At 63.7% G+C, this 115,343-nt stretch carries 90 protein-coding genes, 4 tRNA genes, 1 rRNA gene and 1 pseudogene (1 of these 96 running past the window's edge); 49 read left to right on the forward strand and 47 right to left on the reverse strand.

All coding sequences use genetic code 11. The annotated features are described in order from the left end of the window. From rrf to gpmA, 6 genes are all read left to right on the forward strand, one after another. Positions 1 to 98, forward strand: a 5S ribosomal RNA gene (gene rrf / locus HPY64_03085); the annotation flags it as partial. A 175-nt stretch (positions 99 to 273) separates the two neighbouring features. Beyond that, positions 274 to 1,227, forward strand: a complete 954-nt coding sequence (locus tag HPY64_03090) for a hypothetical protein (GenBank protein ID NPV66114.1) — start codon at positions 274 to 276, stop codon at positions 1,225 to 1,227. A 27-nt stretch (positions 1,228 to 1,254) separates the two neighbouring features. Beyond that, positions 1,255 to 2,322, forward strand: coding sequence for a hypothetical protein (locus HPY64_03095; protein ID NPV66115.1), 1,068 nt, complete (start codon positions 1,255 to 1,257; stop codon positions 2,320 to 2,322). Positions 2,323 to 2,465: 143 nt separating this feature from the next. Then, entirely contained in the window at positions 2,466 to 3,554 is a 1,089-nt protein-coding gene (locus tag HPY64_03100; GenBank protein NPV66116.1) for a glyoxalase, read from the forward strand. Next, positions 3,551 to 4,213 carry a phospholipase gene (locus tag HPY64_03105; protein NPV66117.1) on the forward strand — a complete coding sequence of 221 codons (663 nt, stop codon included), beginning with the start codon at positions 3,551 to 3,553 and terminating at the stop codon, positions 4,211 to 4,213. The genes HPY64_03100 and HPY64_03105 overlap by 4 nt, the downstream gene beginning before the upstream one ends. An 88-nt stretch (positions 4,214 to 4,301) precedes the next feature. After that, positions 4,302 to 5,009 (forward strand): 2,3-diphosphoglycerate-dependent phosphoglycerate mutase, encoded by a 708-nt coding sequence (gpmA, locus tag HPY64_03110; GenBank protein ID NPV66118.1) that lies wholly within the window; start codon positions 4,302 to 4,304, stop codon positions 5,007 to 5,009. Here gpmA and HPY64_03115 read toward each other — a convergent pair. The 11 genes from HPY64_03115 to HPY64_03165 form a co-directional block, all read right to left on the reverse strand. After that, entirely contained in the window at positions 5,006 to 6,088 is a 1,083-nt protein-coding gene (locus HPY64_03115) for a hypothetical protein (protein ID NPV66119.1), read from the reverse strand. The two genes, gpmA and HPY64_03115, sit on opposite strands and share 4 nt — an antisense overlap. A 39-nt stretch (positions 6,089 to 6,127) precedes the next feature. Continuing rightward, a complete protein-coding gene (locus HPY64_03120; GenBank protein NPV66120.1) occupies positions 6,128 to 6,772 on the reverse strand; it encodes a 4-vinyl reductase in 645 nt (214 codons plus the stop codon). 82 nt (positions 6,773 to 6,854) lie between these two features. Continuing rightward, on the reverse strand, positions 6,855 to 7,784 hold the full coding sequence (locus HPY64_03125; protein ID NPV66121.1) for a DMT family transporter: 930 nt from the start codon (positions 7,782 to 7,784) through the stop codon (positions 6,855 to 6,857). A gap of 147 nt (positions 7,785 to 7,931) precedes the next feature. After that, positions 7,932 to 8,198 (reverse strand): NifU family protein, encoded by a 267-nt coding sequence (locus HPY64_03130; protein ID NPV66122.1) that lies wholly within the window; start codon positions 8,196 to 8,198, stop codon positions 7,932 to 7,934. 206 nt (positions 8,199 to 8,404) lie between these two features. Further along, positions 8,405 to 9,628 carry an ornithine--oxo-acid transaminase gene (locus HPY64_03135; protein NPV66123.1) on the reverse strand — a complete coding sequence of 408 codons (1,224 nt, stop codon included), beginning with the start codon at positions 9,626 to 9,628 and terminating at the stop codon, positions 8,405 to 8,407. Between the two features lie 182 nt (positions 9,629 to 9,810). Next, a complete protein-coding gene (locus tag HPY64_03140; GenBank protein ID NPV66124.1) occupies positions 9,811 to 10,638 on the reverse strand; it encodes an alpha/beta hydrolase in 828 nt (275 codons plus the stop codon). Between the two features lie 14 nt (positions 10,639 to 10,652). Continuing rightward, a complete protein-coding gene (locus tag HPY64_03145; protein ID NPV66125.1) occupies positions 10,653 to 11,003 on the reverse strand; it encodes an inorganic pyrophosphatase in 351 nt (116 codons plus the stop codon). A gap of 8 nt (positions 11,004 to 11,011) precedes the next feature. After that, complete coding sequence (locus HPY64_03150) at positions 11,012 to 11,368, reverse strand: hypothetical protein (protein NPV66126.1); 357 nt, start codon at positions 11,366 to 11,368, stop codon at positions 11,012 to 11,014. Between the two features lie 14 nt (positions 11,369 to 11,382). After that, positions 11,383 to 11,724: an FHA domain-containing protein gene (locus HPY64_03155; GenBank protein NPV66127.1), complete on the reverse strand. Its 342-nt coding sequence runs from the start codon at positions 11,722 to 11,724 to the stop codon at positions 11,383 to 11,385. A gap of 51 nt (positions 11,725 to 11,775) precedes the next feature. After that, entirely contained in the window at positions 11,776 to 15,816 is a 4,041-nt protein-coding gene (locus tag HPY64_03160) for a tetratricopeptide repeat protein (GenBank protein ID NPV66128.1), read from the reverse strand. An 18-nt stretch (positions 15,817 to 15,834) separates the two neighbouring features. Next, complete coding sequence (locus HPY64_03165) at positions 15,835 to 18,144, reverse strand: ATP-dependent Clp protease ATP-binding subunit (GenBank protein ID NPV66129.1); 2,310 nt, start codon at positions 18,142 to 18,144, stop codon at positions 15,835 to 15,837. Between the two features lie 199 nt (positions 18,145 to 18,343). On the opposite strand from HPY64_03165, the gene HPY64_03170 reads away from it, so the two are divergent. After that, positions 18,344 to 19,930: a GAF domain-containing protein gene (locus tag HPY64_03170; protein ID NPV66130.1), complete on the forward strand. Its 1,587-nt coding sequence runs from the start codon at positions 18,344 to 18,346 to the stop codon at positions 19,928 to 19,930. A gap of 6 nt (positions 19,931 to 19,936) precedes the next feature. Here the strand turns inward: HPY64_03170 and HPY64_03175 are convergent, their stop codons facing one another. Next, the gene (locus tag HPY64_03175; GenBank protein ID NPV66131.1) at positions 19,937 to 21,274 is read right to left on the reverse strand and encodes an ATP-binding protein; all 1,338 of its coding nucleotides are present in this window, start codon (positions 21,272 to 21,274) and stop codon (positions 19,937 to 19,939) included. A gap of 311 nt (positions 21,275 to 21,585) precedes the next feature. Between HPY64_03175 and HPY64_03180 the strand changes: the two genes are divergently transcribed. Then, entirely contained in the window at positions 21,586 to 22,197 is a 612-nt protein-coding gene (locus HPY64_03180) for an AAA family ATPase (GenBank protein NPV66132.1), read from the forward strand. A gap of 5 nt (positions 22,198 to 22,202) precedes the next feature. Here HPY64_03180 and HPY64_03185 read toward each other — a convergent pair whose 3' ends face one another. From HPY64_03185 to HPY64_03195, 3 genes are read right to left on the reverse strand one after another with little or no spacing between them, the layout of a single operon-like run. Further along, entirely contained in the window at positions 22,203 to 24,269 is a 2,067-nt protein-coding gene (locus HPY64_03185) for a hypothetical protein (protein ID NPV66133.1), read from the reverse strand. 17 nt (positions 24,270 to 24,286) lie between these two features. Further along, positions 24,287 to 25,222 carry a hypothetical protein gene (locus HPY64_03190; GenBank protein ID NPV66134.1) on the reverse strand — a complete coding sequence of 312 codons (936 nt, stop codon included), beginning with the start codon at positions 25,220 to 25,222 and terminating at the stop codon, positions 24,287 to 24,289. 4 nt (positions 25,223 to 25,226) lie between these two features. Further along, positions 25,227 to 26,078 carry a hypothetical protein gene (locus HPY64_03195; protein ID NPV66135.1) on the reverse strand — a complete coding sequence of 284 codons (852 nt, stop codon included), beginning with the start codon at positions 26,076 to 26,078 and terminating at the stop codon, positions 25,227 to 25,229. A 340-nt stretch (positions 26,079 to 26,418) separates the two neighbouring features. Between HPY64_03195 and HPY64_03200 the strand changes: the two genes are divergently transcribed. Together HPY64_03200 and HPY64_03205 are read left to right on the forward strand one after the other, a co-directional pair. Further along, positions 26,419 to 26,679 carry a hypothetical protein gene (locus tag HPY64_03200; protein NPV66136.1) on the forward strand — a complete coding sequence of 87 codons (261 nt, stop codon included), beginning with the start codon at positions 26,419 to 26,421 and terminating at the stop codon, positions 26,677 to 26,679. A gap of 67 nt (positions 26,680 to 26,746) precedes the next feature. Then, positions 26,747 to 27,613 (forward strand): hypothetical protein, encoded by an 867-nt coding sequence (locus HPY64_03205; GenBank protein ID NPV66137.1) that lies wholly within the window; start codon positions 26,747 to 26,749, stop codon positions 27,611 to 27,613. Between the two features lie 74 nt (positions 27,614 to 27,687). Here HPY64_03205 and HPY64_03210 read toward each other — a convergent pair whose 3' ends face one another. The 8 genes from HPY64_03210 to HPY64_03245 all read right to left on the reverse strand — a co-directional run bounded on the left by HPY64_03210 (position 27,688) and on the right by HPY64_03245 (position 41,038). Next, positions 27,688 to 29,658 (reverse strand): ABC transporter ATP-binding protein, encoded by a 1,971-nt coding sequence (locus HPY64_03210; GenBank protein ID NPV66138.1) that lies wholly within the window; start codon positions 29,656 to 29,658, stop codon positions 27,688 to 27,690. Positions 29,659 to 29,687: 29 nt separating this feature from the next. Next, complete coding sequence (locus tag HPY64_03215; GenBank protein NPV66139.1) at positions 29,688 to 31,613, reverse strand: ABC transporter ATP-binding protein; 1,926 nt, start codon at positions 31,611 to 31,613, stop codon at positions 29,688 to 29,690. Between the two features lie 31 nt (positions 31,614 to 31,644). Continuing rightward, a complete protein-coding gene (locus HPY64_03220) occupies positions 31,645 to 32,148 on the reverse strand; it encodes a winged helix-turn-helix transcriptional regulator (protein NPV66140.1) in 504 nt (167 codons plus the stop codon). A gap of 335 nt (positions 32,149 to 32,483) precedes the next feature. Then, on the reverse strand, positions 32,484 to 33,752 hold the full coding sequence (locus tag HPY64_03225) for a tetratricopeptide repeat protein (protein NPV66141.1): 1,269 nt from the start codon (positions 33,750 to 33,752) through the stop codon (positions 32,484 to 32,486). A gap of 171 nt (positions 33,753 to 33,923) precedes the next feature. Further along, positions 33,924 to 35,720: a hypothetical protein gene (locus HPY64_03230; protein NPV66142.1), complete on the reverse strand. Its 1,797-nt coding sequence runs from the start codon at positions 35,718 to 35,720 to the stop codon at positions 33,924 to 33,926. Beyond that, positions 35,717 to 39,571, reverse strand: a complete 3,855-nt coding sequence (locus HPY64_03235) for a hypothetical protein (protein NPV66143.1) — start codon at positions 39,569 to 39,571, stop codon at positions 35,717 to 35,719. Before HPY64_03235 ends, HPY64_03230 begins: the two co-directional genes overlap by 4 nt. 106 nt (positions 39,572 to 39,677) lie before the next feature. After that, positions 39,678 to 39,890, reverse strand: a complete 213-nt coding sequence (locus HPY64_03240; protein NPV66144.1) for a hypothetical protein — start codon at positions 39,888 to 39,890, stop codon at positions 39,678 to 39,680. Between the two features lie 227 nt (positions 39,891 to 40,117). Further along, a complete protein-coding gene (locus HPY64_03245) occupies positions 40,118 to 41,038 on the reverse strand; it encodes a LysM peptidoglycan-binding domain-containing protein (GenBank protein ID NPV66145.1) in 921 nt (306 codons plus the stop codon). Positions 41,039 to 41,229: 191 nt separating this feature from the next. Between HPY64_03245 and HPY64_03250 the strand changes: the two genes are divergently transcribed. Continuing rightward, the gene (locus HPY64_03250) at positions 41,230 to 42,102 is read left to right on the forward strand and encodes a metallophosphoesterase (protein ID NPV66146.1); all 873 of its coding nucleotides are present in this window, start codon (positions 41,230 to 41,232) and stop codon (positions 42,100 to 42,102) included. Positions 42,103 to 42,236: 134 nt separating this feature from the next. After that, a complete protein-coding gene (locus HPY64_03255) occupies positions 42,237 to 43,340 on the forward strand; it encodes a hypothetical protein (protein ID NPV66147.1) in 1,104 nt (367 codons plus the stop codon). 75 nt (positions 43,341 to 43,415) lie between these two features. Here HPY64_03255 and HPY64_03260 read toward each other — a convergent pair whose 3' ends face one another. Further along, entirely contained in the window at positions 43,416 to 43,685 is a 270-nt protein-coding gene (locus HPY64_03260) for a hypothetical protein (protein NPV66148.1), read from the reverse strand. Positions 43,686 to 43,877: 192 nt separating this feature from the next. Here HPY64_03260 and HPY64_03265 point away from each other — a divergent pair. From HPY64_03265 to HPY64_03280, 4 genes are all read left to right on the forward strand, one after another. Next, a tRNA-Pro gene (locus HPY64_03265) sits at positions 43,878 to 43,952 on the forward strand. A 43-nt stretch (positions 43,953 to 43,995) separates the two neighbouring features. Next, positions 43,996 to 44,066: transfer RNA gene (locus HPY64_03270), tRNA-Gly, on the forward strand. Positions 44,067 to 44,087: 21 nt separating this feature from the next. Continuing rightward, positions 44,088 to 44,160 (forward strand) — tRNA-Ile (locus HPY64_03275). Between the two features lie 141 nt (positions 44,161 to 44,301). After that, entirely contained in the window at positions 44,302 to 44,673 is a 372-nt protein-coding gene (locus tag HPY64_03280) for a response regulator (GenBank protein NPV66149.1), read from the forward strand. A gap of 312 nt (positions 44,674 to 44,985) precedes the next feature. On the opposite strand, the gene HPY64_03285 is transcribed toward HPY64_03280, so the two are convergent. The 4 genes from HPY64_03285 to HPY64_03300 all read right to left on the reverse strand — a co-directional run bounded on the left by HPY64_03285 (position 44,986) and on the right by HPY64_03300 (position 50,192). After that, the gene (locus HPY64_03285; protein NPV66150.1) at positions 44,986 to 45,474 is read right to left on the reverse strand and encodes a hypothetical protein; all 489 of its coding nucleotides are present in this window, start codon (positions 45,472 to 45,474) and stop codon (positions 44,986 to 44,988) included. A 26-nt stretch (positions 45,475 to 45,500) separates the two neighbouring features. Next, positions 45,501 to 47,408: a peptidoglycan DD-metalloendopeptidase family protein gene (locus HPY64_03290; protein NPV66151.1), complete on the reverse strand. Its 1,908-nt coding sequence runs from the start codon at positions 47,406 to 47,408 to the stop codon at positions 45,501 to 45,503. 101 nt (positions 47,409 to 47,509) lie between these two features. Next, positions 47,510 to 49,363 carry a TIGR00341 family protein gene (locus tag HPY64_03295; protein NPV66152.1) on the reverse strand — a complete coding sequence of 618 codons (1,854 nt, stop codon included), beginning with the start codon at positions 49,361 to 49,363 and terminating at the stop codon, positions 47,510 to 47,512. A 130-nt stretch (positions 49,364 to 49,493) separates the two neighbouring features. Then, positions 49,494 to 50,192, reverse strand: coding sequence for an SOS response-associated peptidase (locus HPY64_03300; GenBank protein ID NPV66153.1), 699 nt, complete (start codon positions 50,190 to 50,192; stop codon positions 49,494 to 49,496). A gap of 303 nt (positions 50,193 to 50,495) precedes the next feature. Between HPY64_03300 and HPY64_03305 the strand changes: the two genes are divergently transcribed. The 7 genes from HPY64_03305 to HPY64_03335 all read left to right on the forward strand — a co-directional run bounded on the left by HPY64_03305 (position 50,496) and on the right by HPY64_03335 (position 56,679). Further along, positions 50,496 to 51,371, forward strand: a complete 876-nt coding sequence (locus tag HPY64_03305) for a DUF4388 domain-containing protein (protein NPV66154.1) — start codon at positions 50,496 to 50,498, stop codon at positions 51,369 to 51,371. 62 nt (positions 51,372 to 51,433) lie between these two features. Further along, positions 51,434 to 51,967, forward strand: a complete 534-nt coding sequence (locus tag HPY64_03310) for an ATP/GTP-binding protein (protein NPV66155.1) — start codon at positions 51,434 to 51,436, stop codon at positions 51,965 to 51,967. A 95-nt stretch (positions 51,968 to 52,062) separates the two neighbouring features. Beyond that, entirely contained in the window at positions 52,063 to 52,857 is a 795-nt protein-coding gene (locus tag HPY64_03315) for an alpha/beta hydrolase (protein NPV66156.1), read from the forward strand. A 12-nt stretch (positions 52,858 to 52,869) separates the two neighbouring features. Further along, the gene (locus tag HPY64_03320) at positions 52,870 to 53,532 is read left to right on the forward strand and encodes a 4-vinyl reductase (protein ID NPV66157.1); all 663 of its coding nucleotides are present in this window, start codon (positions 52,870 to 52,872) and stop codon (positions 53,530 to 53,532) included. 5 nt (positions 53,533 to 53,537) lie between these two features. Further along, complete coding sequence (locus tag HPY64_03325; protein NPV66158.1) at positions 53,538 to 54,887, forward strand: multidrug transporter; 1,350 nt, start codon at positions 53,538 to 53,540, stop codon at positions 54,885 to 54,887. A gap of 34 nt (positions 54,888 to 54,921) precedes the next feature. After that, complete coding sequence (locus HPY64_03330) at positions 54,922 to 56,049, forward strand: shikimate dehydrogenase (protein NPV66159.1); 1,128 nt, start codon at positions 54,922 to 54,924, stop codon at positions 56,047 to 56,049. A gap of 147 nt (positions 56,050 to 56,196) precedes the next feature. After that, a complete protein-coding gene (locus HPY64_03335; protein NPV66160.1) occupies positions 56,197 to 56,679 on the forward strand; it encodes a response regulator in 483 nt (160 codons plus the stop codon). On the opposite strand, the gene HPY64_03340 is transcribed toward HPY64_03335, so the two are convergent. Further along, positions 56,665 to 57,798: an ISAs1 family transposase gene (locus HPY64_03340; GenBank protein ID NPV66161.1), complete on the reverse strand. Its 1,134-nt coding sequence runs from the start codon at positions 57,796 to 57,798 to the stop codon at positions 56,665 to 56,667. The two genes, HPY64_03335 and HPY64_03340, sit on opposite strands and share 15 nt — an antisense overlap. Positions 57,799 to 57,861: 63 nt before the next feature. Here HPY64_03340 and HPY64_03345 point away from each other — a divergent pair, with 63 nt between their 5' ends. The 6 genes from HPY64_03345 (at position 57,862) to HPY64_03370 (ending at position 71,029) form a co-directional block, all read left to right on the forward strand. Next, positions 57,862 to 58,353 (forward strand): diguanylate cyclase, encoded by a 492-nt coding sequence (locus HPY64_03345; protein ID NPV66162.1) that lies wholly within the window; start codon positions 57,862 to 57,864, stop codon positions 58,351 to 58,353. Between the two features lie 41 nt (positions 58,354 to 58,394). Next, positions 58,395 to 67,646 (forward strand): GAF domain-containing protein, encoded by a 9,252-nt coding sequence (locus HPY64_03350; GenBank protein ID NPV66163.1) that lies wholly within the window; start codon positions 58,395 to 58,397, stop codon positions 67,644 to 67,646. Between the two features lie 51 nt (positions 67,647 to 67,697). Continuing rightward, the gene (locus HPY64_03355) at positions 67,698 to 68,267 is read left to right on the forward strand and encodes a response regulator (GenBank protein NPV66164.1); all 570 of its coding nucleotides are present in this window, start codon (positions 67,698 to 67,700) and stop codon (positions 68,265 to 68,267) included. A gap of 9 nt (positions 68,268 to 68,276) precedes the next feature. After that, positions 68,277 to 69,314, forward strand: coding sequence for an alpha/beta hydrolase (locus HPY64_03360; GenBank protein NPV66165.1), 1,038 nt, complete (start codon positions 68,277 to 68,279; stop codon positions 69,312 to 69,314). 85 nt (positions 69,315 to 69,399) lie between these two features. After that, the gene (locus tag HPY64_03365; protein ID NPV66166.1) at positions 69,400 to 70,050 is read left to right on the forward strand and encodes a thiamine diphosphokinase; all 651 of its coding nucleotides are present in this window, start codon (positions 69,400 to 69,402) and stop codon (positions 70,048 to 70,050) included. Between the two features lie 82 nt (positions 70,051 to 70,132). Continuing rightward, positions 70,133 to 71,029 carry a DegV family protein gene (locus HPY64_03370; GenBank protein ID NPV66167.1) on the forward strand — a complete coding sequence of 299 codons (897 nt, stop codon included), beginning with the start codon at positions 70,133 to 70,135 and terminating at the stop codon, positions 71,027 to 71,029. Positions 71,030 to 71,054: 25 nt separating this feature from the next. On the opposite strand, the gene HPY64_03375 is transcribed toward HPY64_03370, so the two are convergent. Beyond that, positions 71,055 to 71,900, reverse strand: a complete 846-nt coding sequence (locus tag HPY64_03375; GenBank protein ID NPV66168.1) for a DUF2085 domain-containing protein — start codon at positions 71,898 to 71,900, stop codon at positions 71,055 to 71,057. 160 nt (positions 71,901 to 72,060) lie between these two features. On the opposite strand from HPY64_03375, the gene HPY64_03380 reads away from it, so the two are divergent. The 3 genes from HPY64_03380 to HPY64_03390 all read left to right on the forward strand — a co-directional run bounded on the left by HPY64_03380 (position 72,061) and on the right by HPY64_03390 (position 76,074). Further along, on the forward strand, positions 72,061 to 72,984 hold the full coding sequence (locus HPY64_03380) for an NAD-dependent epimerase/dehydratase family protein (GenBank protein ID NPV66169.1): 924 nt from the start codon (positions 72,061 to 72,063) through the stop codon (positions 72,982 to 72,984). A gap of 27 nt (positions 72,985 to 73,011) precedes the next feature. Continuing rightward, positions 73,012 to 74,631 (forward strand): murein biosynthesis integral membrane protein MurJ, encoded by a 1,620-nt coding sequence (gene murJ / locus HPY64_03385; protein NPV66170.1) that lies wholly within the window; start codon positions 73,012 to 73,014, stop codon positions 74,629 to 74,631. 234 nt (positions 74,632 to 74,865) lie between these two features. Continuing rightward, a complete protein-coding gene (locus tag HPY64_03390) occupies positions 74,866 to 76,074 on the forward strand; it encodes a DUF3828 domain-containing protein (GenBank protein ID NPV66171.1) in 1,209 nt (402 codons plus the stop codon). A 238-nt stretch (positions 76,075 to 76,312) separates the two neighbouring features. Here the strand turns inward: HPY64_03390 and xseB are convergent, their stop codons facing one another. Both xseB and xseA read right to left on the reverse strand, forming a co-directional pair. Next, positions 76,313 to 76,519: an exodeoxyribonuclease VII small subunit gene (gene xseB / locus HPY64_03395; protein ID NPV66172.1), complete on the reverse strand. Its 207-nt coding sequence runs from the start codon at positions 76,517 to 76,519 to the stop codon at positions 76,313 to 76,315. 6 nt (positions 76,520 to 76,525) lie between these two features. Further along, positions 76,526 to 77,737 carry an exodeoxyribonuclease VII large subunit gene (gene xseA, locus HPY64_03400; protein ID NPV66173.1) on the reverse strand — a complete coding sequence of 404 codons (1,212 nt, stop codon included), beginning with the start codon at positions 77,735 to 77,737 and terminating at the stop codon, positions 76,526 to 76,528. A gap of 143 nt (positions 77,738 to 77,880) precedes the next feature. Here xseA and HPY64_03405 point away from each other — a divergent pair, with 143 nt between their 5' ends. After that, complete coding sequence (locus tag HPY64_03405) at positions 77,881 to 78,195, forward strand: hypothetical protein (protein NPV66174.1); 315 nt, start codon at positions 77,881 to 77,883, stop codon at positions 78,193 to 78,195. A 111-nt stretch (positions 78,196 to 78,306) separates the two neighbouring features. Here HPY64_03405 and HPY64_03410 read toward each other — a convergent pair whose 3' ends face one another. The 4 genes from HPY64_03410 to HPY64_03425 form a co-directional block, all read right to left on the reverse strand. Continuing rightward, positions 78,307 to 79,596, reverse strand: a complete 1,290-nt coding sequence (locus HPY64_03410; protein NPV66175.1) for a hypothetical protein — start codon at positions 79,594 to 79,596, stop codon at positions 78,307 to 78,309. 193 nt (positions 79,597 to 79,789) lie between these two features. Further along, positions 79,790 to 80,596: an enoyl-ACP reductase gene (locus tag HPY64_03415; GenBank protein NPV66176.1), complete on the reverse strand. Its 807-nt coding sequence runs from the start codon at positions 80,594 to 80,596 to the stop codon at positions 79,790 to 79,792. 90 nt (positions 80,597 to 80,686) lie between these two features. After that, positions 80,687 to 81,283: a DNA-3-methyladenine glycosylase gene (locus tag HPY64_03420; protein NPV66177.1), complete on the reverse strand. Its 597-nt coding sequence runs from the start codon at positions 81,281 to 81,283 to the stop codon at positions 80,687 to 80,689. Positions 81,284 to 81,560: 277 nt separating this feature from the next. Beyond that, positions 81,561 to 82,373, reverse strand: coding sequence for a sulfite exporter TauE/SafE family protein (locus tag HPY64_03425; GenBank protein NPV66178.1), 813 nt, complete (start codon positions 82,371 to 82,373; stop codon positions 81,561 to 81,563). A 268-nt stretch (positions 82,374 to 82,641) separates the two neighbouring features. Here HPY64_03425 and HPY64_03430 point away from each other — a divergent pair, with 268 nt between their 5' ends. Continuing rightward, the gene (locus tag HPY64_03430) at positions 82,642 to 83,664 is read left to right on the forward strand and encodes a D-2-hydroxyacid dehydrogenase (GenBank protein ID NPV66179.1); all 1,023 of its coding nucleotides are present in this window, start codon (positions 82,642 to 82,644) and stop codon (positions 83,662 to 83,664) included. 84 nt (positions 83,665 to 83,748) lie between these two features. Then, on the forward strand, positions 83,749 to 84,078 hold the full coding sequence (locus HPY64_03435) for a hypothetical protein (GenBank protein NPV66180.1): 330 nt from the start codon (positions 83,749 to 83,751) through the stop codon (positions 84,076 to 84,078). Positions 84,079 to 84,181: 103 nt separating this feature from the next. On the opposite strand, the gene HPY64_03440 is transcribed toward HPY64_03435, so the two are convergent. The 3 genes from HPY64_03440 to HPY64_03450 all read right to left on the reverse strand — a co-directional run bounded on the left by HPY64_03440 (position 84,182) and on the right by HPY64_03450 (position 88,235). Then, the gene (locus tag HPY64_03440) at positions 84,182 to 85,963 is read right to left on the reverse strand and encodes an AarF/ABC1/UbiB kinase family protein (GenBank protein NPV66181.1); all 1,782 of its coding nucleotides are present in this window, start codon (positions 85,961 to 85,963) and stop codon (positions 84,182 to 84,184) included. Positions 85,964 to 85,987: 24 nt separating this feature from the next. Then, positions 85,988 to 86,746 (reverse strand): hypothetical protein, encoded by a 759-nt coding sequence (locus HPY64_03445; GenBank protein NPV66182.1) that lies wholly within the window; start codon positions 86,744 to 86,746, stop codon positions 85,988 to 85,990. A gap of 313 nt (positions 86,747 to 87,059) precedes the next feature. Continuing rightward, positions 87,060 to 88,235 (reverse strand): ArsA family ATPase, encoded by a 1,176-nt coding sequence (locus tag HPY64_03450; GenBank protein ID NPV66183.1) that lies wholly within the window; start codon positions 88,233 to 88,235, stop codon positions 87,060 to 87,062. Positions 88,236 to 88,409: 174 nt separating this feature from the next. Between HPY64_03450 and larA the strand changes: the two genes are divergently transcribed. Continuing rightward, on the forward strand, positions 88,410 to 89,723 hold the full coding sequence (larA, locus tag HPY64_03455; protein NPV66184.1) for a nickel-dependent lactate racemase: 1,314 nt from the start codon (positions 88,410 to 88,412) through the stop codon (positions 89,721 to 89,723). A gap of 26 nt (positions 89,724 to 89,749) precedes the next feature. Here the strand turns inward: larA and HPY64_03460 are convergent, their stop codons facing one another. Further along, positions 89,750 to 91,126 (reverse strand): Hsp70 family protein, encoded by a 1,377-nt coding sequence (locus tag HPY64_03460; GenBank protein ID NPV66185.1) that lies wholly within the window; start codon positions 91,124 to 91,126, stop codon positions 89,750 to 89,752. 225 nt (positions 91,127 to 91,351) lie between these two features. Here HPY64_03460 and HPY64_03465 point away from each other — a divergent pair, with 225 nt between their 5' ends. The 6 genes from HPY64_03465 (at position 91,352) to HPY64_03490 (ending at position 96,371) form a co-directional block, all read left to right on the forward strand. After that, on the forward strand, positions 91,352 to 91,948 hold the full coding sequence (locus HPY64_03465; protein NPV66186.1) for a 50S ribosomal protein L9: 597 nt from the start codon (positions 91,352 to 91,354) through the stop codon (positions 91,946 to 91,948). A 7-nt stretch (positions 91,949 to 91,955) separates the two neighbouring features. Next, on the forward strand, positions 91,956 to 92,306 hold the full coding sequence (locus HPY64_03470) for a hypothetical protein (GenBank protein ID NPV66187.1): 351 nt from the start codon (positions 91,956 to 91,958) through the stop codon (positions 92,304 to 92,306). 61 nt (positions 92,307 to 92,367) lie between these two features. Continuing rightward, positions 92,368 to 93,612 carry a DUF4115 domain-containing protein gene (locus tag HPY64_03475; protein NPV66188.1) on the forward strand — a complete coding sequence of 415 codons (1,245 nt, stop codon included), beginning with the start codon at positions 92,368 to 92,370 and terminating at the stop codon, positions 93,610 to 93,612. A gap of 14 nt (positions 93,613 to 93,626) precedes the next feature. After that, the gene (gene rimO / locus HPY64_03480; GenBank protein ID NPV66189.1) at positions 93,627 to 95,054 is read left to right on the forward strand and encodes a 30S ribosomal protein S12 methylthiotransferase RimO; all 1,428 of its coding nucleotides are present in this window, start codon (positions 93,627 to 93,629) and stop codon (positions 95,052 to 95,054) included. Between the two features lie 151 nt (positions 95,055 to 95,205). Further along, positions 95,206 to 95,679, forward strand: coding sequence for a heme-binding domain-containing protein (locus tag HPY64_03485; protein ID NPV66190.1), 474 nt, complete (start codon positions 95,206 to 95,208; stop codon positions 95,677 to 95,679). A 257-nt stretch (positions 95,680 to 95,936) separates the two neighbouring features. Further along, positions 95,937 to 96,371, forward strand: a complete 435-nt coding sequence (locus tag HPY64_03490) for an Rrf2 family transcriptional regulator (GenBank protein ID NPV66191.1) — start codon at positions 95,937 to 95,939, stop codon at positions 96,369 to 96,371. Between the two features lie 90 nt (positions 96,372 to 96,461). Here HPY64_03490 and HPY64_03495 read toward each other — a convergent pair whose 3' ends face one another. From HPY64_03495 to HPY64_03525, 7 genes and pseudogenes are all read right to left on the reverse strand, one after another. Further along, positions 96,462 to 97,412 (reverse strand): MBL fold metallo-hydrolase, encoded by a 951-nt coding sequence (locus tag HPY64_03495; protein ID NPV66192.1) that lies wholly within the window; start codon positions 97,410 to 97,412, stop codon positions 96,462 to 96,464. 12 nt (positions 97,413 to 97,424) lie between these two features. Further along, positions 97,425 to 99,464: a phospholipid carrier-dependent glycosyltransferase gene (locus HPY64_03500; GenBank protein ID NPV66193.1), complete on the reverse strand. Its 2,040-nt coding sequence runs from the start codon at positions 99,462 to 99,464 to the stop codon at positions 97,425 to 97,427. Positions 99,465 to 99,523: 59 nt separating this feature from the next. Continuing rightward, complete coding sequence (locus HPY64_03505; protein NPV66194.1) at positions 99,524 to 100,030, reverse strand: hypothetical protein; 507 nt, start codon at positions 100,028 to 100,030, stop codon at positions 99,524 to 99,526. Then, positions 100,005 to 101,273 carry a hypothetical protein gene (locus HPY64_03510; GenBank protein ID NPV66195.1) on the reverse strand — a complete coding sequence of 423 codons (1,269 nt, stop codon included), beginning with the start codon at positions 101,271 to 101,273 and terminating at the stop codon, positions 100,005 to 100,007. The genes HPY64_03505 and HPY64_03510 overlap by 26 nt, the downstream gene beginning before the upstream one ends. Then, positions 101,274 to 102,725, reverse strand: a complete 1,452-nt coding sequence (locus HPY64_03515) for a hypothetical protein (GenBank protein NPV66196.1) — start codon at positions 102,723 to 102,725, stop codon at positions 101,274 to 101,276. 1,042 nt (positions 102,726 to 103,767) lie between these two features. Continuing rightward, a pseudogene (locus tag HPY64_03520) lies at positions 103,768 to 103,848 on the reverse strand (heat-shock protein). A gap of 2,315 nt (positions 103,849 to 106,163) precedes the next feature. Beyond that, positions 106,164 to 107,849 carry an SH3 domain-containing protein gene (locus HPY64_03525; GenBank protein ID NPV66197.1) on the reverse strand — a complete coding sequence of 562 codons (1,686 nt, stop codon included), beginning with the start codon at positions 107,847 to 107,849 and terminating at the stop codon, positions 106,164 to 106,166. 278 nt (positions 107,850 to 108,127) lie between these two features. Here HPY64_03525 and HPY64_03530 point away from each other — a divergent pair, with 278 nt between their 5' ends. From HPY64_03530 to HPY64_03560, 7 genes are all read left to right on the forward strand, one after another. Then, the gene (locus HPY64_03530) at positions 108,128 to 108,913 is read left to right on the forward strand and encodes a class I SAM-dependent methyltransferase (protein NPV66198.1); all 786 of its coding nucleotides are present in this window, start codon (positions 108,128 to 108,130) and stop codon (positions 108,911 to 108,913) included. 3 nt (positions 108,914 to 108,916) lie between these two features. Then, positions 108,917 to 109,789, forward strand: coding sequence for an alpha/beta fold hydrolase (locus tag HPY64_03535; protein NPV66199.1), 873 nt, complete (start codon positions 108,917 to 108,919; stop codon positions 109,787 to 109,789). Between the two features lie 60 nt (positions 109,790 to 109,849). After that, positions 109,850 to 109,922 (forward strand) — tRNA-Lys (locus HPY64_03540). Beyond that, entirely contained in the window at positions 109,887 to 110,123 is a 237-nt protein-coding gene (locus HPY64_03545; protein ID NPV66200.1) for an aminopeptidase, read from the forward strand. Before HPY64_03540 ends, HPY64_03545 begins: the two co-directional genes overlap by 36 nt. Positions 110,124 to 110,381: 258 nt before the next feature. Beyond that, positions 110,382 to 112,988, forward strand: a complete 2,607-nt coding sequence (clpB, locus tag HPY64_03550; GenBank protein ID NPV66201.1) for an ATP-dependent chaperone ClpB — start codon at positions 110,382 to 110,384, stop codon at positions 112,986 to 112,988. A 356-nt stretch (positions 112,989 to 113,344) separates the two neighbouring features. Next, complete coding sequence (locus HPY64_03555) at positions 113,345 to 115,000, forward strand: ABC-F family ATP-binding cassette domain-containing protein (protein NPV66202.1); 1,656 nt, start codon at positions 113,345 to 113,347, stop codon at positions 114,998 to 115,000. Positions 115,001 to 115,062: 62 nt separating this feature from the next. Continuing rightward, positions 115,063 to 115,343 carry the start of a GNAT family N-acetyltransferase gene (locus HPY64_03560; GenBank protein ID NPV66203.1) on the forward strand. The gene runs 658 nt beyond the window's last position, so 281 of the gene's 939 nt are visible here — the first part of the coding sequence; its start codon is at positions 115,063 to 115,065; its stop codon lies beyond the right edge, outside the window.

Genomic DNA, 115,343 nt, shown 5'->3' on the forward strand with positions numbered 1-115,343 from the left:
GGGGTACACCCGGTCCCATCTCGAACCCGGTCGTTAAGCCCGTCAGCACCGATGGTACTGCTCTGGTAGCGGAGTGGGAGAGTAGGCCAACGCCAACCCGCAGGAATGTTGTTTTTTCCCCTCAGGCGTTTCACCTGATCATTTGCGCTTTTTCCTGATCATCTGCCTTTATCTTGGCCTATTCCGCCAGGTTGATCTGGTAATCCAACACTTCTATACTGAGGCTGCCTGGCGTTGCCGTCCTGATCTAAACACGGCGGAAGGAATTCCACCTTGGCGCGGCCTCCGATCATCTGCAGCCTTGTTCTGGTTATGGCGGTCATCTTCCTGCTGACCGGATGCGAGGGCCACAGCGCCACCGCAACCGTCACCCCCTTGCCTACGAATACCCCTGATCTGCCTGCCACCGAGACTCAGCAGGCATTCGCCGTTGCCCAGATGTCTGTGGCTATGACTCAGACCGCCCTGGCGGGGGCGCAGCAGACGGTCAGCGCTGCGCAGGCCGCCGCGGCTGCAACGCTGGCCGCGCTGGATGCCGCCCGCGCTGACCTTCACCAGACCGCTACCGCTGGAGTTGCCAGCCTGATCGCTACAGAGACGGCCATCGCCCTGGCTGTTGCCACACTGGAAGCCGGGGAAGAGCGTCTGGCTGCCCGGCAGACGGCTCTGGCGGCGGCTGCCAGTAGCACAGGTGTCGCGCAGACAGCCACCGCTGCGTATCTGGCTACCCCTGCTGCTACCCCATCCCCTGCAGTACCGATCACCGTTGAAGCCTGGCAGGAAGTCACGCTGCCCGGCATCGGCGTCCGCGCCATCCTGCCGCCCGGTTTTGTCCTCGTGGAAAGCGGCCCGGATCGTGCGATTTTCGAGCGTGCCACCGCCAGCGGTGTGCCGGCGATCATCGCTTTCAACACCGATCCGGGTGATCTACCGGGCGTTGTCAACTTTGCTGATCCGGTCGCTGTCCTGCAGGCTGCACTGGACGACCCGGCCAACGCTGATCTCTTCGATGTGCTGCAACCGGCGACGGCTTACCCCGGTCTGCGCTACCCTGCTGCCCAGGCTCGCATTCGGCTGCCCGACAGCGGGCAGATCGTTGCTTATCTCGCCCTCAAGGTGAGCGCAGATGACTGGCTGTTTTTCAGCCTGGCCGGGGCGGTGGAGGACGTCGAGCGCTGGTTACCGCCCATCGCTCCGGGCATCCTCAGCACCGGCCGGGAGTCCTGACCCTGGCTCTGGAGAAAGGGCCACCTGATGAACCCCCGTGAGCGCGTGCTGACCGTCCTGCGCGGTGAGCAACCCGACCGCGTGCCCCGGATGGTTAACTTCTACCCCTGCACCCTGCCGGGGCATCGCAACCGCGAAGCCGGCGAGATGTTCGACACTGACATTCGCTTCGTCACCATCCCCACGCCACAGGAACAGGCCGACTTCCTGGCCTATTTACGCTCCTTGCCGCCCGATGTTTACGTTGGCTCCACCACTATTCTGCGCACCTATCACGACTGGGGTTACCACCCGGAGATCGCCCGCGACGCTCCTCTGAGCGACGCCCATACGGTTGCCCAGATCGCCGCTGCTCCGCTGCCCGACTTTCTGCAGCAGATCGACCCTGACGGCCTGCGGGCGCAGGTTGAACGGCTGCACGCGCTGGGCTATCCGGTGATGGCTTCTCCGCCCCATCTGGGCGGCGAATTGTTTGAGACAGCCTTCCGCCTGCGTGGCTTCGAGCAGTTCATGATCGACCTGGTCGAGAATCCGCCGCTGGTGGACTACCTGCTCGATCAACTCACCGCCATGCACCTGGCTGTCTCCCTGGCTCTGACGCGGGCCGGGATCGATATCCTGGCACTGGACGACGACGTGGCCGAACCGACGCGGATGCTGATCAGCCCGGCCATGTGGCGGCGCTACTTCAAGCCGCGGGTAGCAGCCATCATCGCGGCCTGCCGGGCGGTCAATCCCGCTCTCGGTGTGTTCTGGCACAGCGATGGCTTCATCGAGCCGATCATCCCCGACTTGATCGAGATCGGCGTCACTATCCTCAACCCTGTCCAGCCTGATGTGATGGATCCCGCCCGTCTCAAGCAACTTTACGGCGACCGGTTGGTCTTCTTTGGCACTGTTGGCACACCGCAGCGCTGGCACTGGGGCACGCCGGAGGACATCCGCGCTGAAGTCTACGAGCGCATTCAGACGGTCGGCGTGGGCGGCGGCCTGATCATCAGCCCGGCCTACGACCTGGAACCGGAAGTCCGCTGGGAGAATGTGCTGGCGTTCTTCGACGCTGTCGACCAGTACGGCAGCTACGAGGGCAGTTGATCCGGCTCAATTCCGCCGCAGCACCTGTATGCTTTCTCAATTTTCTCATCATATTTTCATACCAAATCGATATAATTACGCTGAAAATGTGCTAAGCTTGCAAGGTGTCTGTATAGAGCGTTACTGGAAAGTGGCGAACGATCATGACTATTCTTGGTTTACACCATATCACGCTTGTTTGCGGCAATGCTCAGCGTACTGTTGACTTCTACAGTGAAGTCCTGGGTCTGCGCCTGATCAAGCAAACCGTCAATTTCGATGCGCCGGATACTTACCACCTGTACTTTGGCGATGAGATCGGTTCTCCCGGCACAGCAGTCACCTTCTTCGAATGGCCTGACGCCCCTCAGGGCCGGACAGGTCTGGGCGGCACCCATCACTTCGCCCTGACGGTGGAGACGTACGATGGCCTGCTCAAGTGGAAGCGCCGCCTGACTGACCTTGGCCTGCGCGTCAGCGGTCCCCTGGATCGCCACTATTTCACGTCGCTGTACTTTCGCGATCCGGATGGCGCCATCGTGGAGATCGCTACGCGCGGTCCCGGCATGGCGATTGACGAGGACCCGGATAAGCTCGGCATGGCGCATCGCCCGCCGCCCCCGGAACTGACCCTGCACAACCGTGATCAGGCGCGTATTGCCGCACTTACCTGGCCGGAGCCGGTGCCCGTTATCACGGCGGACATGCACCTCCAGCATGGCATTCACCACATCAGCGTCATTGGCGCGGACATCCAGCGCACCGACGCTTTCTACAGCGAACTGCTCGGCATGCAGCGGGTCAAAATGACCTCCAACTTCGACGATCCCGCCTCAGCGCACTGGTACTGGGGCGTTGATGGTGGGCGGCCCGGTACGCTGGTCACGTACTTTGAGCGTCCCGGCGACCGACCGGCGGTTATCGGGCGCGGGCTGACCCATCACTTCGCCCTGGCTGTAGCCGACGACGAGGCACAGCTTGAATGGCGGGAGCGCCTGATCCGCGCCGGTCTGGCGGTGACGCCCGTCCGCGACCGGGTATATTTCAGGAGCATCTACACCCGCGATCCTGACGGCCATATTGTGGAGATCGCCACGGTTGGGCCGGGCTTCACAGTTGACGAGGAGCCATCCGCGCTGGGCACGGCTCTCAAGCTGCCGCCCTGGCTGGAAGAACACCGCCGTTTTATCGAACGCGGACTGACGCCGCTGAAGGCCCCCGCGTGGAGCACACCGGTTGAGGCTGAACCATGACCGCGCCCGATCCGCTGCTGCCCGGCGTGACGCTCCTGACGGCAGGCGCACCCGTGGAAACAGCACAGGCGGCGGTGATCCTGCTGCATGGGCGCGGCGCTACCGCCGCGGACATTCTGTCACTGGGGCCACGGCTGGATTCCAGCCGTGCGACGCAGAAGCTCGCCTTTCTTGCACCGCAAGCCCCCGGACGCGCCTGGTATCCACACCACTTTCTGGCGCCACTGGCTGAGAACGAACCGGCGCTTTCCAACGCCCTGGCGACAGTCGGCGCGTTGATCGCCCGGATTGAGATGACAGGCATCCCGGTGGCGCGGATCGCGCTGCTGGGGTTCTCACAGGGCGCCTGCCTGGCCCTGGAATACGCAGCGCGGCATGCCCGGCGCTACGGCGGCGTGATCGCCCTGGCTGGCGGGTTAATCGGCCCACCGGGAACCCTCTTTCGCTATTCCGGTATGCTGGCCGGGACGCCGGTCTTCATCGGCTGTGGCGACTCCGATCCACACATCCCTCTGGCCCGCGTCAATGAGTCGGCTGAGGCGCTGGCTGAACTGGGAGCACGGGTAGATCGGCGCATCTATCCCGGTCTGGGTCATTCCATCGTCCAGGATGAGATCGACGCAGCACGCGCCATCCTGCACGCTTTGATCGACGACTGACGCCCATATACGCTACAATCATCCCCCGCGCGATTCATGCGATCGGCGGGGGCTTTGGTTTCTGTCCCCCATCCCTGGTGGAGCTATCATGCCCCAACTGGTGCTACTGCGACACGGCGAAAGCGAATGGAACAAAGCCAACCGCTTCACCGGCTGGACTGATGTTGACCTTACCCCGACCGGGATCGACGAGGCGGTGCGGGCGGGGCAGCGGCTGAGAACGGCGGGCTTCACTTTCGACGTCGCTTATACCTCCGTGCTCAAGCGAGCCATCCGCACCCTGTGGTTGGTGCTGGATGTGATGGACTTGATGTGGATTCCGGTGGAAAAAGCATGGCAACTCAACGAGCGTCACTATGGAGCGCTGCAGGGCCTCAACAAAGCGGAAACCGCGCGCCTGCGCGGGGAGGCAGTCGTTCACGCCTGGCGGCGCAGTTATACCGCCCGGCCACCCGCGCTGGAACGCAACGACCCGCGCTTCCCCGGCCATGACCCGCGTTACCGGGATGTGCCGCCGGACTTGCTGCCAACAACAGAATCGCTGGAAGATACATTGAAGCGGGTGCTGTCCTACTGGCAGGGGACGATCGTCCCCGCCCTGCAGGCCGGGAAGCGCGTCCTGGTGGTGGCGCACGGCAATAGCCTGCGGGCGCTGGTCACCTACCTGGATGGTATCGCCGAGGAAGATGTCCCTGCCCTGCACATCCCGACCGGCGTGCCGCGCGTTTACGAACTGGATGAGGCCAGTCTGCAGCCCCGGCGGCGCTACTACCTGGACGGCCCGGCTGGGGATTAGGCCCCGGAGCCGAGCATGGCGTCGACTTCGGCGGTTGTCAACGGCGGAAGCCGCGCCGGACGGAAGGGATAGCCTCCGTAGCCTGGTGGCGCGTTGAGGGCCAGCTCCACGCCGCTGAGGGTGAAATCCAGCCCGGCGGCGAACTTCGTGCCGATCTCGCGCATCAGCTCCACTTCCGCCGGCGAGGCTGAATCCAGGCCCAGATTGTTGGAGCGCAGCCCTGGCGGGATGGTGATGCCCAGTTCCCGGGTCACCACTTCATCCTGCAGCGAGACCTGGTAGCGCCGGAAGTCGATCCTTTCCCCGTAATGACGGACAGTCAGGCGCACGTTGTTGTCTGACGCCTCATCCAGCATCTCCCCCAGCAGCCACAGCGGCCACTGCCAGGGCATCCAGCCCTGCACCTCTCCGCGCCGGAGCTGGTTGACCGGCAGGCCGGTGCCCAGCGAAACGTGGATGACGTTGCCATCCTCCCAGCCTGGCTCACCCAGATACTCCATCGCCTCAACGGTGGCCACATAGCAGGCGTTGGTGAACGTGCCCACGCCGCCATCGACGGCGTCGCCAACCGGCTGGAAGTAGAGCGGGGCGCTGGCGCTGGCCTCAGCTACCCGGGCCAGCGAAGCGTGACCGGTCAGCGCTGCGCCCGGCCCCCGGTTGACGAAGAAGATCGTCTCCGCACGGGCCATATCCTTGACGGTGAGCAGGATAATCTTGTCCAGGTCGCCCAGCCGGACATCCCCGACAAAGTCGGCCAGCAGGCGACGCATAGCGGTTTTGTCGTAGATATAGCGCAGGCCGTGCCGGAAGACGATCGCCTGCCAGTCCTTGCGGAAGATCATCTGCACAAAGCGGTCATACAGCTCGATCATCTCGGAGGCGTTGCGCCCGGCGGCGATGCCGGCGGCGATCAACGCGCCGACGCTTGTCCCACCGACGAAATCGAACAGGCGATTGATGGGCTTGCCGGTGACTTCCTCCATCCGGCGGAGGATCATCAGAGGGATGATGCCGCGCGCCCCGCCGCCGTCAATCGTCAACAGGGTCTTTTTGTGTTCCGGGTTGAAGTCAACCGTCATCAGGCGTCTCCTCGGGCGGTCCCGATCACCGCAGGGCGTTCATTCGGCAGGCGCAGGCGCTGTCACCGGGCGCTTGCTGATGCTGATTGTGCAGGTGGGATCCCCCTGGGCGATGCAGCTGGTTTCCGCTACCAGGAAGTCTTTGCCGTTCGTCGCCCAGCGCAGACTTTCCTCCAGGATGCCAACCGCCAGATGGCAGCATGGCGCGTCGGTGTGCCGCCCCCAGCAAACCGGGCAGCGCTCGATGATCCAGTAGTAGAACTTCTGATCCTCGCTGAGGGAGACGACCTGATCGGAGAACCGGTTGAAGACCATGGCGAAGATATCAAAGCCGACATGCAGCTTGAGTGAGAGCGGCATCATGCGCACCGGCAGGTCGGCAATGCCCAGTAGCGGGTTGAACTCCCGCAAACCGTTATTGAGGCACATCTGGCCGACCTTGCGGTTCAGTTCTCGCCCGGCAGCAGCGCCATGAACGGCCTCAACCGCCGCCTGCAGCGCGCCCAGGTGTTCAAAGGGAAAGCCCAGTTCCAGGTCATTGGGCGGGTAACGCTCGCTGTAGGCTTCCAGCCCGCCAGCCTGCAGGATTTCATCCAGCGCGGCCTTACCGACCAGTTCTTCCATCGAACGCAGAATGATCAACCCCATGCGATTCGGGTAAAAGTACTGCCCTTCCTCAGCCATGATCCCCCCTCCCTGAGCCTGCTTTTACCGCTTACCGGGGCAGTATAAACTGCTTTATCTGGTGGCGAAAGCTGGATGCCGCCTAGCGTGCATGCGACTCGCCCGTCCCGTCCCGGCCCGGCGTGCCAGCCAGCGCCTGACGAATCTGGCGCCCGTTGACCAGGCCTACCCCGGCTCCGATCAGCAACGCTCCGCCGATCAGCAGGGCGTCCAGCGGCTCCCGCAGGAAGATCACGCCCAGTGTCAGGCCCACCGGTGGCATCAGGTAGGTGACCAGCGTCGCCCGCGTTGCCCCCCAGCGATCGATGATCCAGTAGTAGAGCAGGTAGGCGATGTAGGTGTTGACCACGCCCAGCGTCAGCACAGCAGCAACAGCCCCGCCGGAAATGTGCGTCAGGTCAGGCGCGCCATCAACCAGCAGGGTGATGGCGATCATGGTTGTGGCGGCGGAGAGCAACGCCCCGCTGGAGACGACCATCGGACGTAGATGGCGCAGGGTACGCCGCATATACACCGCCGCCGCGGCATAGCACAGGGACGCCGCCAGCACCGCCAGTTGTCCGGCGATGCTGTTGGCCCTCCCGCCATCCGCCGCTGTCCGGCTGGCCAGCAGCATCACCCCGCCGAAGCCACAGAGCAGGCCCAGTACCCTGAACGGTGTGATCCGTTCATCCTGCAGGGCGAAATGGGCGATCACCAGCGAGAACAACGGCACGGTGGCGTTCAAGACAGTTGCCAGGCCGCTATCGATGCTCTGTTCGCCCCAGGTGATCAGCACGAAAGGCAGCGCCGTGTTGAGCAGGCCAACACCCGCCAGCCGCAGACGGGTAGGGCGGTCAGCTGGAAAATGCTGGCGCGTGAGCCGCAGCGTGATCAGCATGGCCGCCGCGGCTATCGCCACGCGCACCGCCACCAGTTGCAGTGGCGTCAGCTCCGCCACACCGAGCTTGATCAGCAGGAAGGAAGACCCCCAGATCGTCCCCAGCAACAAGAAGCCTGCCCATACAGCCATGATCAACGCCCCCTCTCTTCGACAATGATGATCGCAATGAACGTCCCCCCTGCCTCAAAGCACAGCCCGGCGAGGGTCACTTCGCCGGGCCAGCATGGGCCACCACAAGAGCCGGAAAAGCCGGACTCACCGGTTTAGCCGGGCCGCCTACTCGACCTGCACAACGCGGATATTGGGGAAGAACTGGCGCACCGTCCCCGCCACCCAGCCATGGAGGGTCATCATCGAGAGCGGACAGCCATCACACGCGCCGCCCAGCCGTACGCGGGCGGTTGTGCCGTCAAAGTCCACAAGCTGCACCGACCCGCCATGATACATTTCCACATAGGCCGAGATATTCTCAATCAGCGCAGCCAGCCGCTCTTCCACTGGCGCGTCCGCCGGGACCGGTTCGGTAGTGGGTTGGTCAGTCATGGGTTTTCCTTTGCTCACCGGGCGTGCAGGCCCACCTTTCCGATCAACAGCTTCGCTCTCAGTATACCCTGAACGCTGCACTGCCGGTAAGATCGCAGCCGGTGGCATTCATGCCACCGGGCACAGTGGCCACTTCCTGTGGATTGCCCCGCGAATCAAAAGCGGGCGGTTCCACCCCCGGAACCGCCCGCCTGTTCTTGCCACGTCTAGGCCATCAGCAACACGTCGCGGATACGCTCCACTGCCCAGTCGATGTCCTGGCGGGTGATGACCAGCGGTGGGGCGAAGCGGATGGTGTGCTTGCGCGTTTCCTTGCACAGGATGCCGCGCTGTTGCAGCGCCTCGCAGAAGCGGCGAGCGCCCCCGGCCTGCGGCTTGAGTTCCACGCCGATGAGCAGCCCTTTGCCACGCACTTCTTTGATGTGCGGGCTGTTGATCTCGGCCAGCCGCTCCATGAAGTACTCGCCCATTTCCGCGGCGTTCTCGATCATGTCCTCATCTTCCAGCACGTTGAGTGCCTCCAGGGCCACTGCTGCGCCCAGGGGGTTGCCGCCAAACGTGCTGCCGTGATCGCCGGGCTTGAAGAGGCCCAGCACGTCGTCATCGCTGAGCACCGCGCTGACCGGGTAAAAGCCGCCGGAGAGCGCCTTGCCGATGATCATCACGTCCGGGCGAACGTCCTCATGATCGCAGGCGAACAACGCCCCAGTCCGCCCCAGGCCGGTCTGGATTTCGTCAGCCATCATGAGCACGTTGTGGCGATCACAGATCTCTCTGACCCGCCGTAGATACCCCGGCGGCGGGACAACCACGCCTGCTTCTCCCTGGATCGGCTCTACCAGGAACGCCACCGTGTTTGGCGTGATCGCCGCTTCCAGGGCTTCGGCATTGCCGTAAGGGACGATCACGAAACCCGGTGTGAAAGGGCCAAAATCTTCGCGGTAAGCTTCTTCGGAGCTAAAGCTGATGATGGTGGTCGTGCGACCGTGGAAGTTACCCTGGCAGACAATAATCTCGGCTTTATTCGGCGCTACCCCTTTGACGCGATACCCCCACTTGCGGGCTGCCTTGACTGCCGTTTCGACAGCCTCGGCCCCGCTGTTCATGGGTAAGAATCGCGCGTAGCCGGTCATCTCATGCAGCTTTTCATAGAGCAGGGCCAGCTTGTCGCTGCGGAAAGCCCGGCTGGTCAGGGTCACCCGATACGCCTGATCGATCAGCGCCTGCCGGATTCGCGGGTGGCAGTGGCCCTGGTTGACGGCGCTGTAGGCGGATAGACAATCCATATAACGGTTGCCATCCACGTCATACACCCAGATGCCTTCCGCCCGCTCGATCACCACATCCAGCGGATGATAGTTGTGCGCCCCGTAGCGATCTTCAAGCGCGATGTAGTCGGCACTGGTTCGGATGCGGAGTGTCTCTACCATACGCAGTTCTCCTCAACAACAAGCGCTTTATGCATTATACATAACTATTGGCGCTCAGACTAGTACAATTTGCATAACCTTTGTCTGTGAGCCAGTGGCTTAGCCTGCTGCCTCGAAACTGCCACCCACCGACTACTCGCCGCACCAGCAGGCTGCACGGAGTATACCCGCCTCGTCAGGAACTAATGGGCGATCAACCACGCGCTGACATCTGCCAGAACTTCTTCCTTGCCCGGCTCGTTGAAGATTTCGTGGTACATCCCCTCATAGCGCCGGATGGTTTTGTCTGCAGCACCAAGCTCACGGGCGATAATCGTCAGGCTAGCGGGTGGGGCGATAGTGTCTGCACCTCCATGGAGGCATAGCGCCGGGATCGCGATCTTCGGCAGGCCGGCCCGCGCGTCATCCGCCAGCGCAATCAGTTCTACGCCCTGCCGGGCACCCAGCCAACCGCGATAGTTGAGCGGATCGCTGTCATAAGCCGCGCGCACCGCCGGATCGCGGGAGATATCAGAGGTGCTCAGCCTGACAACCGGCAGACGCGGCGCAATCCGCGCCAGCATGCCAGCCGCGGTCTGCAACCAGCGTGGCGTCACCTCCCCCAGAACCACCGGTGCGCCGGAGGTGATCATCCCGGCCAGCAGGGACTGATGGCGAGCGGTGAACGCCAGCGCCAGCAACCCGCCCATGCTATGCCCCAGGATGAAGACCGGAAGGCCCGGATTAGCCGCCCTCACCTGATGGAAGTACCCCAGCAGATCATCCAGATACAGGCTGTAATGCTCGACACAGGCACGCGGGCCGGGGCTGCGACCATGCCCGCGCAAATCAAAAGCGCAGACGGCATAGCCCTGCGCGTTCAGGTGCGCCGCCACGTGAGCGTAACGCCCGCTATGTTCGGCTACACCATGCACCAGCAGAATCACAGCGCGGGCGCCGTCAACGGGCCACTGCCGTGTGAACAACATTGTGCCATCCGGCGCCTGGAATGTGCCGGTGATCTCGCTCATCTCATCATCGCCTCTTAGCGCGGTCTGGGGCGTGGAATCAGGATGGCGGCCTGGCCGCCGCGGTTGTGGCTCTGCAGGGCCAGCTGGGCTTCCTGGGGCGTGCAGCCCAACAGGATCTTCAGTTCGGTTTCCCGCTTGAGCCGATCCACTGTCCCGATCACGGCTACGACCTCGCGGTCGGGAAGGGAACCGATCCACACATCGATGCCCTCGCCGTCCATGGTGCGGGTGTCATCCAGGTGGCCGTAATCAAGCGGGTAGACAAAATCAGGATAGCGCGGATGGCGCGTACCCGCCGGACGGTCAATTGTAATCGAGCTGATGGCAACCAGCGCATCCAGAAACAGCCAGAAATCATCGCCCATCCTCGTTGTTATTCCCCTTTCACCAGCACCTCCAGCGCGGCCAGTAACCCATCCCAGGGCACCCATTGCGCCTCCGGCGCAGCGGCCAGCGCTTTTTCCACTGCTTCCGCCGGGCCGCCGACGAAAACCAGCGGCAGCCAGCGTGTTGCCGCCGTGGCCCACAGGGCGCGGGCGAGTTCGCGGCCATGCGCCGCCCGGCGACTCAGGTCAATCACGACGGCGTCCGGCGACTCATTCCGGATGATGTGAAAGATACGCCCGCCATCTTCCTCCTCAACCTCGACAAACCAGCCTGCGTCGCGCAATGCACAGGCGCGGCAGTCGGTGTCCTCACCCCACAGTACCAGCACGACCCGGCCTTTCATACCGCTCTGGCTCCTCACGGATCGATCCGCAGCCATGTTCGCCCGACACGGAAGAGTTCGCCGGGTTTCAGTTCGGCGCTCTCATTCCGCAGCCGCCGGTCGTTCAGAAGCGTGCCATTCTTGCTGCCGTCGTCGGTCAGCAGGAAGCGCAGCGGCCCGCTCTGATGGGTGGCCGCGCCATCGGCAATGGTATCGTCGCTGCTCAGGCAGATCAGGCTGGCATGGCGGCGCGACACCTGTGAGTCATAAGGCAGCGAGATATCGCACTCCTCGCTGCGGCCAATCGTCCACTGTGTCCTGCCGCCTAGGGCGGGCAACTGCAACAGAATCTGTAGCCCATCCTGCGGGCCGCTCATGATACGCAATGAGATCGTCCTGCCTGCCACCATTCTCCCCCTGTTGGTACGCTAGGGCGTCTCTGGCCCGGCCTCGCCCTGCCGCAACCGGCGCGCCTCCGTCCGCCGCGTACGGGAAGGCTCGTGCTGGGGGTCGAGGTTCAGCGCCTGGTTAAAGGCTTCGATCGCTTCCAGGTAGCGTCCCAGGCTCATCAGCGCCTCGCCCTGATTGTGCCAGAACCAGACATCTCCGCCATTGTAGCGGGTGGCCTGCTGGTGATTGCGCAGGGCATCTTCCCAGCGGCCCAGTGCGGCGTAAGCCAGCCCCAAGCCGTTGTAGGCCCAGGCGTACTGCGGATCGAGGACGACGGCCCGCTCGTAACTGGTGATGGCTTCCTCGTGGCGACCCAGCCGGCGCAGGATCTGGCCTCGCCGCGCCCAGAGGTTGGCATTGTCGGCGGCAACCGCCAGGGCCTGGTCTACCACTGCCAGCGCCCGTTCGTTCTGGTGCAGTTCCAGCAGCGGGTCAAGCTGGTTGGTGTAGTACCACAGCCCTGATGGATCCTCCTGTACGGCCCGCTCGAAGCTGGCCAGCGCCTCCTCGCGGCGCCCCAGTCCTTCCAGGGCCAGCCCGCGCCCGTTCCAGGCCCAGGCATAATGCGGGTCGATGGCCAGCGCCTGATCATAGGCGACCACGGCTTCTTTGTAGCGTCCCAGCCGGCGCAGCACCTGCCCCTTCTTGGCCCAGGCTTCGATGTGCTGCGCGTCCAGCGCCAGCGCCCGCTCCAGCGGCGCCAGCGCCTCCTCATAGCGATGCAGGACGACCAGCGCATCACCCTGATTGTACCAGAACCAGGCGTCGCCCGGCTCCTCCTGGGTTGCCCGCTGGAAGCACTCCAGGGCCAGGTCGGGCTGGCCGAGTGCGCTATGGATCAGCCCTTTGCCGTTCCAGGCCCAGCCGTAATGGGGGTCAAGGTACAGGGCCTGCTCGTAGGCTTCCAGCGCCTCGGTCAGGCGATCCTGGCGGCGCAGCAGCTGACCACGTTTGGCCCAGGCGCGGTGATGGGTGGGGCTATGCGTCAGCAGGCGATCAAGCAGGGCCAGGGCCTCGTCGTTGCGCTGCAGCGTGATCAGCAGGTCAGCCTGGTTGTACAGGTAGAGGGGGTTTTCCGGTTCGGCGGCTACCGCCTGCTCGTAAGCCTTCAGGGCGTCATCCAGGCGCTGGATCGCCTCATAGACCGCGCCAAGTTCGTTCCAGGCCCAGGCGTAGGTCGGGTCGAGTTCAACCGCATGCTCCAGGTAGGGTAATGCCTCGTGGGGACGGCCCAGGTGGCGCAGGCAGTTGCCGATGCGCGCCCAGCTCCGGCTATGTTCCGGTTGGAGGGCGATGGCCTGCTTGAGCGGTTCCAGCGCCTCGTCGTAACGCTTGAGCAGCACCAGCACATTGCCCTGGTTATACCAGTGCCAGACATCGCCCGGCATGGCTTCCGCCGCCCGCCGGTAGCATTCCAGGGCTTCGACGTAGCGTTCCAGCCGCTCAAGGACGATCCCCTGGCCGTTCCAGGCCCAGCCATAAGCCGGGTCGATCGTCAGTGCCCGCTCGTAAGCTTCCAGCGCCTCATCATACTGCCGCAGATAGCGGTACACCTGCCCCAGTTTGGCCCAGCTATACGCATGTTGCGGATCGATGGTGACCGCCTGACGGGCCGGCGCTAGCGCTTCGTCATAGCGGCCCAGTTCCACCAGCATTTCCACCTGGTTGTACCAGTGCCAGACCTCATCCGGCGCGTCGCGGGCGGCGTCGCGGAAAGCGTTCAGCGCCTCTGCCCAGCGACCCAGCGCCTTGAAGGCCAGGCCCAGCCCGTTACTGGCCCAGCCGTAGTCCGGCTGAAGCTTGAGGGCCATGCGGTAGGCCTTGACGGCGTCTTCATAACGCTCCAGCAGGCGGTAGACCTGGCCGCGTTTGGCCCAGCTATGGGCGTGCAGCGGATCGACTGATAGCGCCCGGTCGAGCATGGCCAGCGATTCCTCGTGGCGGCCCAGCGCCTGCAGGATATCCGCCTGGTTGTACCATGTCCAGACATCGCCCGGCTTGAGTTGGGAGGCGCGGCGGTAAGCTTCCAGTGCTTCCTCCGCCCTGCCCAGCCGCTCCAGCACGATTCCTTTGCCGTTCCAGGCCCAGCCGTAATCCGGCGAGAAGTGGATGGCATTGTCAAAAGCGGCCAGCGCCTCGTCGTAGCGGCCCAGCAGGCGCAGGGTGCGGCCTTTGCGCGCCCAGGCCCAGGCGTAATCCGGTTGCAGGGCCAGCGCCCGGTCGTAAGCTTCCAGCGCTTCCTCCGCCCGGCCCAGTTCGGTCAGGCTATAGCCCTTGTCCATCAGTTCATGGGCCTCAAGCTGTGTCGCGCTGACTTCCAGGATCGGCGGCGTGCCATGGATATCCGCGTAGATCGCGCTCAAGGCCTGTACCACGGCATCCCAATCCGGCGGGCGTTCATCGCGGTTTTTGGCCAAACAGGAGAGCACCAGCCTGCCGAGTGCCTCCGGGATGTCCAGCGCGACATCCTGGGGGATAACCGGCGTCTCGGTCAGGTGGGCGATGATCCAGGTGTGGAATTTGCGCGCCCCGAAGACCGGCCGCCCGGCCAGCATCTCGTACAGGATGCAGCCAAAGGCGTAGATGTCGGAGCGCGGGTCGACCTCCTCAGCCCGGCATTGCTCCGGAGACATATACGGCGCAGTGCCGACGATTGCCCCGCCGCGTGTCAGCCGCTGCAGATCTTCGTCCACGTCGTCTGCAAAGGGCACGTCACCGATTTCCACGGAACGCACCAGCCCGAAGTCGGTCACCTTGGCGACTTCATCATGCGTGACCAGGATGTTAGCCGGCTTAAGGTCGCGGTGAACCAGGCCCGGCATCTTCTGCTGGGCGTGGCTCATACCCAGGGCGATGTGGAGGCCAAAGGTGACAGCCTGTGGCAGGCCGATCCGGTTGTGCTCGATCCATCCCCGCAGGTCTGGCCCCAGCCCTTCCGGGCCGCTGACATGCTCCAGGAAGATGTGCGGGCGGTCGCGGATGGTGCGCACCACCCGCGCCTGGACGATGTTCGGGTGCTTTTCCAGCCGGACCCAGGTCAGCGCTTCCTGTACGAAGCGGGCGACAGCGCGGTCGTTGCCAAAAAAGCGCGACTGAAAGCTCTTGATCGCTACCGGCTCGCGCTGCTCGTGGTCGTAGCACAGGTAAACCACGCCCATCCCGCCCCGCAGCACCTGGGCCACCTCGTAGCGATCCTCAATGCGCTCGCCGGGAGCAAATTCGTCCTCGACCGGCTGGGCGCTCTCCCGCCCCAGTGACAGGTATGGCATATCGACTGCCGAGAAAGCGCCCTCCGCCCGGGCAGGTTGATCCTCCGGCGGCGAATCGGGCGCGGCTTCCGCTGCCGGGCCAGTTGCCCGCACGGCTGGCTCCACTTCGGATAGCACCTGAGGTGCAACGGCCAGTTCATCCTGGGTGTCTGTCAGGGCACGGGGGAGGGGGGAGGGCATGGCCGCCACCGTCCGCGCCTCGCCGCGCCGGATGATGGGCGGCGCGTTGAAGGTCAGGCCGCTCTCCAGGCCAACGGGGTATGCCTGAAGCAGGCGGAACAGCATCTCCTGTAGCGCCTCGCTCTGCCGGTCGGGTTCGATCTCAGCGGCGGCCCACAGGGCCACGGCCACGTTGCGGGCCGAGGGCAGCGCCAGGGCTGCCGCGCACACCCATTCCGCCAGGCGAGCGATAGCATCCTCGGCCAGGGCACGATCGGCATCGCTTGCGGCGCGGGCAGCAGCCCGCCGGTACGCCGTGAACGCCTTGCCGACGTAGAACACCCGCAGCTGGTCTTCCGCCAGGATGCGCTGGGCACACAGATCGCCCAGCGCAAAGGCGTCGTCAGGCTCCGGCGGAATCCGCCGCAGGGCCAGCAGGCCGAGCTGACGGATGTCCTTATCCGGATCATTGGCGAATAGATCGACGGCGTCCTCTTTGTGGTGGGCCGAAAGCAAGCGAGCCACCTCGGCGGCGGGTAGCGGCGGCGCGGCGCGGTCGGTCTGAGGTACTGGGGGGATGGATTGGCTCATATTCCTCTTGCCTCGCGCTCAAAACGATGACGAACCTGACCGGTCTTCTTCTTCCCGGTACACCTCGGCTGATCCTCCGGTGAAGGTCAGGCCGTCTTCCCCCTGGCGCACGTAGATCGTCTGGCCGGGGGCAAAGGTGTCTTCCAGCAGCAATGCGCTCAGGGGGCGGGTCAGCAGGCGTTCGATCGCTCGCCGCAGCGGGCGCGCGCCCCGAGCCGGATCATACCCTTCCTGCAGGAGCGCCTGCCGCGCCGATTCATCCAGGATCAGCGTCAGTTTCTGCTGCGCCAGGCGTTCGCGCAACTCGCGCAGTTGCAGGTCCAGGATGCGGTTGAGGTCCTCCGTGCTCAGCGCCCGGAAGGTCACCACCTCGTCCAGGCGGTTCAGGAATTCCGGGCGGAAGAATTCGTGGAGATGTTCAGCGTAATCCGGCAGGCGATCTTCCGGCTGTTGCCCGAAGCCCAGGCCGCGGGCGCTTTCCCCTGCGCCGATGTTGCTGGTCATGATGAACACGGCATGGCGGGCGTCAACCGTCCCGCCGCGCGAATCGGTCAACCGCCCTTCGTCAAACACCTGCAGGAAGAGGTCAAAGACCTCCGGGGCCGCTTTTTCGACCTCGTCCAGCAACACGACGCTGTACGGGCGGCGGCGCAGGGCCTCGGTGAACTGGCCGCCGCGGTCGGCGTCGCGGTAACCGGGTGGCGCGCCAATCAGGCGGGCTACCGTATGCGCATCATGATATTCGGACATGTCCAGCCGGATCAATGCTTCTTCCGTGCCGAACAGGAATTCAGCCAGGGCCTTGGCCAGTTCGGTCTTGCCCACGCCCGATGGCCCCAGGAACAGGAACACCCCGATCGGTCGGTCGGGGTCAGACAGCCCCGCCCGTGCCTGTTTGATGGCAGCGGCGACCGCCCGGACCGCCTGATCCTGGCCGACCACGCGGGCTTTGAGCGCCGCTTCCATGGTTGCAAGGCGGCGGCGCTCATCGGCGGTCAGTTCGGCTACCGGGATACCCGTCCACTCCGCCAGCACCGCGGCGACCATCTGCGCGGTAACCTCATTAGAGGAGGCACTGTCAGATACGCTGGTGCGCACCACCAGCCGCGCACAGGCTTCATCGATCAGATCAAGCGCCTTATCCGGCAAACGGCGCTCAGGCTGGTAGCGCACCGACAGGCGCACCGCCGCCTCCAGCGCCTCAGGGCGGATGGTCACACCGTGATGGCGCTCGTAGTTTTCCCGCAGGGCGGAAAGGATGGCCAGGGTATCCTGCTCGCTTGGCTCGTGGATTTCGATGACTCGAAACCGGCGGTCAAGCGCCGGGTCCTGGGCGATCACGCGCCGGTATTCCTCGACCGTCGTGGCGCCGATGCAGCGCAGGTCCCCGCGGGAGAGCGCGGGTTTGAGGATGTTGGCGGCGTCCAGATTGCTTTCCACCGTGTCGCCTGCGCCGACAATCGTGTGAATCTCGTCGATGAACAGGATGACATCCGGGGCATCTTTGAGTTCATCCAGAATGCCCACCAGCCGCTCCTCAAACTGGCCGCGCAGGCTGGTTCCGGCGACCAGCGTGCCCAGCTCGATCGCCACGATGCGCCGGTTGGCGATGGAGGGCGGGGCGGTGCCATTGGCGATGGCCCAGGCCAGCCCTTCGACAACCGCTGTCTTGCCCACGCCGGAATCGCCCACCAGCAGAGGATTGTTCTTCTTGCTACGGACGAGCGTCCGCACCAGGCTGCGGATTTCCTGCTCGCGTCCGATGGCCGGGCCGATCTTGCCCGCCCAGGCCTGGGCGACCAGATCGCGCCCGAATTTGTCCAGCAATGGCGTCGGCGCGTGGCGCAGGAGTTCGGTCGGGCGGCGCATCTCCTCCCCGGCGATTTCCAGCGCCCCTGCTTCGCGGCGGGCCTCCGCTTCCCGGATGAGCAGGTTAGTCCAGTAAGTCAGGTCAAAGCCCAGTGTCGCCAGGCAACGCACGGCGACACCCTCGCCTTCCTTGAGCAGGGCCAGCAGAAGATGCTCCTCCGTTACCGCGTCTTCGTCCTCGTCGTCGGCGGCGTAGATGGCCAGGGAGAGCACCAGGCGGCTGCGAGGGGTGAGCGGGATGGGTTCGGCGGGGTGATCGCTGCCCCGTCCGGCGGCTTCGCGCACGGCCAGGCGTACCGCAGCCGGGTCCAGAGCCGCGTCGGTCAGGAGCCGCCGGGTACGCCCGCCCTCGATCTTGGTCAGGGCGATGAAGAGATGTTCGGTGCCGATGTAGTTGTGCTCCAGGCGGATGGCTTCGTCCGTTGCCAGGCTGAGCAGGTGCTGGCAACGCTCGCGGATTTCCTGTTCGCTGATTTCAGGTGGGAGTGTCACCGTCTGGCCCCCGGCAGGTGGATGACTTGGCCTTCCATCGCAGAGTATACCGCAGCCAGGGCCGGGCCGAACAGGACGGCATTCCCCGCCAAGCCAGAAAAACCGCTATAATCTTCGATAAACACCATCACAAACATCTGGTCGCGGGCAGAGACACAGGAGAATCATGAGCCACCCCAACGATGATCAGAATCGCCTGACGCAGGAGGTCATCCTGCTGGCCAGCATTGCGGAATTGCTGAACTCGCTCGATCTGGACACCGTGCTGGCCAGGACACTCTCGCTGTTGACCGAAAGCGTCGGCGCAGATCGGGGGAGCTTTTTCGTCTTCAGCCCCACCAGTACTACCGCCGAACGCTACATCATCCACCGCGATCTGCCGCCGGAACGTTCCCAGATGGTTGTGGAGCAGGTGTTGCAGTCCGGGCTGGCCGGCTGGGTTTATCGCCAGCGGCAGGCGGCGCTGGTCAACGACACGCTGAATGATCCGCGCTGGGTAACCTTCCCGGATGATCCGCTGCCCATCCGCTCGGCGCTGTGTGTGCCGTTCATGGTTGCCGAGCGCATCAATGGCATCATGACTCTGGAGTGCTTCCAGCCGGGTCAGTTCACAGAGGCTGACCTGCGCCTGGCCACGACAGTCGCCAACCAGGCGGCGGTTACCCTGCACAATGCCCAGCTTTTTCACCGCGTGGAGACCCAGCAACGCCAGCTGCAGGCCGTCCTGCAGAGCACCCACGCGCCCATCCTGACCATCACCGCCTCCGGCCACATCCGGCTGGCTAACCCGGCGGCGCTGGCAATGATCGGCCTGCCCGCTTTCAGTATCACCGACCAGCCGCTGGCGGCGCTGGAAGCCTGCGCGGTCTGCCCGGCGGTGGCCCGGCGGATCGCCGCTGGCGAAACCCGCTTTGAGTTGCACGACGAGACCGCCCAGCGCGATTACGACGTGCAGGTCTCCAGCTGGCGCGAGGGCGATTCAGCCGAATCCGGATACGTGATCGTCTTCAACGACATCACTACCCTCAAGGACCTGGATCGCCTCAAGACTCAGATGATCCGCATGACCTCCCATGACCTGCGCAACCCGCTGATGGTCATCCTGGGTTACACCGAGATGATGCTGGCTGAACTGGATCCGGGCAGCCCGCAGTTTGAGCAGGTCGCCGAGATCACCAAGGTCACCCAGCGCATGCTGGACACCGTCACCCAGCTCCTCAGCCTGGAGCGCATCGAATCAACCATTCGGGGGACGGGCGAGTTATTCTGCCCGCTGGATTTGATTCAGGATGTCATGGCTGGCCTGGCTCCTCTTGTTGCCCGCAAAGGGCACACGGTGACCATCCACCTGCCGGAGACCCGCCCCCGTGTCCGGGGTGCGCCCGCCCTGCTACGCGAGGCCTTCCTCAACCTGGTCGATAACGCTATTCAGTACACCCCGGACGGCGGTCAGATCGACGTTCACGCCAGCGTAGACTGGGAACGGCGTCGCTTTGACTTTGCGGTGGAGGATAACGGCTACGGCATTCCCCGCCACCTGCAGGCCGATCTGTTCAAGCAGTTCTACAGGGCCAGGCAGCCGGGCACCGAGCGTATCCCCGGCACCGGGCTGGGGCTGAGCCTGGTCAAGGCTACGGTAGAGCATCATGGCGGGGAAGTCTGGTTTGAAAGCGCGCCGGGTGTGGGCAGCACATTCGGCTTCTGGTTGCCCCTGCCGGAAGGCGAAGATGCCCTGGAAACCGGCGTCGCCTGAAGGCCACTACGGTGCTGTCGCCGTCTGTGTGGCGTTGTAGGCGTCAGCCGTCGCCTGCAGGTCGAACATCAGCGTAATGGTGGCGTCGCTCGCCCCGGTTGTCGCTTCCGGCCCGCCGCCAGGATTGGCGCTGAGGATGGCCAGGAGGAGCGCCAGCAGGGCAACCGTAGCCGCCACCAGCAGGATCACCCGCCGCCAGGAGGCGCTTATCCTGCCTGCTGGCAGGGTCACATGGCTGCGTAGCCAGCGCCGCTGTAACCCGCCAGCGATCGTCAGCTGCCCATCGCCCGTCAACCTGAGCACACCCTCGTATTCCAGCCGACGCCAGGCCGCGTTGACCGTGCGTGGATCAAGCGGCAGATCAGCGGCGATCAGCCAGGCCCCGATGTCTTCATGCGGAACCGGCGTCGGTGGTTCCTGTGGGTTGAGGGCGGTCAGAGCCGTCAACACAAGCTGCTCCTGCCGCGTGCCCTGTGACCAGACCGCGCTCAGCGTGTCACTGCCCATCGCTACCGCCGAGTCGGCTACGGCCAGCGCATCCCCGGCGGTGATTGGCCCGTTGTGGCCGCGCCCGGCGGAGCGTTCAAAAAGCAGCCATCCCACCAGTTGCGTCAGGTATGGATGCCCGGCGGTCAAGTCATAGATTGTGTCCAGTGCCGCCGGTTCGATGGCAAGCCCTTCCGGCAGCCGGCCGGTGATCAAGGCGCTGGTTTCCTCAGGGGAAAGCGGCCCCAGCCGGTGAAAAAGCCCAGGGTCGAATGGCGGGCCGGCGGCCAGCAGTTCTGGCTCGTAGTGTGAGTCAAAGGCCATCAGCACATCGAAGTGGCGATGCTTTTCCAGTAATTCGGCCAGGAAATGGAAGGTATCGCGCGGCAGAGTATGATTCTGCACGGCGGTCAGCAGGCGTTCGGCATTATCGACCAGCATCAGCAGGTGCCGGTCACGGCGCATGGCGTTTAACCCCTGGCTGAAGACTTCCCCGATCAGCATCTCGCGTAATTCAGCAGGATGCGCGGGCAGCTCCGGGATGCGCGCCGATTGCATGTTCAGCATGCTTAACGCCTGGGGGAGAGTTTCCGCCAGGGCGGTCAGCCAGGCCTTTTCGCTGGCGACCGTTCCCGCTCGCAGGGCCAGCCGCACCGGGATGTAGCGCGGGTCGAGAACCGCTGGCAGGCGGCGCAAGACCGAACTCTTGCCCATCTGGGGCGCGCCAAGAATCACCAGGGCGTGGCGCTGATGCCCGCCGACCAGATTCGCTTGCACGAAGGAGAAGACTTCCTGCCGCCCGGCAAAGACGCCCTCTTCGCCAACCGGCGCATTGTGGTCAAAAGGGTTCTCGGCCATGATGCCTCCGCGGCGCTTCCCGGCTCACTGCCGGAAAACGTATTGGGCTTTCCCGCACCGCTGATAGCTGTTAGCACTTCCGAGTAGTGTAGACAGGCGGCGAGACGGCGTCAAGTTCGCCTGGCAGCAGCAGGATCAGCTATACCTACCGCTTGTCGCTTGCCGCTCTTTCCTGGCTTCCTGCTTTCCGTCTTCGCTGACCGCCAAACTGACCATAGCCGCACCGCCCTCCCGCCGCTATAATCGCGCTGCTGGCCGCCGCTAGCGGCCCCTGCGCTACCCCGCTGAAGAAAAAGTGACGGTTTGCCGTAATGATGTTCCCCAGAATCAACCGCCCTTACCCGCCCTCTCTGCGCGGCGATACTCAGGCCCGGCTATTGGCCCTGGTGGGGATGCCCGGTGCGGGCAAATCGCTGCTGGCCAGCTATCTGGAACAGCAGGGCTTTCCTCAGTTTCGCTTCGGCGGGATCACCATGGACGAGCTTGAGCGGCGTGGCTGGGAGGTAACCCCCCATAATGAGAAGATCGTCCGGGAGGAAATCCGCGCCAGAGAGGGAATGGATGCTTATGCCCGCCGGGCGCTGCCGATCATCCAGGCCATGCTGGCCGAACACCGGGCGGCGGTCATCGATGGGCTGTACAGCTTCAGCGAGTACCGGACTCTGAAGGCGGAGTTTGGCCCGCAGCTGGTTGTTGTTGCTGTCGCCTGTGACCGCGCCCTGCGCTATGCCCGGCTCGCCGCCCGCCCGGAGCGCCCGCTCACCCCGCAGGAAGCCGAAGAACGCGACATTGCCGAGATCGAGTCACTGGAGAAGGGCGGCCCGATCGCCATCGCCGATTTCACCATCCTCAATAACACGACCCCGGCTGACGTCATCGCCGCATTGCAGCGCCTGCTGGATGACCTGAACCTGCGCCCCTGAGGCGCTCAGTCCGAGGCGCAGACGGTGAACTCAGCTACCTCATGCCAGCGACCGCCGAAAGTGTCCCGCGTCTCCAGCATCACATAGCGTGCCCGGACCCCTGACGGTAACTCAAACGAGAGCGTGTAGCGGTATCGTTCGGTCAGCAGCGTGGAAAACACCTCGCGGAAGGCTTCCGGGCGCTGGGTTGTCTCCGATACCAGCACGGCAAAGCGACTGACGTTGTGGGCGCTACCATCGCCCCCTGTCGCCGAAGGGTTGATCCGGAATCGCGCCAGCGGTTGCACGTCGCCCGCCAGATCGAGGATCACGAATTCCCGCCGGGCGCTGACCGTACCCGGCGCGGAAGCCCAGCCGGTTTCCTCGCTGCCGTCATGCAGGAAGGCGGCCTGCCAGCGCCCGCCAAATTCGCTGGAAAAGTTGACAATGCTCCCACCAGCTGCCTGCGACGACACATCCCGGCACGGCGGCAATTCCGGCGCTGGCGGCGGCGTAGCCTGAATGCGCTGGCCATCAATGGTCAGCACAAACGGCCCGCCACCCGTAAGGCTGCGCGCCCGCACGACCAGCGGCCCTTCCTCCGCTAAAGTCGCCTGTAACCCGGCGTCCCACAGATTGGGCAATGATAGTTCCGGGGGGTGCTCGTCGTTATCGGCCAGTAGTCGCCCGGTGCTATCGTAGACTTCCAGCACCGGGTCGAAGGCTTCGCTGCTGAGTGTGACGGTCAGTGTCGCGTTCTGGAGCGCGTACAGGCGGTATTCGATGTACGAATCCCGGGGGCGTAGCTGGCCGTGGATCAGGTAGGGCGGTTCGCCGCTGAGCCTCTCGACGGCGCGACCGGCCAGGGTTGTGCAGGCGTTGAACTCGGCGGCCTGGGTGTAGCGCCCGCCATAATTGGACTGCAGGCGCAACAGGACATAACGGGCCGCTACCGGTGTGAACGGGTATTCCTGGAGCGTGTTTGCCTGTGGGAATTCGGCTTCCAGCACTGTCGTGAATGCCTCCGGCGCGACCAGTGCCGTTGACACGCCTACGCTGAAGGCCCGCACGCTGTCAGCCTCAAATCCTGGCGAGGCGGAAAAGCCATTGAAGATCACCCCGTCCAGGGTCAACGCCGCCCCACCGGCTACCTCGAAGATCAGATAAGGCGTAGTGTCTCCCTCACGGGACGACCAACCGGTTGCCGGATCGCCATCGAGCAGATTGCCCGCGGCGAAATCCCCGCCAAAGGTGGAAGATACGGCCACCACGCGTCCCAGTACACGGTCGCATTCGCCGGGGCGGGGGCCTTCCTCGACGCTGGTGATCACCGTTGCCCGGCCAAAAGCCGCGCCGTCGATCGCCAGGGTGAAGCGCCCCTGCCCTTTGTCCTCAAACGACCGCACCAGCGCCACATACAACCCGTCTGCTGGGGCAGTGAAGCGCAACGCAGCATCAGTACGCGCTGGCAGGGAAAAGGCCGTGGCCTCGTGATCGTCGTTGGCAGCGATAGCAGTGCCCGCTTCGTCGAACACATCAAGCATGGCGTCAAAGGCAGCGCTGGTCAGGGTGAGCGTGACTGTTGCTCCGGCGCGGGCCAGGAAGGGGTAGGCCAGGCGCGGTGCACGGCCCTCCTGTGGGGTCAACGTGCCCTCGATCACGCGGCCCTCCGCATTTTCCACGATACTAACCGGGTTCTGGTCAAGTACAGTCGCACCAACGATCGTCAGGGTATAGTTGCCTGCATAGGCCCAGTTGTAGCCCGCCACGCGGATCACGACCGGCGCATCGGCTATTGGCGTGAAAACCAGCGCTGCATCGCGCGGTGATGGCAGGCCAAACCCGCCTTCGTGATCGTCGTTGAAGGCCAGCACCTGCCCGACCGCATCGTATACGGTCAGCGTCGGGTCGATCGTCGGCGCGGAAAGCGTCAGGGTGACCGGCAGCCCGGCGGTTACCCTCACCAGCACGTCGCTCGCCGGCTCAAACGGCCTGAGCGTCCCGCTGATCGTGACCGGCCCGTCTTCCTGAGCGCGGACTCTCCCGGCCAGCAGTAGCACACACAGCCCAATCAACAACAACTCGCGTCGCATACCCACCCACCCACACGCTACAGAAACGGCAACAGAACCTGGCTGTAAGGCACCCATGCCGCCAGGCTGATGGCCAGCGCCACCCAGGGCCAGCGTGTGGCAACCAGCGCAAAAACGGGCATCAGCCCGTAAAACGTCACATAAGGCACAAAGAACTGCCAGGCCACCACAGCCAGGACGACATCCCTGCGGCGAACGGCCAGGAAGGCCAGCGCCAGCCCGATCCCCCAACTCATCGGGCGCGGGATGATCTGCGAGAACGCCATGTTGACCCGCGATCCCCACTCCCCTAATGTATTGTTGAACCAGGCGTGCAACATGCCATCCACCCAGTTTGGCCAGATCACCAGCGAAACGGCCATGATCACGAAGACCAGCACGCCGCTCCATAGAATATCCCGCCAGCGGTAGGCAAGCCAGGCACCCAATGCCTGGTGCGGCTTGACCAACAGGAATGGCCCGCTGAGCACCGGCGGCACCAGCAGGCCGATCACCGTCACCCATTCCAGGTTAATCTCCAGCGCCGTGTCGTAGGCCAGCGATGACGTGAGCACCAGCAGCACCGTCCACCACCGACCACCATAGCGGAAGATTAATAGAGCCAGCAGCACGAAGTACAGGATCATCTGCACCAGCACGGCGACCCGGACAGGCAGCAGGGCCAGAGGGTAGAAGATCACCGCCGTCCAGGGCACGTAGGGGAATAACGTGAAGCTGTAGGGGTTAGCCAGGTTTTCTCCCAGCGGCTTGAAGAAGTTGTACTGGTCAGCCCACAGGAAGATGCCCGTCCGCGCCTCCACACGGAGGACGATGGCAATCCAGGCCAATGCCAGGCCAACGGCCAGCGCCAGCGTGGGCCAGAAGTATGGCTGCTTCAGCGTCTCCGTCCAGGAAAGCGGCCCATACGCCAGGCGAGGGGCCGGAGATGTGGCCGCTGTTGCCTGCGTTGCCATCACTTCACCTCCCCTGCGCCGTCAGCAGGAATGGGATCAGCACGCTGCCGTACAGCGCCCACAGAGTCAGACTGGCGACCAGCGCCAGCTTCGGCCAGCGGGACGCGAACAGGGCGAAGGCTGGCATGATCCCGTAGAGCGTGGCATACGGCACCACAAACTGCCAGGCGAACACGCCGATCACCGGATCACGCCGGCGCAGTGCCAGGATCGCCAGCACCGCCCCGATCGCCCAGGAGAGCGGGCGCGGCATCAGATTGGAAAACGCGATATTGATCCGTGCACCCCAGTCCCCCAGCGTGTTTTCCTGGATGTCGGCCACTATACCTCCCACCCAGCCCGGCCAGATCAGCAGCGCCGCCGCCACCACCGCCAGCACCACCAGCCCTCCCCACAGCCATTCACGCGGCGAAAAGCCCAGCCATGCTCCCAACGCTGCCTGCGGCTTGACCAGTAGCAGCGGCCCGCTCCACACCGGCGGGATGAGCAGCCCGATTACGACGATCCACTCCAGGTTGATCTCCAGGGCCGTGTCGAAGGCAATGGCCGAAGTCAGGACGATCAGCATCGCCGTCAACCCACCATCAAAGCGATAAATCAACGCTGTCAGCAGGCCGAAGTACAGAATCATCTGCAGCAGCACCGCCAGCGCCGTCGGCAGCAGGCCAAAAGGAATCAGCGGCAGGACCGTCCAGGGCACATATGGCCAGACCAGGGCACTGTATGGATCGGCCAGGTGGTGGACGGCCTGAGTGAACGTGTGCCGCTGGTCGGACCACGGCTCGACGCCTGTCCACGCCCCGAAAGCCAGCGCTACCAACCACCAGACAATCGCCAGCGCCACCGCAATCAGCATCGCCCGTCGGAAGCCTGGCCGGGTCGCATATGCCGGGAGTCTGAAGCCCGTTTTGAGAGGGAAAATCGCCTGCATCATTGACACGTTCTATGCGTGAAAACCCCTCCTCAGTCTACAGAAGACGCCTGAAAATACAACAGCGGGCCACAATGGGGTGCATTCCAGATTGGGGGCAAGAAAGGGGTAGACTAGGGGGAACGCTAAGGAGGATAAGCCAAATGGGACAATCAGACGGGGCGTTGCGGGCGGCGCTGCAAGCGCAAATGAGCGAGATACTCGATGCTTTACTGGCCGAGAAGACGGCAGCTGAGCAGATCACCTTGAGTGAGTAGAGCAATTGGTGACGGTGGCAGGGAAGAAGATGCAGGCGGTGTTGACGGCGGGGTTGGTGGAGCAGGCGAGCGAGGAAGACCGGTCAGCGGCGGGGCCAGTGTGTGCGCATTGTGGGCAGGCCATGCACTACAAGGGACAAAAGGGGAAGTACGTAGTCACGGCAACAGGGGGAGTGCAGGTCAAGCGGGCCTATTACTACTGCAAGACCTGCCGGGCGGGTGTTTTTCCCCCTGGATCAGCGATGGGGACTGGGAGCGAGCCAGTATAGTGAGCGACTGAGCAAGCAAATCGTGTGGCTGAGCAGCCTGTTGCCCTATGCCCAGGTGAGCCAGGTCATGGCGTGCATTGGGGGGCAGACCATCGGTCAGACCAATGCCTGGCGTGAGACCCAGCACCGGGGGGCACAACTGCAGGCGGAAATGGCCCGCCGACAGGCTGCCCTGCGGCCTGAGCGCATCGTGCCCAGCAATGCTCGCCAGGACCATCAGCGGCTGAAAGGGGTGAGCCTAGATGGCGGGATGGTGCATGTGCGTGGCGAGGGCTGGAAGGAGTTTAAAGTCGGGGTAGTCTATGATCTGGGCGTCCGTGATGGGTATGATGTGCGGAGTGGGGAAGCCGCTGCGCAGCCCTGCGCGGAACAGAGCCACTACACGGCAGTGCTGGGTGACGTAGCCCGCTTTTCCCCGGCTTTGTGGGAACTGGCCGCAGCTCATGACCTGTTGAATGCCGCCCGCAGCAGCGTCACCGCTGACGGGGCCGAGTGGATTTGGAACCTCTGTGCCGACATATTTCCCGACAGTGTCCAGATTGTCGATTGGTACCATGCCACCCAACACCTGGCTGAGGCGGCGCAAGCCCTCTTCCCTACCGCGGAGGCCCAGGCGATAAGCTGGTATCACCAGGCCCAGGACCTCTTGTTCTACGGCCAGGCCTGGCGCATCGTTCAGACCTTGCACCAGGCGGGATTACCAGACCTGGCGCTGTATTTCGAGCGGCACCAACGTCGTATGCGCTACCACGAGTTTCGCGAAGACGGCTGGTTGATTGGGTCTGGCCCTGTTGAAAGCGGCATCAAACAATACCGAACCCGCCTGGCCGCTTCCGGAATGCACTGGTCTCGCCCAGGTGTGGAGCGGATGCTTGTCCTGCGTTCCGCGGTCTTGAGCCATGACTTCGATGACCTCTGGGCTGCCGCAGCTTGACCCTGCCCCCAATCTGGAATGCACCCCCACAATGACCTGTGGCCCGCTGTCCCTGTAGCTGCCTGTGGAAAGCCTCAGCTCCCCGCCGCCGGGGCGGGGGTGACCGCCGCCGGAGTCCTGCCATTGCCGGAACTATTTACCACCTGCTGAAGCTCTGCCTGCCGTCGGAACTGGCTCATGTACAACTCGTAGTAGGCGCCCCTGGCAGCCAGCAGGCTCTCATGTGTGCCACGCTCGACGATCCGCCCATCCGCTATGACCAGCACCTGATCGGCGTTGCGAATCGTGCTCAGGCGGTGGGCAATCACAAAGCTGGTGCGGCCCTTCATCAACTCGGCCAGTGCCTGCTGGATCAGACGCTCGGTGCGCGTGTCCACGCTGCTGGTCGCTTCGTCCAGAATCAGGATGCGCGGGTTGCTCAGGGCAGCGCGGGCGATCGCCAGCAACTGGCGCTGCCCCTGGGAAAGACCTGCGCCACGCTCGCCCAGCACGGTCTGGTAGCCATCCGGCAGGCGCTCAATGAAGTCGTGAGCACGGGCCAGTTTGGCCGCGGCGATCACCTCGTCATCCGTGGCGTCAGGCCGTCCATAGCGGATGTTTTCCATGACTGTCGTGCTGAACAGGAAGGTATCCTGCAGGACGATGCCGATCTGCTCGCGCAGGCTGCGACTGGTCACATCGCGCACGTCAATGCCATCGATCCGTACCGCCCCGCCGCATACATCATAGAAACGCGGGATCAGGTTGATGATCGTAGTTTTGCCCGCACCAGTCGGCCCGACGATAGCCACCATCTGGCCGGGTTCCGCCCGCAGGCTCACCCGCTCCAGCACCGGTTCGCCGGGGTTGTATTCCGCACAAACCTCGTCGAATTCGACCAGGCCCTTGATCGGCGGCATCTCGATGGCATCGGGCTTGTCGGTCAGGTCCGGCACAGTATCCAGGATGCTGAAGATGCGCTCCCCGCCGGCGATCGCGTTCTGGATGTTGGTCCACATGACGGAGATCTGCGCGACCGGCTGGTTGATCCGCTGCACATACTGCAGGAAGGTGATGATCAGACCAAGCGAGATCGTCGCCCCAGCCAGTGTGCCATCCCCGACCAGCAACACTGCCCCGCCGACGCCCACCACCAGCGCCATAGAGACATACCCCAGTGCCTCCAGCAACGGGTTTAGGGCGCTGGTGAAGGCTACCGCGCGGATGTTGGCGTCGCGGTTGGCGGCGTTGGAGGCGCGGAATTGTTCGATGTTCTCGTCTTCGCGGCTAAAAGCCTGCACCTCGCGCACAGCGGCGATGCTTTCCTGCAGGTCGGCGTTAACGGACCCCATCTCCTGGCGGGCGCGGCGGAACGCTTTGCGCGCCTGCCCGGAGAAATAGGAGGTCAACACGACCATGATCGGCACGATCGCCAGGCTGATCAGCGTGTAGACCACGCTCTTGGTCAGCATGGTGTACACCACCCAGACGATGAGCACGGTGCTGGTGAAGACATTGACCAGGGCGAAGCTAAACGCCTGCTCAATGGCCGAAGCGTCGTTGGTGATCCGGCTCATCAGATCTCCGGCTTCGTGCTTGGCAAAGTAGTTCATCGACAGGCGGTGAATGTGCCGGAAGACGTCAACGCGCATCTGGCGCAGGGCGTAGGCGCCCATCCAGCGCATCGCATAAAACACCAGACCGTTGAGGAGCGCCGAGACGATATACAGCACGGCGATGAGCAGCACCAGCTGCCCCATCCCGGCGATCGCCTCTTCCGGCGCGGCTTGCCCGCTGACCGGGGTGGTATACCAGCAGTTGGAGGCTACAGCCGAGTCTCCGCTGCCCATCAGGGCCGCGGCTGCCGCTCCGCCGCCCAGTCGCGGCGTGATGTAGCAGTCAAAGACCTGGCCGGTCAGGTCCGGCGTCACCACCTGCATCCAGGTATTGACCAGCACCAGGGCGATGAGCGCCAGCAGCACCCACCAGTATGGCTTGAAGTAGTCGCCAAAACGCCGAAGCGTCTGGCCGACATGCTGCGGTTTCACCGTTTCCTGGGCCAGCATGCGATTCGGCCCGCCATGCATAAAGCCCATTACGCCACCTCCTGACCGGCAGTCAGAACCGCCGATTCGTCGTCATCTGCCAGCGTGGTATCTTCCACCAGTTGCGAGGTGTAGATCTCCGCGTAAAGTTCGCTGCTTTCCAGCAGGTCCTCATGCTTGCCTGCCGCCACGATCCGGCCCTTGTCCAGTACCAGAATCTGATCGGCGTTGACCACGGTGCTGATGCGTTGGGCAATCACGAAGCTTGTGCGTCCCTGCATCAGGCCTTTGAGCGCCTGCTGGATGTAATACTCGGTGGTCACATCGACGCTACTCGTTGAGTCATCCAGAATCAGGATGCGCGGGTCCATCAGCAGGGCGCGGGCGATGGCAATGCGTTGCTTCTGGCCGCCGCTGAGCGTGGAGCCGCGTTCGCCAACCAGCGTGTCATAGCCCTGCGGGAATTCCATGATAAAGTCATGGGCTGCTGCAGCACGCGCCGCCGCCTCGATCTCTTCCTGGGAGGCATTGGGCCGCCCGAAGGCGATGTTCTCGCGGATGGTGCCGCTGAAGAGCGTGGCCTCCTGCAGAACAATGCCGATCTGGCGGCGCAGGCTGGCGATGGTCACATCGCGGATATCCTGCCCGTCGATGGTGATCCGGCCTTCAGAGACATCGTAAAAGCGCGGGATCAGGTTGATGATTGTGGTCTTGCCGCTGCCGGTTGCGCCCAGCAGGGCCACTGTCTGGCCCGGCTCCGCCACAAAACTCACATCATTCAGCACCGGCTCCCCGCTTTTGAAGTAGCGGAAAGTGACGTGTTCAAAGGCTACCCGCCCCTTGATCGGTGGCATTTCCACGGCGCCAGGCCGGTCAGTTACCTCGTTCTCAGCGTCCAGGATGTCGAACACGCGCTGGGCGGAAGCTGCCGCCTGGGACATCAGCGAGACAATCATGCCCAGCTGGCCGAGCGGGAAGAACACATACATCAGGTACAGGCTGAACTTCTGCCACTCGCCGATTGTCAGCGTGCCGTACACAATCTGCTGCCCGCCAAAGTACAGTACGGCGACCTGGCCCAGGCTGGCGACCAGAAAAACCACCGGGAACAGGAAAGAAAACACGCGGGCCACCTTGAGCGCCTGTTGCAGGTGGGAATCGACCGCCGACTCGAAGCGAGCCTGTTCCTTTGGCTCCTGCACGAAGGCTTTGACCAGCTTCAGCCCGGCCAGATTCTCCTGGAGGACGGTATTCAGCGCGGAAAGGCGCTTTTGCAGTTCGCCGAATAACGGCTGAGCCAGCATGCCAAAGACCAGGAATAGCACCAGCGCAATCGGCAGCGTGGGTAACACGACCAGCGTGATCTGCCAGTTGGTGGTCAGCAGGATGAGCAACGTGGCTACCAGCAAGAGAATGGATTCCAGGAGCATCGTTAGCCCCTGGCCGATGAACAGGCGCAGCCGTTCCACGTCATCGGTGGCGCGCACCATCAACTGGCCGGTCTGGTTGCGGTCGTGGTAGCTGAACGACAGGCGCTGGATCTTCTCATAGAGTTCGTTGCGGAAATCATAGGCCAGGTACTGGGAGAGTTTTTCCGCAAAGTAGCCGCGCAGGAAGGAGAACGTCGCCCGTGCTACCGCAAAAGCGATGATTGCCGCCAGCGCTCCCAGCAATGCCGAAAAGGCGGTGTCGGCGTCTCTCTGCAACTGATCGAGGGTGGTGCCCATTGCAGTCGCGGCCAGCCCCCGTGCCAGCAGCGGCAACTCCAGCACGCGGTGGGCCACATACCCGCTGGTGATGGCATCCATGATGTTCTGGATCAGTTGCGGGATGGCCAGTTGCGCCAGCGTAGCCACCACCAGACTACCGTAGGCCACCAGCGCCATCTGCCGGAACCGCCCGATGTAGCGTATCCCGCGCATTAACTGGGGGAAGCTACTCGGCGGGCGGGCGGCCCCGGTCGAGTCTCCGCGCATGCGTTTTCTTGAAGGTGTTTGTACCGTGATCTCAGCCAAGGTCTTCCGTCTCCGTGTCGTGTGTTGCGTCCACTTCTGTCTGATCCACCGCCTCGCCCAGGTTGGCGCGGAGGCGCTCCAGCAGGGCGCGCAACTGATCGCGCTCCTGGGCGCTAAACCCGGCAAAGGCAATCTGTTCGATCTCCGCCATGATTGCCGGGAAAATCCGCATCATGGCCTGCCCCTCGTCCGTCAGGTGGATGAGCATCGCCCGTGCATCAACAGGGTGTGGTGTGCGCTGCAGCAGGCCGTCGCGCTCCATATCACTTAACAGGCGGCTCATGCTGGCTGCCGTCACACCCAGGCAGCGGCGCAACTCGGCAGCTGTGACGCCCTCAGTATGGTGGGCCAGGTGCCCCAGAACCATCCCCCGCGACCGGTTGAGACCGGCGGCCTGGGTGCGGCTTTCAACGGCCCGACCCAGCATGCGCACCGTGTGAAACAGCTGATAGGTGATGCTATCCACCGCAAACGGCGGCGGAGGCGGTCTACGCATGGGCCTCTCCTTCCAGGCGCCCGGCGAGAGTAGATTGATATAGTTAGTTAGTCAACTAATCAACCGGCGGTATCATAGCATGGTTGGCCGGTCGAGTCTAGCCTCTGGCGGCGACTCTCATCGGGCGCTCATCCTGGCCGGGTGTCGGACAAGAAAGCTCCAGGCGCACGGCCCGGAGCCTGAAATAAGTTCTTCAAACCGAACTATTGTGGCAGTTCCGATGAATACAGCAGGCGCGATGAACCGAGGCCTGCTTATCCCAGGAGATCACCAGCGTCAATGAGGCGATGGCAAGACAGCCGCCGGGATCATGGCCACCGGTATTCCTTGCCCGTTTATTGACTCAGGAGTACCTTAGCGTTGTCACCGTACTGCAAAGCCCGCTTGGCGCGATCCGGGTCGATCTGGCGCAACCGGTCATAGGCCAGCCGGGCCTCGTCGCGTCTGCCGGCCTTGACATACACGTCGACGGCCTGGTTCAGGTGAGCGGGATTCTGTGTGTCGGTTTGCATGAGCTTGTCCACCATGTCAATGGCGTCAGCGATTCGACCATCCATTTCATAATCGATGGACAGGTTAACGATGTAAGACGGATCATCAGGTACCAGCTTGAGGACACGTTCGCCGATCTGGATAGCTGCCGCAAAGTCCCCTTTGCCAAAATACAGCTTTGCGAGCTGGTTAAGGAACCAGGCCTGTATCTCGGCGCTGGCCTTGATCTGGTCAAGCTCCAGAATCTTGCCGATAAGCGGTTCTATCTTGGGGATGGCCTCTTCTTCCCGATCGACCATCCCGTAGTAATCTACCATCGACGCCGTGGCGAAGATGATGTCTTCAACGTCGGTGAAGGCAGTCAGATTGTCGTTGAGCAGCCGATACACAACGTCAACCCCAACTTCGACTCCCGCCTGTGCCACCACTGCCGCCGAACTGAGCAACTTGGGGCTTGGGCCGAAGACCATTTCAAGGCGGGGAAGGAGCGCCACCATCACCCGGAGATCGCCCCGGTCCAGCGCCCGCTGGAATCGTTCGTACGGGTTACCCAGCAGATCGTCATCGGGTTGATCCGCCCCGGCAATTGAGGGCGTCGCCACCTGCGACAGCTTCCGCTCGATGCGGTCGATCGCCGCCGCCAGTGTGGCCAGCGAGACGCCTGTGCCGCGGCGACCATAAGGAGCATCACTGCTTTCCTCGATCTCCCTGACAAAGGAGACAATTTCCTTCTGTACTGCATGGGCAACCCGTGCCTGGGAGATATCGTCATACATGATGGTTCTGATAGGGGCGACATCAAAGGGGATTGGATCGCCTTTGCGAATCAGGTGAATGTAAGGCTTGCCTGTCTCGTGGCGGCGACCCATTTCGTAGTAGACATTCGGGTTGTGTCCCGTCAGGACGATAATGCATAACTCGGAATCCTGAATGAGCTGAATGATCTCATTCGTGATCGCCTTGGCTCCCTTGAGCCGATCCACGCGGATCACCTCAAACCCGACAGGCTCAAGCGCCGGGGTGATGACCAGATCGAGGAGGGTATCGGCTTCTTCTCGTACCGGTGAGCCTTCGTCGCCAATGGGGGAGATCACAAAGCACTTCTTAGCCATGTTCCTAGCCCTCCTGCTCTGGTAATTGCGGGACGAAAAGATAACGATCAGCGCAGTTCTTTAGCCTTCAGTAAGAAGACTACAATACATTTCAAAAAAAGACAAACTGTGCTGCAGAGCATCAGCAGGGAGCCAACAGGCCCTGTTGTCCGGTCAGGACTGCCCAGCCGCTCACTCTTCCAGCGGCAGGCTCTCCAGGTAGCGGATCAGGCGCTCGATATCGGTCAGGGGCAGCGTTTTGACCAGCGCGTGCGGACCATCATCGACTTTGAATACTTCAAACAGCGTCGGCGCGCGGCCATCGTGATAGTAGGGCGCACTGTCCCACAGCCAGCGCAGGGATGGCGTGTTGACCGGCCCCTGGCCCAGATCGTGCGCCAGCCCGTCCGTGTACAGCGGCGGTGGATGGCATTCGGCGCAGCCCTGGGCCAGCCAGACTTCCTCGCCGGCCAGCACTTCCTGCGGCGGGATGCGCAGGGCGTTGCGCCCCGGCCCGCTGAGGGTGTTCAGGTAAGCCACCAGCGCATCCAGGTCGGGGGAGCGCCCGGCGTTCGGCTCGCCCAGCGGCGGGTGCGGGACGCCGTCGATCAACCCGTCACCATGCTGCACCATCCGGAAGAACAGGTCAAAGTCGGCTAACTCATCGTATTCCCCGCGCCAGCCCCAGGGAGCTGTCTGGGCCACATTATAGAGCGACGGTGTGTTGCGCGGCCCGCCGGGGAAGCCAACCCACACCTGGCTGTCATCCGCGCCGTCAAAGTGGCATGTCGCGCAGCTCAAGCGGCGATCTTCAGAAAGCCGTTCGTCCGCGCTGCTATAGAATAGCTGCGCTCCGATCAGCAGGTCGATGGGCATCTGCAATTGCGTAGCCGGGAGGGTATCTACCCGCTGCAGAAAGGCTGTTTCAATCACCGAGATCGTGCCATCCAGCGCGTTGTAAACGTAAGCCCACCGGCCGTCAGAGGTTGTGACAATCCCGCGCGGATTGTTGCCCACCGGGATGTTGGCCACAGCGAAGCCAGTCGCCAGGTCGATCACGGAGACGTCGTTACTGCCAGCGTTGACCACCCATAGCCGCCGCCGCGCCCGGTCAAAGAGCAGGTCAAATGGCAGGCTGACCGGCCGGTCAGCCACTCCCAGCGCCACACGGTCCTGACGTAACAGGCGCATATCGCTCAATTGAAAGGCATTGACCACCGGGAAGACTGTCGTGTCGAAGGTCAGCACCGGATTGGCAGCGTTGGCCCGCGTCGCTGGCACGTAAGCCCGTCCGTCGAATGGGCTGACCCATACCGTTGGCGATAGCCGGGAATCCGGGGTGCCGCGCACAGTGTCGGCGACCTGGCCGGTGGGACGGTACAGCAGGGAAAGCGCCCCGTCCTTGAAATGGGTCACATACAGGAAGTCGCCCCACAGCGCCAGACCGGCGGGGGAATCGGGCACGGGCAGTGTGCGCAACACCCGCCGCGAGGCAACATCGATTTCGGCCACGGCGTCATCGCCCTGCAGGGTCACGTACAGTGTTGCCCCGTCGGTCACCACACCCCACGGCCACAATCCCACCCGGATAGTGTCGGTCAGGGTGAAGGTGTTCAGATCAATCAGGCTGACCGTGCCTGCTGTGCGGGAGGTAACCGCCATCCAGGTCTGATCCGGCGAGACGGCCAACCCGCGCGGGTCGCCGCCGATCGGGATTTCCACCCGGATTTCCTTGCGAGCCAGGTCGACAACCGACACTGTGCCGCTGAAGGCGTTGGCTGTCACCGCGTAGCGCTGGTTGCCGACCAGGGCGATCACCGTGTTGCGGAAGACGCGCGTCGCGTTGGGGTCAGGCAGCGCGTAAAGCGGGCGGGGCGTCGGCGTGAAGCTGGCCTGCGCCTGCGCCGGGACGCCCGGCAGCAGCGCCAGCATGATCAGCAGGAGGCCGCCCGCCAGCAACGCGGGCACCAACCATGGTTTCCCAGTCATGGGGTCGACTCCTCAGGGGCCGGCCAGCCAGCATACAGGGTCAACAGGCGGTCGCCAAACAGCGCCAGTGTGCGCCCGGCCAGCACCTCCTGGCCTGCGGCATCCGTGCCGATTAGCCCCAGGGTGATCCGCACCACGTCCGCTGAATACGGGTTGAGAGTCCCCTGGAAGGTTGTATCCAGGCTGGGGAAGCGCTGGTTGAGCCGCCGCGGATCGTAATTGTAGGCGAAGATGCCACCGTAGGCAGGCTGGATGCCGCTATCCAGGATCATGCCGTTCATGACCACAGTGTAAACCAGCCGGACATTCTGCCAGCCGCTGGGGACGGCCAGAGTCAGGTTGAAGGGCAGGGCAACCGGCATTATGATATCCGCCCCGCGCGGGTTGGTCAGCTCCACAGTCGGGGCCTCTTCCGGCAGCACATAGATAAAGACCTCGCCCTCCCCGGCACCGGGCACACCGCCGGCTGGATACGGCGGATAGACCTGCCCGGCAGAGGTGACCCCGCTATAGCTGACGCGCACCCGTAACCGCCAGAGGCCCGGCTCGGTCAGGGGCAGGTTCTGCGACGGATCGTAATAGTAGCCTACCGCGTTGGCCTGCCCGCCGATATGCAGGATGCGCCCGGAAGGCATGGTCACCTGCGCTGTGACCGTCGCCGGTAGCGTCGGTGCTACCTGTCCGGCCAGCGCCAGCGTCTCGCCAACGGTGAAGACCTGCCCCGGCTGGAAGCCGGTCAGGACGAAAAACATCTCCACCGGACGGCCGTCAATGGTCAGCAGCGGGCCGCCGCTCGGCCCCCCGGCTTCCCCGAAGAACGGCGGGAACACCCGCCCGCCGACCGGATCATTGGCCTGGATAGTCATGGCCAGCGCCCCATAGAGCGCCGTTTCGTGCAGGTTAAGATCGTCGTTGTGCACGACCAGTCCGCCGAAGAGGAAAGTATAGTCGCCCGGCAGGTCGCCATTGACGCCCACCCCGCGCTGATAGTTATACGGGTCGTCTGGGTTCCAGCCATAGCGGGCCAGCGCCGGCCCTTCGCCCCCCAGGATCATGCTGCGGGCGGTCACGCCGGGCCGGACGGCGCTCAGGTAGGCGTAGGCCCGGTTCCCGCTGAAAGTCTGCAGGGGTAGTTCGTCTTCATTGGCCAGAACGTCAAGGCTGTTGCCGTCGCTGTCCGTCCAGTTCGCCAGCCGCGCCCGCAGCCAATCCGCATAAGTGCCATCGGGATCAGTCAGGCGCAGCCCGGCTTGTAGTCGGCCCTGCCCATCTGGCACCCACAGGACATCGCCGCTATGGTAGGGCCAGCGCATCCGCGCCGCCGGGTTGAGCAGGAAGACCTCCGGCGCCCGGTTTTCCACCATGTACCAGGCCAGCCGATCTTCCGCCGGTTGCCCGGCCAGCCAGCGCCCACCGCGCGCTACCAGCCGTCCCTCCGGCGAGGCGATCACGCCCGCCCCGCGCACTGTCCCCATCCACAGGCGTCCCAGCGTGTCGGTATAGCGGGCTGTGATGTCGACCATGTACTCGCCCGGCGTGTCCATTACCCAGGCCACGGCGTCCGGCGTAGGGAAAAAGTGGCCATGCCGGTTGGCCGTCCCGGTAACTTCGTGCGTTTGTGGCGGGCGGCCATCCAGAGGGTAGACCGTCAGGCGTAGGCTGACCTCCGCCGGGAAGGCGGGGACAACCGTCAGCGCCGGGTTGAACACGTCGCCGACCTCAAACGGCGTCCCCGGCAGGACGCCGGGCAGCATTTGCAGCGGCTCGGCAGCCCAGACCTCATACGTCCCGCCGCCGCTGTACGTATGCCCCCAGATGTCGCGCACCATGCCGGTCAGGGTGATCCGGTACAGGCCATCCTGGGGGAAGGTGTAGGCGGTCAGGCGCGGGTTAAGCGTGGTCAGGCGGTAAATATCCAGCGGGGAATCCGCGCCAAAGGCTGTTGATTCGATCCGTTCGGCGGTGCCCAGCCGGTTCTGCACGATCGGGAGGCTGCCCAGATCATCCTGTGTGCCATCGGGCCGGGTGACGCTCACCGTCAGTTCGCCTGAATCGAAAGCGAACGGGATCAGCGGCGGTACGGCCTGGTAGAAGCTGTTGCCCAGCAGGGCCGGCAGGTACGGTTCCAGCGGATAGGCGATCGGCTCGCCGGCGGTGTTCACGCGGGGCAGGATGTATACCTCGCCGCCATAGGCAACCCGGCCAGTTACGGCGATGCGCCCGGCGTTTTCTTGCGGCAGGACGCCCCGCGCCCCGTTACTAGAGGGCTGATCCTGGAACAACGACCAGATCAGATGTTGCTCTGCCCCGGCATCCCCAACCTGCACGATCAGCGGCAACCGCGCCTGCGGCACGTCGGCGCCCGATCCACTTCCCAGCAGCCCGGAAGCGCCCCAGGGCTGATGCAATCCCGGCACAGCGGCGTAGCCGGTCAAGGAGAACGCGTACAGGCCGGGGGGGATATCCGCCGCCAGTGGCAGCGCCCAGCGCAGGGCAAACGTCAGCGTGCCGTCTGCGATGGTTAGTTTCTGTGCTGTGGCATCCCCCAGCCAGATCGCGCCATCGACATTCTCGATCGGCAGGCCTGATGGCGTGAGCGTCCCGCTCCAGCCGTTGCCGGTAGCGGGCGCGGCTACCGTCTGCGCCCCGTTGACAGTTACCGGCTCCAGCCACAGGTCCGCGCCCAGCCGCAGGCCGGTGCCGTCACCGGGCATGGCCGGGGCCTGCAGGGCCACCTGCAGTTCCAGGAAGAGCATCTCGCCGGAGGAGTAAGCCAGCCGGTCAAGGCGTCCCCAGGCTTGCCAGATGCCGCTGCCGCCGCCCACCGGCCCGGAGAGCGTGAACGGTGTCGCCGTGTCCCAGGTGGCGGCGTAAGGCAGAAATTCAGGCAGGTCGGCCTCCTCGCGTTCGACCACAGGCAGGTAGAGATTGCCTGCCCAGGTGTCGCCCGTCAGGATCAGCTCGTCAGTCCGAAAGCGAACAGCACTCACTATGATCGGGGCTGGGCCGCCGGTGAACATCGTACGGGGCAGGCGCAGTTCTACCGCACTTTCGGGAGCGCTCCCCTGGACGCTGAAGCCGCCCAGCGGCCCCAGGTCGGCCAGCCCGTCGCTGCTGGTACGCCCGTACAACCGCCCGCCGCTGCCCCGGCGCGGGTCTACCCGGATGAGGAAGCGCTGCCCTTCGACCTCCAGCATGATCTCAACCGTGGTATAGGTCGCCGGCAGGAGCCGGATCGGGTCAGCGGGTGTGACCGCCAGGTACAGGCTGTCCACGTTGGCCAGGGCATAGACCAGAGCATCCGTACCCTCTGCCACGCTGACCGCTACCGGCTCGGCCAGGGCAGACCATTCATCGGCCAGCCCATCGAGGACGATCGGTGTGACTGGCAGGGCTGGCTCAGGCGGCTCCGGTAGCGGTGGTGGGGTATAGCGCTCCGGCAGCGGGCCATAGAGGATGATCCCCGGTCCGCCAGGTAGCGCGCCCGGCACGTTGCGTTCGAACGACTCAATGCGGCTGGCCGGGCTGATCCAGAAGGGCGTGTTGCCCGGCCCATAGATTTCTCCCAGGAACGCGCCGGTCAGTTCCGCACGCGGGTAAACCGTCTGGCCGGTGTACAGGTTGCGGATGGCTACCACGGCACCGGGGAAGACCGCTCCCGGCTCGCCCCGGATCACCACCCGGCCGTTTTCATCCGGTTCGGAGATGGTGATCAGGTTGGCCAGCGGCGGGTCGCCAAAGGCCGCAGCCTGGATGCGTCCCTCCTGCGCGGCCGCCGGTGCGATCGGGCTGGCCAGCAATGCCAGGAGCAGCAGCCAGAAGGCGGAATGACGGACTCGGCAGGTGATCATGGCAACTCCGCTGGGGAAGGCAGAGCACGGGCATCAGCAGGGCAGTATAGAGCGGGGCAGGGCGGCTGTCAAAAGCGACCCTGCTCTGTGTGTCAGGCTGCGTGTCTCAGGCAACAGCGTGCAGCCCACGCATGGCGCGCAGTGTCACCCACTTGTTGGGCTGCTTCTTCCGCCCGACGTCGATCCATATCTTGCCCGCATAATCGTATTCCAGCGGCCAGCGTCCGTTCGCGTCCGCTTTGCCCCGGATGACCGCCAGCGCCCGCGCCAGGCGCGGATCATGCCCATAGCCCAACCCGGCCAGCGCCTTTTCGTCCATGTTTCCCGCTCCTTAGGCAGGCTCAAACGTCTGGGTTGGAATTGCGGCGTAGCTCTGGCCGCCGTGCGGCTATGCTGCCTCCGGTGTCCTGAGCCGTTCAGATGAGAGGGGATATTCCCGTGAGGGGTCACATCCACACGCTGCATTTTTTCAGGCGACCTGAAAGCCTGCCTGCGGATAACTGTGCAGGATGCTCAGTCTGGCTCTCTGCACCCATCAGATCAGTGCTAGGGCACGCGCAGGGTGGACTGCACCACGCCACTGGCATTGGCCAGGCTGATCACGTCTCCGGGCTGCCAGATCGCCCGCGTTTCTCCCCAGAACAGGGCTGCCGGGGTGTTCTCGCCGATGCGGGTGAAGACGCGTACGCCCGCGCCGGGGAACAGCCGGTATTCCGGAAAGGTGTAGATGTTACCCTCAGTGTCGTAGAGTGTCCAGCCGCGCAGATCAACCAGACCGCCCAGGTTGTTGATGAACACTTCCTCACGGGTTACGTCGTTGGCGCCCACGACCTGAGCGATCACCACCTGGGCATCTTCCGCGGTAGGTGCCAGGGTTACCGTGGGAACCGGGGTAGCCAGCGCCGCCACCCCCACCGGTGTGGCGATCTGGGCCGTCGGGACCTCAGTCGGCGGGACCAGCGCCAGACCGCAGACGAAATCCGCGCCGGGGATGATCAGCACCTGGCCGGGATAGATGTACTCAGGGTCGTCGACCGTCCCCAGATCGTTGGCGCACAGCAGATCGTCCAGATCGACCTCAAAGCGCTGGGCGATCGTGGACGGGCTGTCGCCGCTGACCACCGTGTAGGTGCGCTCCTCAGCGCCGCTGCTGCTGACGGCGGCCTGGGTCAGCGCCGCGCTGGTGGCGATCGCGGGCAGGATTTCCGGGTTGAGCGTAGGGGCAATCGTCGGCTCGCCCGACTGGATTGCGCTGAAATCCGGCGTTTCATTGCCCACGACCGTGACGATCCAGGGCGTCTGGGTTGGCCCAGGCGTGGCCGTGATGATCACCTCAAAGACCTGCACCATTGGCTCACCCGGCGCCACAGCCTGGTTAGACTGCCACCAGGTGATGACCAGCAGGGCCACCCCAACAGAAATGGCGATGTTCAGGATCACAAATACAATCAAAGCGCGTCTGTTCATCGGCCTGGTACCTTTGCGGATCGACTCGTCGTCCCATTGCTGTCATTATAGACCAGCGATCCCGGCGGGGCAATTCGGCCCGCGATAGCCCACCTGGCCTATGGCTGGCGCGCATGGCTACGGGTATGATCCGGATAGTGATCGCGTTTTAGTGTTAGCGGCAGCAACCGCCGCCCGGATTGAGTCGTACGATGAGCACTGTACTTTCCCGCCGCAGGTTCCTGAAGATGCTGGCCGGTGGGGTTGCCGGTCTGGGTGTCACCGGGATCGGCGCATCGGCTTACATCACCTGCATCGAGCCTTACTGGCTGAGCCATAGCGCGGTAACCACCCCCCTGCGGCACCTGCCGCCCGCGTTCGAAGGTTTCACCATTGCGCACATCAGTGATCTACACATGGGCGACTGGATCACGGCGGCGCAGCTGGAGGAAGTCGCGGCGCAGGTGAACGCGCTGGCCCCTGACCTGATCGCCGTCACCGGGGATATCGCCAGCCGTGCTTACCGCGGTCTGCAGGCCGATATCACCCGCTTCCTGCGTTCTCTGCGTGCCCGCGAGGGGGTGGCGGCCACGCTGGGCAACCATGACCACTGGCTGGACGCCCGCACTGTGCGGCGGGCCATCCTGGATGCCGACACCTGGCTGTTGTGGAACACCCATGCCGAGGTTCGGCGCGGCGGGGATACGCTGTACATCGTCGGCGTAGACGATGTCTGGGAGCATGAGGACGATCTGGACGAGGCGCTGGCGGAAGTCCCGCCTGAGGCAGTCGCCACCGTCCTGCTGGCCCACGAGCCAGACTTCGCCGATGAAGCGGCGGCAACCGGACGGATCGGGCTGCAGCTTTCCGGCCACAGTCATGGCGGGCAGGTGCGCCTGCCGGGGATTGGCGCGCCGGTGCTGCCCCGGCTGGGTCGCCGCTACGACATGGGCCTCTACACTCTGGCGGGCATGCGCCTCTACGTGAACCGAGGCATCGGCATGACCGCGCCTTACGTGCGCTTCAATTGCCCACCGGAGATCACGCTGATCACCCTGACCGCCACCACCAACCTTCAGAGCTAGCTATACGCTGTTGCCTTTGCCGTGCAGTCAGTCTGGTCAGCCCAGCGCCGGAACGGTATAATGCCCCCGCTGGACACCCAATCTGAATTATTCCCCGGCGGCGCACCGGCAGCCGGGAGGCCGCAAAGGCAATCATGAGCGATCAACCATCTCCAACGCAGCGCTTGCAGGGCGGCCCGGCTACCCGGCCAGGGCAGCCGCCGCTGCACCCTGAACCGGAGCCAGCCACGCCGGAAGGACGCGGCGGCAGCGCGCTCCTGCTGGCGGTTGTTGCTGTTATCGGGGTATGCCTGTCGTGCAGCATCATCGGGCTGGCCGGGTTGGCCGGCTACAACGATGGCGTGCAGGCTCTGGAACGTTACGCCCGTTCCACCCGGCAGGCTGACATCGCCACCCAGTACAGCCTGGCCCTCACTGATGTTGCCGCTGGCAACAACGAACTGGCCGCCATGCGTCTGCAGCACGTGGTGCTTACCCTGGGCGCTCCGGGGGGCAGTCCTGCTGCCCTGCTGACCGAGGTGCTGGCGGTCACTTCCACACCCACCGCCTCGCCAACGCTGACGCCTTCGCCCACCCTGGAAAGCACGCCGACGCCCTCGCCATCGCCGACGGGTGGCGTCCAGCTCTCTGCTGATGCCCTGTTTGCAGAAGCGCAAGCGGCGCTGACCGTACGTGACTACCCGACGGTCATCAACCGGCTGGACATCCTGCGCGGGCTGGATCCGCAATACCGGCAGGCGGAAGTCAACACCATGCTTCATCAGGCGTTGACCTCCCTCAGCCGCCAGTACCTGACCGGCCCGGACACTAACCGGCTGGCGGAAGGCATCCTGCTGGCGGAGCAGGCGCGGGCCATCGCCCCGATCGGCGATCTGGGCTATGAAGCCTATGTCGCCGGGCGCTATCTGGACGGTCTCAATGCCGAGGGCATGGAATGCCTGCTGGCTGTGCGCGAGTGGGAAAGTGTGTACGCGGAAGCGCCGCAGTACCGCGATGTGCTCCAGCGGCTGGCCAACAGCTACGCTGCCTGCGGCGACGCCTACACCTACCAGACCGAATTCTGCCCGGCGGAACAGTATTACCGGCGGTCGCTCAGTCTGGTCAACAATAGCAGCGTGGCGGCTCGCCTGGCTGACGCCCGCGAGAAGTGCGCTAACGCCACGCCTACCCCCACTCCTACCATCGAGGGGGTGCCGCCGGAAGGTGTGCCAACCGAGGGCGTGCCGCCCTCCGGCTGAGTTCCGTGCAATAAAAGGCCCCGGCGACGAAGCGCGTCGGGGTCTTTTCTGGCGGGATTATGCAGCGGGTTCGGCTCAGTGAGCCTCATCATGCCCGTGATGCCCGGAATCACGGGGCACGTTGATGTCGTCAAACTGTGTCCAGGGCCGGATGAACGCCAGCCAGAACACCATGCCCATCACGAACGCCGCCGCCCCCAGCCCGAACAACGTGCCAAAAACGACGGGGTTGGCATCCTTCAGGGAAACCCCTACTGCGCCAGCCAGCATCATCAGCAGCATGCCAAAACCGATCAGAAAAGCCAGCGCTATCTCTTCTGACGTCAACTTGCCGCGTGCCGCCACGGTCAACTCCTCTCGCCAGGTCGTGATGAACTGACCTATAGCTTACCGCCAAAACGCCGGACGCAAAAGGGCACCGCGCGGCCCGCGGCTATTCCACCTTGCTTGAACTGACGCCTGTCTGTATACTGATCGGCAAGCACCGCCCTGCGGATAGACGAGAGCGCCCGCGGGTGGTACAATAGGCGCACATCGCGGGGCGTAGCGCAGTTTGGTTAGCGCGCACGGTTTGGGACCGTGAGGTCCCCGGTTCAAATCCGGGCGCCCCGACTCCAGATGACCTTAACATTCTGGAAAAGGTATCTTCTAACCGGCGGGCATGGTGTAAGGGTAACACAACAGCCTTCCAAGCTGTTTTTACGGGTTCGAATCCCGTTGCCCGCTCTTTGTTTTAGCTCTCCAGACGGGCCTGTAGCTCAGCGGTTAGAGCAGCCGGCTCATAACCGGTCGGTCGTAGGTTCGAATCCTACCAGGCCCATCCTTTCACGCCTGCAAGCATAGGGGGAGCGGGTGTGGTGGGAAGTAAACACTGTGCCGCCAGGACATGCCCGGTCTTTTTGCTCCAGTTCCCCCACCGGGCAGCGTACCCACCCATCAAGCGACATGAGACTTGCCAGCGATGAGTCCTGCCGTCTTGATCATCGAAGATGAACCGGAAGTGCTGACGCTGCTCACGCGGATGCTTCAGCGTGAGGATTGCCAGATCATCCCCGCTTTGGGCGGAGAAAACGCCCTGCAGGCCCTTCAGCAATACACCCCGGATATCATCCTTCTCGATCTGGCCATGCCGGGAATCAACGGCCTTGACCTGCTGGAAGCTATCCAGGGGATGCCCCACCTGAGCAACACCAAAGTCATCGTTATCACTGCCCGCCCGATGATGGTGGAGGAAGCCCGGCAGTACAATGTCGTCGCCCGCATCTTCCTCAAGCCCGTGCGGGCTATCCAGCTTCTGCACACCGTCCACGAACTACTGGATACCACAGCCTGAACTTGGCAGCACGCGCCACTAGCGCCAGCGTTACCAGGGAAGTTGCACCCACCGGCGGCGGTTGACGGGCTTTGTTCCGGCTCGCCACAAACGCCACAAAAAAAGAGGACGGCCGCTTGCTGTGAGGGGGGGCACAGCAAACGGCCGTAGGCTTGAGGCATCCTTATCGGATTGGCCAGTGAAATCGACTTGCTGCGTTTGGCGCAGCCTGGGGGGTCATTTCACTGTCCAAAGATTACTTCCCTTGCCTGAGTCAGTCCTTAATTGTGCATTAAAGCCTTATGAGAAATCCGGCACAATCGATGCAGCGGCTTATTCCGCATCCGGTGGGGTGAAGAGCCGCAGCCAGTCCTCAAGCTCATCCGGGTCGTCTACATAGATATCCCTGGTGTCTTCATCGATTGGGGCGGCGGCGGGAGGGTGCAGAGTAATCTGGAGTTTCTCGGCAAACTCCTGGCTTGTCATCGTCTGCAAACCGCGGGCCATGGCTGCCATACGAATGGTGCGGTCGGAGGAAACGACCAAATACTGGCCGCGGTTGCTGACCTGTTCGATCCGGCTGATGATCAGGCGATCGGCGGTGGTGTGTAACGGCGCAAAGATCACCTTGACCTGCCCGGATGACAGTTCACGCGAAGGGCCGCCCGGCAAACCGCGATCGAAAATCACGGTTGCATGGCGCCGCGTACGCCCGCAATAGGCCCTCAGCCTTTCGACTAACCGCGCCTCATCATCAGGATCGGCCAGGTCGATGCCGGGCAGGGCATGGATCAGATTGTGGCCATCGATCAGGAGTTCCATCCTCGCCTTCCTCATGCAGCCGCCGGTCAGCGAGGCCGGTTGCGGCGGATGAATGCCCGCGGGTCGACGTAATCGCGCAGCAGCCGCGCCCGATCCAGGCCGGGCCAGTCGTTAGGCCTGATAGCCAGCGCCTCGGTGGGGCTGATGTCAAAGTGCAGGTGTTCGGTTCCCCCGCGGGGTCGGCCAATTGTCCCCAGCGGCTCGCCCCGTCTGACCCGCTGCCCGATGCGGACGTTCACCGCTGCCAGGTGCGCTGAGCGCGAATACACCACCGGCCCACCGGGAGCCAGGGGATCGTGGCGGATGATCACGATGTTGCCCCACAGGCCGGGGCTGCCCACATATACCACCACGCCACTGGCGACAGCGTAGACCGGCATCCCGGCATCGCGGTTCCACGAAGGCCGGTTGAGGTTCAGGTCAGCGCCGGTGTGATAGGCGGCGTTGCCACCGCTGTCGGTATAACGGGTGCCGAAACCGGTCGAATCCACCCACTCGCCAGGCCAGACGGCGTCGCCCCGGCGTTCCGCCAGCGTGCCTATCGGCGGGTCAAAGCCATCGGCCAGGCCAGCGGGCGTATCGGCTGGCTCCCCGCTTTCCTCGCCGGAAGCCGGGTCAACCAGCCGCCAGCGCAGCGCGCCAAAAGCGATCCGGCGGCCTTCTTCCCCAGTCAGGTTAGTCAGGTTAACCATGCCACGCCGGGACTGCGCCCCATCCAGCGCAAAGACCCCCAGCGAAGCCCAGGTGTCGTAGAATTGCCCCTGATTGATCTCCACCCGCAGCGGCGTGACGCAACCGGCCACGCCGTGGATCGCATAGCGCGCCCGGCGGGTATCGGCGTTGACGCCCGGCACCCAGGCGGCAATCTCATAGACGCCGGGGGCCAGCGACTCCGGCACCCAGGCTGCCCACACACTGCTACGGGCGCGGCTGGTCGGCGCGCTTTTCAGGCGTTCTCCTCCACGGGTAAACTCGCGAAAGCCACCAGAAGCCCGGTCATAGACGCCATCATGGTAGCCTGCACTACCCACCGTGATGATCACGCTCTCCGGGCCAGCCTGAGGCCTGGGGATCGGGTCAACCGGTGTCGCTGTGTAATCGTAGGCTGCTGCTGCATCCCAGAGTTGTGTGCCAGGATAGTCGCGGTTGGCGCTGTCATTACGGGCGTGCTGCCAGCTCCACAGGTTAGCCGCCGGACAGCCCAGCGTTCTGGCCCGGTGCAGGAATAACGCGATCTGATCAGGCCGGGCTGACCAGAAAAAACGCCCGGCGCCGGAACCGTAGTATTCGCCGTAGGCTGAGCCGGTGGGGATGAAAGGTTTATCTGGAAAAGCGGCGCGGTATTCCTGATAGCTATCCTCCAGGGTACGGACCGGATCGCCGCCGTCCTGTGACGGCCAGTAGACCTGTGGCATGGCGATGTCACAGGCAGCCATGAACGCCGCAAACGGGAAATCTGGGTGCCAGCTGGGGTAGCGGTAGGAACTGAGCGCGGTCAACACGCCGCCGGCAACCCCCGCCAGATCATTCCTGAGTGTTTCTATAAAGCGCCGGGCGCGGTCCACGCCGCCGGGCGCCGACCAGCGATAGCGGCCATAGTCCTCGGCGTTGATCGCCGCGCCGGGCAATTCGTACTGGCGTACTCGCGCCGCCAGGCGGTGGGCCTGCGCTTCCTGATCAACTTCGCTGCCATAGACGAAACCCCAGCCCCACACGGTGATCCCGGCCTTGCGAAAAGCCACGATCACATCGTGCGTCAGGCGCTCCTTGCGGCCGTCCGGATCAGTGGCCGGGATCGGGTAACTGTACTCGCCGTCGCTCAGTTTGACCAGGATGTGCTCAATATCTGCTGCACGGGCCAGTTCTACCATCCGCGCCGGATGGGCCTCCGTGTGGTCGATCTCCCACAGCCACATCCCTTTGCCGCTGAGCATGTCACCCCCTGTCTTGCTGCGCGCTGCACCCCGCCCACAGGAGCGCCCCGGTCTTATCATAGCCGATTCCGCCCGCAACAGGCGATCCGCAGCGCCCTTCCTCAAGGCCCGGCAGGCCGCACCTGCTGCCAGGCGATCACCTCCAGGGCTACCTCCCGCCCGATCTGCTCGGCCAGCAACGCCTGCAGTTTGGCCACCTGATCCGGCGTCGGCGGTTCCGGGCCTTGCACCGTAGCAACAATGGCCGTATGCGAGCCATCGACCCATTGCACATCCATGACTCTGGCCCCGCTTAGCTGGTCGCGCAACACTGTCCAGGCGGATTCCAGATGGCTGGCTGCCAGCGCCGATTGCCGCAGTGAATCCCCCAGTGGCACGGCCAGCAGCAGGAGCACGATTGCCGCTGCCACGAACCGCCGCCGATAGCTGGCTGCATCGTCGGCGCTACGCCGCAGGCGTAGCCCCAGCCACAGGAAGACCGCCGCACCACCCAGACTGATCGCCGCAATATTGGTGATAAACAGGAAGAAAGCTCCAGAAGCCAGCGCCGGGCGGGCAAACGCCAGGGCAATACCGACGGTACACAATGGCGGCATCAACGCCGCTGCGATCGCCACGCCAGCCAGCGCGGAGGGGATGTCCTTGCGGGCCATAGCGTACGCCCCGGCCATCCCGGCGAAGAGCGCCACCCCCAGATCGGGCAGCGATGGTTCCCCGCGAGCCAGCATCTCGGCGGTCGGCTTCTTGAGCGGGGTCAACAGGCCCACGACTATCGCCAGCAACAGCGCCAGCAATACGCCACGCAACATTGTTAGCGCCGCCCGGCGCATCAGCTGGGTATCTCCCTCTACCATGCCCACCGCGAAGCCCATCAGCGGTGACATCAGCGGGGCAACCAGCATGGCCCCGATGATCACCGCCGGGCTGTTCTGTACCAGCCCCAAGCTGGCGATCAGGCAGGAAAGCACCACCAGCACTACGAAGTCAACTGTAGGCCGGGCCATATCCAGCGCTGCCTGCCGCACCTCTAATTCTTCGGCGGGTGTCAGGGTGGGCATCAGGTTGGCCAGGCGGTGGCCGACCTTCTGCGTTACCCGTTCACCGACGATCTGCTTGACCAGGATCAGCGGCCCCGGAGCACGGGCCAGCATCCGCTGCGGGATGTCGCCAAACAGCCAGTTATCCAGGGAGCTTTGTTCCGAAAAACCCAGCAGGACCAGCGTGTCCGGTGAGGAGCGCTCGACAATGCCGCTGACGACATCTGCAGCACGAATAACCTGCCGGCGGATTTCCACACCGTGCTCCAATTCCGGCAGGTCTTCCAGGCTGGCTTCGATCAGGCCCAGGGCCTGCCAGCGACGCATCCGCGCCTCGGTTTGCACGTACACCATTGTCAGGGGAACGCCGATCCGGCGGGCAAAGCGCAGGCCGATACGCGCCGCCAGCCGTGAGTGGCGGCTGCCATCCGCGGGCACCACCACCTGGCGGTACCCTTTGCCCTGATGCAGTGGCCGGGTGCCGCGATAGATCAGGACATTGCAGGGAGCCGTGCGGGCCACCGCTTCCGCCACGGGGCCAAGCACCACCTGCCCGTGCTGCTGACCACGCACGCCAACGAGGATCAGGTCGGCATTCTGTTCCTGGGCCATATCCAGAATGCCGCGGGGGATGCTGGTGGCGGCGTCTGTCACCAGAGTCACCGGCGCGCCCTCTGCCTGCAGGGTTTCAACGATGGCCTGTAGCTCCTGCAGCGGCTGGGGATGCGGCTCGACGCTGTGTGGCATCACAAAAGCGGCGATCACCCGGCCATCCGTTTCTAGCAGCGAGAGTGCCAGCCGCAACAGGTTCTCCGCGGTGGCCGGGTTGGCCACCGGTACCAGGATACGCTCAGCGATGGCAGGCAATTCCGGCGGAGTCGCGTCCTCCCCAGGTTTCACGCGCTGTGTTTCCGACATACCCACCCTCTCCAGACAGGCGTGGCGTATGCCCTCCGGTATACCATGAGCGCCCTGATCTGCAAATACCGGAAGCGGTGGCCTGCACGGCGTTGCAGCGTCCGGCAAGGTGGCGGCGTTGCTTGAGTCGCTACAACAGTCGATCTGGCGGTGGCGAAGCGGGCAGCGGGCGAATCAGATCGGGTACGTCAGTATGCGGGCTGTTGACTGCCCTGGAGACTTCGTAGGCGGTTAAGGGCAGCATCTCCAGTGGAGCCAGCAGGGGCATCAGTTCCAGGGGATCCACATCGCCGGGCGTTAACCAGTCCTCCACAACAGCGCGGTCAAGGATCACGGGCATCCGGGCATGGATTGACGCCATGAAGGCGTTGGGGCGGGTGGTGACGATGGTGCAGGTGCGCAGCGCCTCGTCGCTGTGAGAGGGCTGCCATATCTCCCATAGCCCGGCCAGCGCAAATGGCTCTCCGCTGGCCAGCCGGATATACATTGGCCGTCTGCGGCCATCCGGCAGACGCTGCCATTCATAGAAGCCATCGGCGAAGATCACACAACGGCGTCGCCGGAAGGCATGTCGGAAGGCCGGCTTTTCCGCCAGCGTCTCTGACCGGGCGTTGATCAGGCTATTGCCAATGGATGGATCTTTGGCCCAGGCCGGGATCAGCCCCCAGCGGAGCATGGTGGCACGGCGGTGGCCCTCGTTGGTCAGGGCCAGCACCGGCTGGGTTGGCGCGATGTTATAGCGCGGCGTGTAATTGGCCGGGACAGACTCCAGGGCAAATGCCAGCTGGACGACTTCTGGATTGACGGTCAGGGTAAAACGGCCACACATCACCCGCCTCCTGAACATTTGTTCTTTTCCATATTATAATTGAAATTGTCTTACGGCACAAACGCCCGAATGCCTGCACTGGGGAAGTCCGCCCTGCCGCCTTGCGCCATTGCTTTGCAGGCCGATTGTCGAATACGGCGCTTGGTCGTAGAATGCCTTTAGCGAATATGTATACTGGACAGGGTGGGGCTGGCTGGTTTCTACCCTGGTTGACTCGGTTTTTTGCCGGGGGTATAATGCCCGGCAGTCCAACATGGGTCGCCAACTCGATACTCTGTCCACAAGATCAAGAACAGGTCATGGATGGCGCTTAAAGGTAATCTCAGAGACTTCAGCACGACCCAGCTTTTGAACCTCATCAATCTTGCCAAGAAGACCGGTATCCTGAAGATATACGAGGGTATCCCTACCACCGAGAGAGACGCGAACGACAGGATCAAGTATGTGCCCGGCACTGAGCGGGCGAGCGTCGCCTTCAGGGAGGGAAAGCTGGTTCATGCGTCAATGGGCAACCAGGACGGAAACCTGGCTACCGTGCTTTATAAGGCTGGCAAGCTTAACCAGCGCCAGGCTCAGGTGATCCGCGAACGCGCCAGCAACACCAGCGACAAGGCGCTGGCTTTGTTGTTGATCCAGGCCAATTACGTCACCCAGGTTGATATTGTCACCAGCATTCAGCAGTATATGCTGGACATCATCTACGACCTCCTGACCTGGTCGGAAGGGCCATTCCTGTTTCATGAAGGTCAGCTGGTTGGTGATGACCGGATCACTGTCCCGGTTGACCTTGAAGACGTGATCATGGAAGCCAGCCGCCGCATCCGTGAGGTGGCGCTGCTGAACGAGGAGTTGCCCAACCTCGACCTGGCGCTGAAATTCCCTGAGGCGCCGGGTGACAAGTTCAAGGGGCTTCACCTCAGCCAGGATGAATGGCGTGTAGTTTCCTTTGTTAATCCCAAGAATTCGATCCGCCAGATTGCCAAAGCGACCAACCTGAGCGACACCCAGATTCGGCGGATTGTCTACGGGTTGCTGCAGGCGGGACTGGTGGAACTGGTCCGCCCACCGGAGATGGTGGAGCAGGCCCGTCAGGCGGCGGCCCTGCGTCGCCGCCGGGAGATGTCCCAGGTGCAGCCAACCGTCATCAACAAGCTTATCGAACGTATCCGGACGCTTTAGGCGTTCTGTTCTGTCCGGTTACGGACAGGCGTAGTGCGTGGGGAAAAAGCGAGTAGCCAGTTATGCAAACAGTCAAGATGGTCATCACCGGCCCCTTTAGTTCGGGCAAAACGGAATTCATCCGCTCCATCTCGGAAATCGAAGTCGTCTCCACCGAACGCGACCTGCGTAATCCTGCGGAGCAGGAGATCAAGGAGCAAACCACGGTGGCGATGGACTTCGGGCGCATCACGGTCGATGACGACCTGGTGCTGTACCTGTTTGGCACGCCCGGCCAGCGCCGCTTTGACTTTATGTGGGAGATTCTGGCCGAGGGGATGCTGGGCTTTGTGGTGATGGTCGATAGCTCCAAGCCGGAGACGTTCCGCGAGGCCAAGAGCATCCTGGAGACCTTCCGCGCATACGCCCCCACGCCGTATGTTGTGGCCGCCAACAAGCAGGATCACGAAGATGCCTGGTCGCCGGAAGATCTGCGGATTGCCCTGCGCATCGACGACAACGTCAAGCTGCTGCCGTGCGTGGCGCTGGACAAGGAAAGCGTCAAGAACGTTCTGCTGGAGCTGCTGTATTCCATCCTGGAAGAGATGGAAACCTGATGCGCACCGGCTCCAATCTGGCCGGGGCTGAGCGGGCTGTAGACCGGCGGATGACAGGCGTGCGGGGATAGGCCAGCGCGGGGGGGCCGGTTGCCGTGGCGTCACTGGTAACTGATCAGGGCATTGTCCATTATGAGACGTATGGTCGGGGGCGGCCCGTCCTGCTCCTGCATGGCTGGCTTGGCTCCTGGGCACTGTGGCGGGACACGATCGAAGTCCTGGGGCGGGAATTCAAGACCTACTCCCTGGACTTCTGGGGCTTTGGAACCAGCAGCCCGATTGAGGAAGGCTTCAGCTTTTCGGTGCCCAACTTTGTCGAACTGGTTAACCAGTTCATGGATCAGCTGGGGATTCGCCAGGCGCCGCTGATCGGCCATTCGATGGGCGGGACAGTCTCGCTGGGCACGGCCATCAAATATCCGGAACGGGTAACTAAGGTTGGGGTGGTTGGATCGCCGATTGTCGGGTCGTCGCTGAACCTGTTGCTCAAGGCATCTGGCTACAGGGCGGTAGCGCGGTTCTTCTTCATTTCACCACCGGCGGTCAAGCTATTCCTGCGCGGCTATGCTTACTTCATGGCTAATGACGGCGCCCGGATGTCCCGGATGATCGCCGAGGATTTTTCCCAGGTCACCGTCAATTCGTTCTTTGAGAGTATTGGCACCCTGCGCCGGACCGATCTCCGCCCGGCGCTGTCCAGGTTGCGCATCCCAACGCTAGGCATCTATGGGCGCAAGGACATCATTGTCCATCCGAACCAGCACCGTGTGCTGACCGCCGGCGTGCCCCATGCCCAGGTACACCTCTTTCAAAATTCCGGTCATTTTGTCATGCTGGATGAACCGGAGAAGTTTCACGAGATTGTCCTTGGCTTTTTGCGCAGCGCCTAGCAGGAGGCGGCTGTGGTTGAGCCGCAGATGGATCAGCCCCCGCTGATGGCGGGCAACGAGCGACGTTACACCTATCCGAACCGGATGGGGCGTATCCTGTTGCTCTCTTACGAGGAGGTGCTGGGCCGTACCGGCTTGCAGGCATTGCTCAACCTGGCCGGGTATGCCCATTATGCCCAGTCCCCCCCGCCCAATAATTCAGATCGGCAGTTCAGCTTTGAGGTCATCGGCGGCCTGACCCAGGCCTTGCTGGATATGTACGGGCCACGCAGCGCGCGCGGCATTGCCCTGCGGGTGGGGCGGGTGTGCTTCAAGCACGGCATCCGCGAATACGGACCGATGATGGGGTTGGCTGAACTTACCTTCCATCTGCTGCCGTTCAGCATCAAGCTTTCCCAGGGCGCCAGGGCGTTTTGCGAGCTGTTCAACCGCCAGACAGACCAGATCGTGCGGCTCCAGGACACCCCGGAGGCTCTGTTCTGGATCATTGAACGCAATCCGGTGTGCTGGGGGGTGACCGCTGATCGCCCGTGTTGCCATGTTGCCGTCGGCCTGCTGCAGGAATCCCTGCTGTGGCTGAGCGGCGGCAAGACCTTCCAGGTGGAAGAGACGACCTGCATGGGCTGTGGTGATGAGGTCTGCACGATTACCATCACCAAAAAACCACTTGACTGACGACTATGGCTCCTAAACTGCGCAAATTCATCCTGCAGGACGAACGGCACATCCCGCCGTTCAACGAACCGGCCAGCGAGCTGTCTTTTATGGGTAAGCAGCTCAAGCTGCACCAGGAGGACTTGCTGGCGGAATACTTTGGCGAGCAGCTTGAGCCGACCGCGGAGTTACCGCTGACCCGGCTGGAAGAACTGGCGGAGCGCGATGTTGACGGGCCATGCCTGGTTTTCCGCGCCAGCATCTACTTTGACCGCGAGTATCTGGACGCCTTCTACCGGGCGGCGCGGCGGCTGGCGCAGCAAACCGGGCGGGCGATGCGGGCGGCCTACGCGCCGGATGATCGCGTTTTTCAGACTTATGTCCGGCCACTGACGCGCGGCTTCGAACCGTACTATGGCCCCGATGGAGAAGTGGCCTGTTACATGGCTGACCTGTGGTACTTCCCCGCCGGGTACACGGATGACATCCAGCCGATGATCATCCCCACCGATCCGCAGGAGAAAGGCTTCTATTCCGTCCCGCACTATATGTCCCAGGATGGGCAGGACCTGACGCATTTCCTTTCCGAGCGGGTGCTGTTTTCCATCGAGAGCTGGGTGCATGTCTACTTTGCCAATACGGTGCAGGGCGTCTTTGCCCGTGGGAGCCGCTTTGAGGAACGGATCAAGCGGAGCAACTTTCTGCAGCTCAAGATGCTGTGGCGGGCCATCCTGGAATGGAAGCAGTTGCTCTCCAGTTCGGCGCTGGTTAAGGTGGGCAAGAATACCCAGATTCACCCGTCGGCGACCATCCTGGGGCCGACCACCATCGGCGATAACTGCTACATTGGGCCGGGGGTGGTGATCGATAACTGTCATATCGGGGATAACGTCAGCATCGACCAGGGCTGTCAGTTGATGACCAGCGTTATCGGCAACAATTGCTTCTTCCCCTTCCGGGCTTCGTGCTACTTCAGTGTCTTCATGAACAACTCCATCCTGGCTCAGAACACGTGCGTCCAGATGTGTGTGATCGGACGCAATACGTTCATTGGCGCGGGCAACACCTTCACCGACTTCAACCTGCTGCCCACGCCGATCCGGGCGATGAGCATCCACGGCCTGGAAGAAGTGGGGCAGATCGTGCTGGGCGGTTGCGTGGGGCATAACTGCCGCATCGGTTCCGGTTTTGTGATCTTCCCGGCGCGGATGATCGAATCGGATACCGTTGTGGCCGCCGACCCTAACAACCGTGTGATCATGCGCAATGTGACCTTTGAGCAGAGCGCGCACCATAACATGCCAGATTACATCCGTGAGATGCACCCGCGCTACTACCCGCGCCCCGGCGAGGAAGCTGAGGAGGAGGAGTGGTAGGCGCGGGGCGCCCTGCCCGGAGGCCAAAGGGGCTATGTCCAACCCGGCTATCACCGATACCTTTGCCTTCATCATCCACCCGATTGATCCCAAAAAGGATGTCTCGCGCAAGTGGCCCTGGCTGGGCCGCCTGTTGACTCCTGAGCAGGTGGATTTTTTCTCGCTGTTCTTCCCGCCGGTCTACATCTCTGAGATCACAGGGATTCGCTCCGCCAGCACCGGCCGCGAACTGCGGGGCTGGTTTGTGGCCTGTCCGTTCACGCCGCAGCGGATGATGACCCTGCCAGAAGCGCGCGTTTACCGCAAGATCATCGCTACAGGCCGGCTGGCCGAGCGTCTTGGTGCGCGGATACTGGGCCTGGGCGCTTACACGTCAGTGGTGGGCGACGCCGGGATCACCATCGCCCGCGCTCTGGATGTGCCGGTGACCACCGGCGACGCTTACACGATTGCCATGGCGGTGGAAGCGGTACGCCGGGCGGCGGCGATCATGGGCATCGGCCTGGGGCAGGCGCATGCGGCGGTCGTCGGCGCGACCGGTGCGATCGGGCAGGTCTGCGCGGAATTGCTGGCCGGGGATGTCGCCCGCCTGACCCTTGTGAGCCGCCGTCCTGACGCGCTGGCAGCGTTGCAGGAGCGCTGCGCCGCAGCCGGCAGCGCAGAACTGATCACCAGCACCGACCCGGCCAGCATCTATGATGCTGACCTGGTGCTGACGGTGACCAGCGCCATCACCGCCGTGATCGAGCCGGAGCATCTTAAGCCGGGGGCGGTCGTCTGCGATGTGGCCCGCCCGCGCGACGTTTCCCGGCGGGTGGGGGAGCAGCGTGACGACGTACTGGTGATCGAGGGTGGCATGGTGGAAGTGCCTGGCGACGTCGATTTTCACTTCGATTTTGGTTTTCCGCCGCGTATGGCCTATGCCTGCATGGCTGAGACGATGGCCCTGGCCCTGGAAGGCCGCTACGAGGATTACAGTCTGGGCAAGCAGATCTCCCGTGCCCGCGTGGAGGAGATCAGCGCGATTGCCGCCCGGCACGGTTTTCGACTGGGGCCTTTCCGCAGTTTTGAGCGCGGCCCGGTCACGCCGGAGACGATCGCCCGCGTACAGGAGCGCGCTGCCAGCGAGCGGCGGCGCTGGTCGCCGCGTCACGGCCGTTAAACCACCTGAGGGAATGACCGGCCGCACTGCCGGTGGCGGTTAGGCCATTTCGTATGTATAGTTTAGGCGCAGGTATCAATGGATGGAGAGAGTGTAAGGCCTGCCATCCGGCAGGGCTGGCGGGCCTTTGGCGCTGGAGAGCAGCCCATGATCAGCAGAGCCAAGCTTCTGGTTGTTGAGGACGATGTCGATATCTCCAACATGCTGCGCATCTACTTCAATGGCCAGGGATACGACGTCCACGTTGCGCCGCGTGGCGGTGATGCGCTGGAGTACACCCGCCGGCAACTGCCACACCTGATCGTGCTGGACATCATGTTGCCGGATATGGACGGCTATACCGTCTGCCGGGAACTGCGGACGACAACCCGTACCAGCCACATCCCGATCATCTTCCTGACCCAGAAAGACGAGCGCAGCGACAAGATCGCCGGGCTGGAACTGGGCGCGGATGACTACATCACTAAGCCTTTCGATATCGAGGAGCTACGGCTGCGCGTCCAGAACGCCATCCAGCGCTCGGAGATGATCTCCCTGACCGATCCCAATTCTAACCTGCCCAGTGGGCGGCTGATCGAGGAGCAGTTGCGCAGTAGGGCAATCGCATGTGCTTCTCTAATCTGGGCATAGCACGCGGAATAGATAGTCATTGTCCCAGCCGGCCATCTTGCGTTTGGCCGCGATACCCACTTTGACGGATTTATCCTGTTTGAGCAGGTTGGTTGCCATGTGGCGGAGCACGGCCATGTTCTGGGGGGCATGGTCTTTGCGAAGGCGGGCTTCATCTTCACGGAAAGCGATGTCCAGCACCCAGTGGAGGCCGTTTTCAATCTGCCAATGGGCCTGGATGCGCTGCAAGAACTGCCGGGCGGAAGCCCGCCAACTACTGATGAAGTAGCGGGTTGTGATTTCCGTCCTGGTACCGATGGTGCGCACGGTTATCAGTTTGACCAGGCTGGTTAGGCGTGGCCAGGTGGACGCACGGCGCAGGTAGGCCCAGTAATCGGGGTGGGCCACGACCCAACAGTGCCGGATTTCACGGCGGCCATGCCCTTCGGTGACCTGTTTGTAGTCATCGTAGAGCGCATCGGCATATTCGGTGTCTTCAAAACCCTCAAATAACATCTCCAGGTCTTCGTAGAGTGTGCCCTGGTTCTCTTTGACCGCCAGGATGTAGTCGGCATCTGCCGCCACGATAGCCTCGGCAATCGCACTTTGTGTGCCCATGGCGTCAATCGTCACCACACACCCGGTTATGTCCAGGGCCTCTAACAACGGCGGTATGGCGGTGATTTCATTGCTTTTGTCCTCCACCTGCCGCTGTCCCAGCACCAGTCGGTTCGCTGTTGCCCAGGCATTCACCATCCAAATGCCCTCTCGGCCATGGGGCCGGTCATGCGACCGCCGTAGCTTCTTGCCATCCACACTGACTAACTGACCTTGCGTGTGTTGGCACAGGCTTTGTGTCCAGGTGATGAACCGGGCTTGAAACGCTTCCGGGTCTAGCCAGCGAAACACTCGGCCAAAGGTGTCATGCGACGGTATCCCATGGCTCAAGTCCAGGAAGCTTGCCAGCCACCCCTGCTTCGCCTTGCCGTACCGTTCGATGTCTACCCAGTTGTCGGCTCCACAAATCACCCCCAGGATGGCGATGACAATGATATTCATCAGCGGATGTGTGCATTGATGGTCATTGCGCGGGTCTTCCAGGTCTGCAAAGTATGCGAGCAAGCTCGTTTCGGGTAGCATGGCAGCCTCCTTGTCGTTTGGCTGCCATTGTCCTACATTAGAGTTTCACATGCGATTGCCCTGTTGCGCAGCCTGCTGCGGAACCCTTCCAACAATACGTGGACGTACATCGATCTCAAGATCAACCATCTGGAAGCTTTTAAGGAAGTATATGGCTTTCTGGCCGGCAATGATGTTCAACGTTTTACCGCATTGTTGCTTGGCGAAGTGGTGGACGAACTGGGCACGCCCAACGATTTTGTCGGTCATCCCGGCGGGGATAACTTCATCATCATCACCCATAGCCCCGATCCGGAGGCCATGCGGGGGCGGATCGAAACACGCTTTGAGAACGAGATCAAGCAGCATTATTCGTTTATCGACCGCGAGCGCGGTTATGTGATTGTTCAGAGTGAGGGGATCGAGCGGCAGGCGCCGCTGATGACCATCTCCACCGGCGCGGTATCCGCGCGGATGCACACTTTTGCCGACATCCGCGAGATCACGGAGCTGGCCGCCGAGGATCGCCGGTCCGGCGGGCAGGCAGCGATCGAAGATTACGAAACGGAGTGGTGAGCCGGCCCGCCCCTGCCGCACCATAGCAAAGCTGTACGACCATGAACCTGGCGCTAGTGTTCATCATCGCCGGTCTGGTGCTGCTGGCGGGCGTGTATGTCGCCCTGCGCTACCGGCCCCAGACCGACCCGCCCGCATCCGGGCCGCCGGTGCCGGTCAGCCTGGCCAGCACGACCGACGCCATCCTGCTGGCCAGCGGCTATGGGCGGATTGCCTTTGCTAACCGCCATGCCCGCGAGTGGTTCTCGCTGGACGACAGCGAGCCGGACCTGGAACTGCTGGCCACACAGGTTCGCCCGGCGGACGCCTTCCGCGATCTGTTCGCCACTGAGGGGCGGGCGATGCTTCAGGTCGGCCAGCGACGCGTGGAAGCCGCCTCGTACGCGTTGCCGGCAGAGACCGGGCGTTACCAGGTGGTTATCCTGCGGGATACCGCCAGTGCGCGAACCGTCTATGGCCCGGATACAGCGCGAGCGCTGACGACATTGGGCGAGATCGGCCAGCGCATCGGTGATGGTGCCCCGCTGCCGGACACACTAAATGCTATCCTGGCCGCTTTACGCCGGGCTATTCCTTTCGATGCCGGGCAGGTGCTGATCGCCAGCGCGGAAGGCCAGTCGTTGCGATCCCTGGCGGCTGTCGGCGAGCGGGCAATCTTGCAGGCCCTGGAGCGCCAGGCGCGGGAAGGCCAGGGCAACAGCGGCTGGATCATGACCTACCGCGAGCCGTTGCTGGTGGAACATGCTCCGGATGCCGGTGTGGGGCACGAGGCTCCCCTCTTTGAGAGCTACATTGGCGCGCCGCTGCGTATTGGCGGGCAACTCATTGGCGTGCTGCAGGTAGTCAAGGCGGAGCCGGAAGCGTTTGACTTCGATGACCTGAGCCTGCTCAGCGCGGCGGCAGATCAGACCGCCGCAGCCATTGACCGTGCCTGGCTGCTGGATGAGAAAATCGCCCGCGCCAGGGAACTGGCCGGGTTGCAGGCCATCATCCAGGCAGCAGCTGGCGCAACCGATCGGGAGGCCCTCTTTGCCGCACTGACCCGTCAGGTAGCCGAGGCAATGGATGTCGAGCTGTGCGGCATCTTTGTCTACGATCCGGTGAGCGCCCGGCTGGTCCCTGCACCGCCGTTCTATGGCGTCCCTGAGGCGGCGGTGGCCGCGGCCCGCTACTCGCTGGCGGAAGGCACGCTGACACGCCGCGCCTGGCTGCGTGACGAGGGCTGGTACGCCAATGATCTGCGCGAGGGCGGGCTGATCGACAGCCTGGGCTGGCACGACCATGCGGCAGCGATGGGCCTGCGCACGCTGGCGCTGATGCCATTGCTGGTGGGGCGGCGGCGGGTGGGCCTGATCCTGCTGGGCAACCGGCGTGGCGGGCAACTCTTTGGCCCGGCGGAATTGCAGCGGTTACGCCTTTTTGCTGCTCAGACGGCAGTGATTGTGGAGGCCGCGGCGCTGGCCGAACGTGACCGTCGCCGCCACCGTGAACTGGGAGCGTTGCAGAGCTTCAGCCTGGCCGTGGGGCGGGCGGGTGAAGCCGAAGCTGTGTTCCGGGCGGCTGCCGAGCAGATCACGGCGCTGCTGGGGGCGGAGATGGGCGGCGTGCTGCTGCTGGACGACCGCGCCAGCGTGCTGGTGGCACATCCTACCTTTTATGGCGTTGACCCGGCGCTGATCGAATCGGTGCATCTGCCTGTCCCGGCGGGGAGTAAGCTGGCCAGTCTGTGGGTGGCGGAGGGCTGGCTGTGCAACGATCTCAGCCAGGACCCGGTGGCGCAAGAAGCCGGCCTTGAACAGCTGGCCGATTGGGTCGGCATGCGCCAGGTGTTGCTGGCGCCGCTGATCGTCAATGGCCGTCCGATCGGCGCGTTGCTGGTCAGCAACAAGCGGGATGGCAGCAGCTTCACCCCTGATGATGCCCGGCTGGCGAATATCTTCGCCGCCCAGGTTGCGGTGATCCAGGCCAACTCCCGCCTGCAGGCTGAGGCGCAGGCTCAGGCAACCGAGGCGCGTGTCCTGGGCGAACTGGCGGAACTCCTGGTGTCTCCCGCTTCTCTGGATGCTCTGGTGGGAGAGACGCTGGCGGCAGTCGCCCGCCTGTTCGACAGCCCGATCGCGCTGGTCGATCTCTGGGATGAGATCGGTGGTGCGCTCAGGGTGCAGCCGGAACATGTGCGTGGCGCGGCACTGGGTCAGCCGCTGTTGCTGCCGGGTGCAACTCCGTTTGAGCAGCCCTTTCTGAGCAACGATCTGCTCCGGGAAGGCCCCCTGCCGATCGCGTACCGCCCGCTGATCGAGCAGCTTGGCCTGCGGAAGGCGCTTGTCGCGCCCCTGCGGAGTGGCCGCCAGACCCTGGGCGATCTCGTCGTCGCCAATCGCAGGCGCGCTGATTACAGCCCGGCTGAACTGCGCACCCTGACACTGATCGCGGCCCAGCTCAGCGCCGCCGTGGAACGCCAGCGTCTGACGGCTATGACCGATCAGGCACTGCAGGCCCGGCTGGCCGAACTGGAGGCGCTAGGCCGGGTCAGCAATGCGCTGGGTTTGAGCGTCGAACTGGAGCACATCCTGCAGGTTATCCGCCAGGAAGTGATTCGCGTCACTGGCGCTGAATGCACCATTCTCATGCTGGCTCCTCAGGAGGACTGGGCCGACCTGGATCAGCCGGAGATCATGCGTCGCCATGGCGCGGAAGATCGGTTGACGGAGATCGTGCCGGTCGAGCATATGGCGCTGGAGAGCGGCGAGGTCGTCCGCATCCCGGACTACGCTGCCGTTGCGCTGGTCCCGGCTCCGGCGGGGGCGGCCTCGGCACTGGTTGTACCGGTGCATTACACCGGGCGGGTGGTCGGCACGATTCATGTTTTTGCCGGTGTGCCGGACGCTTTTGACGCGCGGACTGAAGACTTCCTGACCGCGCTGGCGCTCAAGGCTTCTACCGCTTACGCCAACGCGACGCACTTCCGGGAACAGATCAGCCGCAACCAGCTGCTCAGCCGACGCGTGGAACAACTTAACCAGGTGTTCGAACTAGGCCAGGTCATTCGCGCCGGACGCGACGTGGATGCGTTGCTGGAAGCGGTTGCTCATGCTGTGCAGTCAGCAGCGGGTTACGCGGTCGTGCTGATCAGCCTGTACGATGAAACAGTCGATGGCTTCCGCCGCACCGCCCAGGCAGGCATTCCGCTGGCAACTTTTGAAGCGATGCGGGGGGTGGTGCTGCGCCGGTCGCGGATCGAGGGCCTGCTGCAGGAGAAGTTCCGCATCAGCCACTCGTATTTCTTCCCGGCGGAGCGGGCTGCCGAATGGCGTCCATTCCTGACGGATGAAGAGATCATCTACCACCGCGAGTACGTGCGGGATGAGCAGGTCAGCGCCCTGTGGCAGCCGGATGACGCGCTGGTGGTGCCGCTGCGGGATACACGCGGCGGGTTGCTGGGTATCATGACTGTTGACGCGCCGCTGGATGGCCGCCGCCCAACCGCTGCCACGCTGGAGCCGCTGGAGATCTTCGCCCAGCAGGCAGCGATCGGCGTGGAGAACGCCCGCCTGCTGGAGGTGATCCAGCGGGAGGCGCAGACTGCCCGCCGCGACCGCGATCTGATGGAGCGCCTGTACGCCGTTTCCACCCAGATTCAGCAGGCCCTGGACGTGCCCTCCCGGTTGCAGGTAGTGGCCCAGGGTATCCAGAACGCCGGGTGGCGGCATGTGTCGATCACCCTGCGCGACGCCAACCTGGACCCGACCACGCTGATCGCCGTAGGCTATACCGAGGCGGAACTGGATGTGCTGCAGGCGAGCCTGGAAAGCGGTCGCCAGCTCCGTGCCTGGCTGGATGATCCCCTGTTCTACGAGACCCGGGTCGGGGCTGCCTTCTACCTGCGTCATGACGCGCCGTGGGTGATTCAGAACCTGCGCGGCGGTCAGCTACCCGACCCCGCCGAGGCTGTCCCCGCCGGACGCTGGCATCCCGCCGATCGGATTCTGTTGCCAATTTACGGGGCGGAGAACCGGCTGATCGGCCTGATCGGCATGGCTGACCCGACGGATGGCCGGGCGCCGACTGAGGACAGTCTGCGGCCGATTCAGTTATTTGCCAGCCAGGCTGCCAGCGCCATCGAACTGACCCGGCTGTACCAGGAGACCAGCCGCGCCGCCGAACAGGAAGCGCTGTTCAACCAGATGATGCAGGCTGTGACCGGCACGCTGGATGTTGAGCAGATCATTCAGGCAGTGGCTGAAGGGTTGCAGCACTTCCTGCTTTTCACTCATATGAGCGTGGCCCTCTATAACGCCGCCGACGACCGGTTTGACCTGCTGGAGGCCAGCTTTGTCGCGGTGGATCGCGTCGAGGTGCGGCCCGGCGGTTCCCTGCCGGCAGCCGGGACGGCGCTGGCTGCCGTGCGGGAGGCCAACCGCGGGCAGGTGCGCTTTGCTCCGGCCAGCCTGGAGCCATCTCTGGAGCCGGATGTCCGTCAGTGGTGGGAAGGCGGAGAGCGTTCGACGATGCTGATCCCGATGCCGGCTGGCGGCGATGTGATCGGCGTCCTGCATCTGGGTAGCGAGAGCCAGCGTGCTTTTGGTTTTGACGAAGCTACGCTGGCGCTGGTCCAGCGCATGACCAACCTGGCCTCGGTGACCATCGCCAACGCCCGACTTTACCAGCGGACGGTTGAACGCGAGCAATTCTCGGCGGCGCTTGTCCGGCTGGGCAACGAACTGAACGCCACCCTCGATCTTTCCACCATCCTGGCCAGCATCTGCCAGGAGAGCCTGGCCATCCTGGAGGTGGACGGGGCGTATATCTGGCAGGCCGAGCGCGATGAACTGGTGGGTATTGCCGGGGTAGGGCCAGCCAGTGATCGCTTTGTAGGCCTGCGTATTCCCCAGACCGACGACCGGCTGCTGGCGTCGCGCGTCTTTGCCACGCGGGAGCCGCTGTCGGTCAACCGCTTTGCGGAGCAGGACGCGGTGCAAATTGCCCTGGCGGAAGCGGTCACGGCCAGGGCGGTGATGGGCGTGCCATTGCTGCGGGAGGGACACGCCCTGGGCGTGCTGGTTGTCGCCCGCACTGCCTCTGACCGGCCGTTTACCGCTGACAGCCTGGAACGGGCGGCAATCTTTGCCACGCAGGCTTCGATTGCCGTGCAGAACGCCCGCCTGTACCAGGACATGCGCGACCTGCAGGGCTATACCAGCGCGATCATTGAGTCCATCCAGCAGGGCATTGCCGTGCTGGATCGTGAGGGACGGATCACGCTGTTCAACTCCGCCATGCGCCGCGCCTACGGCTGGGGGCCAGAGGCGACGGGCCAGCTGCTTTCCGCTTACCGTCCGGAAGTAGCCGCTCTGTTGGCAGAGGATATGGGCGCTGTCCTGGCGGAGGGTGAGCCGCGCCTGGTGTACAACGCCCCGGCTCACACGGTCAGCGGGCAGGCGGTCATCCAGAACCTCTACCTGTACCCGCTGCAACAGGGATCGGAAGTTGCCGGGCTGGTGCTGCTCGTGGATGACGTCACCGAGCGCGCCCAGCTTGAAGCTGACCTGGAACGCCGGGCGGAGCAGCTGGCCGCCCTGACCGATATCTCCAGCCGGCTGACGGCCACGCTGGAGCCGGACGACGTGATCCAGCTGGTGCTGGAGCAGCTTGGCCGGGTGGTAGCCTACGACGGGGTGACGCTGTGGCTGCGGGAGGGGGATGCCCTGCGGATTGCCGCGATCCGCGGTTACGGCGACGGTGCCGGGGAGCAGATCGGCCAGACAACCGTCATCGCCGACAGCCCGCTGTTCCAGGAGATGGCTTCTCGCCAGCAGGCGCTCAACGTGCTGGACATGACCCGCGATCCGCGCTTCCCGCTAGAGATGCAGCGCGGGATGCGCAGCTGGCTGGGCGCACCGCTGGTCAGCAAGGGGGAGATGATCGGTCTGCTGGCCCTGGACAAAGCTGAGCCGGTCTACTACACGACCGCCGATGAGCAACTGATCCTGGCCTTTGCCAACCAGGCTACTGTCGCCCTGGAGAACGCCCGGCTCTTCGCTGAGGCGCGCCGCCGTACCCAGGAGTTGACGCAGCAAACCGCGCGCCTGAGCCTGCTCAACCGCGTCTCGACCAAGCTGGCCCAGTCGCTGGACATTGAAAACATCTTTGAGGTGGCCCTGCAGGAGAGCATGCAGGCGCTGGGGGCTACCTCAGCGCGGGCGTTGCTCTTTGATCTGGAGCTGCACATCGCCTCGGTGCTGATCGCCGTGCCGCGCGGCGACGCCCCACCAACCGAAGTCATCCCGCTGAGCGATCCGGCGCTGGCTCACCTCCGGCATACCTTCCAGCCGCTGGTGGTAGCCGATGTACGGGAAGAGCCGTTGCTGGCGGCGATGCAGGCCCGACTGGTCGAGCGCGGCGTGACCGCCCTGATGCTCCTCCCACTGCAGGTCGGGCGCCAGGTGATCGGCGCGCTGATGCTGGAGGCGGGTGAGCCACGCATTTTCACCCCGGAACAAATCGAACTGGCCGGGACAATCGCTGGTCAGGCCGCTATCGCCGTCCAGAACGCTAACCTGCTGGAGCAGTCGTTTGTCCGTACGCGGGAGCTGGAGACGCTGCTGGAAGCGTCCCAGATGATGTCCCTGACGCTGGAACTTGGCGAAGTGACTCGCAGCGTTGCCACGCAGGTCGCGTATGCGCTGGAAGCCGATCGCTGTGCGGTGATGCTGTGGGACGAGGTTGAGCAAGCGCTGGTGGTCTCCGCTGATGTTCGGCGTGATGGCGATGCACTCCTCCCGGGGGCGGCTGCGGTCTGGCCGCTGGAAAACTACCCGGCGCGCCGGCAGGCGCTGGAATCGCGGGTAGCGATTCTGATACGCCAGGGCGAGGCGGAACATCCCCATGAGCGTACTGATATGGCGGCGCAGGGCTGCGCCATCCGCGCGGTGGTGCCGCTGGTCGTACGGGAAAATGCCATCGGCTTGATCCAGATCGACATCAACGATAAGTACCGTAGCTTTGGCCTGCGCGAGCAGCGTATCGCCCGGACGCTGGCCGGGCAGGCGGCCATCGCCATCGAGAATGCCCGCCTGAATAGCGAGACGGCAGCCCAGGTGCAGGAAGCCTTCCTGATCAACGATCTGAGCCGGGCGGTATCGGCGGCGGTGGATATGCGCGAACTGCTGCCGATCGTGCGCTCCCAGATCCCGGTATTGACCCGCGCCGGGTGGCTGTACCTGGCTATCTACGATCAGGAGCGCGATGTCCTGAGCTTTCCGGTGGCGATCCGCGACGGTGTGGAGCACCCGCTGGAAGCCCGGCCACTGGGGAATGATGAGTTCTCCTGGATTGTGCGCAACAATCGCCCGTTGCTGCTGGTCGGCGACGACCTGGCGGAGGTACGCCGCAACCTGGAGATCGAAACCCTGTTGCCGGAAGCACGCAGTTTGCTGGGTGTGCCGCTGTCGGTTGGCCCTAGCGCGGTGGGTGTGCTGGTGGTGGCTGACGCGGAGCGTACGCGGGCCTTTGGGCTGAGCGAGCAGCGCGTCCTGACGACCGTCGCCAATCAGCTGGCTGTCGCCGTCCAGAATACTAATCTTTTCTCCGAACTGCGTCGCCTGACGCTTGACCTGGAGATGCGCGTCCACGAGCGGACGGAGGAGTTGCGCGCCGAGCGCGACCGGCTGAATGTGCTATACCGCATGACCGCCGAGCTTTCGGCCACGCTCGACCTGGATCGCGTGCTGAACCGGGCGCTGAGCCTGCTGGCTGGGGCTGTCGGCGCCGACCAGGGCCTGATTATGTTGATCGATCATGCCCAGTCCCGACTATACAAACGCGCCGAACTGGGCGCGGAGTTCGCCAGCGCCGGGATGGACGCCGGTCTGCGTTTGGATGAAGGGCTGGCCGGCTGGGTGATCCAGAACCGCGAGTCGGTGGTGATCGACGATGTACAGGGCGATCCGCGCTGGGTGGTCACCGCGCCGCACCACCGCGAGCCGCGCGGCACGCTGGCTGTGCTGCTGGAAACCAGCGACGATGTGCTCGGTGTGCTGCTGCTCTACAGCGTCCGGCCAGGGGCTTTCAACCAGGATCATCTGCGCCTGGCCATCGCTGCCGGCAACCAGCTGGCCACGTCGATCAACAACGCCGAACTCTACCTGTTCATCCGCGAACAGGCGGAGCGGCTGGGTGATATGGTCCGCGAGCAACAGGTGGAGGCTTCCAAGAGTAATGCTGTCCTGGAAGGCGTGGCCGACGGCGTGATGTTTGCCAACGAGTTCGGCGAGATCACGCTGTTCAATAATGCGGCAGAGCGCGTGCTCAACCTGCGCCGCCAGGACGTGATCGGGCGCTCCATCCGCACCCTGACTGGCCTGTATGGCGGCGGCGGGCGGCGCTGGGCAGAGCGCATTGAAGCCTGGATGCGTGAACCGGGCGATATCCGCCCCGGCGAATACTTCTCCGAGACGCTGGAACTGGGCGAGCGGGTGGTCAACGTGACCCTGGCCCCGGTCAATCTCGGCGATCAATTCCTGGGGACGGTCTCGGTCTTCCGCGACATCACCCGCGATGTCGAGGTTGACCGGATGAAGACCGAGTTCATCTCCAATGTGTCCCACGAATTGCGCACACCGCTGACGAGCATCAAGGGTTACGCCGACCTGCTGGTCAAAGGGGCGGCAGGCCAGGTCAGCGATCTGCAGCTGAACTTCCTGACCACGATCAAGAACAACGCCGACCGCCTCAACCGGCTGGTAGACGATCTGTTGAACATCTCGCGCATCGATTCCGGGCGTGTGGCGCTGGAACTCCGCCCGGTGCAGCTTGGTTTGCTGGCGCGGGAGGTCTTCAATAACCTGCGCGGTCGCTGCGTCAGCGAGGGCAAGGCTATGACGCTGGTCGATGACATCCCGGATGACCTCCCGATCACCTATGCTGACCCGGACAAGCTGACGCAAATCCTCACCAACCTGACCGACAACGCCTATCGGTACACTCCTGAAGGTGGTAAGATCACCCTGTCGATCCGCCTGGAGGATAGCCGGTTCCTGATCGCGGTGCAGGATACCGGGATCGGCATCCCGGAAGAAGTCCAGGCGCGTGTGTTTGAGCGCTTCTTCCGCTACAGCGAACACCCGCTGGTGATCGAGACGCCGGGCACCGGTCTGGGGCTGGCGTTGACGCGCGAACTGGTGGAGATGCATCACGGTACCATCTGGCTGGAAAGCGCGGTCGGTCAGGGGTCGACCTTCTTTGTCTCGTTGCCGCTGGTGGAAGCGCCCCCGGCGGATGAGGCCGGGTTATGAGCGTTCTGCTGAGGGTCGTCCCCGCCCCGGCGGGAACGGTATGGAGTGCGTATGGCCAGGATTCTGATTGCTGAAGACGAGCGCGACATTCGTGATCTGGTGGACTTTACGCTCAAATTTGCCGGGTATGAGGTGTACACCGCCGCCAATGGCCTTGAGGCGCTTGAGCTGGCCCCGCAGGTCATGCCTGACCTGATCCTGCTGGACGTGCGGATGCCGCACATGACCGGATACGAGGCCTGCCGCGCCCTCAAGCAACTGGAGACTGTCAAAGATATCCCCGTAGTGTTCCTTTCCGCTAAAGGGCAGGACATTGAAATGCAGGTCGGGCTGGAGGCCGGGGCGGTAGACTACATCCTCAAGCCCTTTGCCCCGGACGACCTGGCGCGGCGGGTGGCGGAAATCCTGCAGGCGTACCCCTGCATCGCGCCTGATGCGGCTGGCGCCGAACTGACCGGCCCGGTCGCTGCAGGTCCGGAAGCCAGCGCTGGCCAGCCAGCAACGACGGTGGCTGGCCCGGATACAGCAGGCCAGACCACGCCGCCAGCGGCGGAAACTGGCCCGGAGTCCATGCCGGGGGATAAGCCAACGGGCCTGACGGCGACAGACGAGACCGGGTGAAAGGCGAGCATGAGCGCCATAACCATTGACAACGATCTGGTGCACTATGAGGTGCTGGGTCGGGGCCGCCCGGTGGTTTTTGTGCACGGCTGGCTGAGTTCGTGGCGGTACTGGCTGCCGTCCATGCAGCACCTGTCCATGAAGTACCGGACGTATGCGCTGGATCTGTGGGGGTACGGTGATTCCAGCAAGGACACCGAAAAGCTATCGCTGGAAGCGCAGGTAGACCTGCTAAGCCAGTTCATGGATCGGCTAGGCATCCCCAAAGCGGCTTTCATTGGTCATTCACTGGGCGCGGCAGTGATGGTCCGCTATGCGCTGCTCCACCCGGAACGTGTGGCGCGGCTGTTGCTGATCAGCCCGCCAGTTTTTGAGCAAGGCCCTCAGCCTGTGGAGACCTCCGATGTGCCGCCAGCCCGTCTGGCCAGTCGTCCGCCTTCGCCACCAACGCCGACAGCGCGGCGCCTGCCGCCCGTGGATAGTCTGACCCGCCCGCTGGCTGCGGCGCCCGGACGGCTGCCTGAGTTTCGCCCGCCGACGACACTCAGCCGCGTTACGGTGCAGAATCCGCCGCCGCGTGACCCTGTGCCGCCGGTGCGCCCGGACCCGGCGGCTAACCCCTTGCGTGGACTGTTGTTGGACGTAACGCCGACCGAACTGCTGGCCCAGCATCTGGAACGGGAGACGCCGGAGTATGACCGGCACATGGTCGAAGCGTCCAAGACCGCCCAGGCGGCGCTGGCCGCCAGCGTGGCGTCCTTTGACCGGATCAACCTGGCTCTGGAGATCCACTACCTGGTGGAAACGCCGACGCTGATCCTGCACGGCCAGGATGATCGCTTCCTGCCACCTCCCGGCGATCGGGTGGTGCAGTTACTGGGTGGCAACCGGCCCACTCTGCGCTGTGAGATCGTGCCCTCGACCGGGCACTTCCCCATGCTCAGCGACCCTACGAATTTCCAGCGCCTGATCATGGACTTTCTGGAAGCGACAGACCTCACCAGTCTGGTGCTGCACAAGGAGCGCTGGGTGCGCCGGGTACGCTAGGCCAACAGCCATCCCGGTTGCTCCCGCGCCGCCCCCTGACCGGGCGGCGCGTCGTGTTTGCTGGCCGCTTGCACAAGGAGATGCTATGCAGGCGTTGATCTTCGCCAATGGTGATCTCAATCCTGGCCCGCTCGTAGACCGCGCCCTGCAGGGTGCAGGCGACGCGCTGGCCATTGCTGCGGATGGTGGAGCGCGGCATATGCTGGCCCTGGGCCTGGCCCCGCGGGTGGTGATCGGTGACATGGATTCGTTGAGCGAGGCCGAGCTGGCGCACTGCGCGGCGCTGGGCGCGACCATCCTGCGCTATCCGCCCGCCAAAGATGAGACCGATCTTGAGCTGGCGCTGCTATATGCCGCCGGGCGTGGCGCTGAGACGGTGTGCGTGATCGGCGCGATGGGCGGGCGGCTGGATCAGACGCTTGCCAACGTCCTGCTGCTGACCCTGCCTCCTCTGCGCGGGCGGGATGTGCGGCTGGTAGCCGGGCGGCAAGCCGCCTGGTTGCTCTGGCCCGGCGAGCACCATCTGGATGGCCAGGTCGGGGACACGCTGTCGCTCATCCCGCTGGGCGGGGAGGCGACAGGGGTGGTCACGAATGGGCTGGCCTATCCGCTGCGGGACGAAACGCTGCTCTTTGGCCCGGCACGGGGCATCAGCAACATCTTCAGCGCGGACGCCGCCACTGTGCGCTTCAGCGCCGGGATGCTGCTGGTTGTCCACACGCTGGGCCGGGCGTAACTTCCACCCGTTCGGGGGGTATACCTGATCAGGGAGGTGGATCGCGGCCACCGGCTGGCGATCCTTGATGAAGGAGACCTGGATGCAGATTGTGACCGATCGCGGGATGGATCTTTCCGCTGAGCAGTGGGCTGGCCTGGACAACGTACATCTGGTGCCGCTACTGCTGACCCTGGATGGCAAGACTTACCGCAGCGGCGTGGACATCCAGCCGGACGAATTCTACCGCTTGCTAGCCCAGACCGAGAGCTACCCCACCACGTCCCAGCCTTCCGCCGGTGATTTTGCTGAACTCTACCGCACGCTGGCCAGAGATGACCCGGAGATTCTGTCGGTGCATATCTCCTCTGGCCTGAGCGGCACGCTCAACGCGGCCCGCCAGGGCGCGCAGATGGTCCCGGAGGCCCGCGTAACCTTCGTCGACTCGTTGACTCTCTCCGGCCCGCAGGGCTGGCAGGTGGAGGCTGCGGCGCGGGCGGCCAGGGCCGGCTGGGATAAGGATCGCATCGTTGACCTGCTGGCCGTGATCGCTGCAGCGACTGAGACGATCTTCACGCTGGACGAGCTGCGCTATCTGGTTCACGGCGGGCGGATCAGCCATATGAAGGGATTGCTGGCTTCGCTGCTGCAGATCAGGCCGGTCATCGGGGTGTCCAAGGATGAGGGCGTTTACTACCAGCGGGGACAGGCCCGTACCTTCAAGCGGGCGCTGCGGACGCTGGTTGATGTGCTGGCCCACCAGTTCGGCGAAGGCGCCCACCTGCGCGTGCAGGTGATGCACGCGCAGAATCCAACGGGTGCGGAAGAGCTACGGAGTCTGCTGGCGGCACGCTTTGACTGCCACTTCCTGCCTGTGGCGACCATTGCGCCGGTGCTGGGTGCGCATACCGGCCCAACCCTGGTTGGTGTGGGCTGCGCGCCGGAGGCGATCTTCACTGGGTTGCCCTGGGAAGCCGGGCGCCAGACTCAATCAGCATAGCGCGTGCCGCCCAGTGCTGTTGGAGTCACCCAAACTGGCTGAAGTCAAACCCGGCCCAGGTGCCGGTGAGCTGGTGGCGTAGCAGGTCGATGCCGCCGATCAGCAGGAAGGTCAGCGCCAGCCCGGCCAGCAGCGGCACGATCAGGTCGGCGGCGCGGTGGGCGGTGTTCTCCCGGCGTGTCAGGCTGACGAACAGGACGGCAAAGACCATTGTCAGGATCAGCACGGGACCGAGGGCGCTCAGATAGCCGAAGACGATCAGCGCCGGGGCGCTGCCCAGCAGTACCAGCGTGTCAGCCAGGCCAATCACGATCAGCAGCGCAGCCAGTTCACGCAGTCCGCGCAGGGGCGGTTGCGCCGCCGGGCGCGCCCAGATCGTAACGCTGAAGACTGGCAGGAGCAGGGTGATCATGGCAACGCCGGTCAGGGAGCCGGTGATCAGGCGCAGCCAGTTCTGCGGCTCGTACGGGCCTTCATAGCCGGGGAACAGGTGCAGGTAGCTGTTGAGGCCGTCCAGACCCATGATCACCACGAAGATCGCCAGTACGATCAGCACGCGGCGCGGGGCAAAGTGCGCAGCTTTGCCGCGCCGTCCGGCGACCAACACCAGGAAGCCGATCATCACGCCCATGTACATCCCGGTGCAGCGGACACATAGCGGGAGTTGCACGCCGTCCACGTGGAAGGAGCGATCGGCGATGCGGTGGCAGAAGGCGTAGCCGATGGCATCGGCTTTCCCGGCCAGGCCGGGGGGCGTACCCAGCCACCACAGGGCCATGATCAGCCCGGCCAGCGCCGTGATCAGGGCGGCGGTCGCCCGGCGACGGGGATGGGCCGGGGCAGGCGAGTCTGCGGCTGGCGGCTGGATCATGGCGCGAATGTCCGGTGATGAAAGGCGAAGGGCACGATGACGGTCGGATTATAGCATACGCTGGCCGGGCCGCTTTTTTGCTTTTTTGGTGGAAGCCGGATTGAATCGGACATGGTAAGATGAGCGGGCTATCCACAGGAGTATCCGCAAAGGAAGGCGTATGCGTGTTCTGATCACCGGTGGGGCGGGTTTTCTGGGGGCGGCGCTGGCCAACCGGCTGGTGGCTGCCGGGCACGAGGTGCGCGTGCTGGACGACCTGAGCAATGGCGATCAAACGCGCCTCTCGCCGCGCGTCTCGTTCACCCGTGGCGATGTCTCCGATGTGCCGCGCCTGTGGACGCTGCTGCAGGGGGTGGAGTGCGTCTACCATCTGGCGGCGCGGGTGCACGTGCCGGAAAGCCTGCAATACCCCCGCGAGTACAACACGGTCAATGTGGGTGGGACGGTTTGCCTGCTGGAGGCGATGCGCGACGCCGGGGTCCGGCGGGTGGTGCTGGCTTCATCGGGCGCGGTCTACGGCGAACAGGCCGAGCAACCCGTTCGCGAGGATATGACCCCCAATCCGCAATCGCCCTACGCCGTCAGCAAGCTGGCGGCTGAGTATTACGTGCGCACGATCGGCCTGCTGTGGGGGATTGAGGCCGTCTGCCTGCGTATTTTCAATGCTTACGGGCCGGGCCAGCCGTTGCGGGCGTCCTTCCCGCCGGTTATCCCTTCCTTTCTGCAGCGCATCCTTTCCGGCGGCAGCGTGATCATTCACGGGGATGGCAGCAGCACGCGCGACTTTGTGTACATCGATGACGTGGTGGACGCCCTGGTTACTGCCGGGAGCGCGTCGAACGTGGACCGGCGCGTGATCAATGTTGGCAGCGGGGTGGAAACCAGCGTCAGGGACCTGTTGCGCCTGGTGGAACGGGTGACCGGTCGCGAGGCGCAGACGCTGAATTCTCGCACGCCCTCCGGTGCGTCGCGCCTGTGCGCCGATCTGACGCTGGCCCGCGAGCTGCTGGGCTATACCCCACAGGTAACGCTGGAAGAAGGGCTGCGTCGCATTCTGGCGGAGGATCCCCGCTTCAGGGAGTAGCTCATCCACCGCAAGGGATGGACAAGCATGACAGACACAGACACCCAGGCGGTTGAGGCGCTTTCCGGCGGGCGGATGGCCCGCGCGGCGCTGGTGGTGATGCTGGCCTATGTAGCCAGCGCGGCGCTGGGACTGGTACGGCAGAGCCTGGTCGGGTCCACTTTCGGCGCGTCCAGCGATCTGGATGCTTTTTTTGCCGCAACACGCATCCCGGAGCTGCTTTTCAATCTGATCGCCGGGGGGGCGCTGGGGTCCGCCTTCATCCCGGTGTTCACTGGCTTCCTGGCCCGTGGCGAGCGCGATGCCGCCTGGCAACTGGCCAGCGCAGTGCTGACCCTGTGGACGGCGGCAGCGGCCTTGCTGGCGGCGGCGATGTTCGTCCTGGCGCCGGAGGTGGTGCGCGCCGTTCTGCTGCCGGGCGACACGCCCGCTAAGCAGCGTCTGGCGGCTGAACTGCTGCGGATCATGCTCAGCACGGTCGTCATCTTCAGCATTAGCGGCCTGCTGATGGCCATCCTCAACGCTCGCCAGCACTTCTGGCGACCGGCTTTCGCCCTTAGCCTGTACAACCTGGGGATCATCGGCGGGGTGGTGTTCCTGGCCGGGCCGCTGGGGATTCATGGCGTGGCCTGGGGCACGGTGATCGGGGCGCTGCTGCACGCCGGAATCCAGGTTCCGGGCCTACGCCGTGTTGATGCCCGCCTGCGTTTTTCGCTCAATGTCCGCACGCCGGGCGTGCTGCGGGTGCTGGGGCTGATGCTCCCGCGTATCATCGGCCAGGCAGTGGTGCAGATTAACTTTTTGGTGATCACCGCGTTTACCTCATTCATGGTTGATGGTGCTCAGGTCAGCGTTGGCACCGCTTTCACGCTGATGTTCACAGTGCTGGGCATCCTCGGCCAGAGCATCGGTACGGCGGCTTTCCCGTCGCTGGCGGCGCTGGTCTCCACTGAAGATTGGGACGGTTTGCAGCGGTTGCTGGGTGGCGTGTTACGCAGCGTGCTTTTTCTGGCCATCCCGGCAACGGTCGGCCTGATCCTTATCGCGGAGCCGCTGGTACGGGTGCTGTTTGAGCGCGGGCGCTGGCTGCCGGAGGCGACGGCGGGCACGGCCTGGGCGCTGCAGTTCTTTGCCCTGGGGCTGGCGGCGCATGCCCTGCTGGAGATCCTGGCCCGTTCCTTTTACGCCCTGCAGGACACCTGGACGCCGGTGATCGTCGGCGTGATCACGATGGCAATCAACGTCCTGCTGGATGTGCTGCTGATCCGGGTAATCGGGGAACCGGGCAGCCTGGCACGCGGGCCATTCGCCGGGCTGGCGCTGGCTATGAGCCTGGCCACCGCGCTGGAAGCGGCGACGCTGTGGCTGCTGCTACGGCGGCGGATCGGCGGGATTGGGGGGCGACGGGTGTGGGCGCTGACCTGGCGGGCGGCGCTGGCCGCGGTGGGCATGGGTGCGCTGGTCTGGGGGGTGCTCACGCTAACCGGAAGGCTGACTCCGGTGATCGGTCTGCTGTTAGCGGCGGCGCTTGGTGTGAGCGCCTACTTTGGCCTGGGCATAATCCTGGGTCTGGAGGAAGCTCTGATGGCGCCGCGCCTGATCCTGCAGCGGCTAGGCTGGCGGGGCGGTCATACCGGCGTAGGGTAGCCGTAGGGGAAGGGCTACCCGGTCGTCAAGCAGGCTGCCGGGCGCTCGTTTATAGTAACGTCCGGAATTGCCTACCGGGCAATACCACCGCCCGACCATCATGGCAGAGTGGGAAACCCTCTGCCGGCCATCACCGTCATAACCCTTGCTGCCAGGATTGGCCATCCGCTGCTGACCACACCCAACGCTGATGGGGGCACTTTGCGCAGCCTGTCCCTTAAGAGGGGGAAAACGATGTACCGCTTGTGGATTGCTTTGCTGGCGTTTTGCGCCATTTTCACGGTTGTGGGCGTCGCCGATATTGCTGGGACGCCTGTCGCTGCCGCTCAGGAGACGGCCTCACCACTGGCAGTTGTAGAGCGCTTCTATGCCTGGTATCTGGCGTATCTCACGCCGGATGCAGAGGGGAACTTTGCCAACCCGCTGGTTGACCGTGCTTACCGCGATAGTGTCTATCTGACTTCTGAGTTGATCGCCAGATTAGATGTCCGCCTGGATTCGGACGAGCCACTCTGGGTGGATCCTTTCCTCTGCGCGCAGGACATGCCGCAAGACTTCACAACAACGTTGATCGAGCAGAGTGAGGGAACTGCTGCGGTGCTGCTGGAACAGCGTTTTGGTCTGAATTTGTATACCGTCACGGTAGCGCTCCGGGCGGTGGGTGTGAGCTGGCAGATCGAGGACGTGACCTGTGGGGAAACAGTCACACCGGCTGGGGTAGTGAGTCGCTTCTATGAGCAGTACATTGCCTATGGCCGCTACGACCCGACCACTGGGACTGCACGCAACCCGTTACAGGATGGCGCCTACCGCGATGCCGATCTGCTGAGTGCCAGCCTGATCGCCGACCTGGATGGTCTAGTTGCGGCTGGTGGCGGAATAGCTGACCCGCTGCTGTGCGCCCAGGATCTACCTGCTGGTGTGGGCGCAGATACGATCCGGGCTGGTGAGGAAACAGCTCTGGTCGCCCTGCGCCAGTACTTCAGCGGTATGGCCAGCCCGCGCACCATTGCGGTGGCGCTGGTGCAGGAAGATGGCGGCTGGCGCATTGACGGGGTACGCTGTGAACTGGCCGCGGAGGAAGCTATCGCTTTGGTCTATGGCCAGTATGCCGAACATACCCGCCGGACGATCGGGCAGGGAGAGCCGAACGATCTGCTGAAGAACCCGATGATCCCTTGGCGCGTCTATCTGGCCGATGCTTTGCTGGCCGAACTGGCGGCGAAGGCTGCTGATGGACCGCGCCTGGCCGACCCGATCCTGTGCGCCCAGGATATCCCGGTGGCCTTCACGGTCGAGGCGGCGGAAGATGGCGCTTACCGGGTGAGTGGTCTGTTCCCTGCCGGGTCGGAAACTATGACGGCTTATCCCCTGGCCCGTGTGCAGGTGGAGGCCGGATCGACCGGCTGGCTGATCACCGCGATCAGGTGCGAAGCCCGCTGAGCCATGTCCTGCCAGGCACAATAGCGTGGCACGAAAGACAGCAGCGCCGGGGATCGTCTCGGCGCTGCTGGTTTTTTCCCGGTGTGATCCTGCGTGTTAAGCTGCTCTGGCAGGTGGTTCTGACCGGTTGCTTACGCGCAACCCGTTATGCGTTATCCCAAATGAATTTTGGGATAACTTGGGAAAAGTCTCCTGGCAAAGCAGACCGATTGTCACTTCCGGTCTGGCGCAGCCAGCCTCAGTCGAGATCAGTCAACTCGCGGACGCGCAGTTCGGCGCTATCCAGCGCGTCCTGGCAGAATTGGGCCAGGCGCTGGCCCTGCTCGAACAGGGCCACCGATTCTTCCAGAGTCAAGCTACCTTCTTCCAGCCGGGTGATAATTTGCTCCAGGCGGGTCAGTGCCTCCTCGAAGGTCAGGGAATCGGGCAGGGGCTGCTGCGTCATGGGTGGTTACTCCTCGCTGATGGCATCGACATGGGCGCGCAGGCTGCCCTGCGCGAAGTGCACGGCCAGTCTGTCACCAGGGGTGGCATCGGCGGCACGGCGCAGCCGGACGCCATCTTCAACGCGCTCAACAATGGCGTAGCCGCGGGCCAGGATCGCGCGCGGATCGGCGGCGGCCAGCGCCCTGCGGCGGGCGTCCAGCCGTTCCCGCTGCAGGGCAACGATCTGCTGGCAGGCGCGCGCGCCACGCGCTGTCAGGTCATCGATGCGCTGGCGGGCGCTCTCGATACGGCGCAGGGGGGTAAGCGTGGTCAGGAAGCGCGTCTCGCCTTCCAGCCGTCGACGGTGCTCGGCCAGATCGGTCTGTACCGCTTCTAACAGACGCTCGCGGTAGCGGGCAATGGTGTAGCGCAAATCTTCGATGTCGGGGGTGATGATCTCGGCAGCTGCGGATGGCGTTGGGGCGCGGTAGTCCGCCGCGAAATCGGCGATGGTGAAGTCGACCTCGTGGCCGACACCGGTCACGACCGGGATGCGGCTGGCCCGCACGGCATAGGCCACACGCTCATCGTTGAAGGCCCACAGATCTTCCAGGCTGCCGCCGCCACGCACCAACAGGATCACATCTACGTCCTGGCGGTTGATGCGCTCCAGCGCGGCGACGATTTGCGGCGGGGCTTCATCGCCCTGGACGAGTGTTGGGCTGAGCACGACCTCGGCCAGTGGAAAACGGCGGCTGAGCACGTTGAGCACATCCTGAAAGGCGGCGGCAGTGGGCGAAGTGACCACGCCAATGCGCCGGGGGAAGGGGGGCAGGGGACGCTTGAGGGCCGGGTCGAACAACCCTTCTGCCTCCAGCCGGGCCTTGAGGGCCTCGAAGCGGGCGTTCAGGTCGCCGCGCCCGGCGGGCTGCAACAGGTCGGCGTAGAGCTGGTATTGCCCGCCGGCTTCATAGACGGTGACGTGCCCATGCACCAGCACGCCGTCGCCCTGGCGCGGCCGGTAGCGCAGGCGGATGGTGTCGCCCTTCCACATCACGCACTTGAGCGTGGCGGTTTCGTCCTTGAGGGTAAAATACCAGTGGCCGGATTGCGCCGCGGTGAAGTTGCTGATTTCGCCCTGCACCCACACATCCTGCAGGCGCAGGTCGGCATCAAACAGGTGGCGGATGTAGGCGGTCAGGCCGGAGATGGTATAGGCGTCCGGTCGGTTGAGCAAGGGTGCACTCCCCCAGGTGGCCGGCACGTGCTACAATGCTAGCGCCGCATAAGTCGATATTAGCCGATCCGGCGCCAAAATCAAACATCGCGCCTGCGCCGGGGTCTTGCACCGCCCGCACACTAGAGGAGCACAACGGACGCATGATCAAGATGCTGCACAGGCTGACTGAACAGGAGATGCAGGAACTGGCCGAAAAGCTGATCGGCATGAAGATCAACAAGGCTCGCGGCTATACCCGCCGTCTCGATCCCGACTCGGAACTGGAATTGCTGCGGGTAGGAGTCGGGCATGAACTGTTGACGCGCTATCGCCTGCCTAACCTGGGCGTCCGGGTGACGCTGGTTGAGCTGCCACGGGAGCGGGTGTTTGAGGATGGTGGCAACATCCCCGCTTTTGCTATCCGCAAGCGGTTCGAACCGGAGTTTGTCGAGGCGCGGGTCGAACCGCTTGAGTGAGGCGCCTGCCGACGCGGGAGGCCGGCGGAGTCTTAAGCCGGGCGATCAGGAGGACAAGGGGCTTAGACCCCTTGTCCTCTTAGTCATATCGCTTTACTCTGATCTGCCCTGTCAGTTGCCGGGGGCGAAAGGCGTCGGCGTGGCGAAGATCGGCAGTGCCGGCAAGGCGAAGGGCGTCGGCGTGGGCAGCAGTCCTACCGGGGGCAGCCCGTATAAGGCCCGGAATTCGTTCTCAACCTCCACAAACGGCTTGCCCAGTACTGCCGCGATAGCCCCCTCGACTCCCCGACCCGGCATGGCTTCCACAATGCGGCGGTGAGTCTCCAGGCCGCCATAGTTGGTCACGATGAAACGGATGAACGACTCGCCCACAGCGTAACCCAGGGCATGGCAGCCGTCCGCCGAGCGGGTTGCCCCGCCGCCAAGCTGATCGCCCTGCAGCGTGGGCAACTCGTAGCCGGCAGCGCCATAGGCGATCATCCGGGCTTCGGAGTCCCGGTTGCGCCAGCCGGAGAGCGAGGAGAAGTAGTCGGCCTGCCCTTCCGTCCAGAAGAATGGCCCGCTGCGGTTAAAGTCAGACTGGTACAGGTGAACGGTCTCGTGGACGATGGTGTGGACGGTGTCCTGCACCCGCCATTGCTCAGGGGTATTCTCCCGGTTGCCGTACCAGTAGCCGCCGCACTGGGTGCGCAGCTCCTCGTGACGCTCCGGGCTGCGGGGATCGCCCATGCTCTGCACGGTAAAGCCCTCGGCAGGGTTGGTGAATCCGGCTGCGTTGGGGTTGACTCCGCCAGCGACATACTCATTCCAGATGTCGCCGGGCGGGAACAGGATCGCCAGCGGTTTATAGCTGAGCGTGCGGCCCCAGCCCAGGGTGAAGTATTCGCGCATTTCGGCCATGGTCGCGGCCACCTGCTCGCCCAGTTCCGGCATTTCGCCGAACCAGTAGAGTGTAATGTCTTCGGTGTCGATGCTCCACCAGTCGCGGGTGTTGTCCTCGTAGATGCCGTACTGCTTTTCCGTCTCAAAGGTGTTGCCCGCGCTGTCGGTCAGCAGCCACCAGTAATGGAAGTCCACCCACGGTGGCAGACCGCCGCCCTGCCGGTAAGGTTCAGCTACCCAGCGCCCTTCAGCATCCTGTGAGGCGTTAGCCCGCTCACGCAGGCCCGTGCGTAGCTCATAGAACAGCGTGGCGCGGGTGATCTCTCCGGCGCTGCTGGCAGCGTCGATGGTGAAGGTCATGCCGCGCGGGTAATGGGATTCCAGGGTGGTGGCGTTGACGGTGAAAACGGCTGCTTCCTGAGCATGAACGGGCGGCTGAACCAGCAGCAGGATCGCTGCCGCGATCGCCAGCGCCATGATCGATGCGATCCCCCACGCCAATAAGCCTCTTGTTCTCATGACGTCATCCTCTGTACCTCAAACCAGTTCAGGCCGGGCGAACGCGCAGCATAATGCTGCGCCCGCCGGCTGTGGAAAAGCATACCGTTATGGACAGGTCAGACGCAACATTCTGCTCGCGGACCCGCCTGTCGGCCTTATTGCTGCGCGGGAAGGAAGGCGAAAACCCGGCAAAGCGGCGCGTTGCGGCGGCCTATTCCAGGTTGAACTGCGCCCGCTGCTCCTCGGTCATGGTCAGGCCCAGGATGTTGTAGCCTGCGTCGACGTAGATCGTTTCGCCGGTGATGGCGCTTCCCAGGTCAGAAGCCAGCCACAGGGCGGTGTTGCCCACATCCTCCTGGGTGATCAGGCGGCGCAGCGGCGCGGCTTCCTCGCTGAACTTGAGCATGGTACGGAACCCGGCAATGCCGGAGGCAGCCAGCGTTTTGACCGGCCCGGCGCTGATGGCGTTGACGCGGATGTTCTGCGGCCCCAGTTCGTAGGCCAGGTAACGCACGGAGCATTCCAGAGCAGCCTTGGCCACTGCCATCACGTTGTAGCGGGGCATGACTTTTTCCGCGCCATAGTAGGTCAGGGTGAGGATGCTGCCGCCGTTGGTCATCAGCGGGGCGGCGCGTTTGGCCAGCGCCACCAGGCTATAGGCGCTGGTTTCCAGGGCGATCTTGAAGCCCTCCCGGCTGGTATCGATGTACTGGCCGCTGAGGTCCTCGCGGGTGGCGTAAGCGATGGCGTGCACCAGCACGTCAAGGCGGCCAAAGTGTTCCTTCGCTCTGGCGAAGACGGCGTCCAGCTCGTCGTCGTTGTTGGCATCGGCGCGTTCCACAAACGTGCAGCCGATCGATTCCGCCAGCGGGAAGACGCGCTTTTCCAGCTGCGGGATGGCATAGCTCAGACCGATATTCGCGCCGGCGTCGTGGAGAGCCTGGGTGATGCCCCAGGCCAGCGACTTGTTGTTCGCCACGCCAAAAATGAGTGCATTCTTGCCGTCCATCAGACCCATGTTGGTTAACTCCTTCTGTGTGGATCACGGTTTCATGCCGGCGCTCTGCACCAGCCGGATTTGACGACCCGTTACATCTATAAAACGCTGTCAGCGCCCTTTGGATACGTCGGCGCTGTCCGCCAGCCAGAATCGCCAGGGTCGGGAACGCCACGGTTCCGGCGCATAAGCGATGCCCACCCGCGGCCCTGTACGGATCGCTGCCTCCGGCGGGGTTTGCCCGGTCTCGATCACCAGCGGCCCGGTAGTGGTCAGATCGACGCCGTTGAGCGTCCCATCGATGGCCAGCGCCCGTGTCAGTCGGGCCGGTCCGGAGGTCCACTCTTGACGTGGACGTCCGGCGCGCAGGGCGGCGATGCGCGCCAGTCCTTCCAGTGGCTCCAGCGCCCGGATGAGCACAGCGGCGGGCTGGCCTATCCCTTCGGTGACGACATTGAGCAACCAGTGCATGCCATAGGTGAAGTAGATATAGGCGTGGCCGGGCGGCCCAAACATCACCGCGTTGCGGCCTGTCCGCCCGAAGCGGGCGTGGCAGGCCCCATCATCCTGGCCGATATAAGCTTCTACCTCGACAATGCGCCCGGCTAGGCGCTCTCCATTAAGCTGGCGGACAAGCACGCAGCCCAGCAGGTCGCGGGCGACTTCCAGGGTGGGGCGGTCGTAGAAGGCGCGCGGCAGGATTGTCATGGGGTGGATTGTAGCACATTGGCGGAGGGGAGACCCAGATTGTTGAAACGGACGCGGCCTGGGGACGCCGAACCCCAGGCCGCTGTCAAAAGGAGGAGAAGAAGAGATTTCGCCCTTCGAGGATAAAAATACACTACTTTGTGATATTTTTCCTGACGGTTGCCCTACGCTTGCCCTACGCTTGCGTGAAATTTTCGTGAATCCTCTGATCAGATCGTCTGTCAGAACTGTGATCACTGGCTCCCAAAAGAGTTCTTCTGTGTGGCGTCCGGCACGGCTAAACGATCTGGAAAATGAAGCGCAGGCTAATGACGAGCAGGAATACTCCGTAGAGACGTTTGACAGTCGCTGAAGGCAGGCCCAGTGCGATGCGCGCCCCGCCCAGCGCTCCGAAGACCAGCCCGGCGGCTACCGTGAGCGCAGTGGGTATGTGGATGTAGCCTGCATTGTAGTAGGTAATGATCCCGCCGATGCCAACCGGCGGCAACAGGGCTGCCAACGACGTGCCGACGGCGCGTTTCTGGTCGAAGTGCATGGCACCGACCAGTAGCGGGACGATGATCACGCCGCCGCCGATCCCAAACAGACCGGAGGCGATCCCGGCGATCAGGCCGATGCCCAGCAACGCCAGCCAGGAAGATGCTTCCGGTTGCGCTGGCAGGCGGGATTCGCCGGGATCGCTGGCGGGCGCGCCATTCAGGCGCGCTGCCAGGGCGGCCAGGGCCTTGCGCGGTTCGGCAAAGCGCCAGCCGATATAAACCAGGAACAGGCCGTACAACCGCTGCAGGGTCTCCCGGGGCAGATTGATGGCAAGTTGAGCACCCAGCAGAGTGGCGATCACCAGCCCCAGGCCGATCAGGACAGCTGCCCGGATGTTGATCAGGCGGGCGCGGTAATAGGCGATCACGGCGAAGATGGCAACCGGCCAGATCAACACGGCCAGCGAGGTACCCAGCGCTTCTTCCAGCGGGTAGCCCATGATGATGGTCAGCGCCGGGACGATGATCACGCCGCCGCCGATCCCGAACAGGCCGGACATCACGCCGGCGACCAGACCCAGCAACAGCAAAGCTACAGCGTGTTCAGGCATAACGGACTCCGAGCAGGTTAGTATGACCAGGTTTCACGGGGAAGGCGCCGCCCATTGTACCGGAAATGGCTTGCAGGGCAAGGCCAAAGCCGGGCATATTGGCGGGGATACAGCCTGCTGGCGCCGGTGGCGCTTGCCTGTATCCTGCCGGGGGCGGGCGATAGGGTTTTGGCGCGGACTGTGTTATTCTACTGGATGCTCAAGCCTGGCCAGCAACCGGTAACTGCGCCCGGTGGCCGGCTATGTGTAAGGAGGAAAGCCAACTGGCATGGAAGATAAGGTGACCGTTCTGGTGACGCTGCACGCTGACGAGTCGCTCATCCAGCGGTTGCGTGACGTGTCGCCCCGCCTGGAGGTGATCCACCGCCCGGCCCAGACGGTGGCGGAAATCCCGCCGGATGTATGGCAGGAAGTGGAGGTGCTGTTGACCTGGGGGGATGTCTTGCCGGATCGGGAGACGGCTCCCAATCTGCGCTGGGTGCAGGTGACCTCCGCTGGCATTGATCGGCTGCTGGGCAATCCGCTTTTTGAGCAGCGCGATGTGCTCCTGACCACGACCAGCGGCATCCATGCGGTGACTATGGCCGAGTATGCGCTGGGGATGATGCTGGCCTTTGCTCACCATCTCCCGCGGTTCATGGCCCTGCAACAGGCGCACGAGTGGCCGCGCCAGCGGGAGGCGCTCACGCCGCGGCTGCTGCGCGGGGCGACGCTGGGCATTGTCGGCTACGGGAGCATTGGTCGCGAGCTGGCGCGGCTGGCCCGGGCCTTCGGTATGCAGGTGCTGGCAACCAAGCGCGACGCCATGCACCCGGCCAGCCTGCCTGAATATGTGGAGCCAGGGACGGGTGATCCGGATGGCGTGATGTGCCACCGCCTGTATCCTTCGCAGGCGCTTAAGTCGATGGTCAGGGAGTGCGACTATATTGTAGTGCTCACCCCGCTGACACCGGAGACCGTCAACCTGATCAACGCCGAGGTGCTGAGTACGGTCAAGCCCGGCGCGGTGCTGATCAATCTGGCGCGCGGTGGGATTGTCGACGAGGCGGCCCTGCTGGCTGCGCTGAAGTCAGGGTTGCTGGGCGGCGCAGCCTGTGATGTCTTCGCGGAAGAGCCGCTGCCGGAAGATAGCCCGCTCTGGGATGCGCCCAACCTGATCATCAGTCCACATGTAGCCGGGATGATGCCCGGCTACATGGATCGGGCGGTAGATGTATTTGTGGAGAATCTGCGGCGCTACCTGGCGCGCCAGCAACTGCTAAACGTGGTGGACTGGGAGCGCGGATACTGACCGCTTATCCGCAACCCCCGGCCTGATCGCTGCGTAATATCAAACAGAGATGCCCGCATTCTACCGGTACAGGAGAAGGTGACTATGGCAGAGCAGGAACCGATTATCACCGAAGCGATGGAAGAGTCCGTGGAGACCGAAGAGGAAATGCTCCGCGACGAGCAGGAGAGCGTGCTGGAAGCCTTTATGCGTTACCAGTGTGAAGCGGCCCGCGAGGCCCGCATGGCCCTCGAGGCGCTGATCCCGGAGGGTACCCGTTCGCATGGCAAGGCCGCCAAGCGCGCTTTCCGCAAGGCGTTCAAGGTTGTGCTGCAGGAGTTGGCCCAACGGATTGAACTACCCGAAGAGGAAAAGTCGCCGGGCCGCCCGTCAAGCACGACCGGCAAAGCCAAGGTCAAGGTCGAAGTGAGCTAGTCAGGCGGCTGCCGGTCCAGCCCGGACACCTGGCCGGCAGAGGTCTTCCCACCAGGGAGGCTGGTTCCTAACAGGGCCAGCCTCCTGTTTATCTGCACCCGGTTTAGGTTTGGCGTCCGTTGCTGATCAACAGGGCCAGCAATGCCAGGCTGCTCATTGCCAGCCCACCCAATCCCAACACCGTCTCCCCGGCGATGATCAGCAGTGCGCCAGACAGGGCAAAACCCCCGGCAGCCAGCCCCAGTCCGATCGGTCGGCCGGTCAGGGCGTTGCGCTGACGGTTGACCGCATCACCTTCCACCGGACGAATCTGAACCTGCAATTCCCCTCGTTCAAGTTGTGTCAGCACACTTTCCAACCGCCCCGGCAGACCAACGAGGCGTTCTAGGGTATCCCGCCCGGCGGCCAGGGCCAGGCCCACTGTCTCCGGGGAGAGTAGGGCACGCAACGTGTCCAGCGTTAGCAAGTCTGCCCAGCCCTTCTTTTCTGCGCGGGAACCGTCCTCGGCCAGCAGTTGCCGCACAAATGGCTGGATGGCACTCCAGGGGTCGAAGTCTGGGTCCAGGCCGGTACACATGCCGCTCAGGATGCCCACTGCACGCCCCAGGTAGATAAAGTCCTGGGGCACCTGAAAGGGTAGGCTGAACAACAGATCGCTGAACTCCCGACCAATGTCGCGCACAATCGCCAGATCCAGGTGAGCGATCTCGGCCATTGGTAAGCCCCAAACCCGGTCGAAGACGGCGTCGCTGGCGGTAGCAATACGTTCCAGATCGGCGCCGGGCAGGATGATGCCCAGTTGCTGGTAGCTGCGCACCAGCCGCCGCGAGTCGCGGGTGATCAGGGCGATCAATGTCTCGCGCAACCCGGCAACCAGGGCCGGGGTCAGTTCAGCAGTCATGCCAAAGTCAACGAAAATCAGGTAGAACGGGCGTTGTCCCGGCGGATATTCCTGACCATCGGTGGGCAAAGGATAGACGAAAATATTGCCGGGGTGTGGGTCGGCATGGAAGAAGCGATGGACGAACACCATCGTCAGGTAAGTGTTAAGCAGCCGCTGGGCGACAATACGGCGGTCGATGCCCGCCGCTTCGATGGCTTCGTAGTCGCTCAGCTTGATCGCGGTCACGTCCTCCAGCGTCAGGACGCGGGAGGTGGTATGTTCGCGGTAGATTGCCGGGATGTAGACGCCGTGATCATCGCGGAACAGGGCGGCGAAGCGTTCGGCATTGGCCGCTTCATGTTCGTAGTCCAGTTCCTGCCACAGCACGCGGGCGAATTCCTCCAGCAGCAAGGGCAGGTTGGCCCGGCGGCGGATGAAGGAAAAGCGCATGCCGATCCGGGCGACAACGTTCAATGCCTGCAGGTCGGTATAGACGATATCGGCGATGCCGGGCCGCTGGATTTTGACCACGACTCGTTCGCCGCTGGCCAGTTGCCCTCGATAAGCCTGGCCCAGCGATGCAGCGGCTACCGCGTTTTCATCCAGGGTGGCGAAGCGGCTCCGCCAGTCTGGGCCAAGTTCCTGGCGCAGGGTGGGTTCCATGGCGGCGAAGGGCAGGGGGGGAACTTCATCGAGGAGATCGGCCAGTTCGCTGGTGACGGTGGGCGGCAGGATGTCGATGCGGCTGGAAATGAATTGTCCCAGCTTGATCATCACCCCGCCCAGAGCTACCGCCAGGCTTCGGAACTGCTGTGACCAGTAGCGAAGGCGCCGCTCCTCCCCGCGGCGGACAAGATCGCGGCCCAGTACTGGCTGGATAATCCCGTACAGGAGAATTACCTGGGTCGCCAGCCACAGGAAAAACGCCACAATCCGCAGGTAGCGGATGTGGCTGAGGTGATACGATGGCTGCGGTGTTGCTGGCTGAATGATTGTGCTCATATCTCCCTGACCGCCTGTGGGCGCTCAGGGAGTAGTTTGCACCCGGCTGTCCTTCGGCGCAATCTGCGGTGCGGCCTGGCGGGCAGCAACCAGGACGTCAACCAGCACACCCACGGCGATCAGCGCGAACAGCAGCGCTTCCTGAGTCTCCCTGAGTTCGGTGATACGGCCGTCATAGGATTCGCGAACAGCATCCAGCGGCCCGTATAGCTTGGACAGGATATAGAACAGCAGAAACTGCGCCCCTATTATAAGCGGCGTGATGGGAATACCAACCGCCGTGTACAATTGGCGCAGTCGCTCGCTGAACATGGCGCTCACCGGGATGGCAATTCCCAGCGTAAACCAGAAGTACAGGAACAGCCGGTTCATCTGGAACAGATTACCGATGTCAGTCGTGTTGAAAAACGGCAGGTTGTGGATAGTGAATTCTTCTTGCTCATTTTCTTGCAGGAATGTAGGCGTCTCAAAGCCGAGGATCCGCTGTCCCCAGCTGACTTCTTCCATTGCCCCGAAGAACAGGATCAGTGCCAGGGCCAGATAGACGAGGTTACGCCGCGTTCGAAACAAACCGAAGTTGCTACCAGAGCGCGAATAGAGGAACGCCAGAAACCAGGCGAGACCAGAGGTAAAGAAGAACATGGCGCTCAGGTATTCTGGCACGCTATCTTCCCGCACCAGGCTGGCAACCGTTTCTTCCGGCAGGATGAATGGAAATGACCAGGTGACTAATCCATACACAAGGCCAATCAATGCCAAAATGATAGTTCGATTGTTCATCATAAGGCCTCCTGGGCGACACCAGTATTATCAGGATGATGGTGTTGCTCTGAGTGACAATGGTTGCTAGCTCGTGCTCCTTTCTGCCCGGCGGCTCCGCATGATACAGCCGATCCGCTCTGGCCTTATCCATAGCTGAGTCTGGATATGATGGTGCAGAAAATAAACGCTCTTTAAGCTTTTAAACATATTTTAACTTATATATAGTGATACAGATGGTAAATTTTGGTAAATTCCTGTTAAAGAACCTGAGAAATGCACGCCGGGCGCAGCAGTTGATGCTGCGCCCGGCGGTGATCATAGGGGCAATGTGAGGTTAGGCCGGGATGAAACGAATCTTGAGCACAGACTGGTCGAATCTGGCACCTTCGATCTCCATGCTGTGCAGGGCGTAAGGCAGTACGATGTTGCGGCGGTATGGCCCGACGCGCAGGGTCAATTCGTCGCGGGAACGGTAGAGGTCCAGGTCGTTGCGATCGGCAAAGGGCAACGGCACTTGCAACGTGTAGCCTTCACCGGCCGGGTCTTTCTCGATAGTGTGTGTATGCCCGGCGAAGAAGACTTCCGCCGGGTTGCGCTGGGCGTATAATGCATCAGCCAGCCGCCGCAGGTGATCCAGACCGCCCATTTCCGCGTCAAACAGGGGGGCCTTGAGCAGCGGCAGGTCGCCGAACGCCTCGGCTATGAGCGCTAGATTCTCTCGCTGGGCATCCTGCCAGGCGCGGAAGTAAGGATCGGTCACTGTATCCGGGATGATACGATTGCAGATCACGGCATCGGTCGGGTAGCCGTAGAGGTTCAAATAGGTGTAGGTGCGCTGTGTCTCCTTGATGACCATTTTCTCCGCGTTTACAACCAGCCGGATGCTGCTTACCGTCGGGTTGGCCAGTAGCTCACGGACGCGATCCAGCGTATCGAAGAGATCTTTGACCGCCTGAAGGGCCTCGTTATCCGGCAGGTCGCTGCCCATCGCCAACCGGCTGAGCGGGCGCAGCAGGCGGGCCGCCGTCCCCCCTGCCAGGGCGATGATCTTCTCCAGCCACCAGCGCGTGGCATCCGGCAGGCTGAGCAGGCGCAGCGTTTCGGCGGTAGGGGCGGCATCCACAACCAGCACGTCAAATTCCCCCTCTTCGAAGTACTTGTTGATCCACAGCAGGTGCGCGCCTTCTTCCAGCCCCGGCAGCAGGGTGACTTCCTCTGCGACAATGGCTTCCACACCGCGCTGGGTGAACAACGTGACCATGTATTCCTGGAATTTGCCCCAGTACTTTTCCATCGAGTAGCGGGCGTCAACTTCCTGCGCCCACAGGTTAGGCAGGATGGCGACCGGCTCCGGCCCAATTTTGACATCGAGCGAATCAGCCAGGCTGTGGGCCGTGTCAGTGCTGATCACGATGGTTTTGAGGCCCAGCTCAGCACAGCGCAACGCGGTGGCCGCCGAGATACTGGTTTTGCCCACACCGCCCTTGCCCGTATGCACGATGATGCGCATGTGTTCCAACTCCCACTAGAGCGCCATTCGATTCCGGTACTATCCAGTTATACGTAGCCCGTTTGCGGAAGTTCTACCGCGCCACGGGGGTGGGGGCAAATCGCTTACGGCTGTTGCTGATTCCGGTGGCCCTCCTTATACTGGGCAACGGGCCAACTGTCTGAAGGGGGAACTATGGATCACATACTGCGCTTACCCTGGGGCAAAGATACTCTGGCGCTGACGCTGCCGGAGGATTGGTCGCTGGTGGGGGAGATGACGCCGCAGCCCTTGCCAGCGGTGGCAGATGTGACGGCGGAAACTATCCGCGCTCTGGAGAATCCGTATGGCATGTCACGCCTGGCGGAACTGGCAGGCGCGGCGGCGCAGATCGCCCTGGTGATCGACGATGACAGCCGGCCAACGCCGGTTGCCCGGCTGCTGCCGGCGGTCATCGCCGAGCTTGAACGCGGCGGCGCCGGGCTGGAACGGGTGACCCTGATCGCGGCGCTGGGGGTGCACCGTCCGATGACAGATGCCGAGATCGCCCGCCGTGTTGGCGAGCAGGTAGCGCCCCGGCTGAAGATCGCCACACATAACCCCGATGACCCGGCAGGGCTGGCTGAACTGGGGATAACGAGCCGCGGTACACCGGTGCAGATCAGCCGCGTGGTGGCAGAGGCTGATCTGGTGATCTCGATCGGCTGCATCGAGCCGCATATCATCGCCAGCTTTGGTGGGGGGTACAAAAACCTGGTGCCTGGTGTGGCCGGGCGGGCGACCATCGCCCATAACCACGCCCTGAACTGTCAGCCGGCCACGTTTAACAGCGTCGGCCAGCCAATCGATCGCAATCCCATGCGTCTGGACCTGGAAGAAGCGGCGGCGATGATTCGCCCGCCGGTGTTTGTGGTCAACGCCGTGCTCAACAGCGCCCTGGAAGTCGTGCGGGTGGTGGCCGGGCATCCGGTTGCCGCGCATCGGGAAGGGGCGCAGGTCAGCGCGGCGATCTACGGTGTGCGCATCCCCAGGCTGACGGATGTGGTGATCACCGCCTCACATCCGATGGATCAGGATCTTCGGCAGGGCGTCAAGGCGCTGGCCAACACGATCCGGGCGGTGCGGCGGGGCGGGGTGCTGTTCACGCTGGTGCGGGCGGAGGAGGGCGTGGGCGTGTTTGGGTTAGCCAACCGCCGCCTGCCGCTGGGACGCCGGGCACTGCGGGTGTTGGCGCCGGCGCTGCTGGCGCTCCTGCCACGCCTGAAGCTTAAGAATATGGGGGAGGAAGATCGGTTCTTCCTGTACTTTGCCCTGCAGGCTATGCGCCACGCCACCCTGGTGCTTTACGCGCCAACCATCCCGCCGGAAGTGCGGGCTAACCTGCCCTTCGTGCAGTTCGTCGACTCGGTGGAGGAAGGGATCGCGCTCGCCAGGAGCAAACTCTCCAGGCGGGCGGAGGTGCTGGTCTTCCCGCACGGCGGAAGCACGTACCCGATTCTGCCGGAATGAAGGACACCGCCGGGCGTTATCCTGCTTCAACGTCCCATGTGGCCGTTGCTCGCCGCAGCGATGGCCAGCCCGGAGGAGACGCTCAGGAATGGCTTGTGTGGGCGCAGTTTTTCCCGGCCAAAGCGGGCGGCGAGCAGATCGGTAATAGCTGGCGTGGCCGACGCGCCACCGGTGCAGATCACGATGGCGATGTCGGCAGGCGTGCGTCCCGCGGCGCTGACCACCCGGCTGACCGCCCGGTCAATCTGATCGAGGTAGTCCTGGATGGCTCGTGTGAACATCTGGCGGGTGATGCGCTGATCGATGTCGATTCCCTCCACGTGGAACGACAGGGTGACTTCTTCCTGCTGGGAAAGCGCGATCTTGGCCTGCTCGATGGCCTCAAAGAGCTGGTAACCGTGCTTGTTGTTGATCAGGGTGTAAAGCGCGGTGAATTCCGGCCCGGCTTTGTTGACGGTGGCCGCCCGCTTGATCTCGCGGAAGTACTCGTGACGAGTGAGGTCTGGGTGGCGTGCCCAGTCCAGCAGATAATCGTAGATCTCATAGGAGAGCTTGCGGTTGCCTTCGTGTGCTTTGCCGTAACCGAAGTGCTTCCACAGGAACTTCTCCATGATCCGCTGGTCGAAATTGTTGCCGCCGATGAGCAGGCCTTCAGTCGCTAGCACAGTGGGCGGCTCCGACCCGCCGATTTCGGCGACCGTCAGGTCCAGCGTACCGCCGCCGAAGTCAAAGATCAGGGCTGCCTGACGTTCGCTCAGGCTGGCGTGGTAGGAATAGGCGGCGGCGATTGGCTCCAGCATAAAGGTGACGCGCTGAAATCCAGCGGCGTGGGCAGCCTGGCGCAGGATCGCCTCTGCACGCGCGTCATGGTGCGGGTTGCCGCTGAAGGTCACCGGGCGGCCAAGCAGTACATCCCGTACCGGTTGACGGGCGGCGCGCTCGGCGGCCCCGTGCAACTCGCGCAGCAACAGGGTGATCAGTTCTTCGATGGTGTACAGGCGGCCAAAGATGGCCGTCCCGGCGTAATTGGGGTTGCGCAGGGCGGTCTTGATCGATTGTAGCAGGCGGCCATAAGCGCCGACGTCTTCCTGCACGAAGACGTCGTGGTGAATCAGCACCGGCTCCACCTGGCCACCCAGCGCGGAGGGCATGTCAATGGTTACCCAGTAATCGATGGTCCCGGCGTGGCGGGTTTCCCAGATAGCGGGGCGACCGGTATCCTCGCTCAGGTAGCGGCGAGCGGCGGTCTTGCCAAGCAGATAGTCGTAGCTGCGCATGATGTACAGCAGCGAGGGCAGCACCCCTGATTCCTCGCTGAACGATGACTGCACGATTGTCAGGTCGCCGTCCCGGTAGAGTGCGGCGCTGGAATTGGTCGTGCCGAAATCAAGCCCCAGGATCATCCCCCTGTCCCTCTTGGTTCCCTGGCCACCCGGCCCTGTTCCGTTGTGGTTGTAAAGCGCTGAAAGCGCTAACAATACCGTGCTGCGGCGCATCTGGCAACCACTTCGGCGGTTGTTCCTGGCCTGTGACTGTGCAGCGAGCGGCGAGATCGACTCTTGTCGGGGCGGGGCGGATAAGGTAAGATAGCGCCCTGATACTCCATCAGAGGGAAGGAATCCGGGAAGATGAAAGTTATCCTCACGGCAGATGTCTACAAGCACGGCGTGGCAGGTGAGGTGGTCAGGGTAGCGGATGGGTACGCCCGTAACTATTTGATCCCCCAGGGCCTGGCCGTCAAGGCAACGCCTGGTGCGCTCAAGCAGAGCGAAAAGCTGCGGGAGACGGCGGCGGCCCGGCGGGCGGCCCTGGAGAACCAGCTGAATGAACTGGCGCGCCAGATCGATGGTGTGACGCTGGTCTTTGGCCGGCGGGCCGGGGCTAACGGCAAACTCTACGGCTCCGTGACCTCGAGCGATATTCAGCAGGCGCTGCTGGAAAAGACTGGCGTGGACCTGAACCGCCGCCGGATCGCTCAGCAGTCCATCCGTGAACTGGGCGAGTTTGAGGTGCCGGTTCGTCTGGGCAGCGAATTCACGCCCAAGCTCAACGTGATCGTCGTCCGTGAAGAGGAACTGGCCAGCTATCTGGCCCCGGCAGCGGAAGCCGCGGCCCCTGCGGAAGAGGAAGCGGCTCCGGAACTGGCCAGCGAGAAGATTGTCGAACTGATCAAGGAAGCCGAAGCCAGAACAGCCACCCTCGGCGAAACCGGGACGGCGGAATAGGCCGGGCATGCCCTCTGACTCTGATCGCGAACATGCGACGCTGATCCGGTACCTGATCGACACGTTGCCCTGCGTGGAATGTGGCGGTTCTTATGGCACGGAGGACATCGCCGTCGTCGATGAGGACGCGGAAAGCTGGACCCTGGTAGCCCAGTGCCCGCATTGCGGGGCGGAGAGCGTCGTCAGGGCGGTGCTGGATGATGATGCCGGGGCGCCAGCGGTTGAAACTGGCGAACCGGTTGCACCCGAAGCCGGGGACATCGCGGTCGATCTGCCCCCTGATGCGGCGGAGATCGCCGCCTGGCGACGCTTTCTGCGCGAATTTGATGGCGATCTGCGCGATCTGCTGCGCAGTTGACCGCGCGGCAGTCGCCGCGTTTGATTCTGCTGGGTGAGGCTTGTCGAGCGAACGGGCCAGCATGGAAGCCGAAAGGCTGGGACAGCAGCTGCGCAACGCGCGCGAAGCCCGCGAACTGACCCTGGAAGAGGTGGAGCAGGCGCTCCGCATCCGGGCCAGGTACCTGGAGGCGTTTGAAGCGGGCGCATATGGTGACCTGCCGGGGGCTGTGCAGGCCCGCGGCTTTTTGCGCAACTATGCCCGCTTCCTGCGCCTGGATGAGGAAGCGATCCTGGCGCAGTTTGACGTAGCCTGGGCTGCCCATGGTGGCGGGCAGGGGCGTTCCTCTGTCGTCCGGCGTGGCGCTCCTCCCGCAACAGGGCCATTGTCTCCCGTTGCTCCGCTGGCGGAGCATCCCTTTGCTGTGGCTGCCGAAGCGGGACGGCGTCGGCGATCCGGGATCGTTTTCGGGACGCTGATCGGAATTGTCGCCCTGATCGGGCTATGCCTGGGCGGGACGCGGCTGGTAGAACGTTTGCTGACCGCGCAGGCGGATCGGGCAGGCACCGACCTGGTCAGCATCCTGCCGACCATGCCTTCGCTCACACCCAGCGCCACGTTCCTGCCTTCGCCTACGCCCCTGCCGGGAGCGCGACAGATGGCCGGGGCGACGCCGATCACCGATCGGGTTGTACTGGATGTCAGCGTAGTGCAACGCACCTATCTGCGGGTGACGGTTGACGGCGTGGAGATCTTCAACGGGCTGGTCCGACCGGGCACGCAGTTGCAGTATCAGGCCCAGCAGGTGCTCAACCTGCAGGCCAGCAATGGTGCCGGGCTGGAAGTAGTCTTCAACAACCTGCCGCTGGGGCCGCTGGGGCTGCGCGGCGAGGCCATCGATACAACCTTCACGCCCGACCTGGTGCTGACTCCCACGCCTGACCTGGCTCCAACAGCGACTTTTACCTCTTCGCCGACTCCGGTGACTGATGTCACCTTTGCCACAGTGGAGGGCACGCCCGACCCGGCGCTTTCCGGCAAGGCGGGGCAGGGAGCCGGCGCTCCGACTCCGCTGCCGCTGCCGGATGTCGCCCGCGATGTTTCCGGCGGTGCGACGTTGACCGGCGTCCCATCTGAGCCGTCGCCGACGCTGCCCGTTCCCGGTGGCATCCCGACGATTGCGCCTTCCGTCACGCCGACGCTGACGGCGACACCATCACCTACGCTGACACTCACCGCCACGCCCTCACCGACGCTTACCCCGTCGCCGACGCCGATTCTGCCGCCGCGCTTGACCAGCACGCCGGTGCCCGTCAAAGAACCCTAGAAAGACACTCGCTGATGCCCCATCGCCGCCAACGCTACTACCTGCTCAGCCTCGGTTGTGCCAAGAATACCGTCGATTCGCAGAGCATGGCTCAACTGCTGGAGGGCGCAGGCCTGCGCGGGACGGACGATCCCGCCCAGGCCGGTGTGTTGATCGTCAATACCTGCGGATTCATCGAGAGCGCCCGCCAGGAATCGATCGCAGCGCTGAACGATCTGGCTGCGCTTAAGCGCGAGGGCCAGTTGCTGATCGCCGCTGGCTGCCTGTCTCAGCGGGTCGGGCAGGAATTGGCCCGGCAGGTGCCCGGTCTGGATGGCGTGATCGGCACCCGACGCTGGATGGATATCGTCGATCTGGTCAGCCGCCTGCGCCAGCGCCGCCACCCAGAGCCGATCTACCATCTGCCGGATGAGGCGCTCACCGTTGGCGCAGACGAGCGCGGAACGCTGCGGGCCGCCCGTCAGGGGGCTAGCGCCTACCTGAAGATCGCCGACGGTTGCCGCCGCCCGTGTGCTTTCTGCGCCATCCCCATGATCAAGGGCACGGCCGTCAGCCGACCACTGGCCGCAATCCTCGACGAAGCTCGCCGTCTGCGCGACGATGGAGTCAAAGAGTTGATCCTGATCGCGCAGGACCTGACCGACTACGGCCACGATCTAGGTCTCAAGGAAGGCCTGGCTCAGTTGCTGGAAGCGCTGGTCAGGGCGGTGCCGGAGATACCCTGGATTCGGCTGATGTACGCCTATCCGGGGGCGGTCACCCCGCGCCTGATCGACCTGATGGCGGAGACGCCGCAGATCCTGCCCTACCTGGACATCCCGTTGCAGCACGGCCACCGCGATACCCTGCTGCGGATGCGCCGCCCGGCCAACGTGGAGTGGGTCTACCGTACTATCGAGATCATGCGTGCCCGGATGCCCGACCTGGCGATCCGCACGACGTTCATCGTTGGCTACCCCGGAGAGACCGAAGAGGAATTCGCGGCGCTGCTGCAGATGGTGCACGATCTGCAGTTTGACCGGGTGGGGGTGTTCACTTACTCCTATGAAGCCGGGACACCCAGCGCTGCCCTGCCGGGCCAGCTGCCGGAGGAGGTCAAGGAAGCCCGCCGCGACGCCCTCATGACGCTCCAGCAAAGCATTTCCCTGGCCCGTAATCAGGCCCAGGTGGGCCGGGTGCTGGGCGTGCTGGTGGAAGGTCACGCCCGCGCGGAAGACGAGCACGGCCAGCCGCTGGATACGATCATCAGCGTAGGTCGCAGCTACCGCGATGCGCCGGAAATCGATGGCTACGTGGTGGTGGAAGGGGAATTGCCGGTTGGGGAGATCGTGCCGGTGCGCATCACCGGGGCGATGACCTACGATCTGATTGGAGCGCCGGAACTGGCGCCAGGGCGGGTGATTGCGCCGGGGCAGGTCTACGGACCGGGCGATCTGGCGTAAGCCCTGACGGGTACGGTCTGGCAGTGCTACTTATCTTGCCCCTTGCCGCGTGCAGCAGTGGTGCTGTTGTACGGCCCCCCTGCCTGAGCGCCCGGTACTATAATCCCCTCGTCTGTTCACCGGTCGCCAGATCAGCGTATGGAGGCAAGGCATGCAGCCGCACCAGAGAAGATTCTTGTCGATTGTTGTGGGGATAGTGGTTGTCGGGTTTATTGTTTTGCAGCTTATTCCCTTTAAACAGCGTACCAACCCACCGGTGACACTACAAATCGCCTGGAACTCCCCGCAAACGGAAACGCTGGTCAGAAACGCCTGTTTTGATTGTCACAGCAACGAGACGCGCTGGCCCTGGTATTCGGCTATCGCGCCGGTGCGGTGGCTGCTGGTGGATCATGTCGAAGATGGGCGAGACGCCATGAACTTTTCCACAGGGGATCTGGAGCTGGATGAGATCGTCAAAGAGATCGAACGCGGGGCAATGCCACCGGCGTACTATACTCCGTTGCATCCGGAAGCGAATTTGACGCCCACGCAGCGTGAGCAGCTCATTGCTGGCTTGCGCGCATCGCTGGTAAATCTGCCCGGTGGCGAGAGCGAGCAAGAAGGCGATCTGGATGATGATTAGGCCGGGCAAGGTAGTCTGGCAGGGGGCACTGCTTTGGCATGTGCCCCTTTTTGTCATAGAGAGAGCATGGTAAGACGCGCGCCCCCTGCCTGTTTCAGGAAGGTATGAGCGGCAGGAGAACCGATTAGGAGGGGTTGATTGTCGTTGCTCCTCATGACGTGTGTCACTTGAGGATTAATTTGCATTTTACTACTCTTAAATGCAGAATAAGCCCAACAGGCACCTGCTCTTGTGTTGCCTGCGACATGGAGTTGATTATGCAGATAACGCGTCAAGCTGATTATGCGGTTCGCGCCGTTCTTCATGTAGCCCAGCTTAAGGAAAATGAACGGCTTGCCACTTCCGTTATCGCAGAGGAAGAGAATATTCCCCTGCCGTTCCTGGCCAAGATTGTCTCCCAGCTGTCGGTCAAGGGTATTCTGGATGCCATGCGCGGGGCAAGCGGCGGTGTGCGCTTGGCCCGCCCGGCAAGCGAGATCTCTTTGCTTGAGGTGATTGAGGCGATTGATGGAGAAATCAGCCTTAACCGCTGTGTGCTGAACGAAGAAGCCTGCACCAGCACGGCCACCTGCCCGGTGCATGAGGTCTGGTGCGAGGCGCAGCGCGACCTGGTGCGTCGTCTGCAGGCGACCAATTTTGACCAGCTGCTGGAACGCCAGGCGGCGCTTTCCCAGCAAACCCAATCCGCCTAGCTGTCCGGGGATCGCCCGGCGTGACAGGCCGGATCGTGCAGGCTGATGGCCACACGATCCGGCCTGTTGTCGTTCGGGAACCGCCCGGTGCTACGCTTTGGCTGGTTCCAGGCGGGTGACCGGCTGGTTCTTGACGATGCTGAAGCGGTCAAAGTCGCGGGCGACGAACGTATTCGGAAAGATGGCTGCCGCCTCGTCCAGGATATCCCGTTCCCGGTTGCGACGGGAGAGGTGGGTCAGGATCAGCGTCTTGACACTGGCCTCCTGCGCGTAGGCGGCTGCTCTGGCGGCTGTCATGTGGCCGAAGTCTTCGGCGAAGTTGGCTTCATCGCTGCGATAGGTTGCCTCCATCACCAGCGCATCGGCGCCGTGAATCGACTCCGGCAGGTTGTCCGTCCGGGCGATATCGCCGATGAGCACCAGCCGCGCTCCCGGCATGACTTCTCCCAGCACATCATCAGGATGGATGATCCGGCCATCCGCCAGGGTGACCGATTCACCCGCGGAAAGGCGGCTGCGCTCTGGCCCGGCGGGGACGCCGAGCGCCTCGGCGCGTTCCGCCAGAAAGGGGCGGCGCGGCTTTTCCGCAAAGATGAAGCCGAAATTGCCCGGCCCGCGGTGGGTGACCGGGAAGGCCTCGATGGTGAACTTCTTCGTGTCGAAAGCGATTCCTGGCTGTAGATCCACCAGGTGGATCGGCATCGGTGGGCGCTGGCCGCGCAGGACCACGCCGTAGATCAGGTCCTGGACGCGGTCAAGGGTGTGCCGACCGCCCCAGATTTCCAGCGAATCGATGCTTTCCCAGCGCATAAAGGTGGAGAGCAGCCCGGCCAGGCCGAGAATGTGATCCAGGTGACCATGGGTGAGCAGGATGCGGTTGAGGCGCTTGAAGCCAATGCCGCTCTTGAGCAACTGCCGTTGCGTGCCTTCACCGCAATCTACCAGAAAGCGGTACTCTTCGGCCAGGACGATCTGCGCGGGCAGCCCACGCAGCACTGACGGCGCCGAGGCGGAGGTTCCCAGAAAAACCAGTTCGAACATGCGCTGTCTGTCCTAGCCTGTGGCTTCGCCTGCTGCGGTGACCGTGATCTGGTACAGGAAGAGCCGGTCACCGCGCACACGATCGCCGTCAAAGACGGGCAGGCGCAACCCGGACCCGGCCTGGTACGCACCGATGGACAGATCATACTGGCCGGGCGGGATCGAATCGGGCAGGGTGACATAGCTGACCTGCAGGAAGATATCCCGGTTGTGCAACGAAGGCGGCCAGACATTGATCACCGAACTCTGGCTGACAATCGCCGCCGGATCGGAAAGCACATGGGTGAAGATGCGCAGGTCAGCCGGGATGGGGCCATCTGTCCGCCAGTAGGTGACTACCGGCACGACACCGCCGGGGGCATAGGTGGGGTTGTCTGGCGGCGCGTAGCCCAGGTAGGTGATGTTGCCGCCAAAGCGCACCGGCAGCCTTGCTGCGCCCGCACCGCCCGGCGATTCCGGCGCGTAGCCGGTCGGCGCGGTGGTCATGAAACGGCCGACGGTGTCACCCAGGGCGCGGGCAACATTCACCTGCAACACGCTGCCGTCGGCCAGGCCGGGCACAGGGACGGAGGGCTGGCCTTCCAGCCAGGCCCGCAAGGCCGGGTGAATGCGATCGTAGATCGTCCGGTCGGTGAAGACGATCTGCTGCTGGGCGCCGCCTTCAGCCAGAATCAGCCCGTTGGCGCAGTCCACGTAACGCAGTGGCGCGTTCTCACGGTGCATCATCAGTTCCAGTAGCAGGGGATCGCCGGGCTGCGCCGCTGTGTTCTGCAGGTGTGGGCTGCACACGACGGTCGGGATGCGGTGAGCGGTGCGGTCGAGATGGGCGGCCAGGGCACCACGTCCGGCGTTGAAGGCCTGCCGCACGGCCGGCTGCGCCGGAAAGCGGATCAGCAGGTCAGTGCCCGCCCAGAGGAAATTGGCAGCAATCAGCCCTGCGGCCAGCCAGGGCAGGGCAGCACGCAGGCCGGGCCGGTGATCGACCAGCGTATCCAGGGCCAGGTCAGCCCCGCGCCCGACGAGCAGATATAACACCGGCAGGGCGCCGGTCAACGCTGTGAATGCACCGGGGCGGGTGCTCAACAGGGCTGGCACCAGGCCGATGGCTGCCGCCAGTACCGGCAGGAAGGCTGAGGGTCGCCGCCAGTAGGCCAGCCCGTGGGCCACCCCTCCCAGCAGCAGAACCGCGCTGAGCGGGCCGAACAAGGGCCGTCCGGGCAGGTTGAAGGCCGGGTCCGGGTCGCCGCGCGGGAAGATCGCCGCCAGCCCATTGATGATCGATCTGGGCAGGCTTTCCGGAGACATTGCCGTCTGCAGGGCAGCTAAGCCGCTTACTTCTGGCAGGCGCACAGTCGTGACCAGATACGGGATGATGACGATGACTGAGAGCAGGACAGCAAAGATGCTGGCGCCAAAGGCATGGCGCGAAATCGGCTGCCGGCTCAGGAACAGATAGGCGACGGCTGCTGTGACGGTGATTGCCAGGAAGATGCCAAACCAGTGCACATACAGGCTGCTGGCGACGACGATGCCCAGCAGCGTGTAACCGGTCAGAGTGGGTGTTTCCGGGGAGACGCGCTGGCGGAGGTGGAAGGCGTTGACCAGGGCCAGCAGAGCGCTTACCGTCCACAGTGGCACCAGCGCTTCCCGCAGGGAAAGTCGGCTGAGGAGGGCTGGCCAAAAGCCTGCGGCCAGCAACCCGGCGGCCAGCAGCGCCGCCCGCGGCCCGTATAACCGCCGGGCCAGGGCGTAGAGCAACGCTACAGTCAGCAGACCGCTCCAGACGGAAGGTAGCCGCAGGGTGATCAGCCCCTTGCCGGTTGGGCCGGTGAGGACCGCCTGCAGGACATGGAACATCATCTCCTCGATCTGGCCCAGCTCCCGGTCGAAGACACGGATCGCCCCGGCGCTGGCGTGCTCAGTCATGAGCAGGCTGGCCATCTCGGTGCTGTTGAAGCCAGGCGGGATTGTCCCCAGGTCCCACAGACGCAGACCCGCCGCCAGCAACAGAAGAAGGGTGGCCAGGACGAGATAGTGATGACGTTGGCTCAAGACGTGGACTCCTCGGCAGGATGGTCTGCGCCGCCGGCCCCCGGCGGCACACCGCCCGATTATAGCGCGGTTGCCACCGCCGTAAAGGCCAGTACCAGCGCGCCCAGCGCCAGGTTGAGCGCGTTAAGCCGCCGTTCCCGGCGCAGCAGGCGGGCGGCTTCCGCCGGATCGGCCTTGCCGCGGGTGCGCAGGATCGCCAGCCGCTCCTGGGCTGGAGCCACGCCGAATTGCAGCAACGCGCCAACGATGATCATCCCGCCGATGGCGATGTGCTTGAGCAGGATAGCCCGGCTCCAGGCGCTGTCGAAGACAAGCAGACCGTTGTAATTGGGATCGCCGCTGGTCTGGAACAGGCCGGTGACGATCAGGATCACCAGGCTCAGGTTAGCCCATGGGGTAAAGCGCCGGCGCAGTTCAGCCAGCAGTTCCGGCCAGCGGGGATCATCGCCCAGCGTGCGAGCTGCCGCCGGCCAGACCACCAGCACCAGCAGCGCCAGCCCGCCGATCCAGACGATCGTCGCCAGCAGGTGGAAGAAGTAGCTAATGGCGAGGACTGAGGGGTACATGTTGCACACTCTCAGGGTCGCGGGCAGGGATGATTGTGTCCCCCATAATCTTTTCCATATTGGCCAGGTCGATGTATGCTTGCCGCACGCCGTAATCCTCGCCGAAGCCGGGCGTTGTCACCGCCCACCAGTACTCTTCGTCGGCTTCGGTCCATTCCGGGGCGGCAATGTAGATCGTGCTCATCAGCCCAACCCAGGGCCGCCAGTGTTCAGCGGCGTAGCGGTAGGCACCGACCAGATAAGCGGCCTGCGTCGCCTCATCCACTGCGAACCAGGCGTAGTCCGGGTGGATGCCAGGGTTGATGTGCCAGCCGAATTCCAGCAAGGCGACCTGCCGCTCGGCGTCGCCATTGGCGATCTGGATACGCCGCATATCCTCCACATGACGGAAGACCATCCAGCGCCGCTGACCGGCCGCCTCTGCCTCGTCGGGCGACATCTCCGGCGGATTGTTGTAGCCGGGAGCGTGTAACCCCAGGACATCATAGACTCCGCTCAGGCCGGCGTCAAACATCTGTTGCAGGTAGCGTTCATCGGGGACAGCCGTCGGCGGCTCGGTCCCGGTCGGAGCCAGCCCGGCGGAGATCACGATCGCGGCAGGGTCGGCGGCCTTGATCGCCGTGTAGCACGCGCCCAGTAGCCGGACATAACCGGCGGCGTCCGGGGTGTAACCGGCCCATTCGCGCTGGAGGTTTGGCTCGTTCCAGATCTGATACCCGGCGATCTGGCCTTTGTAGCGGGTAGCCAGCGCCCCGCAGAATGCCGCGTAAGCCTCCACGTCAAAAGGGATGCCATCGGGGCGCGTGGCCGGATCAACGATCGCCCATTCAGGGGGATGGTCGACGCGGGCAACTAGCTGGCGGCCCCGGTACAGCACCTCAGCCACTACCTCATCGGCCCGGCTCCAGTCCCACACATCCGGCTGCGGCTGAATGTCGCCCCAGGCGAAAATCTGCTTGACGTGGGTGAAGTTCATCAGCCGGATCATCTCCAGGTCAAAGGTCCGTGCGTCAGGACTCCACCACAGGAAAGCCTGGATGCCGTACGTGAGCGACTCGAAGTGCGGCTCAGCGATTGGTTCCGGGGCAAGCGGCCCGTTATAGGTTGGGACGGGCGTCGCCGTTGGCGCTGCGGTCGGGGTAGGAACGGACAGCGGAGCACACCCCGCCAGCAGGTTAGCAGCAAGAAGGGTCAGGCCAAGCGCGATCGCGCTCGCCCTGACCCCCCAGTTCCAGAGGCTCATCTACGGTCCAAAGCGCTCCAGGCGATACTGAGCGATGGCGTCCCACGCCGGGGCGGGCTTGCTATCCGGGCGCAGGATCGAGTAGGGCACATTGTCGTTGCTGGGATCAAAGCCGGCCTGAGCGCCGTAGTTCAGGTTCCAGATCCAGGCCAGCCAGATGATGCCCGATTCTTCAAACCACTGCACCGCCTCGATGAAGTATTCCGCCTGTTCCTGCAGGGTGTTGTCCTGGGCGAACTCGAAGCCGCGGGGATAGCCGCCCAGGTCCTCAGAAACAGCCCAGCCGAACTCAGTCACGCACAGGCGCTGATTGCCGCCGGCTAGCTGGATCTTATTGGCGTACGTGGTCAGCGTGGAGTACATGCTCCAGGAGTGATGCGGGTTGTCAAACGGGCCGCGGAAGCGGGCGGTGCGCGCCTCCGGCTCACGCGGGGCCACGTCCCAGGCCACCAGCGGGCCAATGTTGTAGCCGTTGTGGTGTGCGCCCACGCAATCAGCATAGTTGAGCATGCCGTTGTTGAGCAGGGCGTCCAGGTAGGTGAAGTCGTCAATGGCGCTGACACGGCCATCCGGCTCCGTCCAGCCGCCGCCCGGCGAGAGCGCGCCGCTGATCACGATGATGCCGGGGTCAATGGCCTTGATGGCGTTGTAGGTGGCGGCGAGCAGGGTGATGTATTCGCGGCTGCTGAGGCCGTTAACCGAGGCCCATTCGCGGTCGAGGTTCATCTCATTCCAGACCTCGATGGCGCCGATCGTGCCGGGGTATTCATCCAGATAGCGGTTGAGGATGGCCGTCACGAAGTTGACGTAATCCTGCGGGTTGGCGGGCGGGCCGTGCTTGCTGAGGTCGGCGCCAGGCTGGCGCGCCCAGTCCGGCGCGGTGACGATGCTCAACATCACGTTGACGCCCTTCTTATGGGCTTCCGGGATGACGATGTCCAGGATCGTCCAGTCGATGTTACCCTTCTGCGGTTCCATGACTTCCCAGCGGGTCTGGTGCTTGATCCAGTCCATGTGAAGCTGGTCTTTGACGACGGTCATCCAGTACTCGTAGATGTCGTAGCTTTCCTGCACCTGGATACCGAAATCGAAGTCGGTGCGCTCGATGAAGGGCAGGGTAGGTTCTGGCGTCGGCTCAGGCGGCTCGGTAGCGGTGACAGTTGGAACCTGGGCCACAACTGCCGGGGTTGAAGTGGGCTGGGCTTGCGCCAGTTGCGGGATCGGTGTGGCTGCCACTATACGAGTGGGCAGGGCGGTCGGCTGGCTGATCTCAGCGGCGCTGACCACAACCTGGCCCGACGACTCCGGCAACAGCAGACCGGAGGCCAGGAAGATGGCGACAAAGGTTGCCAGGCCAAGCACCAGAGTCAGGCCGGCCCAGATCAGAGTAAAGGCGCGCATCTGGCGGCGGCGTTTACGTTCCGATTGCACGGCAGGGATTTCCATCGTCATCGCTCAGTAGCTCCTTACTGGAAGCCGGGAGGGGCGGCCTTCACAGCCGCCCCCGGCGCAGGCAGGTTCACCCGGCAACGCTACGCAGTGCGTCACAGGCCGGGCATCCGCCGCCCGGGCGGACGATGGCGTAACCGGCCATCGGGTCCCCGGCGTAGTTGGTGAAGTTGACGTTCCAGATGATCATCAGGCGGACCTTGCCGCTGCTGCTGAGGAGCACGGCGGCGCGGGCCAGCCAGGCAGCCTGCTGGGCGACGGTAGTGTTGCCGCCCCATTCGAAGCCGGCGGGCGGCGGGCCGTAGCCTTCCGGCGAGAGATAGCCCAGTTCGGTATAGCACACCGGGCGGGAGCCGCCGAAAGGCGCCCAGGCGCGGTCGGTCATCGTTGTCAGGAAGTAGGTGGGGTAGCCACCGCGTGGGTCACCGCCGACCTGATCGGGCGGGACGATGCCCTCGTTGTAGTGGGCGCCGATGCAGTCAGCGAAGTTCGCCGCGCCAGCGGCGGCCATGCCAGCGTAGTAACGGTCGTCATTCCAGACGCGGTCAGTGCCAAAGGCGCCTTCCGCGCCGGTGGGGGCCAGTGCGCCGGTGATGACCATTGTGCTACCATTGGCCCCTTTGATGGCGTTGTAAGATGCCTGCAGCATCCGGACGTACATACCGGGGTCGATGCGCCCGGTGGGCCATTCCCGATCGATGTTCATCTCGTTCCAGACTTCAATGGCATCCGCGCCGAGCGCGGCCAGGCCAGCATTGAAGCGAGCGAAGGCGGCGAAGTAGTCGCCTTCCGAAATGCTGGCCAGTTCGTTGGGATAGCCCACAGAGCCGATCAGGATCTTGAAGCCGTTGGCGTGAGCGGCATTGATGATGCCCGCCTGCCCGCCCGGATCGGCGCCGTAGTTGTAGCGCACCTGAACCTTAACCCAGCGCATCCCGGCGGCCTGCATGTAGGGCACGGCGCTGTTGAAGTCCGCCACATGCCCGCCGATCTCAAAGCCGCCGCTGATCCGCCCTGCCGGGATGACCGGCGCAGCGCCGCCCCCGCTGGGCGCAGCGACTACCGGGCGCGGCGTGGGCGTCGGCGTGGGGGTTGGTGTGGCGGTTGGCGCAGGGGTGTTGGTGGGGAAGGCGACAGCCACCTGTTGCCCGCCGCGTCCGCTTTCTTCGCCCCCGCCAACCACCGCCACGTTGATAGCGTAGTTGCCGTCCTGGTCAATCGCCTGCCACTGGAAGCGCTCGCCGACGCTGGTGGTGGCTTCTTCCACCACGGCGCCGGAGGAGGCGACGACTGTCCAGCGCAGGGCCAGGTTAAGGTCGCTATCGGCTGGCGGGGCAGCGTTGAGGGCGAAGTTGGTGAGAGCCTGCAGGATGTCCGGGTGAATTTCCCCGTTCAGCAGGTCGCGGATGGCCACGCCGCCGATATTGAACGGCCTGATGATGTTCATGCGGTGCAGTAGGGCGCTATGGGTGGTCAGCCAGATGCGATTGCCACCCTCATATTCGATGTAGGGTGTCTGGGCGGCCTGATCAAAGCCGGTTGTGGCGGGGGTGCCATTGAGTGTTGCTTCGATGGTCGTGCCCGGCAGGAAATAGTGCCGCTCGCTGGCCGTCACAATCTCAACATCGCCCAGCCCGGCGACGGCCTCCGCAAACGTGATCGGGACAAAGACAGGCGTCTCCCCGCCGATCTGGCGGAAGCTCCGGGCGGAGAGACTGATCTGTAGCTTGTAGCGGCTGATCTCGCCCACTCCCCAGCGTAGCATCCGCTCCACCAGCCCGCCGGAGACGAAATCGACCGGGTTGTCGCCCAGGGTGACCTGCACGTAGTCAGCGTAGCGGCCAATCTCACGCCAGTCATAAGCGCCGGTGTTCCATGGCTCGCCGACTGCGCCTTCCTGCGCCGCCGGGACAACCACCAGCAGGCTGCGGCCATTGGCGTGCAGGGCGCGCCCCAGGCCGCGGATGAACAGCGAGAACTGATCGCGGTAGACCGGATCGATGCCGCGGTAGTCGATGGCGATGCCGGTGACGGCTGTGCCCTGGTAGCAGGCCTGGGCGCAATTGGCCAGCTCCTGGATATGCGCTGCCAGCAGATTCTCGCTGCTCAGGATAGTCTCAACCGTGCCGGTATCCAGGGCGTTGGGATCGCTGTAGTTGCGGACGGCCAGGAAGACCCCGTAGCCGGCGCCGGTCTGGAAGTTGGCGGCCAGACTGCCTTGCAGCGTACCCTGTAGCGTAGGCTGCAGCCCGGCTGGCAGTACCATACTGGCGACCTGAGCGACTTCCGTCGTGAGCGCCTCGGTCACGTCCAGAGGGATGGCCACCGTCGGCGCTGGCGCAGCCGTTTGGAAAACCGCCACATGCTGCGGGATATAGGGCAGATCAGTGACGATGGCAGCGTTGCCTTCAGCCAGCTGGGAGGGGATGAACGCCCACTGACCGGCGGACTCGTCATAGCTGTACAGATCGAGGGTGTCCAGTGGCTCCGCCCCCGCGGGGGTGGTGATCCGCAGGCCGATGCGGCCGGGCGCTTCACCTTCGTAGGTGATGGTGTACACCGGGCTGAGCAGGGTCAGGGCCGGGGGCAGGCTCCGGCGGGCGGCAGCGACCCATTCTCCCTCTGCCGTGCCGCCGGTGAAAGCAGCAGTCTCCACCGCGCTGAGAGCTACGCCAAACCCCTCGCCTGGCTGGGCTGGGTCAATGGTCAGCGTCAGGCCGTCAGGATGACTGACGCCCGGCGTTTCGGCGTTGAGGGCCACATACTGGGGACCGCTCAGCCGATCGAGTAGCGAGAAGGGCGGCAGCAGCAGGCCGATCACCACCAGCACAATCACGACAAAGCCGAGCACCAGTGCTGGCAGCAGGCAGCCGCCGCGCTTTGGCGCTGGCCGGCGTCCCTGCGGTGGTGGGACGGGCGGCATACCCCGTGGCGGCGTGACCGCCCTGGCGCTATCCCGTTCCAGTTTCACGGCGGGCAGCGAGGGCGGCGTCTTGGGCGATTCATGGCGGGGGGCTTCCGCGTTATCCTGCGTCTGTGGCTCAAGTTCTGGCTGAGAATCGTCGTTGGTCACGAATGTCATAGCTTCATCCTTCATCTGGAGGGCTGCCCGGCAAGGACACTGCTCTCCGTCATAGTCAATCCCGCTGGCGGGGTGCCGGGTGCAGGCGGCGTGCTACAGGGCAGACCGCCCCGCCCGGGTATACGTGATCAGCGGGCGATATATACCATATCCCGGCGAATTGTCCATAGCTTGGTGCGGTTTCCCATTGCGGGCGATGGCGGCAGGAAGCCGCAGGGACGCCGGGCAGAGCGCCAGAGAGAGGGCCAGACAAGGGGCTTAAGCCCCCTGTCGCTGTCTCTCGTCTTGCTTGCTTTAGCCGGAAAACCGGAGCATCGATCAAGCTTGCGGGTCCTTTGTTTACACGGCTGTCCGCCGGGCTACCAGATTCCGGCCAGGGCACGGCAGGCCGGGCAATCCCCGCCGGGCCGCACGATGGCATAGCCGCCCTGCGGGTCCTCGCCCCAGCGCCCGGTGAAGTCCACATTCCAGACGATGAACAGGCGGACCCTGCCGCTGTTACGCGCCATACGGGCGGCCTCCGCCAGCCACTGGGCTTGCTGGGCAACGGTTACATTGGCGGCCCATGAAAAGCCACCGGGTACCGGGCCGTAGCCTTCCCCGGAGAGATAGCCGATCTCGGTGAAGCACAGCGGTCGCTGCCCGCCGAAGGCACCCCAGTAGAGATCGACCATGCTGCGGTAGTACCAGCTATAGTGCCCGCCGCCTGGATGACCGCTGGTCTGGCCCGGCGCGGTGGCGCCAGCGTTGTAATGCACACCCACGCAGTCCATGTAGCGGGCTGCGCCAGCGGCGGCCATGCCGCGGATGTAACGATCGTCATTCCAGACGCGGTCGCTGCCAAACCAGCCCTCTGCGCCGGTGGGAGCCGGGGCGCCGCTGATGACCAGCGTAGAGCCGTTGTTGGACTTGATGGCGTTGTAGGCGGCGGCCAGCATCTGCGTGTACCAGTTCGGGTCAATACGGCCAGTCGGCCACTCCCGATCGATGTTCTGCTCGTTCCAGACCTCGATGGCATCCGCGCCCAGCCGGGCCAGGCCGCCCAGGTAACCGGCAAAATTGTTGAGGTAGTTCGGATCGCTGGCCAGCTCGTTAGCGTGGCCCTTGACGCTGAGCAGGATGCGGAAGCCGCGGTTATGCGCGTCAGCGATCAGCCCGGCCTGGCCGCCCGGATCGGCCCCATTGTTGTAGGTGACCTGGCGCTTGACCCAGGTCATCCCGGCGGCTTGCATCCAGCCCTGCTGGCTGAAATCGGCCACCTGGCCGCCCAGCATAAAGCTGCCGGAAGGCGCCGGGTTGGCGACCGGGGGCGGCGGCGCAGCGGCAGGCGCGCCGGAGGCGGCAGGCTGCGCCTGGGCTGCCGGGATCGCTGCCTGCGCCGCTACAGCGCTGACGCCGCTTGGCGCAGAGGCGTCCAGCACGGGCAGGCTCCCCAGCGCGGCAGGGGTGACATCAGTATAGCGAGCTACTACCCAGCCGGTGATCCCGGTACTGGTGGTGCCGTAAGCCCACAGGCCGCTGGCGTCACGGCCCTTGAGGCCGATCTGTACGCCCAGCGCCAGCGTCCCCAGACGACGATGCTGGGTGCCGGGGCCGCTACGGATGTTGACCCGGGTGACGACCGTGGCCGTTGCGCCGTAGCTGCCTGGATCGAACGCGGCACCCAGCGATGCATTTCCAGGAGCGCTGGCTGGCGCGGAGACGGCGACAGTCTCCCCGCTGATGGGTAGGCTGTTGATGTTCAAATCCAGGCGCAGAGCCAGCCAGCTGGCCTTGACCCAGCCGGTGACATTCGCTGATGTAGCGGCCAGCAGCCAGACGCCGTCTTCGGTGCGGCCTCGCAGGGTCAGCAGCGTGCCATTGGTCAGCCGCTGGACGATCGGGGCGCTTTCGTCAGGCGCAGCACGCATGTTCAGGTAGGTCGTGACCACCTGTGCGTCGGCGACAGGCCCCTGCGCCTCAACGGGTGGCAGGAGCGTGACCAGCAGCGTCACTACCAGGGCCAGCGCGCCCAGGCGCGGCAGGAGGAATTGCAGACTCTTCATGCTTCTCTGCTCCAGTCGTGGCTTTGGGATTGCGGACGGGAGGTGATGATCATGACCGGCAATATAACAATTTGGTAGAAACACGGATACACTCAGCGGGCCGGACTGTACCCCCTGAGGCTGGTTGTAGTTTAGCATCTGTAGAGGGGATTGCAACCGCCCCTGCCTGACGCTCAACCGCCGTTGACCTGATAGGCAGATGACGGCGGGTCTTCACAGCGGGCGGGCGGCGTGCTATGCTGACGGGGCACGATGAGCCAGGTGGAGGAGTGTGGCGCGTGAGCGCGAACGAATCACGGGACTTTTATGAACTGGTGGCGCGGTACTACGATGCCGAAAATGCGCACTGGACTGACGATCTGCCATTCTACGCGGAACTGGCCGCCCAGACCGGCGGGCCAATCCTGGATGTGGGCAGCGGGACCGGGCGGGTGCTCTTTTACCTGGCCCGGCAGGGTTACCGGGTCTGGGGTTTCGAAACGTCGCCGCAGATGCTGGCCCGCGCCCGTCGCCATCTGGAAGAACTGCCGGCACTGCAAAAGCGCGTGACCATGTTGGAGGGCGATATGCTGGGCGCCCAGCTGGAGGAGCGCTTTGCCCTGATCACGATCTCCTACCATACCTTCATGCACCTGCGCACTCAGGAGGAACAGATCGCGGCGCTGAAGCGCTGCAATGAGTGGCTCAGACCGGGCGGGCAGGTGGTCATCGATCTGCCGGATGTGGGCAGCCTCTTTGCCACGCCGGATGATGGATCGGTTGTCCTGGAGCGCACATTTGTTGACCCGGAGAGCGGGCGGCTGGTTATGCAGCAGTCGGTCAGCGAACTGGATCGCGCCGCCCAGTTGATGCACATCACCTGGATTTACGACGAATTGGACGCCGATGGTGTGGTGAGGCGGTTGGTTGCGCCCCTGACATTGCATTACTATTTCCCGGCGGAAATGCACCTGTTGCTGAGTCTGGCCGGGTTGCGCGAGGTTGCCTTCTATGGCGACTACGACTTCGGGCCGTTTGTGGATGGCTGCCCGCGCATGATCGTTGTGGCGGAGAAAGGCACCTGATCGATGAGCAAGCGACTGTGGCTGGGGCTGGCAGTCGTGGCGATTCTGCTGGCGGGCTGTGAGGAAGTCAGGCCGACGCCGTTACCAACCCGCACACGGATGCCGGAGATCGCCCCCAGCCCGACGGTCAACCCCGTGCTGCCCAGCGTCGATCCCTTCACCCAGCCGGGCCAGAACATCCCGGAAGCCGCCGCCGCGCCCAGCGGTATGGATATCGAAGGTGTGGTCCCGCTGCCGGGCGAATTCAGCTACGAAGTAGTTGCCAGCCAGGACAGGCTGCGGTTGCAGGCTATGCTTTACCCTGCCGATGTACAGCCGGCTCCGGCAGTACTCCTGCTGCCGATGCTCAATGGCCGCAAGGAGGACTGGCGGCCGCTGGTGCCGGTATTACAGCAGGCCGGCTATACCGTGCTGACGGTAGACCTGCGCGGGCAAGGGGCCACCGGTGGCACGCCCAACTGGACCCAGGCCCGCCAGGACGTGTTGGACATGCTGGCTGACTTGCAGGCGATGGATGGCGTGGACGGCGAACGCATCGCCGTGATTGGGGCGGGGATCGGGGCTAACCTGGCCCTGACGGGCTGCGCGGTCAGCAACTTCTGTGATGCGGTGGCGGTGCTCAGCCCTGGTCTGGACGATCAGGGGGTGTTGACAGAGGGTGCTGTGACCCAGCTGGGTAACCGTCCGCTGCTGTTAGTTGCGGCGGTTGATGATACGGTCGCCGCTGCGGCGGCGCAGCGGTTGGACGGGTTGGCAGGTGGGCCGCATGATCTGTTGCTGCTCGAAGGCAGTGCGCGGGGGACAGCCCTGCTGCAGGCGCGGCCCGACCTGCCGGGCACGTTGCTGGCCTGGTTGAATGCTAATTTGCAGCGGTAAAGCGGCTGAAATTTCGCCTTGACACTGGCTCCCGGCAGCGTATAATGTCGATTACCATCTGGCCCCGTAGCTCAATTGGCAGAGCAGTTGACTCTTAATCAATTGGTTGGAGGTTCGAGTCCTCCCGGGGTCACAGCCAGTGAAAGCGCCCACAAGAAATGGCGCTTTTTTGTTGGGCGGCTCCTTCCACCTGGCGGTGGGGACGGGCTTCCCGGAGCTGGGCGGCAAGAACCAGTCTGCCATCCACTGGGACATGATCTGTGACATGCGCGCTGGTGGCGAGATCAACGTCGATGGTGAGCTGTTCTACCGGGATGGTGAATTTGTGGTATAGGCTGGTTGGAGTCCTTGCGCTGCGTGGAGCAGCACGCAGGGTCGGGAGGGAAAAAGTCATCCAGAGTGGCAGGAAAGCGGCGGCTGACCCCGCCGTTTTTTTTGAACACCAACCTGTATGCGCTGCATTTTTCCAGGACTCTGATGCACCTCTTACTTGTTTTCGACGTACTTCTTATACTGCCTGCCTATAGTGGGAACGGTAAACATTCCAACCTGAATGAAATTCCTCCATCAGGGGGATTATTGGGAGTATCTTATGGATCTGAACCGTTTCACCACCAAAGCACAACAGGCGGTGTTAGCGGCGCAACGGCAGGCGGAAGGCGCCGGTCATCCGGAAATCCAGCCGGCTCACCTGCTGTATGCCCTGCTGACTCAGCCGCAGGGTGTCGCCCCGGAGGTTATCGCCAAGATTGGCAGCCGCCCGGAGGCGATCCTGGCCGAGGTGAAGACCCTACTTGATGGGTTTCCGCGTCTTGGTCACCGCGATCAGCAGATCGGCCTGAGCCGTGCCGCCTATAACGTCCTGACCCAGGCTGAGCAGGAAGCTCGCCGGATGAAGGACGAGTATGTCAGCACCGAGCATATCCTGTTGGCGCTGACCAAAGACGATTCCATGGGTGCTCTGCTGGGGCGTCATGGTATCGACGAGCATAACGTCCTGACCGCCCTGACCGCGATCCGTGGCGGGCAGCGGATCACCAGCCAGGACCCCGAATCCACGTTCCAGAGCCTGGAGAAGTACGGGCGTGACCTGACCGCCCTGGCCCGCCAGGGCAAGCTTGATCCCGTTATCGGGCGCGATCAGGAAATTCGGCGGGCGATCCAGGTGCTCAGCCGCCGTACCAAGAACAACCCGGTGCTGATCGGCGAGGCTGGTGTTGGCAAAACCGCCATTGTGGAAGGTCTCAGCCAGCGCATTGTCAATGGCGACGTGCCGGAGGGCCTGAAAAACAAGCGGATTGTGGCCCTGGATATGGGCAGCCTGGTAGCCGGCGCCAAGTTCCGTGGCGAGTTCGAAGAGCGGTTGAAGGCAGTGCTCAAGGAAGTCGCCGATGCGCAGGGCGAGATCATCCTCTTCCTGGATGAGCTGCACACGATCGTCGGCGCAGGTGCGGCGGAGGGCGCCATGGACGCCAGCAACATGCTCAAGCCGATGCTGGCGCGTGGCGAATTGCATTGCATCGGCGCGACCACACTGGATGAATACCGCAAGCACATCGAGAAGGATGCCGCGCTGGAGCGGCGCTTCCAGCCGATCTACGTCGATGAACCCAGCGTTGAGGACACGATCAGCATCCTGCGCGGCCTCAAGGAGCGCTACGAAGTGCATCACGGCGTGCGCATCCAGGACAGCGCAGTGATTGCTGCGGCGACCCTCAGCCACCGGTACATCACTGACCGCCACCTGCCCGACAAGGCCATTGACCTGATCGATGAGGCTGCTTCCCGCCTGCGCACGGAAATTGACTCTAAGCCGCAGGAACTGGATGAGGTTGACCGGGCGATCATGCAGCTGGAAATCGAGCGCGAGGCGCTCAAGAAGGAGCGCGACAAAGCTTCCCGCGAGCGGCTGCAAAAGCTGGAGGCGGAGCTGGCCGATCTGCGTGAGCGTTCCAACCAGCTCAAGATTCGCTGGCAGGCGGAAAAAGAGGTCATTCAGGCCATCCGCGCTGTCAAAGCGGAGCTGGATCAGGCTCGTGTGGAACTGGAAAAAGCCCAGCGTCGCTTTGACCTGGAGGCGGCATCGCGCATCCAGTACGGGGTCATCCCGGACCTGGAGAAGCGCCTGCAGCAGGAGGAGGCCCGCCTGCGCCAGTTACAGGAGAACGGCGCGATTCTCAAGGAAGAGGTTGACGCCGATGAGATCGCCACGGTGGTTTCCCACTGGACGGGCATCCCGGTCAGCCGTCTGCTGGAAGGCGAGATCGCCAAGCTGCTGCGCATGGAATCGCGCCTGCATGAGCGCGTGATCGGCCAGGACGAAGCGATCGCGGCGGTTAGCAGCGCCGTGCGGCGCAGCCGGGCCGGTCTACAGGACCCGCGGCGTCCGATGGGCAGCTTCCTGTTCTTGGGGCCGACAGGGGTTGGCAAGACGGAACTGGCGCGTGCCCTGGCTGAATTCCTGTTTGATTCGGAAGACGCGATGGTGCGCATCGACATGAGCGAATACGGTGAGCGGCACAGTGTCGCTCGTCTGATTGGCGCACCGCCGGGTTATGTTGGCTATGATGAAGGTGGCCAGTTGACCGAGGCCGTTCGCCGCCGTCCGTACGCTGTCATCCTGTTCGACGAGATCGAAAAGGCGCATCCGGAGGTCTTCAACGTCTTCCTGCAGGTGCTGGATGATGGGCGGTTGACCGACGGTCAGGGCCGCACGGTGGACTTCACCAACACTGTGATCATCATGACCAGCAACATCGGCAGCCAGTACCTCAAGGCCGCTGGCAGCGCCGACGATCCCGCTGTCCGAGAGCAGGTGCTCAGGGAACTGGATCGGCACTTCCGACCCGAATTCCTCAACCGGCTGGATGAGATCATCCTGTTCCACAATCTGCGCAAGGAACACCTGTTGCGTATTGTGGACATCCAGATTGGGCGGCTGGGGCGCCTGCTGGCTGAGCGTGGTCTGACGATCAGCCTTAGCGATGCAGCCCGGGCCTTCCTGGCCGAGCGGGGGTACGATCCGGTCTTTGGCGCGCGCCCGCTCAAGCGTGCCATCCAGCGCGAGTTACAGGATCCACTGGCCGAGCAAATTCTGGCAGGCACGCTGCGCGAAGGCGATCACATCTGGGTGGATGTCGATCCGTCGGGCGAACGCCTGAGCTTCCAGGCTGTTGTCCCGGAAGCTGCGGCTGCCTGACACGGAGCCGCACCCCGACAGGAAAGGCTATTGACACCTGGTATAGCCGTCCCGTACAATCGAGGGCAGTAACGGTGCAGCAGGAGGTTGTAGATGATCCGCGTAACGGCCCGTTAAAAGGACGCACCGCGCCTTTGTGACGTGACGTTACGGCACACCTTGCGCCCGGCTTCCGGGCCGGGGACTGCAACCGCAATTGACTCACATCGCCTCACACAGCCGCGGGCGTCTTGCCTGCGGCTTGTTGTTATCTGTGCGGCGGCCCAGCCCACGTAGGCTTGTGGCTGCCCCGGGTTGGAAGACAGCTCTCGGCTGCAGGCGGCGCCCGCTTTTTGAAGGGAAAGGAAGCCGCCATCATGTTAGCAGTCAATCAACTTACCAAACGTTACGGCTCGGAGCTGATCTTCCGCAACGTCAGCTTTCTGGTCAATTATGGCGAGCGGGTCGGCCTGATCGGCCCCAATGGCTGCGGTAAGTCCACCCTCCTGCGCATCATCGCCGGGGAGGAGGCTCCCTCCGCCGGGAGCGTGAGTTTCACGCCGCCAGACCTGCGCGTCGGCTACCTGCCGCAAGGGCTGGAGCCACCGCCTGGCGCGACGGTGGGCGATGTGCTCTACCCGCAGGCCAGGGCGCTGGCCGCGCTGGAAGCCGATCTGGAGCGCCTGAGCACACAGCTCGCTGACCGGCCCGATGATCCATCAGTAGTGGCTACCTATGCCGCCGTCCTTGGCCGGATCGAGCGCCTGAGTCGTCTGATCCAGCCGGAGACCAGCGGCCCGATCCTGGCCGGGCTGGGGCTGGATGGCCTGCCACTGGATACCCCCGTGGCCATCCTCAGTGGGGGGCAGAAGACCCGGTTGGGACTGGCTCGCCTGCTGATCGCTGCGCCGCAACTGCTGTTGCTGGATGAGCCGACCAACCATCTGGATATCACCACCCTGGAGTGGCTGGAGGGTTGGCTGGCGAGCTTCCCCGGCGCGGCGCTGATCGTCAGCCATGACCGGACTTTCCTTGACCAGACCGTGACCCGTGTAGTGGCGATGGACCCGTTTGAAATGACGGCCCAGAGCTACGCCGGTGGCTACACGGCCTATATCGACGCTGTGGCCAGAGCGCGGGAGAAGCAGTGGGCGCAGTGGCGCGACCAGATTGTGGAGGTCGAGCGCTTGCGCCGCGATGTCGAGCGGACAATGGCTCGCGCTATCCGCAAGGAAAACGCCACGAAGAACGACCAGCAGCGGCGCTACGCCAAAAAGGTTGCCAAAAAAGCCAAGGCGAAGGAAAAGCGTTTGGAACGCTACCTGGAATCTGAGGAGCGCGTGGAAAAGCCGCGCCTGACCTGGCAGATGAAGCTGGACTTTGCCGCTATCGAGCCGGGCAGCCGTGACGCGCTGCGCCTGGTCGACCTGGCGGTAGGCTATGATCCTGCTGCTCCATTACTGGCCAACATCAACCAGACGATCCGCGCCGGGGAGCGTATCGTCCTGCTGGGGCCAAATGGCTGCGGCAAGACCACCCTCCTGCGCACGATCATGGGCGAATTGCCGCCGCTGGCCGGGAGCGTTTACCTGGGGCCAAGCACGCGGGCCGGGTACCTTTCCCAGGAACAGGATACGCTGGATGTTTATGAGAACGCCCTGGAGGCAGTCCTGGCCGTGGCTACCCAGAGCGAGACAGAGGCCCGCACCTTCCTGCATTACTTCCTCTTCAGCGGGGATGACGTATTTGTGCCGGTTCCCGAATTGAGCTATGGCGAGCGCGCCCGGCTGATGCTGGCCCTCCTGGTGGCGCAGGGCTGCAATCTGCTTATACTGGATGAGCCGATCAATCACCTTGATGTGCCGTCGCGGGAGCGCTTCGAGCAGGCCATGAGCAGCTTTGACGGCACTGTGCTGGCCGTGGTCCATGACCGTTATTTCGTCGATCGCTTCGCTACGCGGGTGTGGATGGCGGAAAGCGGCACGGTGCACGCCTATCTGGATCGCGCGGAAGCGCGAGCCGCTCTCGGATGATGGCTCCGGCGTGGGTGTGGTAACAAGCCGGGGAGAAGCTTCCCGGCGGGATGGCGAATGCGATGGCTGAACTGATTGTGCGCATGGCGACGCTGGATGACACCGCCGCCATCACTGCAGTCCATACTTCCAACATCGAACGCTGGCAGCGCGTGAACGAGGCCGGGGTTGTCGAAGATGTTCCCTACGAACAGTTGCGCATCTACGAGCGCTGGCTCTACGGCGGCCCGTGGATGAGTGTGGAAACCTGCGCCGTGCACCTGACCCACCTGTTGCGCGGGGCGGGCCTGCCCGTTGTGGCCGAGGCAACGGGGCGCGTCGTCGGGCACGGCGAAGCCTATCA

This window comes from Anaerolineae bacterium (genome assembly GCA_013178165.1).
Lineage (GTDB): Bacteria > Chloroflexota > Anaerolineae > Aggregatilineales > Ch27 > Ch27.

Excerpts from the sequence above, each read along its gene's own strand:
- HPY64_03095 (NPV66115.1), top strand. The coding sequence starts at position 1,255 with ATGAACCCCCGTGAGCGCGTGCTGACCGTCCTGCGCGGTGAGCAACCC.
- HPY64_03100 (NPV66116.1), top strand. The coding sequence starts at position 2,466 with ATGACTATTCTTGGTTTACACCATATCACGCTTGTTTGCGGCAATGCT.
- HPY64_03105 (NPV66117.1), top strand. The coding sequence starts at position 3,551 with ATGACCGCGCCCGATCCGCTGCTGCCCGGCGTGACGCTCCTGACGGCA.
- gpmA (NPV66118.1), top strand. The coding sequence starts at position 4,302 with ATGCCCCAACTGGTGCTACTGCGACACGGCGAAAGCGAATGGAACAAA.
- HPY64_03115 (NPV66119.1), bottom strand. The coding sequence starts at position 6,088 with ATGACGGTTGACTTCAACCCGGAACACAAAAAGACCCTGTTGACGATT.
- HPY64_03120 (NPV66120.1), bottom strand. The coding sequence starts at position 6,772 with ATGGCTGAGGAAGGGCAGTACTTTTACCCGAATCGCATGGGGTTGATC.
- HPY64_03125 (NPV66121.1), bottom strand. The coding sequence starts at position 7,784 with ATGGCTGTATGGGCAGGCTTCTTGTTGCTGGGGACGATCTGGGGGTCT.
- HPY64_03130 (NPV66122.1), bottom strand. The coding sequence starts at position 8,198 with ATGACTGACCAACCCACTACCGAACCGGTCCCGGCGGACGCGCCAGTG.
- HPY64_03135 (NPV66123.1), bottom strand. The coding sequence starts at position 9,628 with ATGGTAGAGACACTCCGCATCCGAACCAGTGCCGACTACATCGCGCTT.
- HPY64_03140 (NPV66124.1), bottom strand. The coding sequence starts at position 10,638 with ATGAGCGAGATCACCGGCACATTCCAGGCGCCGGATGGCACAATGTTG.
- HPY64_03145 (NPV66125.1), bottom strand. The coding sequence starts at position 11,003 with ATGGGCGATGATTTCTGGCTGTTTCTGGATGCGCTGGTTGCCATCAGC.
- HPY64_03150 (NPV66126.1), bottom strand. The coding sequence starts at position 11,368 with ATGAAAGGCCGGGTCGTGCTGGTACTGTGGGGTGAGGACACCGACTGC.
- HPY64_03155 (NPV66127.1), bottom strand. The coding sequence starts at position 11,724 with ATGAGCGGCCCGCAGGATGGGCTACAGATTCTGTTGCAGTTGCCCGCC.
- HPY64_03160 (NPV66128.1), bottom strand. The coding sequence starts at position 15,816 with ATGAGCCAATCCATCCCCCCAGTACCTCAGACCGACCGCGCCGCGCCG.
- HPY64_03170 (NPV66130.1), top strand. The coding sequence starts at position 18,344 with ATGAGCCACCCCAACGATGATCAGAATCGCCTGACGCAGGAGGTCATC.
- HPY64_03175 (NPV66131.1), bottom strand. The coding sequence starts at position 21,274 with ATGGCCGAGAACCCTTTTGACCACAATGCGCCGGTTGGCGAAGAGGGC.
- HPY64_03180 (NPV66132.1), top strand. The coding sequence starts at position 21,586 with ATGATGTTCCCCAGAATCAACCGCCCTTACCCGCCCTCTCTGCGCGGC.
- HPY64_03185 (NPV66133.1), bottom strand. The coding sequence starts at position 24,269 with ATGCGACGCGAGTTGTTGTTGATTGGGCTGTGTGTGCTACTGCTGGCC.
- HPY64_03190 (NPV66134.1), bottom strand. The coding sequence starts at position 25,222 with ATGGCAACGCAGGCAACAGCGGCCACATCTCCGGCCCCTCGCCTGGCG.
- HPY64_03195 (NPV66135.1), bottom strand. The coding sequence starts at position 26,078 with ATGCTGATTGCGGTGGCGCTGGCGATTGTCTGGTGGTTGGTAGCGCTG.
- HPY64_03205 (NPV66137.1), top strand. The coding sequence starts at position 26,747 with ATGGCGTGCATTGGGGGGCAGACCATCGGTCAGACCAATGCCTGGCGT.
- HPY64_03210 (NPV66138.1), bottom strand. The coding sequence starts at position 29,658 with ATGCTGGCCCAGGAAACGGTGAAACCGCAGCATGTCGGCCAGACGCTT.
- HPY64_03215 (NPV66139.1), bottom strand. The coding sequence starts at position 31,613 with ATGCGCGGAGACTCGACCGGGGCCGCCCGCCCGCCGAGTAGCTTCCCC.
- HPY64_03220 (NPV66140.1), bottom strand. The coding sequence starts at position 32,148 with ATGCGTAGACCGCCTCCGCCGCCGTTTGCGGTGGATAGCATCACCTAT.
- HPY64_03225 (NPV66141.1), bottom strand. The coding sequence starts at position 33,752 with ATGGCTAAGAAGTGCTTTGTGATCTCCCCCATTGGCGACGAAGGCTCA.
- HPY64_03230 (NPV66142.1), bottom strand. The coding sequence starts at position 35,720 with ATGACTGGGAAACCATGGTTGGTGCCCGCGTTGCTGGCGGGCGGCCTC.
- HPY64_03235 (NPV66143.1), bottom strand. The coding sequence starts at position 39,571 with ATGATCACCTGCCGAGTCCGTCATTCCGCCTTCTGGCTGCTGCTCCTG.
- HPY64_03240 (NPV66144.1), bottom strand. The coding sequence starts at position 39,890 with ATGGACGAAAAGGCGCTGGCCGGGTTGGGCTATGGGCATGATCCGCGC.
- HPY64_03245 (NPV66145.1), bottom strand. The coding sequence starts at position 41,038 with ATGAACAGACGCGCTTTGATTGTATTTGTGATCCTGAACATCGCCATT.
- HPY64_03250 (NPV66146.1), top strand. The coding sequence starts at position 41,230 with ATGAGCACTGTACTTTCCCGCCGCAGGTTCCTGAAGATGCTGGCCGGT.
- HPY64_03255 (NPV66147.1), top strand. The coding sequence starts at position 42,237 with ATGAGCGATCAACCATCTCCAACGCAGCGCTTGCAGGGCGGCCCGGCT.
- HPY64_03280 (NPV66149.1), top strand. The coding sequence starts at position 44,302 with ATGAGTCCTGCCGTCTTGATCATCGAAGATGAACCGGAAGTGCTGACG.
- HPY64_03285 (NPV66150.1), bottom strand. The coding sequence starts at position 45,474 with ATGGAACTCCTGATCGATGGCCACAATCTGATCCATGCCCTGCCCGGC.
- HPY64_03290 (NPV66151.1), bottom strand. The coding sequence starts at position 47,408 with ATGCTCAGCGGCAAAGGGATGTGGCTGTGGGAGATCGACCACACGGAG.
- HPY64_03295 (NPV66152.1), bottom strand. The coding sequence starts at position 49,363 with ATGTCGGAAACACAGCGCGTGAAACCTGGGGAGGACGCGACTCCGCCG.
- HPY64_03300 (NPV66153.1), bottom strand. The coding sequence starts at position 50,192 with ATGTGTGGCCGTTTTACCCTGACCGTCAATCCAGAAGTCGTCCAGCTG.
- HPY64_03305 (NPV66154.1), top strand. The coding sequence starts at position 50,496 with ATGGCGCTTAAAGGTAATCTCAGAGACTTCAGCACGACCCAGCTTTTG.
- HPY64_03310 (NPV66155.1), top strand. The coding sequence starts at position 51,434 with ATGCAAACAGTCAAGATGGTCATCACCGGCCCCTTTAGTTCGGGCAAA.
- HPY64_03325 (NPV66158.1), top strand. The coding sequence starts at position 53,538 with ATGGCTCCTAAACTGCGCAAATTCATCCTGCAGGACGAACGGCACATC.
- HPY64_03330 (NPV66159.1), top strand. The coding sequence starts at position 54,922 with ATGTCCAACCCGGCTATCACCGATACCTTTGCCTTCATCATCCACCCG.
- HPY64_03335 (NPV66160.1), top strand. The coding sequence starts at position 56,197 with ATGATCAGCAGAGCCAAGCTTCTGGTTGTTGAGGACGATGTCGATATC.
- HPY64_03340 (NPV66161.1), bottom strand. The coding sequence starts at position 57,798 with ATGCTACCCGAAACGAGCTTGCTCGCATACTTTGCAGACCTGGAAGAC.
- HPY64_03350 (NPV66163.1), top strand. The coding sequence starts at position 58,395 with ATGAACCTGGCGCTAGTGTTCATCATCGCCGGTCTGGTGCTGCTGGCG.
- HPY64_03355 (NPV66164.1), top strand. The coding sequence starts at position 67,698 with ATGGCCAGGATTCTGATTGCTGAAGACGAGCGCGACATTCGTGATCTG.
- HPY64_03360 (NPV66165.1), top strand. The coding sequence starts at position 68,277 with ATGAGCGCCATAACCATTGACAACGATCTGGTGCACTATGAGGTGCTG.
- HPY64_03365 (NPV66166.1), top strand. The coding sequence starts at position 69,400 with ATGCAGGCGTTGATCTTCGCCAATGGTGATCTCAATCCTGGCCCGCTC.
- HPY64_03370 (NPV66167.1), top strand. The coding sequence starts at position 70,133 with ATGCAGATTGTGACCGATCGCGGGATGGATCTTTCCGCTGAGCAGTGG.
- HPY64_03375 (NPV66168.1), bottom strand. The coding sequence starts at position 71,900 with ATGATCCAGCCGCCAGCCGCAGACTCGCCTGCCCCGGCCCATCCCCGT.
- HPY64_03380 (NPV66169.1), top strand. The coding sequence starts at position 72,061 with ATGCGTGTTCTGATCACCGGTGGGGCGGGTTTTCTGGGGGCGGCGCTG.
- murJ (NPV66170.1), top strand. The coding sequence starts at position 73,012 with ATGACAGACACAGACACCCAGGCGGTTGAGGCGCTTTCCGGCGGGCGG.
- HPY64_03390 (NPV66171.1), top strand. The coding sequence starts at position 74,866 with ATGTACCGCTTGTGGATTGCTTTGCTGGCGTTTTGCGCCATTTTCACG.
- xseB (NPV66172.1), bottom strand. The coding sequence starts at position 76,519 with ATGACGCAGCAGCCCCTGCCCGATTCCCTGACCTTCGAGGAGGCACTG.
- HPY64_03405 (NPV66174.1), top strand. The coding sequence starts at position 77,881 with ATGATCAAGATGCTGCACAGGCTGACTGAACAGGAGATGCAGGAACTG.
- HPY64_03410 (NPV66175.1), bottom strand. The coding sequence starts at position 79,596 with ATGAGAACAAGAGGCTTATTGGCGTGGGGGATCGCATCGATCATGGCG.
- HPY64_03415 (NPV66176.1), bottom strand. The coding sequence starts at position 80,596 with ATGGGTCTGATGGACGGCAAGAATGCACTCATTTTTGGCGTGGCGAAC.
- HPY64_03420 (NPV66177.1), bottom strand. The coding sequence starts at position 81,283 with ATGACAATCCTGCCGCGCGCCTTCTACGACCGCCCCACCCTGGAAGTC.
- HPY64_03425 (NPV66178.1), bottom strand. The coding sequence starts at position 82,373 with ATGCCTGAACACGCTGTAGCTTTGCTGTTGCTGGGTCTGGTCGCCGGC.
- HPY64_03430 (NPV66179.1), top strand. The coding sequence starts at position 82,642 with ATGGAAGATAAGGTGACCGTTCTGGTGACGCTGCACGCTGACGAGTCG.
- HPY64_03435 (NPV66180.1), top strand. The coding sequence starts at position 83,749 with ATGGCAGAGCAGGAACCGATTATCACCGAAGCGATGGAAGAGTCCGTG.
- HPY64_03440 (NPV66181.1), bottom strand. The coding sequence starts at position 85,963 with ATGAGCACAATCATTCAGCCAGCAACACCGCAGCCATCGTATCACCTC.
- HPY64_03445 (NPV66182.1), bottom strand. The coding sequence starts at position 86,746 with ATGATGAACAATCGAACTATCATTTTGGCATTGATTGGCCTTGTGTAT.
- HPY64_03450 (NPV66183.1), bottom strand. The coding sequence starts at position 88,235 with ATGCGCATCATCGTGCATACGGGCAAGGGCGGTGTGGGCAAAACCAGT.
- larA (NPV66184.1), top strand. The coding sequence starts at position 88,410 with ATGGATCACATACTGCGCTTACCCTGGGGCAAAGATACTCTGGCGCTG.
- HPY64_03460 (NPV66185.1), bottom strand. The coding sequence starts at position 91,126 with ATGATCCTGGGGCTTGATTTCGGCACGACCAATTCCAGCGCCGCACTC.
- HPY64_03465 (NPV66186.1), top strand. The coding sequence starts at position 91,352 with ATGAAAGTTATCCTCACGGCAGATGTCTACAAGCACGGCGTGGCAGGT.
- HPY64_03470 (NPV66187.1), top strand. The coding sequence starts at position 91,956 with ATGCCCTCTGACTCTGATCGCGAACATGCGACGCTGATCCGGTACCTG.
- HPY64_03475 (NPV66188.1), top strand. The coding sequence starts at position 92,368 with ATGGAAGCCGAAAGGCTGGGACAGCAGCTGCGCAACGCGCGCGAAGCC.
- rimO (NPV66189.1), top strand. The coding sequence starts at position 93,627 with ATGCCCCATCGCCGCCAACGCTACTACCTGCTCAGCCTCGGTTGTGCC.
- HPY64_03485 (NPV66190.1), top strand. The coding sequence starts at position 95,206 with ATGCAGCCGCACCAGAGAAGATTCTTGTCGATTGTTGTGGGGATAGTG.
- HPY64_03490 (NPV66191.1), top strand. The coding sequence starts at position 95,937 with ATGCAGATAACGCGTCAAGCTGATTATGCGGTTCGCGCCGTTCTTCAT.
- HPY64_03495 (NPV66192.1), bottom strand. The coding sequence starts at position 97,412 with ATGTTCGAACTGGTTTTTCTGGGAACCTCCGCCTCGGCGCCGTCAGTG.
- HPY64_03505 (NPV66194.1), bottom strand. The coding sequence starts at position 100,030 with ATGTACCCCTCAGTCCTCGCCATTAGCTACTTCTTCCACCTGCTGGCG.
- HPY64_03510 (NPV66195.1), bottom strand. The coding sequence starts at position 101,273 with ATGAGCCTCTGGAACTGGGGGGTCAGGGCGAGCGCGATCGCGCTTGGC.
- HPY64_03515 (NPV66196.1), bottom strand. The coding sequence starts at position 102,725 with ATGACGATGGAAATCCCTGCCGTGCAATCGGAACGTAAACGCCGCCGC.
- HPY64_03525 (NPV66197.1), bottom strand. The coding sequence starts at position 107,849 with ATGAAGAGTCTGCAATTCCTCCTGCCGCGCCTGGGCGCGCTGGCCCTG.
- HPY64_03535 (NPV66199.1), top strand. The coding sequence starts at position 108,917 with ATGAGCAAGCGACTGTGGCTGGGGCTGGCAGTCGTGGCGATTCTGCTG.
- clpB (NPV66201.1), top strand. The coding sequence starts at position 110,382 with ATGGATCTGAACCGTTTCACCACCAAAGCACAACAGGCGGTGTTAGCG.
- HPY64_03555 (NPV66202.1), top strand. The coding sequence starts at position 113,345 with ATGTTAGCAGTCAATCAACTTACCAAACGTTACGGCTCGGAGCTGATC.